This window comes from Vibrio sp. FE10 (genome assembly GCF_030297155.1).
Classification (GTDB): Bacteria; Pseudomonadota; Gammaproteobacteria; order Enterobacterales; family Vibrionaceae; genus Vibrio; species Vibrio apostichopi.
Genome location: NZ_AP028067.1, coordinates 2,191,513 through 2,306,855 on the forward strand (window position 1 = coordinate 2,191,513; position 115,343 = coordinate 2,306,855).

At 44.2% G+C, this 115,343-nt stretch carries 69 protein-coding genes (1 of these 69 running past the window's edge); 40 read left to right on the forward strand and 29 right to left on the reverse strand.

Features of this window, described 5'->3' with window-relative positions:
* Together QUF19_RS09910 and QUF19_RS09915 are read right to left on the reverse strand one after the other, a co-directional pair.
* A protein-coding gene (locus tag QUF19_RS09910) for a DUF294 nucleotidyltransferase-like domain-containing protein (RefSeq protein ID WP_102438870.1) crosses the window boundary here: on the reverse strand, nucleotides 1–1,565 show its 5' portion. It extends 298 nt beyond the left edge of the window; the window shows 1,565 of its 1,863 coding nt (coding positions 1–1,565); it begins with the start codon at nucleotides 1,563–1,565; the stop codon falls past the left edge of the window.
* Between the two features lie 271 nt (nucleotides 1,566–1,836).
* Nucleotides 1,837–2,556, reverse strand: coding sequence for a FadR/GntR family transcriptional regulator (locus QUF19_RS09915; RefSeq protein WP_286292310.1), 720 nt, complete (start codon nucleotides 2,554–2,556; stop codon nucleotides 1,837–1,839).
* 342 nt (nucleotides 2,557–2,898) lie between these two features.
* Here QUF19_RS09915 and QUF19_RS09920 point away from each other — a divergent pair, with 342 nt between their 5' ends.
* The 3 genes from QUF19_RS09920 (at nucleotide 2,899) to QUF19_RS09930 (ending at nucleotide 6,066) form a co-directional block, all read left to right on the forward strand.
* Nucleotides 2,899–3,675, forward strand: a complete 777-nt coding sequence (locus QUF19_RS09920) for an SDR family NAD(P)-dependent oxidoreductase (RefSeq protein WP_286292313.1) — start codon at nucleotides 2,899–2,901, stop codon at nucleotides 3,673–3,675.
* 151 nt (nucleotides 3,676–3,826) lie between these two features.
* Complete coding sequence (locus tag QUF19_RS09925) at nucleotides 3,827–4,549, forward strand: FadR/GntR family transcriptional regulator (protein WP_065104089.1); 723 nt, start codon at nucleotides 3,827–3,829, stop codon at nucleotides 4,547–4,549.
* A 149-nt stretch (nucleotides 4,550–4,698) separates the two neighbouring features.
* Nucleotides 4,699–6,066, forward strand: coding sequence for an MATE family efflux transporter (locus QUF19_RS09930; protein WP_286292337.1), 1,368 nt, complete (start codon nucleotides 4,699–4,701; stop codon nucleotides 6,064–6,066).
* Nucleotides 6,067–6,445: 379 nt separating this feature from the next.
* Here the strand turns inward: QUF19_RS09930 and QUF19_RS09935 are convergent, their stop codons facing one another.
* Nucleotides 6,446–7,483, reverse strand: coding sequence for a polysaccharide lyase family 7 protein (locus QUF19_RS09935; RefSeq protein WP_286292340.1), 1,038 nt, complete (start codon nucleotides 7,481–7,483; stop codon nucleotides 6,446–6,448).
* A gap of 537 nt (nucleotides 7,484–8,020) precedes the next feature.
* On the opposite strand from QUF19_RS09935, the gene QUF19_RS09940 reads away from it, so the two are divergent.
* Nucleotides 8,021–8,881, forward strand: a complete 861-nt coding sequence (locus QUF19_RS09940) for an oligogalacturonate-specific porin KdgM family protein (RefSeq protein WP_286292342.1) — start codon at nucleotides 8,021–8,023, stop codon at nucleotides 8,879–8,881.
* Nucleotides 8,882–9,074: 193 nt separating this feature from the next.
* Nucleotides 9,075–10,313, forward strand: coding sequence for a right-handed parallel beta-helix repeat-containing protein (locus QUF19_RS09945; RefSeq protein WP_286292344.1), 1,239 nt, complete (start codon nucleotides 9,075–9,077; stop codon nucleotides 10,311–10,313).
* Between the two features lie 932 nt (nucleotides 10,314–11,245).
* On the opposite strand, the gene QUF19_RS09950 is transcribed toward QUF19_RS09945, so the two are convergent.
* The 6 genes from QUF19_RS09950 to QUF19_RS09975 all read right to left on the reverse strand — a co-directional run bounded on the left by QUF19_RS09950 (nucleotide 11,246) and on the right by QUF19_RS09975 (nucleotide 23,881).
* Nucleotides 11,246–12,814 carry a polysaccharide lyase family 7 protein gene (locus tag QUF19_RS09950; protein ID WP_286292346.1) on the reverse strand — a complete coding sequence of 523 codons (1,569 nt, stop codon included), beginning with the start codon at nucleotides 12,812–12,814 and terminating at the stop codon, nucleotides 11,246–11,248.
* A gap of 443 nt (nucleotides 12,815–13,257) precedes the next feature.
* Complete coding sequence (locus QUF19_RS09955) at nucleotides 13,258–15,000, reverse strand: polysaccharide lyase family 7 protein (protein WP_286292347.1); 1,743 nt, start codon at nucleotides 14,998–15,000, stop codon at nucleotides 13,258–13,260.
* 238 nt (nucleotides 15,001–15,238) lie between these two features.
* A complete protein-coding gene (locus QUF19_RS09960) occupies nucleotides 15,239–17,110 on the reverse strand; it encodes a methyl-accepting chemotaxis protein (protein ID WP_286298863.1) in 1,872 nt (623 codons plus the stop codon).
* 1,162 nt (nucleotides 17,111–18,272) lie between these two features.
* The gene (locus QUF19_RS09965) at nucleotides 18,273–19,154 is read right to left on the reverse strand and encodes an NAD(P)-dependent oxidoreductase (protein WP_004733521.1); all 882 of its coding nucleotides are present in this window, start codon (nucleotides 19,152–19,154) and stop codon (nucleotides 18,273–18,275) included.
* Nucleotides 19,155–19,806: 652 nt separating this feature from the next.
* Entirely contained in the window at nucleotides 19,807–21,885 is a 2,079-nt protein-coding gene (locus QUF19_RS09970) for a DUF4962 domain-containing protein (RefSeq protein WP_286292405.1), read from the reverse strand.
* 217 nt (nucleotides 21,886–22,102) lie between these two features.
* A complete protein-coding gene (locus QUF19_RS09975) occupies nucleotides 22,103–23,881 on the reverse strand; it encodes a sodium:solute symporter family transporter (protein ID WP_102437334.1) in 1,779 nt (592 codons plus the stop codon).
* 986 nt (nucleotides 23,882–24,867) lie between these two features.
* Here QUF19_RS09975 and QUF19_RS09980 point away from each other — a divergent pair.
* The 4 genes from QUF19_RS09980 to QUF19_RS09995 all read left to right on the forward strand — a co-directional run bounded on the left by QUF19_RS09980 (nucleotide 24,868) and on the right by QUF19_RS09995 (nucleotide 28,340).
* On the forward strand, nucleotides 24,868–25,338 hold the full coding sequence (locus QUF19_RS09980) for a hypothetical protein (protein ID WP_017080997.1): 471 nt from the start codon (nucleotides 24,868–24,870) through the stop codon (nucleotides 25,336–25,338).
* Between the two features lie 25 nt (nucleotides 25,339–25,363).
* Complete coding sequence (locus QUF19_RS09985) at nucleotides 25,364–26,290, forward strand: tripartite tricarboxylate transporter substrate binding protein (RefSeq protein WP_286292413.1); 927 nt, start codon at nucleotides 25,364–25,366, stop codon at nucleotides 26,288–26,290.
* Nucleotides 26,291–26,375: 85 nt separating this feature from the next.
* Nucleotides 26,376–26,831: a tripartite tricarboxylate transporter TctB family protein gene (locus tag QUF19_RS09990; RefSeq protein ID WP_102437330.1), complete on the forward strand. Its 456-nt coding sequence runs from the start codon at nucleotides 26,376–26,378 to the stop codon at nucleotides 26,829–26,831.
* A gap of 9 nt (nucleotides 26,832–26,840) precedes the next feature.
* Nucleotides 26,841–28,340, forward strand: a complete 1,500-nt coding sequence (locus QUF19_RS09995) for a tripartite tricarboxylate transporter permease (RefSeq protein ID WP_286292418.1) — start codon at nucleotides 26,841–26,843, stop codon at nucleotides 28,338–28,340.
* A 278-nt stretch (nucleotides 28,341–28,618) separates the two neighbouring features.
* Here QUF19_RS09995 and QUF19_RS10000 read toward each other — a convergent pair whose 3' ends face one another.
* Nucleotides 28,619–29,335: a FadR/GntR family transcriptional regulator gene (locus QUF19_RS10000; protein WP_017090781.1), complete on the reverse strand. Its 717-nt coding sequence runs from the start codon at nucleotides 29,333–29,335 to the stop codon at nucleotides 28,619–28,621.
* A 265-nt stretch (nucleotides 29,336–29,600) separates the two neighbouring features.
* On the opposite strand from QUF19_RS10000, the gene phnD reads away from it, so the two are divergent.
* From phnD to phnE (QUF19_RS10020), 4 genes are all read left to right on the forward strand, one after another.
* The gene (phnD, locus tag QUF19_RS10005) at nucleotides 29,601–30,557 is read left to right on the forward strand and encodes a phosphate/phosphite/phosphonate ABC transporter substrate-binding protein (RefSeq protein WP_286292424.1); all 957 of its coding nucleotides are present in this window, start codon (nucleotides 29,601–29,603) and stop codon (nucleotides 30,555–30,557) included.
* Nucleotides 30,558–30,699: 142 nt separating this feature from the next.
* A complete protein-coding gene (gene phnC, locus QUF19_RS10010) occupies nucleotides 30,700–31,518 on the forward strand; it encodes a phosphonate ABC transporter ATP-binding protein (protein ID WP_286292426.1) in 819 nt (272 codons plus the stop codon).
* A complete protein-coding gene (gene phnE, locus QUF19_RS10015) occupies nucleotides 31,515–32,369 on the forward strand; it encodes a phosphonate ABC transporter, permease protein PhnE (RefSeq protein ID WP_241908102.1) in 855 nt (284 codons plus the stop codon). The genes phnC and phnE (QUF19_RS10015) overlap by 4 nt, the downstream gene beginning before the upstream one ends.
* 10 nt (nucleotides 32,370–32,379) lie before the next feature.
* Entirely contained in the window at nucleotides 32,380–33,210 is an 831-nt protein-coding gene (gene phnE / locus QUF19_RS10020; RefSeq protein ID WP_198595879.1) for a phosphonate ABC transporter, permease protein PhnE, read from the forward strand.
* Between the two features lie 371 nt (nucleotides 33,211–33,581).
* On the opposite strand, the gene QUF19_RS10025 is transcribed toward phnE (QUF19_RS10020), so the two are convergent.
* The 3 genes from QUF19_RS10025 to QUF19_RS10035 form a co-directional block, all read right to left on the reverse strand.
* Nucleotides 33,582–34,436, reverse strand: coding sequence for a fumarylacetoacetate hydrolase family protein (locus tag QUF19_RS10025; RefSeq protein ID WP_286292437.1), 855 nt, complete (start codon nucleotides 34,434–34,436; stop codon nucleotides 33,582–33,584).
* 316 nt (nucleotides 34,437–34,752) lie between these two features.
* Nucleotides 34,753–36,906 (reverse strand): heparinase II/III domain-containing protein, encoded by a 2,154-nt coding sequence (locus QUF19_RS10030; protein WP_065204778.1) that lies wholly within the window; start codon nucleotides 36,904–36,906, stop codon nucleotides 34,753–34,755.
* 2 nt (nucleotides 36,907–36,908) lie between these two features.
* Entirely contained in the window at nucleotides 36,909–39,098 is a 2,190-nt protein-coding gene (locus QUF19_RS10035) for a heparinase II/III domain-containing protein (RefSeq protein WP_286292444.1), read from the reverse strand.
* A gap of 333 nt (nucleotides 39,099–39,431) precedes the next feature.
* On the opposite strand from QUF19_RS10035, the gene QUF19_RS10040 reads away from it, so the two are divergent.
* The 5 genes from QUF19_RS10040 (at nucleotide 39,432) to QUF19_RS10060 (ending at nucleotide 45,336) form a co-directional block, all read left to right on the forward strand.
* Nucleotides 39,432–39,767: a cupin domain-containing protein gene (locus tag QUF19_RS10040; RefSeq protein WP_004733502.1), complete on the forward strand. Its 336-nt coding sequence runs from the start codon at nucleotides 39,432–39,434 to the stop codon at nucleotides 39,765–39,767.
* 34 nt (nucleotides 39,768–39,801) lie between these two features.
* Nucleotides 39,802–40,734, forward strand: coding sequence for a 2-dehydro-3-deoxygluconokinase (gene kdgK / locus QUF19_RS10045; RefSeq protein WP_102514426.1), 933 nt, complete (start codon nucleotides 39,802–39,804; stop codon nucleotides 40,732–40,734).
* A gap of 73 nt (nucleotides 40,735–40,807) precedes the next feature.
* Nucleotides 40,808–41,434, forward strand: coding sequence for a bifunctional 4-hydroxy-2-oxoglutarate aldolase/2-dehydro-3-deoxy-phosphogluconate aldolase (locus QUF19_RS10050; RefSeq protein ID WP_017110887.1), 627 nt, complete (start codon nucleotides 40,808–40,810; stop codon nucleotides 41,432–41,434).
* 1,045 nt (nucleotides 41,435–42,479) lie between these two features.
* Entirely contained in the window at nucleotides 42,480–44,246 is a 1,767-nt protein-coding gene (locus QUF19_RS10055) for a sodium:solute symporter family transporter (protein ID WP_065204781.1), read from the forward strand.
* Between the two features lie 325 nt (nucleotides 44,247–44,571).
* On the forward strand, nucleotides 44,572–45,336 hold the full coding sequence (locus QUF19_RS10060) for a transporter substrate-binding domain-containing protein (protein WP_286292451.1): 765 nt from the start codon (nucleotides 44,572–44,574) through the stop codon (nucleotides 45,334–45,336).
* A gap of 133 nt (nucleotides 45,337–45,469) precedes the next feature.
* Here QUF19_RS10060 and QUF19_RS10065 read toward each other — a convergent pair whose 3' ends face one another.
* The 3 genes from QUF19_RS10065 to speA form a co-directional block, all read right to left on the reverse strand.
* The gene (locus QUF19_RS10065; protein WP_286292452.1) at nucleotides 45,470–70,711 is read right to left on the reverse strand and encodes a retention module-containing protein; all 25,242 of its coding nucleotides are present in this window, start codon (nucleotides 70,709–70,711) and stop codon (nucleotides 45,470–45,472) included.
* A 663-nt stretch (nucleotides 70,712–71,374) separates the two neighbouring features.
* Complete coding sequence (gene speB, locus QUF19_RS10070; protein WP_017082742.1) at nucleotides 71,375–72,304, reverse strand: agmatinase; 930 nt, start codon at nucleotides 72,302–72,304, stop codon at nucleotides 71,375–71,377.
* On the reverse strand, nucleotides 72,304–74,193 hold the full coding sequence (gene speA, locus QUF19_RS10075) for an arginine decarboxylase (RefSeq protein ID WP_286298864.1): 1,890 nt from the start codon (nucleotides 74,191–74,193) through the stop codon (nucleotides 72,304–72,306). The genes speB and speA overlap by 1 nt, the downstream gene beginning before the upstream one ends.
* A gap of 442 nt (nucleotides 74,194–74,635) precedes the next feature.
* Here speA and QUF19_RS10080 point away from each other — a divergent pair, with 442 nt between their 5' ends.
* From QUF19_RS10080 to QUF19_RS10100, 5 genes are all read left to right on the forward strand, one after another.
* Nucleotides 74,636–75,340: a class I SAM-dependent methyltransferase gene (locus QUF19_RS10080; RefSeq protein WP_286292453.1), complete on the forward strand. Its 705-nt coding sequence runs from the start codon at nucleotides 74,636–74,638 to the stop codon at nucleotides 75,338–75,340.
* 271 nt (nucleotides 75,341–75,611) lie between these two features.
* Nucleotides 75,612–77,048 (forward strand): coniferyl aldehyde dehydrogenase, encoded by a 1,437-nt coding sequence (locus QUF19_RS10085; protein ID WP_286292454.1) that lies wholly within the window; start codon nucleotides 75,612–75,614, stop codon nucleotides 77,046–77,048.
* On the forward strand, nucleotides 77,045–77,623 hold the full coding sequence (locus QUF19_RS10090; protein WP_286292456.1) for a TetR/AcrR family transcriptional regulator: 579 nt from the start codon (nucleotides 77,045–77,047) through the stop codon (nucleotides 77,621–77,623). The genes QUF19_RS10085 and QUF19_RS10090 overlap by 4 nt, the downstream gene beginning before the upstream one ends.
* Nucleotides 77,624–78,087: 464 nt before the next feature.
* On the forward strand, nucleotides 78,088–79,662 hold the full coding sequence (locus QUF19_RS10095; RefSeq protein ID WP_286292458.1) for an ABC-F family ATP-binding cassette domain-containing protein: 1,575 nt from the start codon (nucleotides 78,088–78,090) through the stop codon (nucleotides 79,660–79,662).
* Between the two features lie 114 nt (nucleotides 79,663–79,776).
* Nucleotides 79,777–81,015, forward strand: coding sequence for a leucine-rich repeat-containing protein kinase family protein (locus QUF19_RS10100; protein ID WP_286292460.1), 1,239 nt, complete (start codon nucleotides 79,777–79,779; stop codon nucleotides 81,013–81,015).
* Between the two features lie 119 nt (nucleotides 81,016–81,134).
* On the opposite strand, the gene QUF19_RS10105 is transcribed toward QUF19_RS10100, so the two are convergent.
* The 6 genes from QUF19_RS10105 to thrS form a co-directional block, all read right to left on the reverse strand.
* Nucleotides 81,135–81,572, reverse strand: a complete 438-nt coding sequence (locus tag QUF19_RS10105; RefSeq protein WP_286292464.1) for a hypothetical protein — start codon at nucleotides 81,570–81,572, stop codon at nucleotides 81,135–81,137.
* Between the two features lie 50 nt (nucleotides 81,573–81,622).
* Nucleotides 81,623–81,940 carry a N(4)-acetylcytidine aminohydrolase gene (gene yqfB / locus QUF19_RS10110; RefSeq protein WP_048659526.1) on the reverse strand — a complete coding sequence of 106 codons (318 nt, stop codon included), beginning with the start codon at nucleotides 81,938–81,940 and terminating at the stop codon, nucleotides 81,623–81,625.
* Nucleotides 81,941–82,136: 196 nt separating this feature from the next.
* Nucleotides 82,137–82,490 carry a 50S ribosomal protein L20 gene (gene rplT, locus QUF19_RS10115; RefSeq protein WP_004733517.1) on the reverse strand — a complete coding sequence of 118 codons (354 nt, stop codon included), beginning with the start codon at nucleotides 82,488–82,490 and terminating at the stop codon, nucleotides 82,137–82,139.
* Nucleotides 82,491–82,532: 42 nt separating this feature from the next.
* The gene (rpmI, locus tag QUF19_RS10120; RefSeq protein ID WP_004738430.1) at nucleotides 82,533–82,727 is read right to left on the reverse strand and encodes a 50S ribosomal protein L35; all 195 of its coding nucleotides are present in this window, start codon (nucleotides 82,725–82,727) and stop codon (nucleotides 82,533–82,535) included.
* 104 nt (nucleotides 82,728–82,831) lie between these two features.
* Nucleotides 82,832–83,302, reverse strand: a complete 471-nt coding sequence (infC, locus tag QUF19_RS10125) for a translation initiation factor IF-3 (protein ID WP_009846505.1) — start codon at nucleotides 83,300–83,302, stop codon at nucleotides 82,832–82,834.
* A gap of 83 nt (nucleotides 83,303–83,385) precedes the next feature.
* Nucleotides 83,386–85,314, reverse strand: a complete 1,929-nt coding sequence (gene thrS, locus QUF19_RS10130; RefSeq protein ID WP_286292669.1) for a threonine--tRNA ligase — start codon at nucleotides 85,312–85,314, stop codon at nucleotides 83,386–83,388.
* A gap of 403 nt (nucleotides 85,315–85,717) precedes the next feature.
* Here thrS and QUF19_RS10135 point away from each other — a divergent pair, with 403 nt between their 5' ends.
* On the forward strand, nucleotides 85,718–86,701 hold the full coding sequence (locus QUF19_RS10135; protein ID WP_286292671.1) for a DUF3187 family protein: 984 nt from the start codon (nucleotides 85,718–85,720) through the stop codon (nucleotides 86,699–86,701).
* A 111-nt stretch (nucleotides 86,702–86,812) separates the two neighbouring features.
* Here QUF19_RS10135 and QUF19_RS10140 read toward each other — a convergent pair whose 3' ends face one another.
* The gene (locus QUF19_RS10140; protein ID WP_286292673.1) at nucleotides 86,813–87,556 is read right to left on the reverse strand and encodes a sporulation protein; all 744 of its coding nucleotides are present in this window, start codon (nucleotides 87,554–87,556) and stop codon (nucleotides 86,813–86,815) included.
* A gap of 181 nt (nucleotides 87,557–87,737) precedes the next feature.
* Between QUF19_RS10140 and hutC the strand changes: the two genes are divergently transcribed.
* From hutC to QUF19_RS10170, 6 genes are all read left to right on the forward strand, one after another.
* On the forward strand, nucleotides 87,738–88,451 hold the full coding sequence (gene hutC, locus QUF19_RS10145; RefSeq protein ID WP_286292675.1) for a histidine utilization transcriptional repressor HutC: 714 nt from the start codon (nucleotides 87,738–87,740) through the stop codon (nucleotides 88,449–88,451).
* 113 nt (nucleotides 88,452–88,564) lie between these two features.
* Nucleotides 88,565–89,815 (forward strand): imidazolonepropionase, encoded by a 1,251-nt coding sequence (hutI, locus tag QUF19_RS10150; RefSeq protein WP_286292678.1) that lies wholly within the window; start codon nucleotides 88,565–88,567, stop codon nucleotides 89,813–89,815.
* The gene (hutG, locus tag QUF19_RS10155; protein WP_286292680.1) at nucleotides 89,802–90,866 is read left to right on the forward strand and encodes a formimidoylglutamase; all 1,065 of its coding nucleotides are present in this window, start codon (nucleotides 89,802–89,804) and stop codon (nucleotides 90,864–90,866) included. The genes hutI and hutG overlap by 14 nt, the downstream gene beginning before the upstream one ends.
* A 60-nt stretch (nucleotides 90,867–90,926) precedes the next feature.
* On the forward strand, nucleotides 90,927–92,621 hold the full coding sequence (hutU, locus tag QUF19_RS10160) for a urocanate hydratase (RefSeq protein WP_286292682.1): 1,695 nt from the start codon (nucleotides 90,927–90,929) through the stop codon (nucleotides 92,619–92,621).
* A 14-nt stretch (nucleotides 92,622–92,635) separates the two neighbouring features.
* On the forward strand, nucleotides 92,636–94,168 hold the full coding sequence (gene hutH, locus QUF19_RS10165) for a histidine ammonia-lyase (protein WP_017085756.1): 1,533 nt from the start codon (nucleotides 92,636–92,638) through the stop codon (nucleotides 94,166–94,168).
* A gap of 226 nt (nucleotides 94,169–94,394) precedes the next feature.
* The gene (locus QUF19_RS10170; RefSeq protein ID WP_010438254.1) at nucleotides 94,395–95,120 is read left to right on the forward strand and encodes a DUF3581 domain-containing protein; all 726 of its coding nucleotides are present in this window, start codon (nucleotides 94,395–94,397) and stop codon (nucleotides 95,118–95,120) included.
* A 122-nt stretch (nucleotides 95,121–95,242) separates the two neighbouring features.
* Here QUF19_RS10170 and QUF19_RS10175 read toward each other — a convergent pair whose 3' ends face one another.
* The 3 genes from QUF19_RS10175 to ydiJ form a co-directional block, all read right to left on the reverse strand.
* Complete coding sequence (locus QUF19_RS10175; protein ID WP_286298868.1) at nucleotides 95,243–96,871, reverse strand: trypsin-like serine protease; 1,629 nt, start codon at nucleotides 96,869–96,871, stop codon at nucleotides 95,243–95,245.
* A 151-nt stretch (nucleotides 96,872–97,022) separates the two neighbouring features.
* Entirely contained in the window at nucleotides 97,023–97,484 is a 462-nt protein-coding gene (locus QUF19_RS10180; RefSeq protein WP_286292704.1) for a methyltransferase family protein, read from the reverse strand.
* A gap of 67 nt (nucleotides 97,485–97,551) precedes the next feature.
* Nucleotides 97,552–100,587 (reverse strand): D-2-hydroxyglutarate dehydrogenase YdiJ, encoded by a 3,036-nt coding sequence (gene ydiJ, locus QUF19_RS10185; RefSeq protein WP_286292706.1) that lies wholly within the window; start codon nucleotides 100,585–100,587, stop codon nucleotides 97,552–97,554.
* Between the two features lie 222 nt (nucleotides 100,588–100,809).
* Here ydiJ and QUF19_RS10190 point away from each other — a divergent pair, with 222 nt between their 5' ends.
* The 7 genes from QUF19_RS10190 (at nucleotide 100,810) to QUF19_RS10220 (ending at nucleotide 106,980) form a co-directional block, all read left to right on the forward strand.
* Nucleotides 100,810–101,493: a DUF3334 family protein gene (locus QUF19_RS10190; protein WP_017106717.1), complete on the forward strand. Its 684-nt coding sequence runs from the start codon at nucleotides 100,810–100,812 to the stop codon at nucleotides 101,491–101,493.
* Between the two features lie 208 nt (nucleotides 101,494–101,701).
* Nucleotides 101,702–102,391, forward strand: a complete 690-nt coding sequence (locus QUF19_RS10195) for a DUF2786 domain-containing protein (RefSeq protein WP_029223537.1) — start codon at nucleotides 101,702–101,704, stop codon at nucleotides 102,389–102,391.
* 114 nt (nucleotides 102,392–102,505) lie between these two features.
* A complete protein-coding gene (locus QUF19_RS10200) occupies nucleotides 102,506–103,174 on the forward strand; it encodes a YiaD family glycine zipper/OmpA-like lipoprotein (protein WP_065111151.1) in 669 nt (222 codons plus the stop codon).
* 158 nt (nucleotides 103,175–103,332) lie between these two features.
* Nucleotides 103,333–104,448, forward strand: a complete 1,116-nt coding sequence (locus QUF19_RS10205; RefSeq protein ID WP_286292718.1) for a tetratricopeptide repeat protein — start codon at nucleotides 103,333–103,335, stop codon at nucleotides 104,446–104,448.
* A gap of 165 nt (nucleotides 104,449–104,613) precedes the next feature.
* On the forward strand, nucleotides 104,614–104,802 hold the full coding sequence (locus tag QUF19_RS10210; protein WP_017078672.1) for a hypothetical protein: 189 nt from the start codon (nucleotides 104,614–104,616) through the stop codon (nucleotides 104,800–104,802).
* A gap of 377 nt (nucleotides 104,803–105,179) precedes the next feature.
* On the forward strand, nucleotides 105,180–105,587 hold the full coding sequence (locus QUF19_RS10215) for a SulA-like leucine-rich domain-containing protein (protein WP_017106714.1): 408 nt from the start codon (nucleotides 105,180–105,182) through the stop codon (nucleotides 105,585–105,587).
* 289 nt (nucleotides 105,588–105,876) lie between these two features.
* Complete coding sequence (locus tag QUF19_RS10220; RefSeq protein WP_017110912.1) at nucleotides 105,877–106,980, forward strand: phosphoribosylaminoimidazolesuccinocarboxamide synthase; 1,104 nt, start codon at nucleotides 105,877–105,879, stop codon at nucleotides 106,978–106,980.
* A gap of 191 nt (nucleotides 106,981–107,171) precedes the next feature.
* Here the strand turns inward: QUF19_RS10220 and QUF19_RS10225 are convergent, their stop codons facing one another.
* Both QUF19_RS10225 and QUF19_RS10230 read right to left on the reverse strand, forming a co-directional pair.
* Nucleotides 107,172–107,549, reverse strand: a complete 378-nt coding sequence (locus QUF19_RS10225; protein ID WP_192888891.1) for a transporter — start codon at nucleotides 107,547–107,549, stop codon at nucleotides 107,172–107,174.
* Between the two features lie 203 nt (nucleotides 107,550–107,752).
* On the reverse strand, nucleotides 107,753–110,152 hold the full coding sequence (locus QUF19_RS10230; RefSeq protein ID WP_286292737.1) for a helicase-related protein: 2,400 nt from the start codon (nucleotides 110,150–110,152) through the stop codon (nucleotides 107,753–107,755).
* A 184-nt stretch (nucleotides 110,153–110,336) separates the two neighbouring features.
* On the opposite strand from QUF19_RS10230, the gene QUF19_RS10235 reads away from it, so the two are divergent.
* From QUF19_RS10235 to QUF19_RS10245, 3 genes are all read left to right on the forward strand, one after another.
* Entirely contained in the window at nucleotides 110,337–112,025 is a 1,689-nt protein-coding gene (locus QUF19_RS10235; protein ID WP_102434882.1) for an NAD-dependent malic enzyme, read from the forward strand.
* A 193-nt stretch (nucleotides 112,026–112,218) separates the two neighbouring features.
* Nucleotides 112,219–112,971 (forward strand): SanA/YdcF family protein, encoded by a 753-nt coding sequence (locus QUF19_RS10240; RefSeq protein ID WP_102434881.1) that lies wholly within the window; start codon nucleotides 112,219–112,221, stop codon nucleotides 112,969–112,971.
* A 246-nt stretch (nucleotides 112,972–113,217) separates the two neighbouring features.
* Nucleotides 113,218–114,588 (forward strand): SLC13 family permease, encoded by a 1,371-nt coding sequence (locus QUF19_RS10245; RefSeq protein ID WP_286292748.1) that lies wholly within the window; start codon nucleotides 113,218–113,220, stop codon nucleotides 114,586–114,588.
* Nucleotides 114,589–114,892: 304 nt separating this feature from the next.
* Here QUF19_RS10245 and QUF19_RS10250 read toward each other — a convergent pair whose 3' ends face one another.
* Entirely contained in the window at nucleotides 114,893–115,243 is a 351-nt protein-coding gene (locus QUF19_RS10250) for a GlpM family protein (protein WP_017106708.1), read from the reverse strand.
* Between the last annotated feature and the right edge of the window lie 100 nt (nucleotides 115,244–115,343).

The window sequence follows — 115,343 nt, forward strand, 5'->3', positions numbered from 1 at the left end:
GCAAGATCGATAATCAAGTTGATGGCGTACTTCTTCACATTGAGTGTTTTCTTATTCTCACCCGACTTCTCTAGAACCAAACTGTTGAAGATACCCAGTGGCGGGTTGGTGTTCACCGCATCTTTCACTAGTGTGCTTAAGAACTCACGGTTACCGCGAATATTGGAATGCAGCTCATCACGAAGAATGCCTTCGAACTCACTGTTGCCATAGATAGTACGAATCTCTAGGAACACACTGATGTTGAGTAAGCGTTCGTACTCAGGGTTTGCGACCCACTTTTTGTAGTAGTGCTTCCAAACACCGAGTGGCTGACACCATTTTGGTGTCGCCGCCATGAATTTACCCGGACACAATGGGTAATCACAGCTCGCCAATCCGTTAGTCACCATCATTGCTAGGTGCTTAAAGTAAATTCGGTCACTGTCGGTTGCATCGTCAGCCAGTACAATCGCGCTGTCTTGGTCCGACAACATATGAACTTCATTACGCGCGTGCGAGCCCGCAACAATCCAAGAAAAGTCGCAAGGTGGCGGGCCTAACTTATCAATCGCTATCTGAATCAATCGGCGCGTGTAGGCATCCATAATCATGGTCATTACCTTACCCACCGTTTCAGGTGCCACTTTGCCTTCCACCAGCGCTTCAAAAATGGCTTGTCGTTCTGAAGTAAATGAAGACATGGTTTTTACGCTGCCCGCGTATTTGATTTTCTCGATTAAGAAGATCGCTTGAACACGGTGATTTTGAACCAAGTGAGACGTCGTAAGCAGACCAACAACTTTGTTCTCTTTCACGACAGGCAAGTTACGGATGTTGAATTGCATCATGATAGACGCGGCATGCAACACAAGATCATCCGGCTTAACCGTCAGTGGAGAATGCGTCATCACCTCAGAGATCAGGTTATCGGTACTGACACCATGAGCGATCACTCGCTTAGTCATATCACGGTCGGTGATCAAGCCAACAATCGTTTCACCTTCGTAAATCACTGCACAGGGTGAGCGTTGATGCAGCATTTCAACCGCGACCGATTGAATAGTTTGCTCAGATTTAACGATGGCCACCTGCCCGCTTGCCACTTCTTCGACCTTACGAATGAACAAGCCTTTCTCTTTATTTGACCACACCACATCAAGTGCCGACTTCAAACGAACCTGAGCCTGTGATGCAAAGTGTTCTGCGCAGCTTGGAAATGCCTTGAACAACGCTTGAAGTGCCGAGTGTGGAATCACATAAAGTAAGGTGTTTTCGATTGCGATCGCTCTATAGCCTTTCTCGTCGTTAACTTCAGAGTCTAAGAACGTAAAGCCGAACAAATCTTCACTGCCTAAACGCGCACGAAGTACACCGTCTGACTTTCTTTGTTCCATAGAGCCGGTTCGAATGATGTAGAGCGACTTTTCTTTACCCGACTCACACAGATCAACCACATCCCCTTTGCCGAGATAAGTGATCTGAACATTAGAGGCAAGTTCACGAAGCGCTTCTTTAGGGATCTTATCGAAAGGGTCTATCTGACCGATAAATTGAAGAATATTTGGCAGCAGAGACTGGGGCATAATCACACTCGCAATAATTTAATTAGTATTATTATATAACTTAAAATACTGGTTACTAGTGATTTTAATAAAACGACAAATAATAGATTAAATATTGGACACTGGTCAGGTTTTCATCAAATTTGAATACAAAAAAAGCACGTATCAAACGTGCTTTCTTATCGTCCGGTTTGGTAACCGTGCGATGTTAACTTTAATTATCTTAACTTTTTGAGATTGACACCCTAAAGAGTGAACTCAAAACTCATCACTAAAATATTAGCGAAAACAATTAACTAGCAATTGGTAATCTATGATTTGTTTCTAATAGATGACTTGCTGATACTTGACGTGCTTTGTCACTATTTCCAGCCATAATCGCTTCGTAAATAGCGCGATGCTCATTAATGCATGTACTTCCCTCTTCCGAAGAGTGAGAAATAAAGTTAACAAACATGGTCGTTAAAATATTACCGAACGGTAGGTAGAAGTCGTTACCCGTTGCGTTAAAAATCAGGCTATGGAACTTCATATCAATATCTAGCCAACGCTCTTTATCAAGAGTCTCTTCGCTCGATATTTCCACCATTTTTTGGAAAATTTCTGATAATTCAATTCGTTGATCGGCAGTTGCAAATTTAGCGGCCAATGCGCAAGCTTCAGGCTCAATAGCACGACGCAAACCCAAAAACTGGTGACAGAATTGGTCTGTATCCGCCAGTCCATCCATCCATTCGATAAGTTGTGGGTCTAAGAAGTTCCAGTATGCGCGGTCGACAACACGTGTACCGATTTTAGGACGAGATTCTAATAGCCCTTTTGAAGTCAGAAGCTTTACCGCTTCTCTTAATGCAGTTCGACTAATACCAAACTGCTCACACAGAGCCATTTCACCAGGGATGATTGAACCTTGAGGCAAATTGCCCGACAAAATACCACGAGCGATTTCACGTGCAACTTGCACATGAAGGCTTCGCTTAGAGCCTGAAATAGAATTGAAAGAGCCAGCCATGTGTCTACTTACTTATTAGATATGTATTATTTAACCCGGACTATAGCACTGATTTATATCTGCACCAACTTAGTGTAAGAATAACGTGAGGTCACTACCGATATAGCCTAGAGCAATATTCAACCTACCTTATACGTATTGAGCGCACAAAACTAAACCTAGCTATTTATTCATACAAATAGTTCTTATTTACACATTTTTTGTATGCGTGAACTCACAAAACCACTCTTACTCTCACTATTTATGCCGTTAATGATCAGTTTTGAGATGAACATCCTTGAATATAGCAAGTGTTATTGTATGATTTATTAACGCAAATAATCTACAATATAGGCGACTCTGATGTTTAACGATTTAAAAGGCAAACGCATTCTAATTACTGGCTCTACTGCTGGTATGGGCTTAGCTACCGCACGTATTTTTGCAAAGTACGGCGCAAAGATTGGCATCAATAGTCGTGCTTTCAGCCCAAAAGTGGATGAGGTTCTAACAGAACTGACTGCACTTGGCGGCGATGTTGCGTTTTTTCCAGCAAACCTAATGGACACATTAGAGTGCGAAAGATTAGTTAAAGAGTTCACCGAACATTTTGGTGGCATGGATGTGTTGATCAATAACGCAGGTGGCTTAGGCGGGCGTGCAAATCTCGAAGACATCGATGATGAGTTTTATGAGCGAGTCATGAATCTAAACGTTCGCTCTGCATTGATGACAACCAAGTTCTCTATCCCCCACTTGCGCGCTTCTGCAGCTGAGTCGGGACAAACATCGTGTGTTATCAGCACGGGTTCTATTGCCGCTCGCGAAGGTGGTGGTGTGGGTGCTGGTATTTATGCCGCTTCAAAAGCGTGGTTACACGATATTCACCGTAACTGGGTGAAAGAGTTTGCGAAAGACAATATCCGTTTCAACATTGTTTCTCCTGGCACTATCGACACCGCATTTCACGATGGTAAAAGCGACGAGCTGAAATCGAACATTGCTAGCAACATCCCAATGGGACGCTTTGGCAGTATCGAAGAAGTCGCCCCTACTTTTGCTTTCTTTGCATCACACGCTTGTAGCGGTTACATCACAGGACAAATCCTAGATGTTAACGGCGGACAAATAGCGCCCTAGTCGGTAGCTAAGTTCGATACATAAAACCTGGTTAACAGGTACTAGTAGATGAGGGAAAACCTCACACTATATTAGACGTATACACTGACACCAAAACGCCAGATTCGTCTGGCTTTTTTTGTTTTTAAAGTTTCAATTTCAGGTGGTTTAAATGTCAATATTTACATTGGTGGAAGATTCAAGCCGCCGAATTCATGTTCAAGTAGCAAGACAAATTGCTCGCAAGATCTTGTCTGGCGAGTTAGAAGAAAATCAGAAGTTACCCAGCGAAATGGAGTTGTGCGAGATCTTTGGAGTCAGCAGAACTGCTCTTCGAGAATCCACTAAGCTGCTTTCAGCAAAAGGGTTGATTGAATCGAAGCCTAAAGTGGGCACTCGTATCAAGCCAAGAACGCAATGGCACTTTTTAGATCCCCAATTACTGTATTGGATTCAAGACTTAGAAGACACCAAGCCCTTCTTATCTCAATTCTTAGGGTTAAGAAAAGCGATTGACCCAGAAGCGTGTGCGCTTGCGGCATCCAACGCTACGGTAGAGCAACGCAAAGAGCTTTCGATTCTTTTCCAAAAGATGACCATCGCGGCAAACGGCTTTGATTATGAAGAGTGGACAACGAACGATCATCTGTTTCACCAAACGATTTTCCTATCGACGGGTAACCAATTTTACATTCCGTTCGCCAACATTCTCTCGACAATCTTCAAGCAGTTTATCGACCATTCAGCCGAAGGCGGTCGCTTCTGTCTAGAAGAGCATAAAGCAATATATGATGCGATTATGTCAGGCAATGCGAATCAAGCTCGAATCGCCTCTCAAGCTTTACTTGATGATGAAAACCAAAAGCTGTCTAGAGTTGAACTAGCCATCGCATAATTAAGATTTACCTGACTGACTCGTGTTTCCCAATACACGAGTCAGTCACGTTTTAGCGCCCATTTTTTTAACCATCCATACCGTAGTGTTTCACCTTTAAATGGCGAACTCGGGTCCTCTCAGAGAAAACTTACGGTTATACACATAAGGTGTTGTTTGTGTCTACACAATCGTATGTAAGGAAAAATTTCTCTCTCGCTTGGCCCCTAGCCCTAAACGGTATATTGATGCAGTCGATGTTGATGATCGATACGCTGTTGGTTTCTCCTCTTGGTGAAATACCTTTGGCTGCCATGGGCATTGCGACGACTATGGTTGCGTTTGTACTCGGGATACAAATGGCATTGGCGAATGGCACACAACTGGTATTAAGTCGTGCTGTGGGTTCTGGTATTGCAACCTCTTTGTCAAAAGCATTTTGGGCAGGCCTGTTCATCAACTTAGGTATCGCGACAATATTTTGGTTTGTCCTCACCTTTTTCGAACAGCCTCTCATCCAAGCCTTAACCGACGATAAAACTCTTCACCTTGAGATCAGCTACTACCTTGATATCTCAAAGTATCTCGTCATTTTCACAGCATTAACGCAAGTGATTATCGCCCTATTTAATGCATTAGGAAGAACCAAAATACCGTTTAAAGGGTATTTGATTGAATTGCCGATCAACGCTGTACTTTCTTATGGACTCATTCACGGCTTTTCGAATTTCGAAGGTATTGGTGTTCAAGGCGCCGCGCTAGGCAGTGTTATTGCTATCACCCTTCGCCTTGTGTATCTGGTTCTTTGCGTGTATTTGAGCTCAGCAATTTCACTCAAATTAGACGCCCAGCGATCTGAGTTCATGACAAACGTTCGTCGTCACTTTATCGAGATATTCCCTGTCGCAGCAAATGTAACCATGCTATTGATTGGCGCAACGATTTATCAGTTACTGTATTCGCAACTTAACATCAACGCATATGTTGCGATTACTTTGGTGATGCCTTGGATCAGGGCTGTCTCTCAATTTATTACTGCTTGGGCTCACTCTTCCGCGATTACTATCAGCCAAGCGATTGGCTCTAAAAAGATGGATGACCTAGTCAAAAACGTCGATACCAGTATTGATATTGCGGTAGTCATTTCTTTTGTGTGTGCAATCTTGTTCGCAGGATTAAGTCTCGTCATTGGTGACATTTACCCGAACTTGGATGAGTCTACCTATCAAGCATTGGCCGTTATCGCCCCACTCTACATCTTCTTACCGATTGTTCGTGGCTACAACACGGTTCATGGGAATGTATTAAGAGCACTAGGAAAAACGACCGCAGTCTTCAAAATCAACTTTACTGGTCAATGGGTAATTTCAATTCCATTGTGTGCATTGATCATCTTTGGATTAGACGGTTCTATCTTTTGGGCGTTTGCTATCCAACCATTCGAAGAGATAGTTAAAGCGTTCCCATTCCGACACTTGGCGCGTAAGTCTTTAAAGGAATTTGATGCCAACAAAGCGAATGAACTGATGTATGACTAGTCGCCGTATCTGATTCACTCCAGAGCTTTACCTGAGCTTCCTAAAACAACCTTGCCCTTTGGCGAGGTTGTTTCGTTTTAGGAGCCTGACTTTGGGGTCCAACTAAATGGTAAATCTTTAGTGGTAAGTAGTAGTGACTGGAGGTTTGGTTGATATGAGTTAACCACGTTTAAGCATTGGATAGGGTTCACCGTCAACACATCACTAGAAACGGTGTGGCTAACTCGACTGACAAAAAAGGCCACTTAACGTTGTGTTAAGTGGCCTTTGAACATGTTCTTTGAGGCTAGCGTGTTGCTCACCCTACTCTGTTATCTATCTATTTATTTAGCTCTAGCTGCTAATTGCTAACTGCTAACTGCTAACTGCTAACTGCTAACTATTTTCCATTCAGCTTAAGTGCTGAGAAAGTCACACTGTTGTAATCGCCATTCTTTTTATCAACAGCGAAGTCGCCAGTACCTGCACAACCAGGGCCCCAAATAGGGTGAGAGTCGTTTACGCTACATTGGCCGTACGCGCCCGCTTTGTAGTAAAAATCATCTTCCGCATAACCCGTTGGTGAATCAAGTTCATCGATGCCCTTACTCAGGTCGATTTCATAGTTAACGGTATCGTGACGAGCAGTTTCAAATGTTAGGTACATCATTGTACCCTTCACTTCCACTTTGTAGCTGAACTCTTCACCTAACGCTATCCCAGCTTCACCGGGCTCTGCTGGGTTTTCCCAAGTATTACCCCATACTGGGTAAGCAATATCTGCACGGTTAGGATCTTTCTTCTCTAGGTTACGTTCATAGTTCCAGAACACTGAGCCCATCTCTTGATCAGGAAACTTCTTATAGAAGATCTTTAGTGGTTCATTACCATGCCCATAACCTGTTTTAGCTTTGATCAAAGCATCGTGTTTCTTCGCGTGTATCTGACCAACAACCACCGAGTGAGCTGGGTATCTTTCTGGGTGCTTAGCGTTTATCGCAACGTGATTCACTTTTAGTGTCGCTTCTAGCGTTCCGCCAACCGCACTGTACTCACTAGCTTCAGGGTGGCTCGACAATGCCCACTGGTTTCCTTTATCAGCCGTATCAATCGAGAAATCGGCTCCGCGCGGCATCTGACGTAACTCAGAGCGTGCATTTTTCGAGTTCTTCGTCGTAATCGCTTGGTTTTGTACTTCAAAGACGAGATTACCGTCTTTATCAAGATGGAAGAAATCGCTGTGTGAGTAGCTCATCATTGCCACCCCTTCGATTTCATCAACACGTCCATCTTCATTAATATCTGAAGGGATCGTTATTTTCCAATTACGCATATCGAATTTATCGGCAGGTACGGGGTAGGAAACACCGTTATTTGCGAAAGTAACCATTGGCACAGTCGCTAATAACGCCACTGCTAATATGTTTTTCTTAAACATGACTCATCCTTTATTGTTAACAGATACTGAGTACACTCTCAGCACAGAAACTACTTTGAACACGAATTAGTACTAAATATTTTCTCTTCGACTTAAATAAACCAACCAATAAATAGAATTTACATTTCGCCATCTTTTAACTTTTACCAAACATTTGACGGTGGTTTATATCTATATCCCTCAACATGCTCCGCTATGTTTAAACCACAATAACTAGAACATCGATATGAAATCGTGGGAGTATCCTTACATTTGTATTATTTTAACACATACATCTAACTGAGCTTACAAGGTTTGTTAATATGAGAACTGAGTCATGATTGATTTGATTGATCAGCTTTAAATTGGGATATTCATAACATTTAGCTATATAAATAGGCCATTAGTCGGAACTTTTGATAGATCTCACAGAAATATAGCCCAAGAATAAATACCATATTTGTCATACATTAATTTAATACCATGTAAGGTATTGGTTTGTGAGCCAGGGGTACATTGGATGTATCCAGAATAAAAAAATAATAGTGAGACAAAGGTATGAATTCTGTTACAAAAATTGCTGCAGCTGTTGCTTGTACTCTTTTAGCGGGCACAGCGACTGCTACAACACTTGATTACCGTTATGAGTATCGTGCAGCGACTGACTATACAAAAACTAACGGTGACGAAGCGCATGTTGACGCTCGCCATCAACACCGAGTTAAGCTAGGTGAAAGCTTTAAGCTGTCAGACAAGTGGAAGCACTCTACTGGTCTAGAACTTAAGTTCCACGGTGATGACTCTTACTACGATGAAGATTCAGGCTCTGTTAAATCAGCGAACAGTAGAAGCTTCTATGATGGAAATTGGTACATCTATGGTATGGAAATTGATAACACAGCTACATACAAAATAGACAACAATTGGTATCTACAAATGGGGATGCCTATTGCCTGGGATTGGGATGAGCCTAATGCTAACGATGGCGACTGGAAGATGAAGAAGGTTACGTTCAAACCTCAGTTCCGCGTTGGTTATAAAGCAGATATGGGCCTTACGACTGCCATTCGTTACCGTCACGAATACGCAGATTTCCGTAACCATACTCAATTTGGTGACAAAGATTCAGAGACCGGCGAGCGTTTAGAGTCCGCACAGAAATCAAAAGTTACATTAACCGGTTCTTACAAAATTGAATCGATTCCCAAGCTTGGCCTTTCTTACGAAGCAAACTATGTAAAATCTTTGGATAACGTACTCCTTTACAACAGTGATGACTGGGAATGGGATGCAGGTTTAAAAGTTAACTACAAGTTCGGTTCTTGGAAACCTTTTGCTGAAATCTGGTCATCTGATATCAGCTCATCTTCTAAAGATCGTGAAGCAAAATACCGTGTTGGCGTTGCTTACTCATTCTAATTAGAAAATAGTCAACTTATTAAAGCACCCCTCTCCTCTTGTAAAATTTTGGGGCATATTTAATTACTTTATTTTAAAGAATAGGATGTTCTAATTAATATTAGTTTTATCCTAATAAAATATTTAACGACTATTCATTATCTATTTCTTATGTGGTTTACATATGGATTTAATATCATAAAGAGAATATTTTATGCAGATTTCTAAAATCGCTACTGCTGTCGCCCTTTCGACAGGTTTATTATTTGGTTGTAACAGTGATGGTTTACCAATTCCAACAGACCCAGGCGGAACTGACCCTGTTGAACCTGTTGAACCTGTTGAAGTTTACTCTATAGAAAACGTCTATTGGGATCTGACAGGTGGTGCTGTTGCTGCACAGTCACTCAGCGGAACTTCACCATATCGCTTTGATAATGATGAGGAAGGTACTCGTGCTCTAAGCATTTACAGTGGAGACGTAGCTAATGGCTTCACTTTTGAGAGTTCAATATATACTGCTGAAGAAGAAGGTGTTGTTTCCTTTGAAGGTAAGGACTGTACTTACACAGTGACTGAGCAACAGCTAGATATGACATGTGAAAAAGATGACGTAGAAACAGCTTACTCAGCAACAGAGATTACAGATGAATCTGTTATAACTGCATTAGAAAATGCCGATGATGGAAAACCTAAATCAGTCGATGATGTGAACGCTGCGATTGCATCAGCAGAAGATGGCGCGATTATTGAACTATCATCTCAAGGTACATTTGATACTGGCGTTATCGAGTTAAACAAAGCCGTTATACTTGATGGTGCTAGTTTGGTAACAATTACCGGAGATGCTTGTATTGATGTCACTGCACCCGGTGCTAGTATCAAAAACATGACTTTTGCCAATGATAATTTGGCCGGATGTTTTGGTAGAGAGTCAGCAGGTACTTCAGATAATGAAACTGGTGCGATCATCATTGGTAAAATTGGTAAAGATTCAGATCCTGTAGCACTTGAAAACCTAAAGTTCGATGCAAACGGAATTACCGAAGATGATCTAGGTACTAAAAAAGCAAGTTGGTTATTCTCTCGAGGTTACTTTACATTAGACAATAGCGAATTTTTCGGTTTAAGTGGCAGTATCCAAAATAATGCAATTCGTATTAACTGTAGTAGTAACAACGCGCGATTTGGTTCACAAATCACAAATAATACATTCACTATTAAATCTGGTGGTAGTGATGTTGGCGGAATTAAAGTTGGTGATTCTAGCGGTGCGGAAATAAAGGATAACGATAATAACAACACCTGTAATGTAACTGTCGAAAGTAATACGTTCAATGGTTATAAAACCCTACTTTCAGCAGACAACACTAGCGATTTTAGAAATACAGCTATTTACGCACAACCATCTGCAATTAACACTGAGGCAGGTAAAGAAAATATCTTGAACTAAGACTAAGACTAAGACTAAGAATATCAAAATAGGCTAGTTGACATGCTGTTTTCTTATCATGGAACCTGATTTATCCAAAGCCATAGCAACTGCTATGGCTTTTTTATTTTTTAAAACACAGAGCTTATGACACGATTAAATCTAACAAGCCAAATATCTATTTTATTAACTCTAATGAAAAACCAGAATAACTCTTGCGCTAATTGTCATTCTGTCTTTCTACTGTTCTAGCCCTCTCAAAGCCCTGTATCTATCATAGATAGACAAAGTCTCTCAGTTATACTAATACCTACAAATTATTATTCAGCGTCATCGTACAACTACAATCAGGGCATTTATGACCTGCAAGTAACTAACGCTAAAGCACACAACCTTGAGCTGATAGAGTCGTTTGATTATCGACTTTAACCTACCTATGTATTTCATAGAGCATAAGAGCTAATAGAATGATGGCTAACCCTGCCCTTCTAATTATGAAAGAGTTAAAGCACTATTTATGGCGGTTGCTAGGAGTCTTACTCAACAACCCAAGAGTGACGGTTTCAAGAACAGTACGGGAGTAGTCAGCCGAGCTAACGTTTATAAGTAGACCACGCACAATAATACGTTCGTGCATTGGCAAAGCCTTGAGAACGAGGTCAAAGTTTTCGAGCTATGGTGATTTCGATAAACATCACGACATTATTTGGGTTTGAATCCGCGACAAATTTGTCTATTAGTAACTGAGATAATCATGAGCGAGGTTAATGGTGACTGAAACTGATAATGACTAAAGTTAATACTGAATGAGCTTAATGATAATTTCTTAAACTCTGTGTAACTGATAACTACCCCCTCTTCTACTCAATTAAATTATACGCTTAAGCCCAAATACCAGACACAAAAAAGCCTCCGAACTCTAGGAGTTGGAGGCTATTGTTTATTTGGTTAGATTACTTTTTGTATTGATCGTGCGATACGTCTAGCTGGTAGAAAGTCGCTTGTGAGTAATCGTCTAGGTCGCCGCTGATGTTTTGGTTGTAAACACCCGCTTTGAAGTACATGTATTTGCCGCCAACGTCGTAGCCGCTTTCGCTCATATCAACCACTTGTACAACGTCGTCTTTGCCTTCACGCATTAAGCTAACAGTCATCGTGTTGCCTTTAACGTCAATGCGGTAGCTGAACACTTCGCCAAGCGCGATACCATCTTCACCCACTTCAGCCGTCATGTCGCCCACTAGAGGGTAGAAGTCCTCTTTGGTCGCGTCTTGGCTTTCGTGTGCAAAGTAAACTGCGCCCGTTGCTTGGTTTGGCAATTTACGGTAGTACAAACGAATCGGCTCATCGTTTTGATCGTGAATCTGACCGATGATAAAACGACCTACTTCATTCGCATTACCCGTTGTTGTTGCGTGGTCGATTTTCAATGTCGCTTCTAGAACGCCGTCAATACCTGCGGCAGCTTCTAGGTCAGACTCAGGTGCGCTTGAGAATACCCAGTTGTTCTTATTAACACCTTTAGTGCTGATAGACTGGTCACCACGACGCATCATCTCACGAAGTTCAGTACGCGCGTACTTAGTGTTTTTAGATGTACGTACACCTTTCACGTAAGCCTTGAATACTAGGCCGCCGTCGTCTGCTGTGTAGAAGATTTCTGGGTGTTGGTAACCGTTTGCAAGGTTCCACTCAGACACATCATCAGGCTTGCCATTTTTGTCATGATCGAATGGTTGAGATAGGTACCAGTGAGTCATATCAAAGTTTTCGCTCGGTGCATTAGCCGCAACAGGTGTTGCTGGTAGACCTGTTGGTACTGGTAGCGCACTACGAGTGTCACATTCAACTGAAGTTTTACAAGGGTAAACCGCTGCGACACCGAAGTTACCAGAACGAAGATCTTTTCGTGCGGCCTTGTGGGCTTTCTCTGCTGCTTTCATTTCAGCGATCATTACGGCTTCTGCAGCAACAACATCTGAAGTAATGATATGACTAGCCGGACAAGCGTTAACATTACAGTTAACCGCCGCTAGTTCAGTCACACTGTTCCAACCATTTTTGGTGTTGCCGTGACCAACGTATCTCACGTAACGTGCTTTAACCGCAGGCTCAAACTGAAAACGCTCTAGGCCAATCGCTTTACCTGAACTCATTTGGTTTTCAAGTACGGTTGTCCAGTTTTCACCGTCAACACTAACTTGAATATCAAATTTAGATTGACGCTCATTACCTTTGCTAAATGATGCTTGAACAGCGTCAAACTCTTGCACTGAACCATAATCCAACATGGCCCATTCGCCGTCACCTGCAGAAGACCAACGGGTTGTTAAGTCTTGGTCAAACAAACGATCAGGGCCGTTACCATCGTGGCTACTAGCGGTCATAGCAACCGGTGTTAGGATAGCTTCACCGGTCTCTTTGTTATTTGGAAAATCTGCTGTAGGCGTGCTTGTGCTTGCACAGCCAACCGCAAGTAAAATAGAAGAAGCGAGTAAGGTTTTTAGAGTGATTTGTTTCATATTTAATCCATTATTATAATACAAAGACAGCGTTCGTAAGTGAAAGCTAAATCAGCAAACACGAGCTATAAGGCAATTCCTCTCTCAGTATTTGCGATAACACAAAAATATTACGTAATCTTATAATACAAATAAAACATTTCATTGAATAAATGAGACTAGGAACACTTTCCGATCTGCCATACTTTAACTGGATCACACTTCCTATTGATAAAAGACAATATATATAAATTAGGAATACAAAATAGGCTAGCAAGCCGAAGAACAACCACGTTGAAACGACAAGTTTTGAACTCAATGAACCCGATTTTTCATCAATAAAAACAAGCAATCACCTCCCCTTCCAGAAAACAAAAAGACCACCTTGTTAGAAACAAATGTGGCCTTTAGATATCAGTTATAACTATTCAAGCATCAGTGATGGTATTCAAGTTCCGGGATACTCAATAGTGTGTGGATCTAAGAGCGCTAAAGCTCACATCAAACACCTCACCGGCATAATCGCTATCAGGCTTAAATTGAGGGTAGATACCCGCTTTGAAATAGAATGCAATGTCTGTCGATGTCCAATCTGACGTCAATAAAACCGTCTCTCCATCTTTGTCTTGATAGTCTTCCCCCCAAGCAATCATGTGCGATACCGTATTAGTTCCATCTGAATCATGAGTCGCCAGATAAACACCATTTTGGTTAGCGCGAATCGTATATCGCCACTCTTCGCTGGCCGAGTAAGTACCTAACTCAACACTGAACGGTTCACAATAATCGCAGTCTTGATTATTACGCTCAAAGTCCGAGTTCAATATGACTCGCACTGGCTTACCCTCTCCTTCCCACAGCAACTTGACCAAGGCTTGATTGATCTTCCAACCGTGAATTTGCCCAAGCACCACTTTCGGGTCTTGGTTATTGATATTCGGGTAGTCTTCAATTCGTAAACTTGCGGTTAGCTCGTGACTGGTAGCGTTCGTTCTAGTGTCGTTCAAATACCAACTTGTATCTTCATCGCTAGTACTGCAATCCGGTTGAGCACTGCTTTGATACAACTCCCTGAACTCAGAGCGAATATAGCTAGAGTTTTGGGTAGAAGTGCCATATCCCATATCCGCTCTAAAGTGCATTCTTCCTTCATCTGTGTTGAAGTAAGAAAGGTTGATATCGCTGTGGTACACATCGCTGTCATTTGAAAGAAGATCTTTGCTCGATTCACAACGCTCCGGTTCTAATTCAGCAGCACTGTCACCACCAGATCCATACCAAGTGTCTTTACTCGCGGGAATGGTCAGCTTCCAATCATTAATGTCCCAATCGTTTGAACCATTAATTTGAGTCGTGGTGTATCTCAAGGCCTGATAGTAAGCGGTCGCTTCACCATTTTCGAACTGGTTGTAGATACCCGCTTTGAAGTAACTCAATAGTTGCTGCCAATACGCGACATCTTGATTCACTTTTATTTCGTCATTCACTTTGATCGACAGTGTGTTTTCATAAACAGAAAGATCAAACTTGGTAAAACTATCCAGTTCCGCCTCTCCTAAATCGTAGCGATCGTACGAAGTGGCATAACAATCCGTAGAGTCAGCAGCACTGCTACAGTCAATCGCATTGTTCTTCATGACCGCCCAATAATGTCCCGTGAGGCCTTCCCTCTCTTGCTCCCACACCACACGTAATAACGGATGAGGAATGTAACCTGTGCCATTCGCGTCAGTGCCCTTATTGTGTATCTGTAGCAACGTAACTTCATCGTGATCAGCGGGTGAACTCGCCATTGCATGTTCGATATCAGGTAAGCTTATTTCCGCATACAGGCTTCGTCTTACACCAGTTTCATTGATATCAAAGTTTTCTCCCTCACGAACCTCTGAACGCATCTTATAGTTCGCCATTTTGAAAATTAGGTTTTCCGTCTCTTTATCCGCGTAAAAATAATCACTGATGTAGCCATCGAAATCCCCATCTTTAACTTCAGAAGTTTTATTACCCTGTGTGCCGTTAGGATCCGATACCTGAAGGTCAGAACTCGAGAGGATGTTTTGATACTTAGCAATATCATAAGGCGCAACAACGCCATAGGACGATCCTGGATTGGTGTTATCAGAAGATTCACTACTATCACTTGAGCTGCTTCCACCGCAGCCGTATGTGAGCGAAGCGAGCGCAACGATGATGATTGGCTTATTCACATTTATCTCACTTATCCATAAGAGTAGAGTGATAATGTATATTTGTACTATTTTATGTCAATTGTGAGTTTATCAGAATGTGAGATGCGACAGATGAAGTTATATGAGTAGATTTCACGTAGGGTTTGAGACAAAAACAACGCAGAAAGGCCACTCCAAACTCGAAAGTTATTGAGTGGCTCTTTGACTAAAAATAAAATTTAAAATACTGATTTTTAAATATTATTTATGGAAGCAATTAAACTTTAAAACTGCTCATCAGTTCACTGACGCTGCCATTCAGTGTTTTGATCTCTGCCGACTCTGTCAGTTGATCTTGGCTTAGCTTATTGAGCTCTTCGACGAAGCTTTCAATCTTGTGCATGTTCTTAGCGATACTTTGAATGAGGGCATTCTGCTCGACAGAAGAGCCAGAAATATCATTATTGAAACGACTCACGGTTTCCATCTGTTCCGTTAGCTTCGCCAGCATGTTAACGGCTTGAACCACTTGAGCACGAGTCATCTCGCAATTGCTCTTCGTTAACTCAATCGATTTAACCAAGCCATCCGATTTAGACTGCAACCCAGATAGCGCCTCTTCTATTTCAGAGGTACTGATTTGAGTTCGGTTTGCTAGCGCACGGACTTCATCAGCCACCACAGCAAAACCTCGACCATGCTCGCCTGCTCTTGCCGCCTCTATAGATGCATTCAATGCCAGTAAGTTGGTTTGTTCAGCAATGCCGCCAATCACAGACACAATCGACTGTATGCTCTGTGTTTCGTTGGCCATAGAGCGAATATCATCAGACGTCGTACCGACTTGCTTCTCAAGATCACTGATGTACGTTTCTGTCACTGTATTGATTTGCTTAGTCTCATCGCTAAACACAGCGGCATCTCGTGCTGCATCTGCCGCTGACTGTGAGTTCTTTTCCACTTCATTTGATGCTTCAGACAAACCATTAATCGCTGAGACCACTTGAACGGTTTCATCAGTATGGACTTTCAATACATCGCTGGTTTCTTTACAACCTTCTCGAATGCTTAATACCTTGGTATCGAGATCCGAGTTCTTGAATTTTACATCTTTAACCATTTCTTGCAGGCCAATGATAAACAAATTGATGTCTTTGGCGATGTGTCCTAGGTCGTCATTGCCTTTCTCAGCAAGCCTTTGAGTCAAATCGCCATTACCTTGAGAAAGGTCATGAACGATTTTGCGCAGTGACACGATTGGGCGGTAAAAACGATTCAGAAGTAAAATCATCAATATCACCGAACCGAATACACAGGCGACAATCAGCATTCGCGTATTCGACATCACACCATTCAACTGATTTAACGCTAACTCAGGATCGATACTGGAAATCATGAACCATTCTTTTTGACTGCCAATATCCACCTTCTTAGCCATCAAGATTCTTGGATTGCCATCAATCACACCTTCAATGAACTGGTCAGGCAGTTCAATTGCACTGCTTAGTTTCATCAAGGCATCAGCAGAGAAGATATTGGTTTGCGGAAGCACGTTCTCTATTGTGGAAGCAACAACCATTCCTCTCTCATCCACGATGATACCTTTTGCTTCGTAGATGCTATCTAACTGTTTAAGCTGTGCTTCCAAATCATCAAAGCGAATATCGGCCATGATCACGCGATCTTGGTATGAGTACGTCACACCAATCATAGGCACTTGAGTACTCTTAGTGAAAAACAGATCACTAAAAGATAAACCTGATTTCAATTTTGCCTGTTGATACCAAGGGCGAGTTGTTGGGTTGTATTTTTCTTTGATTCCAACACCGTTAGGGAAAGATTCTGACGGACGAGAAGTATAAGAACGGCCGTCGTCAAAACCCACTACAATTTTATCAATGCCACCGAGCTTGGCGGCGTAATGCATAAGCGCTTCATTAGGCACTTGATATGGGGATTTCATGAACTCTTGTGCAACGGAATTGACGGTATCTATGGTGCGCTGGACGGTACTTTCTATTTGATTAATTTCTATCGTTAGCGAGTGGTCAATCTCGTTATAAATCGTTTGGTTTACCTGGTCTGTTGCTAAGTCAAGCGTAAACCAGTTCGTAAATGCCAATGCACTAGAACTGACGATCGCTACCATTAAAATCAATTTTCCTTTAAACCCTAGAGACAATTTTGAATTCATAAAACTCATCATCCATATCAACCTATATCTATTATTTTCATCCGAATGAAATGGTCATTTTTAAGATTTTCGAAGATACGGGAAGCGAAACTTGTTCATGCCGATCCATCGTCACAACCATCGATTTAATTAATATTGTATGTTTAATTAACTGCGCTTTCTGTGAGCGATATTGATATATGAAAACTGGCTAAAACCACCCTGTGACATAGGTATCATTTATGAGTCTGGACTTTTAACGCGATTGGGAAAGAATAAGTAAATCACTAAAAATGATCGACTTTTGAATAACAGAACAACAACTTCGCCGATAATGCCTCTACTTAAATTATTCATATCAATCTCGATTCGCTGACTAGAAAAGTGAGCATTAAATCACATTTTCACTAACCAACCATTCACTAAAGGCATTCAATCTCTAGATTTATTTGTAATACAATAACCCCTAATGTATGGTGTATTTGAATCATAACTTAAGTTCTTTCTGGATGCTTTTGTGCAATTCAAAGTGGTAATTGAAGCAACTCGCTTTAAGGTCATTGAACACGTTTAATGCAGAAACTGTCGGGGGATCTCGTTAATCGTTATTTCACTTATCTTGTTCATTGGTTTTTCCAGACGGCTAGTCCGAATACGCCCACACAGTCACCAGCTGTATGGGCTTTTTTTTGCTTTGTGATTATTGCTTCGGATTTTGGTTATCGATCTACGCTACAAACTATCGCGCAGTAGTGACGGTATTAGAGATTTGAGCATAGAGAATCAGCTGATGCCTAACAAAGCGCGTCTAGAACAAAGAATTTCTGGAGGCGTTGAGTGTTAGCAAGCAGCTTTGCAGCATTGAAAATCGAGATTAAATGAAAGTCGAAACAGGTAGAGTTTTGATTAGATAGAACAACAGGAAGCAAAAAAGTAGAGCTAGAAGAATAATACAGATGGTTGCGGCTTTACGAAAAAGAGTGAAACTGTGGGAGTAAGCTGGGAATTGTAGTTGCAGATAAAGCGGAATTTGAGATAAAACGGGCTTGTAAATAAGACCTGGTGTAGATAAAAACGAACCTCGCTGAGGTATCGCCGCCTAAAAGACAGGCAATACCCTAGCGAGGTCGTACGTCGATTACTTCTCTAGTTTAGCGAAGTAGTCGAAGATTACTGGTACATCGTTGTTACCCATGCCTGCATCAACAGCAGCTTGTAGGCTTGTTGCAGTACCTTGAGCGATTAGAGACTCAGTACCTAGCTCTTCACAAAGAGCAAGGAAGTAACCAAGGTCTTTGTTAGCGTTAGCAACAGAGAAACCTAGCTTCTCTTCGCCGTCTACTGCGTAGAACTTACAGAATTGCATGAACGGAGAGTTAGATGGACCTGCAGACATGATGTCAAACAGTTGTTGGCCATCAACACCAGCGCGTTGAGCAACAGCGAAAGCTTGAGACATAGTTGCAACAGTCGTCATGCCCATGAAGTTGTTTACAAGCTTAGTTACGTGACCAGAACCTAGAGCGCCTAGGTGGAATACGTTTTCGCCTTGCTCTTCAAGAACAGGTTTAACTTTGTTGAAAGTTTCCATGTCGCCAGCAGCCATGATGTTCAGAAGACCATCTTTAGCATGTGCAGGAGTACGACCTAGAGGTGCGTCGATCATGCCCGCGCCTTTTTCAGCAAGAGCTGCGCCGATTTTCTTAGTAGAAGCTGGGATAGAAGTACCGAAGTCTACTAGTACTGCGCCTTCTTTGATGCCCGCTAGAACGCCGTCTTCGCCGTAAACGATTTTTTCAACAACAGCTGAAGTCGTAAGACAAAACTGAACGATGTCACTTGCAGCAGCTAGTTCTTTAGCAGAAGTGAATGCAGTCGCATTGCCGCGATCTGTAACGCGAGCAACAGCTTCAGCGCTTAGATCCATTACGTTTACGTGGTAGCCGCGCTTTTGTAGGTTTTCAACCATGTTGCCGCCCATAAGACCTAGGCCAATGAAACCGATTACAGGTTTAGTCATGTTCAAACTCCAAATATAGTATTGTATGATTATATACTCATTATAATAACTACGTCTTTCTCGTTACGCAATAGTTTTAGGGCATTGATTTGATGGTTCGATGCAAGTTGTGACGGGGGTTCACTTTACGAGAAAATATGGGTCACGCTTTGTACTTACAGGAACTATTTGCCACTTTAAAAACCGTCTATTGATGAAATAACGTACGTTAAATGTCATACGATTAGTAAGAACAAGCTACGCCTTTACCTATGTATAGTTCATTACCTATGTATAGTTCACTACTCCCTTACTCAGCCAGTGATAAGACTGTTCACGGAAAAGTAAGTTATAACAATTTCTAGGAAACAGGCGTTGGCGCCCTATTCTTCTAACAGAGCGATACATGCGAGTCTCTTATACGACTCCCGCACATGTCATTCAGCATAGTGGCTAAGTACATACCCGGTCTTTGTGTGCATCAGTGTTCAAATTCAGCCCTGAGCCACTGACTTAGCATCGAGAAGCTATTTATCTCTGGCCAATCAAGTTTTCTTTCAACCTGATGGGTTTGCTAACTTATCTAACTCTTCCAACCAACTAACTAGACAAACAAAAAAACTCCGAGCTTTCACTCGGAGTTTTAATATCTAGCTTCTGTTACTTCAGCGGATTACAGTTCGATTGAAACCGTTTCACCGTCAACATTGAGCAGTAGCGTGTTGCCTTCAAGCTTATGAGACACTTCAACTTGCTCGCCTTCATTCTTATTAGGAACGAGAAGCGTCAAGATGTTGTGCTCTTTCGATGGCTTGAATTCCACTTCAACATGACGGTGGATCTCAAGATCTTTAAACTCGTATGGGTCAACTTCGCCGAAGCCTTCAACGTTCTTAACTGAAGTGATGTTATCAGCAGACTCGTTGATGAAGTTTACGTCTAGGTGAGCAACTTCGCCACGGATAGTGAAAGACTTGTCTGCCACTTCGTTTGCGAAAGTTGTGTGCATTAGCCAAGTCATGTCTTTCTCTTCAGAAAGCGTTGCTTTGTCTTGCATTACGAATACTTTACCTTGAACGAACCAGACTTTACGCTTGTAATATTCAATTTCAGGAACGAAGTACTTGTAAGATGCCGTTGCATCACCTTCAACCATCTTCACATCAGATTCAGTGTCGAAGTCAGAGATAGTGCCGCCCGCTTCGATACAGAAGCGATCTTGGTGGTTTTCGTAGCCTGTGTTCTTGTTCTCTCCGTACTGACCTTTACCACCAAATAGTGGAAGGTTTTTAGAGAACGTTTGACGACGCCACTTAGTGTGCATGTCTACACCGAAACCACCGTAGTAACCTGTTACTGACGCTAGCGTTTCACCGAATGCGTGCAACGTAAATGCGTTTTGGTCACCGTGAGAGTGACTGATTGAGCCAAACGGAGAACATTTGAATACCATGTGAATATGGTTATCACGCTCAGTCATCTTGTTATGGAATGCAGCCCAACCCGTGATTGGGAATACTTTCAAAAGTGGATCGTTCGATGGTGCTTTCTCTTCAGGTGCATCCCAAAGGAAGTTAAAACGAAGATCGTCGTAACCGAAGTCCCACCAACCAAAGTTGTAGAATTTGGTGTGTGCTTCAGTGTCACGGCCTTTCAGTTGATTGTAGTACCAAACGTACTCAGGCTTCTGATTAACACCCGCGTAATGCTTGATGTTGTAAGCCAGTTTTAAACCTGGGAAATCACCGATTGAAGACTGGTCACAGAAGCTCGCGCGCTTAGAGTGAACAGGCATACAGTAAAGTGGGAAGTCACCTGTGTTTTCGTAGAATGTTTTGTTGAACATGTCTACGCCACAGTATGCTTTCAATAGATCGAATGCTTCGCCTAGGAATGCAGTTTGTGTGTTCCAGTAGTCTGGACCTTCAGCCCAACCGCCGTCTACACCGCCCCATGGTGGGTAGTGTACTGCGTAGTATTCTAGCGCGTAAGCAATGTACTCGCCTGCTTTCGGGTGATCGTGGTAAAGCGCGATACACGTTGGGATGATAGCAGAAGAGATAGAACGAACACCGTGGCTGTTTAGTGGGTTGTTCAATAGATCAACCGTCACTTTCAGGTGGTGCATGATTTCGTCTAGACGTTCAATCAAAGCATCTTGAACTTGCTGACGTTCTTCATCTGTGAAGTAGCCGTGTAGCCAGTCGTAACCCCAAGCCATAGCAGCGATGACACGGAAAGCCGCTTCATCGTTATAACCACGAGAAGTCACGCCTTCTGGATCGTACGTAGACAGTTTTAGAGTCCAAGCTTTTGCTTTAGCAATTAGCGCTTCGTCTTCTTTTACAACACCAGCAATCGCTAGGTTACGTGTCGCGTTCAGTGCCATTTGGCAATCAACGTACATTTGACGCCAGTAAGGACGCCATAAAGAAGCTTTACCTACCGTCTCAGCTGGGTACGCTTGAGGCTCTTCAAAAGGAGCTGTCTCAAGGAACTTAACTGTAGAGTTGTTGTAGAAATCGTCAAACATGCAGTGAGCTTCATCAGCTTTCACTTTCGCTTTGAATTCTTCTAACTGATCAGCTTGAACAAGAAGACGCGGACGTGCTTCGCTCAAGGTGTCTAGGAATGATAGGTCGAAGTCACGTGTTTGAACTTCGATAGGGAGTAGGTCTACAAGATTACCTGCTGAAGTATCGTTTTCCAGCTTCATCTTCCTGATTGCATCAAGAGATTTTTGGTCGCTCATTCTAACTCACTTATTTTTCAAGTTGATTGAAAGGAATTAGCAATAATATACGTCTTATTGTAGGACAATTGAATGTATTTCGATTCAATCGTACAATTTTTTACAGTTTTCGTGATTTAGGTCTGATGTTGTAAGGCTGACACGTTTACTCGCTTCACAAAGCAAAAATGCGACGCCCTTTCGAGTCGTCGCATTCTATCTAAGTGTTCGCTATATATTAGCTTTCAGTTACAACTTTAGCTTGCTTGCCGCCGTCATCGACCGCTTTCACAAGTAGAATACCGACACCACCCACTATCACACCACATAGGATGAAGACTAAACGCCCCCACATTGGGTTAGTCAGAAGAGCCATCAGCATAATACCAACACCCGCTACCGCAATCAGTTTACCAAGCATTTGACGTTGTTTGTTATCCAACACTTTTTGCTCTGCCGATTCAGCGACTAATGGTGTTTCTAAGTTGCCAAAGAACTTATCAACATCCGCTTGACGTTCTTTTGATAGAGGCTTGTAGAACATTGTAGATAGTACGAAGAAGCCACCGGTTAGCGTGATGTGAGCAATGAGACCTATCGCAACTTTAACATCAGACCATTCACGTCCTGTTAGAGTATCAAGACCAAACACCGCTGCTACCATCTCTGCGTCGATAACAAAACCAACTACATAAGATACGATACCACCAACAACTAGCGTACCCCAACCAGCCCAGTCCGGAGTCTTCTTAATAAAGAAGCCAAGGAATGCAGGAATCGTCATAGGGAAACCGATTAACGCACCTACGTACATCATCGTATCAAACAGGCTCAAACCTTTAAGCGAGTTGATGAACTGTGCGATAAGGATAATAGCGAAGCCAAATACCGCTGAAGTAATTTTAGATACGGTTACTAGCTCTTTCTCAGATGCTTGACCTTTACGAACGATTGTTTCGTAGAAGTTCTTAACGAAGATACCTGAGTTACGGTTTAGACCAGAATCCATTGAAGACATTGTCGCGGCAAACATCGCGGCAACTAATAGACCAACCATACCTGCTGGCATGTATTCTTGTACAAAGTATAGGTAAGCAAAGTCACCCGCTTTTTTACCTGCATTCGGGTAAGCCGCTGATAAATCAACACCTTGGCCTGCAATGAACCAAGAAGGCATGAACCAAATAAACACGCCACACAACATCAACACACAAGCAAGCAGTGCAGCTTTCTTAGCGTTCTTTGAGTCTTTAGCCGCTAGGTAACGGTAAGAGTTAAGCATGTTGTTAGTAATAGAGAACTGCTTAACGAAGATGAAGAATGCCCAAATCGTGAAGATGCTTAGGTAGTTGATGTTGTTGCCCCAAAGGAACGAACCACCATCTTGTACTGGGAAGTTGTTAACAATCTCACCAACACCGCCACCTTGAACAACCGCTACAACCGCACAAGTTACCGTTACCGCCATGATGATAACCATCTGCATGAAGTCAGATGCGATTACCGCCCATGAACCACCTGTTACCGACATTGCCAATACCACTAGGCCAGTCACCCAGATAGTCATGTTCATGTCGAAACCGAAGATACCCGAAGCGATGATTGCCAATGCGTTTAACCACACACCCGCAGATACCACTGAGTTCGGCATTGAAGACCAAGTGAATACTTGTTCGTTGGTTGCGCCGAAACGCATACGAATCGCTTCAATTACGGTAACAACACGAAGTTGGCGGAATTTCGGCGCGAAGTATGCGTAGTTCATGAAGTAACCAAATGCGTTGGCTACGAAAATGACCGCAACAGCAAAACCATCGTTATACGCTTTACCTGCCGCACCGGTGAATGTCCATGCACTAAACTGGGTCATAAAGGCGGTTGCACCAACCATCCACCACAACATGTTACCGCCCCCGCGGAAGTAGTCACTAGTAGTACTTGTAAATGTTCTAAACATCCAACCTATCGCAATCAAGAATAGGAAATAAATGCCGACAATAATCGTGTTGAGTTCCATCGTGTATCCTTTGTCCGTTATAATTTGTTACGAGGACTATAGGAAATTCGACTATTTATTTGTAGTACAATAATCCAAATAAGTGATGGTGATCTTATTTTGATTGATTAAGTTAATTATATATATGACATAGGATGGAATATGGCCAATTCATCAAGGCAATTACTGATATTTTAGATAAAAATTTCACACCTAAAAAAAACAAACAAAATAATGATTTAAAATCAGACACTTACACTAAACAGTGAGACTTTACGCACTAAATTAAAAATGCAACCAAATACATATAAATATAAAATCCTCAAAAATAATCAAAGCCAAGCTAAAGGACAATCAAGACCATTAATCACACAATAAACCAGTGTTTTTTAAAAAATTGACAAGTTAATCTAGTTAGAATTCAATTCAAATTTGTGTAGTGCTCTTATCTTTAGATCTAAATACAAATGGATGAGAAATCACCTCAATCGAATGATTATTTTGACCATATCCTGATGAGTTAGGAGAGGAAATTTAACATGCTGTCTCTGAGAGTGATAAAGAGAGCGTGCAAAGATTAGGGGGTATTGAGCAACCTGAATAGCTTAAGAAATATGGGAAAATGATTGAACCAAAACAGTGCAACACACTTCCTAAAAACAAACAGATTGGTTCGCTTACATGTTCGTATGTACCCCATTGTTTTATAGGATGCTCTATTATCACGCCAAAATTTTCGCCCATATGAATGAATAGAACGGTGACCATATGATGATGAGTTTATATCTAATAAATCAGACAAAATAAGCTGGCGCTGAGTGCATTTATTTCCAGCTCAATAAAAGACCAGAATCACACTATTTTTGAAACAATACGGTTAAAACAAGATCGAAGTCTAGTTAGAAGACTTCCGGTTGTGATCGCTCCGCGCTTCCAAGCTTTCGTTAATTGAAGAATTATTGTCATACAATATTCTATATATCTAACCAGACATAAGGACATGTGGCATGCGCTCAATGAAAGATATCACTCAAGACGCTATCGATATCGTTAAACCCTCTATCGACAAGCTGTTTGAAAGAACCAATAGAAAAGAACTGCATATTGTCGTTATGAATCCACATCTCAAGCCTTGGGAAGCCTCTTTTGAAGATGCCATTCTTTATGAAGAGTCTTTAGGAACCCCTGATAACTGGACTATCAAGTTTGATCACCTTGCTCGTAAGAAAGCTCAGCAAGCATGGCGAGAATCGACAAGCAACCTAACACTTCATTCCCAACATCCATCTTCATTACGTGACGAAGACTTACTGTTTTATGGTTCGTTTGTTTACGGAAACGTGGTTGTTGCCTGCAGTGGCGTACAACAATGGTATGACATGCTGATCAGTGGCTGGATAGCGGTAGCTATTGAACAGCTAGCAATGCACGAATACCAAACAGAAAAAGCAGAAAACCCTACAAAAACATATCGCTAATAATTAGAAACAGAAGGAACTTACTATGAGTAAATTATTGAAATCCATCATGTTGGCAGCCGGCATACTTGTTTCTGCAACGTCGATTGCAGCAGACTACCCGAGCAAAAACATTCGCTTAGTTGTCCCATTTGGCGCGGGCGGCGGTACCGATGCCGTTGGCCGTACCCTTGCAAATAGTGCGAAAGACATTCTAGGACAAAACATTTCAATCATGAACCGTACGGGTGGTGCTGGCGCCGTTGGTATGAGCTTTGGAGCTCAGCAGCGTGCTGATGGTTACACATTAACAGTAGTAACACGTGAAATCGCTTCGCTTCCTCAAATGGGTTTGATGCGCCATACCGCAGACGATTTTAGACTCATTCGCTTAGTTAACCTCGACCCAGCGGTCGTATTGGTTGCAGCCGATAGCCCATACAACACCATCAATGATCTGATTAAAGAAGCCAAAGAAAAACCAGGCAGCGTGAAATTTGCTTCAACCGCTGCGCCAAACTTCTACTTAATGTCTCTTGAAAAAGACCAAGATATTAAACTCAACGCTATCCCTTACAACGGTGCATCTGAAGCAATTCCTGCAGTACTCGGCCACCACACAGACGTAACCATGGTGACACCGGGTGAAGCCATCGCTCAGCTTCGTTCAGGCCAACTAAAAGCATTAGGTGTCATGTCAGAAGAACGTATTCAATACATTCCCGATGTCCCTACTTTGAAAGAGCAAGGTATTGATGTAGTCACAGGAACATGGCGTGGTATCGGCGCTCCAAAAGATACGCCGGATGCAGTCATCGAGAAACTGGGTGCTGCATTTGATGAAGCAATGGCAAGTGAAGAGTTCAAGTCTTTCATGGCAAAAGGCGCAATGACTATCCACAACCTTGACGATAAAGCCTTCACTGCATTCGTTGCAGAAGATACAAAATCGCTTACTGAACTCATTCAATAACATTCATCCAGAGGCACAACGATCAGTTGTGCCTTTTTTATCGGTCTGTACCTTTCCCTTGCTTTACTTTTTAGGGGTAAATTCTATGTCTAACGCCAACTTAAATCGGAATGTCGTTTTCCCTTCCATAATCATCATATTGAGCGCAATAGCACTCGCGTTGATTACTCAGTTTGATCGTCCGATGTATCAAGATGCAAGTGTTGATGCAAAATTCTTCCCGATGATGATTGTGATTGCTCAGATTGCTATCTGCATTGTTCTCATCATTCAACACAAACTCAAAGGCGTCTCAGAACAACAAGAACCGATGATAAGCAAGATGTCTATCTTCGGCGTTGCTTTTCTTATCGGATACGCATTACTCATCAGTGTGGTTGGCTACCTTTACGCGAGTTTGATTGCATTTATGTTCTACCTCGTTTACTTCAAAGTTAAGAAGCCAATCTACTACGTTGTCGCCGTTGTCTTTGTTTTTGCGGTTTACTATTTGTTTGGCGAGGTGTTCTACATCGCGCTTCCTGAAGCAACCTGGTCATAGGAGGTCATAATGTTTGAATATCTAATCGATGGTCTCGCTACCGCTGTTAGTTTTGCAGTGCTTCCTGTCCTTGTTTTTGGCGTACTGGGCGGCGTTATTTTAGGCGCACTACCCGGCCTAACGGCGACGATGGGCGTCGCGATTCTCCTGCCGTTTACCTTTGGCATGGAACCGACGTCAGCCCTCGTGATGTTAATTGGTGTATACATTGGTGGCATTTACGGTGGTTCAATTGCCGCAATACTGCTTAAAACGCCAGGAACACCAGCGTCTGCAGCAAGTGTACTCGACGGCCACACCATGGCTGTTAGAGGGCAAGCAGCAAGAGCATTAAGTATTTCGGCTGTTGCTTCATTTATTGGCGGGTTACTCAGTACTATCGTCCTTATTGCCATTGCACCTAAACTGGCAACCTTTGCACTGCGTTTTAATGCACCAGAGTACTTCGCACTTGCTCTGTTTGGTTTAACTATCATTGCGAGCGTTTCTTCGAACAACATCTTTAAAGGGTTACTTGCGGGTACGATTGGACTACTGGTATCGACCGTTGGGCTCGACCCAATCAGCAGTGTGCCAAGATTTACTTTTGACATCATGGATCTCTACAGCGGAATCAACGTCATCCCTGTTTTGATTGGTCTGTTCGCTCTATCTGAAGCATTAAACCAACTAGAGAAACTGTTCTCTGAGAAAAAAGTCGTCGCGCCGAAGTTTGACCACAAATTATTGAGCAAAGGCGACCTTAAAGAAATGCTACCAACCGCAATAAAAAGTGGTTTGATGGGAACAACCATCGGTTCTGTACCGGGGGCTGGTGCTGATATTTCAGCATTCGTTTGTTACAACGAAGCCAAGCGTTCATCGAAAAAACCAGAAGAGTTTGGTAAAGGATCAGTTCGAGGTCTAGCAGCAGCCGAATCTGGAAACAACGGTGTAACGGGTGGTTCGTTAGTTCCATTGTTAACACTTGGCGTTCCGGGGGATGCTGTGGCAGCGGTTCTTCTGGGCGCACTGATTGTTCAAGGTTTAACACCGGGGCCTCTGCTGTTTGCCCAAAACCCAGAAGTGGTTTATGGCGTATTCAGCTCGATGTTGGTTGCTAACCTTGTGATGCTAGTGATTGGCTTATTGGGTATTCGTTTCTTCTGCCGCATCATTGAAGTACCCAAGATCATCATGATCCCAATTATTGTCTTCTTGTCGATCGTTGGTGCTTACGCGATTAACAACTCGATGTTTGATGTGGGTATTGCGATCGGTTTCGGTCTGTTGGGCTTTATCTTAACTAAACTGGATATTCCGTCTTCGCCAATTCTGCTTGCGATCATTTTAGGGCCAATGGCAGAAACAAATCTGAGGAAATCACTGCTGATGTACGATGGCAGTTGGTCTTTCCTTTATGAGCGCCCTATTGCACTCGCGTTTATCGTGTTGGCTGTATTCTCTGTTTATTCAACGTTAAAAATGAAGAAGAAGCAGAAACAAAAGGAAACTGAACAATGTCCATAGTTGACGGCTTGTTCAATGGATAGCGGTTAAGGCACAGCATTTAGCTTATTAGCTATAACCTGTAACCTGTAACCTGTAACCTGTAACCTGTAACCTTAAAAAACCAAAGCCAGAGACCTAAGTCTCTGGCTTTTTCGTACACAATAAACAATCAATTTCTGTAAAAGACAGACAATAAAAAAGGCATGCACTTGGCATACCTTTTTAAGTCGTTTATCTGAACGTGAGGCTGTTCATCTCAATGTGAGATGGCTCAGATGTACTTTAAATCGTTTCTATTACGCAGTCGCCAAACGGTGGTTAGCATCTTGCAAGTGAGCTGCAGACACGACTCTCGCCTTGTCACTGTCACCCGCCATGATAGCTTCATAGATTCTACGGTGTTCATTGATACATGTGCTTCCCTCTTCAGAAGAGTGCACAATGAAGTTAATGAACATGGTTGTCAGAATGTTGCCAAATGGCAAGTAGAAGTCGTTACCGGTCGCGTTGAAGATCAAGCTATGGAAACGAGTATCAATGTCTGTCCAACGCTCTTGGTCAAACACTTCTGCTTCATCCACTTCTACCATTTTTTGGAAGATCTCTGAAAGCTCGATACGTTGCTCAGCCGTCGCAAATTTTGCCGCCAGTGCACACGCTTCAGGTTCAATCGCACGGCGAAGACCTAAGAACTGTGAACAGAATTGGTCTACGTCGGTTAGACCGTCCATCCATTCAATCAGTTGAGGATCAAGGAAGTTCCAGTATGCGCGGTCGACTACACGAGTACCGATTTTCGGGCGGGACTCTAACAGACCTTTAGAGGTCAATAGTTTAACAGCTTCGCGAAGTGCCGTTCGGCTGATACCAAACTGTTCACACAACGCCATTTCACCAGGAATAATAGAACCTTGTGGCAGTTCGCCAGACAAGATTCCACGAGCGATTTCACGAGCTACTTGCACGTGCAGGCTGCGCTTCGAGCCCGAAATTGAATTAAAAGTGGTAACCATAAGTTCACTTATTTTATATGTTATGTTTATGTATTATTTAAGGATCACTATAACAGTATTTCAACCTACAGCCAATTGAGTAAAATCCAAACGAATCACAGGCTATTAATTTAGTCGCCTAATCAAACACTTAGAAAGTATCTAATTCCACTCTGCTAGAAACATTATGTTACACCATTCATAAATCCGTCATCAAAAAGCATCGGTTCTGTCATCCTCGATTCCTATACTTCCTTCCAACAAATCACTCAATTGGACTGACATAATGAAACCGACAAAAACAAATCTCACGCTTAAAAGCGCTATTACTGCTGCGCTGATTTTTTCTGGTTCTGCATTAGCGATGGATACGCGATACGAAGACCGCTCTGGTAACTTGGTCGCCGATGTACCTCAAGATAAATCACAATGGGTGGACCCAAACACGCTAATTTTTGCTTACACGCCAGTTGAAGATCCAGCAGTATACGCTGATGTGTGGAGCGAGTTTTTGAGCCACCTTGAAAAAACAACGGAAAAAACGGTTCGTTTCTTCCCTGTTCAAAATAACGCAGCTCAAATTGAAGCAATGCGTTCAGGTCGTCTGCATATCGCAGGTTTCAACACAGGTTCCACGCCACTAGCAGTTAACTGTGCTGGCTTTGCTCCATTCACCATGATGGCGGCTGAAGATGGCTCTTTCGGTTACGAAATGGAAATCATCACGCACCCAGGTTCAGGCATCGAAAAGGTGGAAGACCTAAACGGCAAAAACCTAGCATTCACATCGCAAACGTCAAACTCTGGTTTCAAAGCCCCTTCTGCGATTCTGGATGCTGAATACCAGCTTCAACCTGAGCGTGATTTCAAACCGGCTTTCTCTGGCGCGCACGACAACTCTATTTTGGGTGTGGCACACAAAGATTACGACGCAGCAGCCGTCGCTAACTCAGTATTGAACCGTATGCTTTCACGTGAAGTCGTGAAAGAAGGTCAAATCAAGAGCATCTACAAGTCACAGACCTTCCCAACAACGGCTTACGGCACAGCACACAACCTGACACCAGAGCTTCAAGAGAAGATTCAAAAAGCGTTCTTCACTTTCGACTGGGAAGGCACGAAGCTTCAAGAAGAATTTGAGCGTAACGGTGAAGCGAAATTTGTTCCGATCACTTACCAAGAGCACTGGGAAGTGATCCGCACTATCGATACAGCCAATAAAGTGTCTTACACGTGTAGCTAAGTTCAACCGAACTAAAAGCCAATCACACATTGATAAAACTAACTGCAGGCTTACGCGCCTGCAGTTACTCACCACTCTCAGCGGTTTGCTTCCGATTTCTGCCTCAGGCGAACTGTTAGTACACCGTCCTTATAGGAATTCTATGTCTACTCTTACCCTTAAAGGGCTTACCAAGCACTACTCCAGTTCTGATAAAGCCCTGACCAACGTTAGCTTATCGGTGAACGCCGGTGAAGTCGTTGGATTGATTGGCCCATCTGGTGCGGGTAAATCAACGCTGATTCGCTGTATTAATCGACTAACCGAGCCCACCAGCGGTGAAGTTATCTTCTCCAACACCAACCTAGAGAGCTTGTCTAAGCGCCAACTGAGACATTCTCGACGTGAAATTGGGATGATTTTCCAAGAGTATGCACTGATTGAACGTTTAACAGTCATGGAAAACGTACTTTCAGGCCGTTTGGGGTACGTGAATTTCTGGCAAAGCTTCACTCGTCGTTTCCCAGAATCGGATATCCAAGCCGCTTATGCGCTACTCGACCGCGTTGGATTATTAGAACACGCAAATAAAAGAGCTGATGCCCTATCAGGTGGCCAACGCCAACGCGTAGGTATTGCACGTGCACTCGCTCAAAAGCCAAAGTTACTATTAATTGATGAACCTACGGCCGCGCTCGATCCACGCACTGCCCGACAGATCATGCGATTGATCAGCGAAATTTGTTCAGAACAACAACTCCCAGCCATCATCAATATTCACGACGTTCAGTTAGCGAAACAGTTTGTCGACCGTGTTGTCGGCCTAAATGCTGGCTGTGTGGTGTTTGATGACAAACCAAACTTGCTCACCGAAGACGTACTCACACAGATCTACGGTGAAGAAGATTGGAGCCAACAAGCAGAAGAAGAGGAAGATGATCTGATCATCATGAACCCTCGCTTGTCTGAGGCAACAATATGACTCAGCCATATCCAAAACAAGCTCAGCGGCATTTAAAGTCTGCACAACAGAACCCCAAACAATACCCGACACATTGGACAAAGCCGCCACTTATATCTAATTCATGGTTGCGTTGGAGTTTGATCATCATCGTCGCGGTGTACTTATACCTTGCGACTCAATCGGTACACGTAAACTGGGCTCGAATCTACGAAGGCAGCGAACGCGGTTGGCAGTTCATTTTAGCTTTCATGAACCCTGACTTTGGCGGACGTTGGAACAACATCTCACAAGGTTTGATTGAGAGCTTAACCATGACGCTCACATCAACGGTGGCAGGTGTCATTCTTTCAATCCCATTCGGATTAGGTGCAGCCAAAAACCTTGCCCCTACTCCTGTTTATCTATTCTGTCGTGCGTTTATTTCAATCGCTCGTAGCTTACAAGAGATCATCGTTGCGATTCTGTGTGTGGCTCTGTTTGGCTTTGGTACGTTTGCGGGTTTTGTCACGCTGACATTCGCAACTATCGGCTTTCTCGCTAAATTGTTTGCCGATGAGATTGAAGCCATTGACCCAGCACCACTCACCGCAATGCGCGCAACTGGCGCAAGTTGGCTACAACAAGTGAACTATGCGATTCAAGCGCAGGTAATGCCACGCTTTATCGGGCTTTCGATGTATCGACTCGACATCAACTTTCGCGAATCTGCTGTGATTGGCATTGTGGGCGCAGGGGGCATCGGCGCAACATTGAACACCGCCATGGACCGTTACGAATACAGCGCAGCGGCCGCTATTCTATTGATTATTATCGTGATCGTGATGTTGTGTGAATACCTATCGACCATCATCCGCAAGCATGTGCAGTAAGGAACGACCAATGAGCACGCTAAATGACACCTCTACAAGCTCCATGAATCGTACCCAATGGCAGCGTTACGACAGTAAACAGAGCCTAATGCTTTGGATTGGCTGGCTTTGCTTTGTTGCCCTAACGGTTTTTGCATGGCAAGTCATGAACAAAGACACCATTTGGTACTTTGTGACTGACTCACCCAACCAACTTGCTGATATCTCGTCACGTATGTGGCCACCAAGATGGAGCTATTTAGAGTCACTTTGGAGTCCTTTGTGGGACACCATTAACATCGCAACACTTGGCACACTGTTAGGAATCGTACTGGCATTTCCAGTGGCGTTCTTAGCCGCACGCAACACAACGCCAAGCACAACGTTTATCAGGCCTATCGCACTGTTCATCATTGCGGCAAGTCGCTCGATCAACTCGCTAATTTGGGCACTTCTATTGGTGGCTATCATCGGCCCAGGGTTATTAGCAGGTATTATCGCGATTGCGCTGCGCTCGATTGGTTTCGTAGCTAAGTTGATGTACGAAGCGATTGAAGAAGTGAACGTCACGCAGATGTCAGCGATTCAATCGACGGGGGCATCCCCACTACAAGTATTGAACTACGGCATTCTTCCACAAGTGATGCCAAGTTTCATCGGTACGAGCTTGTTCCGTTGGGACATCAATATTCGAGAGTCTACCGTCTTAGGTTTGGTGGGCGCTGGCGGTATCGGCTTAAAATTACAAGAGTCGATGGCAATGCTGGCATGGCCGCAAGTGACTGTGATTTTCTGTGCGATTCTAGTGACAGTCATCTTCTCCGAATGGGTGGCTGCCAAAGCAAGAAAAGCCCTTATCTAAATACTAAAAACAACGTCAAATAGACGGTTATTTAGGGCGTGTTGACCTTTCGAGCTGATTTTTGCAGCGAGTTGCTGGGTATTTATACAAGACAGAGGCTTCGATGTGTAGCTAGCCTACATGAGAAGCCGATAACGTAGTAGAAATGACCAGCAAACGCTGCCCGAAGGGTTCGGCTAAAAGCGTTTTACTCTTTGTTGAGGGGGATTTGCTTAGAATGACTAGGCGACTTCCCCCTCGCCTCGATTAAAACGCTTTTATCTCGAACAAAATTTAACCGCGAAAAGTCAACACGCCCTAGTCAATAAGATCAAAGCCTACTCACTGAGTAGGCTTTTCGTTTGTTGAAACGTTCTAAGCAAAGTTGGCCATCAGAACCGAACTTCATTGACCACAGTCCCTACGCCTTCAATCGTGACACTCACTTGGTCTTTATTGGACAAAGCATAGGTTCTTCCCGGCGTTCCCATGAACACGAGATCGCCCGGTTTGAGGGTAAAATAGTGGCTTAAGTAACTGATGACTTTTGTAGGTTTGTGAATCATAAACGAAGTATTCTCTTGTTGAACAACCTTGCCATTGACACGCGTGGTTAATTGCACGTTGTTATAATCGATACCACGAACAATCGTATTACCAATGGGGCCAAAGCCATCTGAAGCTTTCGCTCGTAGCCATTGTAAATCTGTGCCTTGCCAGCTTCTCTCTGTAATATCGTTACCCACCGTGACACCAAAGATCGCTTGCTCGGCTTCCTCTTCACTGGCTCGACTGATTTGCTTACCAATCACAATCACCAGCTCTCCTTCAAAATGAACGTTTTTCGCTCCGGGTGGCACTTGAATCACTTCACCGGTGAGCGTTAAGGAAGAAGGAAGTTTTAGAAACATGGGTGGCGGAGCATCTGCTGGTGAAGCTAAATGACTGGCGAAGTTCATTCCCACAGCAAACACCTTTTCAGGTTGTGTAGGCAGCAGCACTTCAATCGACTCCAGTGGAATCGAAGCCTTCGCGACTGAATATTCGCCAAAGATATCACCACTGATTGGCAGCACTGCGCCTTTATCTAACTTTCCATAACTGATTTTATCTTGATATTGATAACGCACGAACTCCTCAGCTTCTACGCTGCTATCAGGTTCGTCATTTGCTAAAGCAGCATTAGCAAAAACAAAGGTAGAACAAGACACCGCAAGTATTGATACCAACCCTTTCATTAACTTCATGGTTCACTCCCTAACCGTTTATTCCTATCAGTTACTGTAGTCTAAACACAGGTGAGCATTACCTATTTCCCTTCACTTGGGTTAACTCTTTGTTCCTTATCTTGTCTAGCAAGCCATTCTATTCTGTTTCCTACACGCATAAAAAAACCGAGCAACTCACAGTGAGTTACTCGGTTTGACTTATTCCCGATGTATTCAGTCGTTGTTGGTATCAACGAACGATTTTGCAATCACGACTGAATTCAATGTGATGCTTCGTTCCCGCAAAGCACCACATCAACACAAGCCATCGTTAAATAACTTGCGTGTCAATCATTTACAGTTGAGCAAATGATCCTTCCCACGAGTATGTCTCACCCGCGAACTCAACGGTGTGAGTTGCTTGCTGCGTGTCTTCAGCTTGGTTTGAGATACCGTAGTGGTAAGTGTTGCCAGAAGTAGTCTGAATGCGAACAACAGTCCCGACACTGTTATGGCCCACAACAGACACTGATTTAACTAGACCACGAGCGCCTACAGAGGCTTCGATAGACTCGTTAAAGTAACCATGCGTTTCTAGTACAGAAGCAAACACGTGGTTTTGACCAGACTGACGTAAGATGAACGCAGGCTCACTCTTAAGATTGAAGTCTGGATCGTTAGCACCAGTGCGAGCAAAAATCACTTCGCTGCCCGCATTAGCGCTGGTTACTAGGCTGTAGTAGCTGCTGTCATGTAGCCAGCTTACTAGAGAACCTTCTTCGTTCACTTTGCCTGAAGCCACGTTCCATAGGTGTTGGTAACCGTTGTCTTCACCTAATGGCTTAAGCGTTTTTTCCATGTTGTAATCGAAGTCAGTACGGATGATTTGACCAGAGTGGTGAACTGGTAGGTCGTATTGGTGCTCAGCGTCAGCTTCGATGCGGTATACGTCGATAACTAGTGGCTTCTCGAACTCAGGAAGTTCAGCAAGAATCACGCTGCGTTGCATGTCTACGCCTGTGTAGTACTCAGAAATTGTGCCGCTCATGCCTTGCAGAGACTGGTCGTCTGCTACGAAGAAGTGCTTCTGACCAAACTTAGACTCAGCCAATGCTGTGTTGAAGTTGTTCTGCGTTTTCTGATCAACCGTTACTGTGTTGTGAGCAACCGTCTGCTTACAGTAAGACTTGTTCTCTGGAATGTAACGACCGCCAAACTTAGGCTCTACGTTTACCCAGCGACCGAAGCCGTAATCGTGTAGCACTTCGTGGCCACGGTTGAATACACTTAGGTGCAGTCCATCGTAGTGACCGTGGTCTAGAGCAGAGTGGTACTGGTGATCGCTGCCGTGTTGACCAAACCAGATCAACGCCATGGTGTCGTCGTCTTTCTCGTCACGGTGACGAAGGATGCTTACGCCGCCTTTTTCGCCTTCAGGGCCGTCGGTTACAAACAGGCTACCCCAGTTGAATGCTTTGATGTCGTCTGCTGAATCAACCGCGTCAGACAATGTTTTACCTGAAGCATGAACCCAAACGTTTTGTTGGTGGTTAGCCATACCAAGCAGAGTTTCAGTCTGCTCGTAACGGTGATAACACACAGACGTTGCCATGATAACGCCTTCATCGTTGATAGAGATTGTCTTCGATGAATCGTTCAGAGCTGGCAATGTACCGTCTGGGAATGCTGTTTTGAATACAGAGTAAGACGTTGTCTTGATCACTGAATCGTTGAATTCATAGATACCAACTTCAGGCTGACGACGTTCAATCGCTTCTGCGAACAGGTAGATTGGACGTAGAGAGAAACGGTGGTAGTAAGGACCTTCCATGTAGTAGCCGTCTGGCGAAAACAGTTGGTCAAGTTGCGCTAAGAAACCGCCGCTTACTTTGTCTAGTTTCAGGCCGTAAAGCGCTTTGTCTACAGATTCTTGGTCGTTGATTGCGTAACCACAGATACCTACTGCTGCCACTGCCCATAAGCCGTGGTTGTGTACGATATCGAAGTCGTGTGCGTAAGTAACAACGAACATTTCGATCATTTGCTTCAGAAGATCGTCTTCGATCAGACGCTTTTGCTCTTCAGAGATAGTGTGGTAGATGCAGCTGTACGCACAAGAAGCGTAAAGCATCCACATGTTCTCGTTCAACGTTTGGTGGAACAGCTTACCCGGAGGGTTAGAGTCACGGCTTACGTTGCTTTCAAGTGTTGGGTATACCGTCGCGTACGCAGTTAACATATCAACGATGTAATCACGGTACTTTGTTTCCTCAGTGATAAGGAACAAACGGCCCGCTAGATCCATGTGGATGTAGTTTTGCTTGTGACGGTTGTGCTCGTAACCGCCGCCTTCACCGTGACCAGGTACTTCAATGCCAACTTCCGCCATGTAAGCGTCAGTTTGTTTAATGTCGCGAGTCAGTGCGTTACCTAAAAGGCTATCCTTGCCAAGTTCTTTACGAAGCTCTGCTGCTTCATCAAAGTTAAGTAAAAGTGGTTGATAGCTCATTATTATTTCCCCTGCTCTGCTAATTCTGGGTTTAAAGTTGTTTCTACTGAGTAGAAGCCTGTCCAGCTATATACTTTGCCGTTCAGCTCTACTTTGTGTTCAGTGCTGTCAGTCGCGCCAAGTTGGTTGCTGATCATCACTGTCACGTTTGATTTCTCTGTGGTGATCTCAACGACCGAACCGATATTCGTGTGAGCCACTACTTTGATGTCTTTCACAACACCACGTGCATTAACTGATTGCTCGAATTCTTCGTTGAAGTAACCGTGCGTTTCAACAACAGAAGCAAACAATGTTGTTTCGCCTTTGCTACGTAGAATGAACGCAGGCTCAGAACGTAGGTTGAAGCTTGGATCGTTAGCACCAGTGCGAGTAAAGATTACTTCAGCATTGTCGTTAGACGTTGCACCTAGCCAAGTGTAGTAAGTGTTGTTTTGTAGCCAGCTTACAAGTGCTGTGCCCTTCACTTCACCGCTTGCGACGTTCCATAGGTGTTGGTAACCGAAATCGTCACCTAGAGTGTTCAGCTCTTTGTTTGCTTGGTATTCAAAGTTAGTGCGAACAATCTGACCTTCAAATTGATGTGAGTAGTCGTATTGATGCTCGCCTTCGCCGCCTTTCTCAGAATCTAAGCGGTATAGGTCTAACAATAACGGAGATTCTAGCTCTTCAAGGTTTAGCATGAACACGCTGCGTTGCATGTCAAAGCCTTGGTAGTGATCGTTAGCAAATGCACTCATACCGTTGATTTGCTCGTCTTCTACTTTAAAGAAGTGAGGTAAACCGTGTACAGCGTCTGCACGTTCAACATCAAAGTTGTTCTGACATTTTTCATCAATCGTGACTGCGTTGTGAGCAATCGTTTGACGAGCGTAAGATTTGTTTTCGTCTAGGTAACGGCCGCCGAATTTAGGCTCAACGTTCACCCAACGACAGAAGCCGTATTCACGTAGCACTTCTTGACCGCGGTTGAAGAAAGAAATACCCAGCGTATCGAAGTTGCCGTGACCCATGCCGTGCTGGCCGTAGTTCATCACTAGCTGAGAAACGTCGCCTTTCTTATCCTGCATACGGATAAAGCCTTGTGCGCCGTTGTGACCTTGAGGGCCTTCGTTCAACTCAACACTTGGCCAGAAAGGCATGCCGATTTCTTTTTCAGCAGAAGCGGCTTCGTAGGCTTTAGATAGCTCAAGACCACATGGGTGCATCCATACTGCGTCTTGAATCTTCGCCATACCAAGAATGTTTTGGTCTACGCCGTTTTCAGAAGAGTAATGCTTGCTGTAAACACTGACCGCAACCTGAACACCCATGTCTGTGATACCCATAGTACGAGAAGCATCATTCAGAGCCGGGAACTCACCGTTCGGGTAAGCCGTCGCCAGCATCGCTTGTACTGTGTTACCAATCACGCCGCCTTTGTAGTTGTAGATATCCACTTCAGGCATGTGGCGATGAATCACTTCAGCGAACACACACGTTGGACGAATCGCGTAACGGTGGTAGTAAGGACCTTCCATGTAGTAACCAGAAGGTGCAAACAGTTGAGAAACTTGCGCTAAGAAACCGCCAGTGTCGTTACGGTCGATGCCGTACACTGACATTTCAAGGTACTCGCGCTTGCCTAGAGCGAGACCACAGATACCCACTGCGGCTACTGCCCAAATACCGTGGTTGTGAATGCGGTCGAAGTCGTGTGCGTATTTAACGGTGAACATTTCTAGCATTGGTTCGAAAATGCGAGACTCAATGTTGTCACGTTGTTCTTGTGTCAGTGTTGAAGCAACACAAGAGTAAGCTAAGCTTGAGAACATTAACCAGCAGTGTTCGTTCAGGATTTGGTGGAACAAACGACCGGTAGGGTTGGTGTTTTTCTGTACGTGGTAATCAAACGTTAGATATTTGTCTGCGTACTCTTCTAGTAATTCTGTAACAAAGTCAGCGTACTTTTGCTCTTTAGTGATCAAGAACATGCGACCAGCTAGATTCATGTACGTGTAATTTTGCTTATGGCGGTTATGCTCGTAACCCCCTGCTTCACCGTGACCTGGAACATCAATAGGTAAACGCATGAACGCTTCTAAGTCTTTCGCATTCGCTGCAATGGTTTTGCCCATTAAGCTAGAACGGCCCACTTCAAGATGAAGTTGCTCTATTTCAGCTTCAGTCAACAATACTGGTTTAGTCGTCATATTCTTTGTCACCCTCAATAAAGAGTTTATCTGCTTAAACTTTGATTAAATTTTCAAACTCCATATAAAGTAATACAATATGAGCTTTAATTATACCTATTCGTCGCCAAATGATGAGTAGAGTCACATAATTAGCTATAAGTCATTGATGTAGCTGACTAATGATAAATATCAGCCATTCATTAAGTTGTTGATTTATTTACGCTATATAAAGTATCGCTTGATCAATATCACACAAATTTAGATATATTGTATTACAATTAAGCTCATTCCCTTATGATGGATGCAAGTTAAGTAACACTTAAAAGATTTAAACAGATTAGGAGATACACAATGAACTCTTTCTTTATCCTAGATGAAAACCCATGGGAAGAACTTGGTGGCGGCATTAAGCGTAAAATCGTTGCTTACACTGACGATCTTATGGCTGTACACCTGTGTTTTGATAAGGGCGCGATTGGCCATCCTCATACTCACGAAATTCACGACCAAATCGGTTATGTTGTTCGTGGTAGCTTCGAAGCTGAAATCGACGGCGAGAAGAAGGTGCTTAAAGAAGGCGATGCTTACTTCGCTCGTAAACACATGATGCACGGTGCGGTTGCACTAGAGCAAGACAGCATCCTTCTTGATATCTTCAACCCTGCGCGTGAAGATTTCCTAAAATAATTAATAGCGCAACCTCAGTTGCTAAGGTAAGCATATGAAATCATTAAACATCGCGGTCATTGGCGAGTGCATGGTTGAGCTACAAAAGAAACAAGACGGGCTTAAGCAAAGTTTTGGTGGCGATACGCTGAATACTGCACTTTACTTGTCACGCTTAACAAAAGAGCAAGATATCCAAACTAGCTATGTAACAGCGTTAGGTACTGATCCATTCAGTGTCGACATGTTGAAAAAGTGGCAAGCAGAAGGTATCGACACAAGCCTAGTGGCTCAGCTTGATCACAAACAACCAGGGCTTTACTACATCGAGACCGATGAAACTGGTGAACGCAGCTTCCATTACTGGCGTAGTGACGCTGCCGCGAAATTCATGTTTGATCAACCAGACACCCCTGCTCTACTTGATAAGCTATTCTCTTTTGACGCGGTTTACCTAAGTGGTATTACGCTTGCTATCTTGACTGAGAACGGACGTACGCAGCTATTCAACTTCTTAGACAAATTCAAAGCTCAAGGCGGCCAAGTATTCTTCGATAATAACTACCGTCCTAAACTTTGGGAAAGCCAACAAGAAGCGATTTCTTGGTACTTGAAAATGCTTAAGTACACGGACACGGCTCTACTCACGTTCGATGACGAACAAGAGCTGTACGGTGACGAAAGTATTGAACAGTGTATTGCACGTACGTCTGAGTCTGGTGTGAAAGAGATCATCATTAAACGTGGTGCAAAAGATTGCTTAGTGGTTGAAAGCCAAAGTGCTCGATACGTTGCACCCAACCCTGTAGACAACATCGTTGATACTACCGCAGCTGGTGATTCATTCAGTGCTGGCTTCTTAGCTAAACGCTTAAGTGGTGGTAATGCTAGCGATGCAGCATTAGCAGGTCATATTGTGGCAGGGACTGTGATTCAGCATCCAGGTGCTATCATACCTCTAGAAGCGACGCCTGATTTGTCTCTATAATTACGCACTTTATATATTAATCAAGGGTTTGCTTAGTTGAAAGCAAGCCCATAATTAACGTGAGAAAGAATTCATGACTACATTAAATGAACAACTAGCAAGCCTAAAAGTAATCCCTGTAATCGCTATCAACCGTGCTGAAGACGCTATCCCTCTAGGTAAAGCACTTGTTGAAAACGGCATGCCATGTGCAGAAATCACACTACGTACAGAATGTGCAATCGAAGCGATTCGCATCATGCGTAAAGAATTCCCAGACATGCTAATCGGTTCAGGCACGGTACTGACTAACGAGCAAGTTGACGCATCTATCGAAGCGGGCGTTGATTTCATCGTAAGCCCAGGTTTCAACCCTCGTACTGTTCAATACTGTATCGACAAAGGTGTTGCAATTGTACCAGGTGTAAACAACCCAAGCCTAGTTGAGCAAGCAATGGAAATGGGTCTTCGCACGTTGAAGTTCTTCCCTGCTGAGCCTTCTGGCGGTACTGGCATGCTTAAAGCACTTACCGCGGTTTACCCTGTTAAATTCATGCCAACTGGCGGCGTAAGCTTGAAGAATGTAGATGAATACCTGTCTATCCCTTCTGTACTTGCGTGTGGCGGTACTTGGATGGTTCCAACTAACCTTATCGACGAAGGTAAGTGGGACGAGCTAGGCAAGCTTGTTCGTGACGCAGTTGATCACGTTAACGCTTAATCTATTTTAGATTTGGTGATAAAGCCTCACTTCGGTGGGGCTTTTTGTTATCTGAGGTTATTCAATAACTGGATTGTGTTATCTAGATCTTTTGGGTAACTGAAGTTTGATAGTTGATAGTTGATAGTTTGAAGCTGTTACCTGAAAAGCACAATGCTCAAACAAGTTAAGACCTCTACAATACGTTCCCGTTTATCAGGCCATCCACCAGCTATGTGACTGGTAATTTGTAATTTATAATTTTGTGCACGTGCTATTTCACTTCGCTAAAACGACTTACACGACCTGGCAAACACTCTAAGCACTCACTTATGTAATCTAACTCACTCGACTCATATCGTATCTTGAGCCCTGTATCGACGCATCCGCCCTTACTCACCATTACGCATACAAATCTCTTACATATGCTTAAAAACCATCATGAAGCAATACAAGGCTTGTGGCTGTGGTTATCGCTTATCGGATATTAGCTATCGTTTACCGGATATTAGCTATTGGGTATTGAGTATGATTCTCGCTGTTGCCGACTCCAATTTCGAGCGGTTGGACAAACCAAGACCCTAAACACAAGAACAGCAGAAAAATTGAGTGGATAAATCGCGTAGATAAATAGTACGGATAAATAATGAGCAATTCAGGGCGTGAAATAGAAAATAGCGACATAAAAACAATAAGCTACACTTAAATGCTAGAAACAATATTTTGCGATTTAGTACAGAGATTTAACGTGAATCCCGTCGCACAACCACGTTCAGTTGTAGCACATTTGTTACGGTTATAATTAAAATCTTATAAATAAGGCAAGCTAAAGCCTTATTACTTATATTGTAATACATATAAACATTTGAGCTTCAATTTATCTTGGATCTAGAGCAATTCATAAAAACAATTAAAGACAATAAAAACAGCAGGTTAAGCCAACTTGTCGTGTGTGCTCAAAAATCAATGCGACCTAGATCATACTAAAGACATATTGTAGTACAAATAAACCTTTGGACGCGTTAATCTAAGCCCAGTTAATTATGATATTTAAAAGGCTGAAAAGATGACTATTGATACTTTTGTTGTTCTCGCCTACTTCTTCTTTTTAATCGCTATTGGTTGGATGTTCCGTAAGTTCACCACGTCGACTAGTGATTACTTCAGAGGGGGCGGCAAAATGTTGTGGTGGATGGTTGGTGCAACCGCCTTCATGACACAGTTTTCAGCATGGACGTTTACTGGAGCCGCAGGACGCGCATTCTCCGATGGTTTTGTTATTGTAATTCTGTTCTTAGCCAATGCATTTGGTTATTTCATGAACTACATGTACTTTGCCCCAAAGTTCCGTCAACTTCGTGTTGTAACCGCGATTGAAGCAATCAGACAGCGTTTTGGTAAAACTTCAGAGCAGTTCTTTACTTGGTTCGGTATGCCGGACAGCCTAATTTCTGCAGGTATTTGGCTAAATGGTCTAGCAATCTTTGTTGCTGCTGTATTTAATATCCCTATGGAAACCACCATCATCTTCACCGGTGCTGTGTTAGTCATCATGTCGGTAACTGGTGGGTCTTGGGCCGTTGTCGCATCTGACTTCATGCAAATGCTAGTTATCATGGCGGTTACGATCACTTGTGCGGTTGCTGCTTACTTCCACGGTGGTGGCATTACGAACATTGTTGATAATTTCCAAGGTGACTTCATGTTGGGGAATAACCTCAACTATGTAAGTGTATTCGTACTATGGGTTGTTTTCATCTTTGTGAAGCAGTTCGGTGTAATGAATAACAGTATCAATGCTTATCGTTACTTATGTGCTAAAGACAGTGAAAATGCGCGTAAAGCGGCAGGCTTAGCATGTATCCTAATGGTTGTTGGCCCTCTTATCTGGTTCCTACCACCTTGGTACGTAAGTGCATTCATGCCTGATTTCGCATTGGAGTACGCTTCAATGGGTGATAAAGCGGGTGATGCTGCTTACCTAGCATTCGTACAAAACGTAATGCCAGCAGGTATGGTTGGTCTATTAATGTCTGCGATGTTCGCTGCAACAATGTCTTCTATGGATTCAGGTTTGAACCGTAACGCTGGCATCTTTGTAATGAACTTCTATAGCCCTGTTCTTCGCAAGAATGCAGAGCAAAAAGAACTCGTGATTGTAAGTAAGCTAACGACAATTCTGATGGGTATAATCATTATCTCGATTGGCCTATACATTAACTCGTTACGTCACTTAAGCTTATTTGATATCGTAATGAACGTGGGTGCATTAATCGGCTTCCCAATGCTTATTCCAATCTTCCTAGGTATGATTATTCGTAAAACACCAGATTGGTCGGCTTGGACTACATTGATTGTCGGTGGTTTTGTTTCTTACATCTTTGGTATTTCTCTACAAGCAGAAGATATTGAACACCTATTTGGTTTAGAGCAACAATTGACTGGTCGTGAGTGGGCAGATCTTAAAGTTGGCTTAAGCTTAGCTGCACACGTAATCTTTACTGGTGGCTTCTTCTTAGCAACTCAGTTCTTCTATAAACCTTTATCAACTGAGCGTGAGAAAGAAGTTGATACATTGTTTACTAACTGGAATACACCACTTGTTGCTGAAGGTGAAGAGCAACAAAACCTAGATACTAAACAGCGTTCAATGCTTGGTAAGCTTATCAGCACAGCAGGTTTCGGTATTCTAGCAATGGCTCTAATTCCAAACGAACCAACAGGACGCTTGTTGTTCTTACTATGTGGTTCGATGGTACTAACCGTTGGTATCCTACTGGTTAATGCATCTAAAGGTCCGGCTAAGATGAACAACGAGTCAGTTGCTAAGTAGCTAAACAGCTAAACAGCTAAACAGCTAAAATAAGCAGCTAACAAGTTAAACCAATAATGAAGCCCATGTTACTCATTCGAGAACATGGGCTTTTTGTTTGCTAATCAAACTTGCGCATACTTTCAACTCTGAATCGCACTTAAATGTATCTTCTCCCCTTCCCTAAACCTTTCCATTACTCCCGTTCCCCCCCTCTTTCAGACAGAGTTTTCTTACCTCTATTTTTTGTAATCTCACTTTCTTTTAAACTTTCCAATGGTTTGATCTCTTTCTGCTTTTCTTTCTGTTACTTTTAACAACTAGACAAACACAACAGATAATTACAATGAAAAAAACATCACTATTACTTGCTTCCATTGCTCTGGCACTTTCTGGTGTCGCACAAGCTGACCAGCTAGAAGACATCCAAAAGTCAGGCACACTTCGTGTCGGCACCACCGGCGACTACAAACCTTTTTCTTACTTCGACGGCAAAACCTACTCTGGTTATGATATTGACGTAGCTAAACATGTTGCAGAGCAGCTGGGCGTTGAATTACAGATTGTTCGTACCACATGGAAAGATCTACTGACCGATCTAGACAGCGATAAATACGACATCGCGATGGGCGGTATCACGCGTAAAATGCAGCGTCAGTTAAACGCAGAACAAACTCAAGGCTACATGACTTTTGGCAAGTGTTTCTTAGTTGCGAAAGGCAAAGCAGAACAATACAACAGCATTGAGAAAGTGAACCTTTCTTCTGTGCGTGTTGGCGTCAATATCGGTGGGACTAACGAGATTTTTGCGGATGCTAACTTGCAAGACGCGAGCTTTACACGTTACGAGAACAACCTAGACGTTCCGCAAGCCGTTGCGGAAGGTAAAGTTGATGTGATGGTGACAGAAACTCCTGAAGGTCTGTTCTATCAAGTCACGGACGAGCGCCTTGAAGCCGCTCGTTGTGAAACGCCGTTTACCAACAGCCAATTCGGTTACTTAATTCCTAAAGGCGAACAGCGCTTATTGAACACAGTGAACTTCATTATGGATGAGATGAAATTGAAAGGCATTGAAGAAGAGTTTCTGATCCACAACTCTCTTAAGTAACTCTCTTAAGTAACTCTTTTCGATTTATACAGAGACAAAAAAGAGGCCAGCAATGCTGGCCTCTTTCGTTATGGTTAAATGGTTCGCTTTTAGTTTAATCGTTAGATTCTAATAGCTAACCTCCAATGTAACGTTAACCGTGAGTGATGACATTTTGTTGCACTAACGCATCCAAAATATCCGAAGGCATAGTGCCACTTAAGGTTAGCTGAGGAGCAAGGTCTTCAACCACAATCACCTGTTCCGTAGTACCTAAACCATCAGACTTGATCGTAAGCTCAATATCATCCCCTTCCACTTTCGCGTCTATCTGTTGCAGTAACGCGGTCATGTCTGGAGATGTGTTCTTCAGCTCTGGCAATACTTCGCGCAAGTCGATCTGGTCACCTTCAGATAGGCTGAAATCAGTAATGGTGTCTTCAACGCCATCTTCGATATTAAGCCATACGAACGAATCCATTCCATCACCACCAGTTAGGATATCTGAACCGCCGCCGCCAATCAGTGTGTCGTTACCGTCACCGCCAAACAGCGTATCGTCACCCGCGCCACCTTCCAGTCGATCATTTCCAGAACCCGCAGTTAGGTCAGTCGCATTCGCGCCAGCCAATAGTTGAATATCGTCGGTTTCCGAAGCCAGGTTAATGTCGACCGCGTCAGATACAATATTCAGGTTAAGGTCGATTGAAGCCGAGGTCGCCGTGTCGTTGTTGTCAGTTTCTTCAGAAACCGCCTCAACTTTAAGCGTGTAGCTACCCGGAGTTTGAGAAAGTCCTACCGCCTGCAAGCTATCGATCGCATCTGCCGTTGCCACCCAAACACCACCACCGAGATCGGTCACAGAACCGACATCACTGGTGATTTGAGCGCCAGCAGGCACATCACTAATATGCAACGTTAGCTCCTCAGTAATGTCCGTTAAGGCAGCGATAATTCCAACCAAAGGAATACCACTCGCACTGACTGACTGGCTCGCAGTAATGTTTCTCACATAATTAGACGCAGTATCAATCGACAAGGTTGGCGCATTCGCGACTGGCGTTACCGCGATGTTGTAAACAACAGGCGTTGTCTCTATCGCAATACCAGAAGGGTTACCGCTGTCTTTAGCGACAACTTCTAAGCCAATGCTATTGGTTGGAGACAGACTCGCATCAAGGTAGACACCATTTGGACTGGTTGGCGTATCAATCAGTGCATTTAAGTCACTCAGAGTGCCAACTAAGATAACCGAACCGGTATTGTTGCCATTGACCATCACCGTCGTCACTGCCGGAAGTGAAACGTTCAATGTACCGTAATCCACTGTCAGCGTGACGGTCATGAGATCATCAGAAAATGTATCAACATAATCAGGGTCACTGACATTGATACCACTCAATAGCTGACCAGCATCCTCGTCCACAATCGTAGTGACACTGTCACCATTAACGACAGGTGTATCGTTCACTCCATCGACAATCGCGGTGATCTCCGCTGTATCCGTTAGGAAATCATTAGCGCCGTTGGTTGTACCATCATCTTCAACGGTATAGGTGAACTTAACGTTACCGTTGTATTCATCAGCCGCCGTAAATATCCAGTACGGGCCAGTGATCATAGCGTCATCAGCACCACCCACGTTCTCGAAGCGCTGTAATTGGCCTTGGCCTTCATCGAGCACCAAATTAGTCACGGTAATCGTGTCATTTTCCGGGTCGCTCGTCGCAGCAATTAAGTCGCCCTCTTTGATGATCAACTGACCTTCTTCAAGGATGTTTCCTAAGTCAATGTCCGTTGCCACCGGCTGATCATTCACTTCCGTTACCACAACGCTGATTTCGCCGGTGTCTGTTAAGAAATCATTAGCGCCGTTGGTTGTACCATCATCCTCAACGGTATAAGTGAACTTAACATCACCGCTGTATTCGTTGGCTGCAGTAAATACCCAGTACGGGCCAGTGATCGTAGCATCATCAGCACCGCCCACGTTCTCAAAGCGCTGTAATTGACCCTGACCTTGATCGAGCACCAAACTGTTCACGGTAATCGTGTCGTTTTCCGGATCAGTGGTTGCGGTAATCAGGTCTTCTTCTTTGATGATCAACTGACCTTCTTCAAGCATGGTGCCCAAATCAATGTCCGATGCCACTGGCTGGTCATTGACTTCAGTCACCACAAGGCTAATTTCAGCATTATCAGTTAAGAAATCATCCACACCATTGGTGGTACCGTCATCAATGATGTCGTAATTGAACTTCACATCGCCATTGAAATCATTGGCTGCAATGAATATCCAGAATGGTCCAGTTATCCCAGCGTCATCAGCACCACCAGCATTTTCAAAGCGCGTTAGCTGACCTTGACCTTGGGTAATAGTTACGCCGGTTACCGTGAGGTTATGGTTTTCTAGATCAGAACTCGCTGCAATCAAGTCACTTTCAACAATCACAATTTGACCGTCTTCCGCAATCGAGCCTAAATCGACATCAGTCGCCACCGGAGCGTCATTCACTTCCGTCACCTTAATGGTGAACGTAGTTTGATTGGTTTGAGCGGTATTCGGATCACCCGCGTCAATCAAGCCGTTATTACCACCATCATTGAGCGTTGCATTGATTGTGACTAAACCACTCTGGTTAAGGTAGTTCTGATCTGGGTCTGGTTTGAAAGTCACTGTTCCATTAGTCAATGCGATATTGATATCAGCTTCTTTACCGGTAATCACCAATGAACCGTCAGGTTGCAATACAAACGTCACGTCAGGTGAGCTCGTAAACTCAAACACACCTTGCGCTCCCTGCAGCGTTTGATGCACTTGCAACGTAAGAACATACGGCGCATCTGGGTTATCAAAGTTAGCGTCAACATCGTAGATACTGAAGTTGTCGATAGCAATGCTAATATCTTCCGCCGTTTCAATGTTGGTCACATTCACAAACGTCGGTTGATCATTGATAGGATCAATCACTAAATCAACATCGAAGCTGGTTGGTGTACCTAAGTATTCGGTGTTGTCAGCATCTGTATCCACCGAGCGAACCGTAATTTGTAATGGTCCATTAATGCCAAGCACATTGCCCGTATCGCTGTTGTGTTCACCCGAATTAAATACGATTTTATCGAGCGACTGAGCAGGAACATCAAGTGTCCATAGTTGTGTCCCCGAATCGTAGCTAGCCAATGTCGTGCCGTCTGGATAGAAAATAGAAGCATCTTGAGGCACACCCGCCACTTCAACTCGAAGTGTTTCAGGAGCATTTTCAGTAAACGTTCCGCTTCCTGTTGCCGACAATTCTTTGTCCAAAATAGTCGCATTGATTTCGATATCAATGTTTTGACCTTCGTTGCCTGTCACAGAGTCAGTTGGATTGGTATCGACATCATCACCAACAGGTACCACATGCAGCTTGAAGCTTGGCAAGTTTGCCGCAGCAGTAGGCACACCCAACAAAGATTCTTGAGTGAAGACTTCAACACCAAACTCGGCCGTACCACTGAAATTTTTCGGTGGTAAAATCGACAGCTCACTGAGGTCGAATGACAATCCTGATGCTTGAGGCAGTTGAACACTCCATTCACCACCACCGTTGTTCTTCACAGTGTAAGTTGAGGCAGCATCTGCACTCATTAAGAAGCCATCTGGTACACCCGTAAACTTAATCGAAACGAACTGCTCTGAGCCATCAAGGTCAGTCAATGCGATCGATACTGGCCCCGTACCTGACAAGGAAATAAGTTGGTCTTCGTTTCCTGTAATCTCGATAACATCCGGATCACTGCCCGGTCCTGTGACAAGGACATCATCCACGACAGGAACCACTTCAAAGTTCACACTCGTAGAGAAAGTATCCGTATCGACTGCGCTGCCAGCAGGAGAAGCTGTCTCATTGTAGGTAGCCGTGTCGGTAATTGTCCCGCTGACATTCACTTGAACCTGATTAACGTCATTACCCGTTGGGTAGTTTGGCGCAGGTCGGAACAATACGTTGTCTAGAGCACCCGCGTTGATCTGAGCTTCATCGAAGGTCACCGTTGTGCCAAGAGAAACACCCGCGCTGGTATAAAACGCACCGACACTCGTGTCATCCAAAGTCAGCGTAATAGATGTGAATTTTTCGTCACCACCTTCAACCCCACTTACTTGGTCAGTAATAGTTGAGCTGAAATCAAGCTGGATATAGGTATCTTCGTAGCCAACTGGATCTTGCCCAGCTTGGCCATCAGTATCGACAGGATTAAACAAATCGTCTAATGAGCCTGTGACTGTAACGTCGATGTCAGGGTTGCCTTCAACATCTGGCGCAACTTTGATTACCACATCGGTCACCAAGGTTTTTTCATCACCTGAAAGGAGGTCTTTGGTCACAATGGTTAGTGGTAACTTAAAGTCACCAGAGTAGTCCGCTGGTAGGTTCAGTAACAGCCCAGAAAAGTCCGTTGAAACGCCTTGATCTACTGTTGTTTCGAATACATATTTGCCGTTAACGAAGTCGACTTCACTGCTTCCCGACAAACTGATTGGGAAGGTGCCGCCTGGATTAATAGTAACTGAGTCATCAATAATGATGGTCACTTGGTCTGTTGAAGCATCCTCGCCAGAGAAAGTGATCAAACTATTTAGCGCAGATCCTAAGTCTAGCTGTGTGTCTTCTATAGCATCAACAACGCTGTCTGGTGTCATCGTAATATCTGCAGCTACCTCATTCCCGCCAACAAGCACTTCTGGGAACGATAGATTTACTTCACCTTCCCTTTGAACCGCCGCTGATGACTCAATTTCAACACCATCACCGCGATCAACCACTGTACTAAAGATGGTCATCTTGATGTCATTGAAAACGCCGGGGATATTAGAAACTGGCGGAAATGCTAGACCGTTCGGTGCACCAATGCTAAACAGATCTTCATTGGTTACAACCCAGCGACCATTACCTTCGTATGCAGCACCAATAACAAGTAACTGATTGAGCACATCATCTGATAGCGCCGAGTCGTCCACGTTTGTCAATTGAATAACTAACTGGTCCACTTCTTCGATAGCAGACGAAGCATCAGTTTCTTCGTAACGAATAACAAACTCATCCGTTACCGATGCATTGCCACTGTTGGTTGTAAATTTGAGGACACCGGTCAGAGCATTTGCAACCACTGTTGTTAGATCTGTGAGACCTAAAACCTCATCGACAACAAGTTTGTTATTGGCATCTTCTGGTTCAACCACAGGTCGCACTTGAACATCAATAGAACCGTTAATCGTCGCGGTAACGATGCCTTGACCAGGATTGCCAGCGTCGACGTATTCGTGATCTCGCTCTTCAATCATCACCACGGTATCAAGCGTGAAATCAGTACTTGAATCTTGAGCTGGTGTGATTTGGATGAAGTTATTGTTTAGCGCAATTTGAGTGAACTCTTCTGGCGTCTGGCCACTCTTAGGTGTGATGGTTAAAGTGCCTGCGGCAGCATCGTAAACCCAAGTTACATCTCCATTAACCACAACACTTTCAACATCTGTTGGAATGTCACTGATGACAATAGAAGTGAAATGCTCATCATCGTCAATATAGTCAGTACCCTCTGGGTGCCAATCAATATTGATAGCCGTATCTTCGTCGCCGTTGGTCACGGTATTGTAAGTTGCTGAGGTATCGATCCTAGGCTCTACCAACACTCGAACTTCCTGATCAAAAGAAAGCGTATGACCATCGTTTTCAGTCACGATCACTTTGCCTTGAATATGGATATTCTCCGTCGACGAATCGACAGGTCTGATGCGAATGCCTGAGGTTTTACCTGCCTCAGTAATGTTCGCTTCATAGATAGGTTTGGATAAGTCAGGACTACCGCCCGGTCCAGTCTCGTAACCAACAAAGTTAAGATCAATCACTGTACCGTCGCCGTCTTCCAGAATAACGCCATCAGGAATACCTGAAAGAATTACAGTGATGGCTTCAGAACCATCTCCAGTTAGAGGAGAATCTGTTGGGTCATCAGGTCTTCTTTCTCCAGACAATACTGTGAAGTCCAGCAGAGCAAATCTATCGCCGTTTTGACTCTCTTCAATGGTCGTTTGAACACCACTCGTTGTGCCGTCATCAAACGTTGTCCAATCTGTACCATTCGTTCCACCATAAGGAACATCAGCAACACCTTTAACCTCGACGTTGACCGTCTTAGTACCCAGTATTTCTTCATCGACTTGCGCACCTGAAGAAAGGTTCGCGGTGTCTTTAACCACACCGGTTACATCGAAAGTAAAATCCACATTGCTGTGTTTGGTAGGAACAACTTCCACGTTAGCCAAATCGGAATACGCAATTTCTTGGTAATTGGTACCACTGACTGTAGGAACAACTGTAGTCGTCCCTAGGAAATAGAGCACCGCGCCTTCAGTAACATTGCTGATACGAACAAACAGTTCTTCAGAACCATCGGTATCCACTGACCCAGTCATGGTGATGACTTCGTCTAGCGTGAATGCGTCTTTGTTGTCCAAAGGACCAATGTAATCAGGATCATCGATGTTGTCTTCGTTGATCTTGATACGACTCACACTGAATTTGCCAGGGTCGGCGTCAGCAGTGACATCAATAATGATGTTTTGATCTACAGAACGAGCCGTCGTCTTATCGTTTGCTCCACCGCTGGCTGCATCATCGTATGGATTAAGCGTCTCTTCCGTAATTGCCGTCGCTTTGAACTCAATTTGCCCAGAGAAGTTATCAATAGGGTTAACTACGGTGCTATTGATATCAGCAGATGTGATGATATAAACACCATTAACTGGCGTAAGCACTGTGCCATTTTGGTCAAGCAACTCAAACTTACCATCTCCCTGAACAACTTCGAGCTCATAGGTAATGGTTTCAGTGCGGCTGTTATCTTGTGATTCAGCGTTTAATTGCAGGGTAACGTTGTCTTCATCTTCGTTCACTTGATACTGATACGTGCTACTGGTGTCATCCCAAGTCGCAATATCAGCCACAGCTTCAATCTCTATTCTGAAGTTTGAATTAACGGTGTGATCAGGATTGTTATTGTTGTTGTCAATTTCAAGTTCATAATTGATTCGAACCCCATTTTCACCAGAACCAAAATTCTGGTCTGGAACAAAGAACAAGTTGTCGATTGTCGCGATGATATCTAATGGTTGGTTCGTGCTTGGAGCAAAGCTCTGCTGTATTTGAGGCGGACCAAACAAGATATCGCCGTTTGGTTCTGCCACTAGTTTGTGATATTCCACGCCATCAAAGTAATAGAACGTCCCTCTGTGATTGCCACTTTGGATCGTCAGTTGGCCGATGGACTCGTTGTTATCTTGGTCCTTCAGGTTAACCTGCAACGCGACTTGTGCAGGGGCATTAGGCAAACCACTCTGGTTATCTTGAACGTTCTCTAGAGTCGGTGCATCACCTGTTGCGTAAAGTATGGTTGAATCTCTACCCGCATCCTCGAAGGTCGTCACTTTCAGCGCGATTCTTGTAGAGTCCCTATCAGTAATCGTGATATCTAACGGTGTTTCAGAGGTGTCTAAATCTCCATCTGTGGCAATCACATTAATAGAGAAGTCGATGGTGTCATCACCGTCATGATCTAAATAGCCGTTAGCTCTGAATTCAACCTCACCATTTGAGTTGATGCGTAGACGGCCAAGTTCACGAGTATCAGCACCGCCATTTGTTTGCTCGTAGACTCGAACTTGTTGGCTACCGCTGTTTAAATCGAAGCCGCTACTATATGGCCCATTGTTCCCGCTACGGAAAACAATATCTGCACCATTATTTGAGATGCCCTCAATTCGACTCAGTACCGCGCCATCAGCCCCCACATCCGTCGCATTGGCAAACATATCGACTTTAGAGTTGCCATACCCCTGACCTTCAATACGAGTGATCGACTGAGTTGTCACTAACGGAACATCATCGGTTACCGTAATTTTTAAATCGATTGCGTTTGATTGGTCTTGGTCAAAGTCTTCAGCCACGACTGAGAAATCAAGTTCGATGTTATTTTCATCGGCACCATCAGGGTGTTTAAGCGGTTTAAACAATTCAAATTGATAACTGTTGTTTGAGGTATCGAAAACAATTTCGAATACCGCTTCGTTGCCCGTCACCGTTTGAGCAGTATAGGTAAATGTTGTGCCTACCTGTGAAACAGCTAACCACTCTAAGCTTTCTCCATCGGAGGTTAAGCCCGTCAGAACCAAATCTTCATCAACCAATTCGTACTTAACAACACCATCGGCACCTTCATCGACCGTGAACAGTCCATTGATGATGGTGTCTTCCGTTTGATCCGAACCAATACCTGTAAGATCGTCTTCATCAACAACCGTTTCACCCGTCGGCGCCGTCATCACAGGCACATCATCGAGCACTTCGATCGGTAATACATATTGGTTAGAATCATCACCGTCACCGTCAACGGCAACAACATCAAACGGTATTGTTAATGTATCGAGGTTACTCGGTGTCGTAGCGTGATTGAGAGGGCCAAGCAAGGTAAAGGTGTAAGCACCATCATCAGTCAGCACTAATGTGAAAATTGGCGTTCCACTTGGGTCGGTCGCCCCTTGGTAGGTGGTCGTGTTGGCAGCACCGGTGATCTCAGTGATCTTAATACCTTCATTGCCCGACGATAGCGTTGCTTCCAGCGCTGAGATATTACGTAGTTCGTAAACTTCAACTTGGTCCGCACCTTCTGTGGTAACAAACGAACCCGTCGCTTGTGCCAGAGTACCTAAATCATCTTCATCAACCACAAACGTACTCGCGCCAGTGGTATCAGTAATGGTTGGCACATCATCGGTAATCGTCACCGTTAGCGGCTTCACCGCTGAGTCAGTGTTGTCTTTGTCGACTGCTATAACTGGCAAGGTGAAGATTTGATCATTGTTACCTTGTACTGGCAGGTGATCTAACTCTTCCAACAAGGTGAATGTATACTCTCCTAGAACCACGCTGCTAAACGTGATGGTGAAGATATCCGTTTGGACACCGCCGCTTTCAACGTAACCAATATAATTATCGCTGTTCAGAGGGTCTTCTTTTAGCTGAACCACCAAACCATCCGCTTGCAGATCTCCTGATGTGTTGAATTGAGCCGGATCAATGCGGAAGTAGCTAACATCATCACTTCCTGCTGTGAAAGTAATGGTTTCAGTTTGGCTGACAGGTAAGCCTGGTGAAGAGCCATCAACCAGATTTGCTTCAGCCAACGCGACAGTCGGTACGGTGTCGATTGTTGGTGGCGCGCCATCTGCAATAGTTAGCGTTACAGTCGAAGTGACAATATCGCCATCTTTATCTTCCGATGTCACCGTAATTGTCTTGACGATGTTACCACCCGAATGATCGAGATTACGGTTAGGTTCGAAACGTACATCCCCTTCAAGATTGATAAACAGAGAACCTTCAGTGAAAACAAATTCTTGCTCACCCGTGTCGGTTTGTACCAGAGACTCTTCAGGTTGGCTGCCATAGGTAAACTTAGTGATTGTGGCACCATCTGCGCTTTGCGCAGGCATCACATCAAAGACCGCTGTAGTCGGTGTTCCCGTGGTTGGCTCAGTAATGTTGAGCGCACCTGACTGCATCAGCTGAACATCATCGGTGATGGTGACTGTCAGCGGTTTAGACGCTGAAATATCACCATCGGTATCTTCAGCGTAAACAGAAAGATCAAAGCTGAGATCGTTATTTCCCAAGCCATCAACATGGTCTAAACGTTCAAGCAGAGTAAATGTGTATTGGCTCGGGTTCGTGTCATCAAAATCTAGAGTGAAGATAACTTTCTCAACACCCGAACCATTAGTAGTAAATGCAATGTAGTCGCCAGAATTTACAGGGTCTTCACGCAAACTCAGTGACAAACCGTCCGACTTCAACGCGCCGTTGGTATTGAACAACCCTACTTCCACCACTATTTCAGCAATATCATCACTGCTTGCAAGTGAAGTAATGGTTTGAGTCATACTCACAGGGTTCACACTAGGCGTTGAACCATCCGCAAGTAAGCTTTCTGACAATGCCACACCCGGCACAACGTCGATTGTTGGTCCATCACCATCAATAATGGTGAGCGTAACCGTCGACGAAAAGATATCGTTATCAAAATCTGAAGACGTGAACACGATTGACTTAACAATGTTACCTGCAGAGTGATCAAGGTTTCGATTTGGCTCAAACCTTACGTCACCATCTAATGTCACAAACAATGAACCTTCAGTGAAAACAAACTCTTGTTCGCCACTGATGTTCTGATTCAGAGTAATTGGAGAACCACCGTCATACGTGAACTGCGTAATGTTCGCGCCATCTGCACTTGGTATTGGCATCACATCAACGGTAGTTGTTGTTGGCGCACCAGAATTTGGCTCGGTAATGGTTAAGAAGCCATCTTGCATTTGCTGGATGTCATCTTCTATCGTAACCACCACATCGCGCTTTGTTGACTCAGAATCATCGGTATCAACAGCATAGATAGGTAAGCGGAAAGTAAGGTCGTTGTTGAGCACGCCATCAAGGTGATCAAGCGCCTCAATCAAGGTAAATGTAAACTGAGCTTTGTTTACACTATCAAAGCTAATGGTAAATACATCGGTAACGTTACCCATACCATCATCGGTATAACCAATGTAGTCACCAGCAGAAGCAGGATCTTCTTTTAGTTGAACAACAAGACCACTTGATTTCAACAGATCGCCAGGATTGAATTCGTTGGTCGCAATTCTAAAGTGACTAAAATCATCACTTCCTTCGGTGTAAGTGATTGTGTGAGTCGAACTTACCGGAGAACCAGTTGGCGTCGAGCCATCCGCTAGGTTGACTTCCGATAAGTTAACATCTGGAACCACATTGATAACTGGATCGATACCGTCTTTGATCGTCAAAGTGACATCCGCGGTGTCTGTATCGTTATCAAAATCACTGGTGGTGACGACAATCGTTCTTACAATGTCGCCAGATGAATGGTCTAGATCTCGGCTCGGTTCAAAACGAACTTCCCCTTCAATAGTGATGTACAGCAAGCCATCGGTTACGGTAAAGACTTGTTCTGTAGAGATGCTTGGGTCTAACGTTACAGCTGTGCCACCATCGTAAGTAAACTGTGTCACTTTCGCGCCATCAGCACTCTGCGTTGGCATAACATCGATGATTGGCGTCGTTGGTGGCGTACCCGATGCCAAATCAGCTAATGAAGGCTCAGTGATACTCAATGTACGATCTTGAACGCCTTGTACGTCATCGGTGATCGCAACCGTCATTGGCGACATTGCAGAATCATCACCATCCGCATCAACCGCTAAAACAGGGACATCGAAGCTTAGTATATTGTTTTGTAATCCATCTACATGATCTAACGCTTCAAGCAGTGTGAACGTGTATTGCCCTAAATTGCTCGTCGAGAAGCTGATCGTGAAGACGTTGGTTTCTACGTTAGAACCGTCTTTAACGAAGCCAATGAAATTACCAGAATTAGCTGGTTGCTCTTTTATCTCGACATCTAAACCGTTCGATTTCAAAGCCCCTGAAGTATTGAACTGCATAGGGTCAATTCTGAAATGGCTTACGTCGTCACTACCGACAGTATAGGTAATGGTTTGCGTCATCGTTACTGGGTTGCCCGTTGGCACAGAGCCATCAGCCAGATCCACTTCAGATAACATAATTCCAGGAACAAGGTCGATGGTAGGAAGGTCACCATCAACAATCTTCAGTGTCACTGTCGATGTAACAATATCGCCATCGAGATCAACAGTCGTCACCTCAATAGATTTGGTAATATCACCGCCTGCATGGTTTTGATTGCGCACTGGTTCGAAACGTATCTCACCTTCCGTCGTAATGAATACCGAGCCTTCCGTGAAGACGAACTCTTGTTCACCATTCACATTTAAATCAAGGCTTTCTGCAGTATTACCATCGAAAACAAATGAAGTAACTTTGGCTCCATCAGCACTTTGATTTGGCATCACATCAAAGGTATTTGATGTTTCGACACTTGCTGTCGGTTCACGACTGGTGATTGTGCCGTCTTGCATCAACTGCACATCGTCACCAATGGTTACGCCAAGCTGAGAAACTAACGAGTCATCGCCATCACTATCAACCGCATACACCGGTAGATTAAAGCTTAAATCGTTGTTGCCACGCGCATCTTGATGATCCAGAGCTTCGATTAACGTAAATGTGTATTCGCCTAAGGTTCCAGAGTTGAAGTCCAGTGTAAATACTGTCGTCTCTACATTAGACGAACTGGTAGTAAAACCGACGTACTGACCAGAGCCTTGAGGGTCTTCACGTAGTTCGACCGCTAAGCCATTCGACTTAAGTGCATCGTTAGTATTGAACTCGGTTGGTTCCAAACGGAAGCGAACCACATCATCACTTTGGTTGGTGAAAGTAATCGTCTGTGTTGAGCTGACCGCGCCAGCATTTGGTGCAGAACCATCAGCTAGGTTTGTTTCTGAGAGCGTAACGCTTGGTACCGCATCGATAGTTGGAATATCACCATCGGTAATGGTCAGCGTAACGGTTGAAGTCACTGGATCGTTATCAAAATCACTTGAAGTAACGACAATCGACTTCACGATGTCTTCGCTGGCAGAGTGGTCAAGGTCACGATTAGGTTCAAAGCGCACTTGACCTTGAAGAGTAATAAACAACTCACCTTCTGTGAAACTGAATTGCTGCTCACCTACGATGCTTTGATCGAGTGTTTTGACAATACCGCCAAATGAGAATTCAGTGATCGTCGCACCATCGGCACTCTGATTTGGCATTACATCAATGGTGTTGGTTGTGATGGTTCCGTCTGCAAGGTTTGGTTCAGTGATATCTAACGTACCGTCTTGCATGATTTGAACATCATCGCCAATGGTTACGTTAAGTTGTGATACCAGAGAATCATCGCCATCGCTATCAACTGCGTAAACAGGCAGATCAAAACTCAAATCGTTCTTATCTAGGCCATCTACATGGTCTAACTCTTCAAGTAAGGTAAAGGTGTACTCACCTAGCGTGGTTGCCGAGAAACTAATGGTAAACACTGGAACTTCAGTGCTCGAACCGTTGGTAATAAAACCGATGTAAGTACCTGGATTCGCAGGGTCTTCTTTTATCTCAACCGCAAATCCATTCGATTTAAGTGCACCACCCACGTTGAACTCGGTTGGTTCAATACGGAAACTGGTTACATCATCGCTTTGATTGGTGAAGGTAATCGTCTCTGTTTGACTTACAGCACTGCCGCTTGGAGTTGAACCATCTGCAAGGTTGGTTTCAGACAAGGTAACGCTTGGCACTGCATCAATGGTTGGAATATCACCGTCAGTAATGGTCAGAGTGACCGTTGACGTCACCACATCGTTATCTAAATCGCTTGAAGTCACCACTATCGACTTCACGATGTCTTCGCTCAGCTTGTGGTCAAGATTGCGGTTTGGTTCGAAGCGAACTTCACCTTGCAAGGTGATGAACAGTGAACCTTCAGCAAAGACAAACTTCTGTTCACCCGTATCGTTTTGATCGAGCGTTATTACTGCTCCGTTATCGTAGATAAACTGAGTAATTGTCGCGCCATCGGCACTTTGATTAGGCATCACATCAACAGTAGCTGTCGTCGGAGTACCTGCAGCCAAATCAGCAACCGTTGGCTCAATAATGTTAAGCGCTTGGTTTTGCATGACCTGTACATCATCACCGATGGTCACATTAAGTTGAGACACCAGTGAATCATCACCATCGCTATCAACGGCATAAACAGGAAGGTCAAAGGTCAGATCATTCTTCGCTAAGCCATCTACATGATCCAACGCTTCAAGCAAGGTGAAGGTGTATTGACCTAAATTGGTATCCGAGAAGCTAATCGTAAACACGTTAGTTTCAACATTCGGAGCCGTTGTCACAAAACCGATGTAGCCACCCGGAGTGGTTGGGTCGGCTTTCAACTCAACCGCCAATCCGTTTGATGTGAGAGCACCACCAATATTGAACTCCGTCGGTTCAATACGGAAACTTGTCACATCATCACTTTGGTTAGTAAAGGTAATGGTTTGAGTTGAACTTACCGCACTTGCATTCGGAGCAGATCCGTCACTCAGATTCGTTTCTGACAGCGTAACACTTGGCACAGTGTCAATCGTTGGGATATCGCCATCGGTAATGGTTAGCGTTACCGTTGAAGACACAAGATCGCTATCAGAATCACTCGATGTTACGACTATCGACTTAACGATATCGCCACCAGTATGATCGAGGTTACGACTTGGTTCGAAGCGAATATCGCCTTGTAGAGTGATATACAAAGACCCGTCAGCAACCACAAACTTTTGCTCACCCGTGTCATTTTGGTCAAGCGTCAATACCGCCCCACCATCGTAAGTGAACTGAGTAATGGTCGTGCCATCAGCACCTTCTTCATCAAGCACATTAACGATAGGCGTAGTCGGCGTACCTGCTGCCAAATCTGCAACCGTTGGCTCTTCAATAGTGAGAGAGTCATTAACCATCACTTGAATATCATCAGTAATAGTTACAGCCAGTGGCGACATCACAGAGTCATCACCATCGCTATCAACCGCGTAAACTGGCAAGTTAAATGTTAGGTCGTTGTTGCCTTGAATTGGTGTGTGGTCAATCGCTTCCAGAAGCGTGAAGGTGTACTCACCCAAAGTGGTACTGCTGAAATCGAGTGTAAACACTGTGGTTTCGACATTCGAAATATCAGTCGTGAAACCAATGTAATTGCCTGAACCTGTTGGTTCTTCTCGAATCTCAATGATTAAGCCATCGGACTTGAGCGCGTTGTTGGTATTAAATTCACTTGGCTCTAAACGGAATTTCTCAACATCGTCACTTTGATTAGTGAAAGTGATGGTTTCCGTTTGGCTAACCGCACTACCAGTTGGCGTGGAACCATCAGCAAGATTAGCTTCTTCAAGTGATACGCTCGGCACCGCATCAATAGTCGGATTGTCACCATCAGTAATGGTCAGCGTAATGGTTGAAGTCACCGGATCGTTATCGAAGTCGCTTGAAGTCACGACAATCGACTTCACGATATCTTCACTAACTGAGTGGTCTAGGTCGCGGTTCGGCTCAAAGCGAACTTCACCTTCAAGAGTGATAAACAGCTCGCCTTCTGTGAAGCTAAACTGCTGTTCTCCGGTATCATTCTGATCAAGTGTTCGTAACTGACCATCATAAGTAAACTGAGTGATCGTCGCGCCATCGGCACTTTGGTTTGGCATCACATCAATGGTATTGGTTGTGATTGTTCCATCAGCCAGATTTGGCTCGGTGATATCTAACGTACCGTCCTGCATGATCTGAACATCATCACCGATGGTCACATTCAGCTGAGACACCAGTGAATCGTCACCGTCCGTATCAACAGCATAAACAGGCAGATCGAAGCTCAAATCGTTCTTATCTAAACCATCCACATGGTCTAACGCTTCAAGTAGAGTAAAGGTGTATTCACCCAATGTGCTCGTAGAGAAGGCAATCGTGAAAACTGGAACTTCTGTGTTCGAACCGTTGGTAACAAAACCGATGTAAGTACCTGGGTTAGCAGAATCTTCTTTTATCTCAACCGCAAACCCATTCGATTTTAATGCACCACCCACATTGAACTCGGTTGGCTCAATCCGGAAGTTTGCTACATCATCACTTTGATTCGTGAAGGTAATCGTCTCAGTTTGACTGACTGCACTGCCGCTAGGCGCAGAGCCGTCACTTAAGTTAGTTTCCGAAAGCGTAACGCTTGGCACTGCATCAATGGTTGGGATATCACCATCGGTAATGGTCAGCATCACTGTGGAAGTCAGTACGTCATTATCTGAATCGCTCGAGGTCACCACTATTGACTTGACGATGTCTTCGCTAAGCGTGTGGTCTAAATTACGGTTTGGCTCGAATCGCACGTCACCCTCAAGAGTGATGAATAACTCACCCTCGGTGAAGCTAAACTGCTGCTCACCACTGTCAGTTTGATCCAGAGTGCGAACTTGCCCGTCATAAGTAAACTGAGTGATTGTCGCACCATCGGCACTCTGATTTGGCATCACATCGATGGTATTGGTTGTGATTGTACCGTCTGCAAGGTTCGGCTCAGTGATATCTAAGGTACCATCCTGCATGATTTGAACATCATCACCGATGGTTACATTGAGTTGAGACACTAATGAATCATCGCCATCGCTATCAACTGCGTAAACAGGGAGATCAAAGCTCAGATCATTATTTGCCAAGCCATCTACATGGTCTAACGCTTCAAGTAAGGTGAAGGTGTACTGGCCTAAGTTAGTACCTGAGAAGCTAATCGTGAACACGTTGGTTTCAACGTTTGAACCATCCGTAACAAAGCCGATGTAGCCGCCTGGTGTGGTTGGATCGGCTTTCAGTTCGACGGCCAAACCGTTGGATGTGAGAGCGCCACCAACATTAAACTCAGTCGGTTCAATACGGAAACTTGTTACATCATCACTTTGGTTAGTAAAGGTAATGGTTTGAGTTGAACTCACCGCGCTGCCACTTGGTGAAGAGCCGTCACTCAGATTGATTTCCGACAAGTTCACAGTTGGCACATTATCAATGGTTGGGATATCACCATCGGTAATGGTCAACGTGACGGTTGAGGTCAATACATCGTTATCCGAGTCACTAGACGTCACCACGATCGATTTCACGATGTCTTCGTTCAGCGTGTGGTCTAGATTGCGATTAGGCTCAAAGCGCACTTCACCTTCAAGAGTGATGAACAGTTCACCTTCCGTGAAGCTAAACTGCTGCTCGCCGTTATCATTTGGGTCAAGCGTTCGAAGTTGGCCATCATAAGTGAATTGCGTGATCGTCGCGCCATCGGCACTTTGATTTGGCATCACATCAACAGTACCAGTTGTCACTGTGCCATCTGCAAGATTTGGTTCAACGATATCTAATGTGCCATCTTGCATGATTTGAACATCATCACCGATAGTGACACTTAACGAGGACATCAGTGAATCATCACCATCACTGTCTACCGCATAAACAGGCAGATCAAAGCTGAGGTCGTTGTTGCCACGGGCATCTTGATGCTCCAAAGCCTCAAGCAGAGTAAAAGTATATTCACCTAATGAGGTGCTAGAGAAGCTAAGCGTAAATACCGTGGTTTCGACATTCGTCGCACTGGTCGTAAAACCAATGTAGTCACCCGACCCTGCCGGATCTTCACGTAACTCAACGGCTAAACCGTTCGATTTAAGATCATCGTTAGTGTTGAACTCCGTTGGCTCAATACGGAATTTCTCAACATCATCACTTTGATTGGTGAACGTGATAGTTTGAGTCGAGCTTACCGCGCTGCCACTTGGAGCAGAGCCATCACTCAGATTCGTCTCAGAAAGAGTAACGCTCGGAATAACGTCAATCGTTGGGTTATCACCATCGGTAATGGTCAGCGTTACGGTTGAAGTCAGAGAATCGTTATCGAAGTCACTTGAAGTCACGACTATCGATTTCACGATGTCTTCGCTCACCGAGTGGTCTAAGTTGCGATTAGGTTCAAAGCGTACTTCACCTTCAAGGGTGATATACAGTTCGCCTTCTGTGAAGCTGAACTGCTGTTCTCCTGAGATACTTTGATCCAGTGTATTTACGACACCGTCATAAGTGAACTGAGTGATCGTCGCGCCATCGGCACTCTGATTTGGCATCACATCAATGGTATTGGTTGTTATTGTTCCATCAGCCAAATTTGGCTCAACGATATCTAACGTACCATCTTGCATGATTTGAACATCATCACCGATGGTTACATTCAGTTGAGATACCAATGAATCGTCACCGTCCGTATCAACCGCATAAACAGGCAGATCGAAGCTCAAATCGTTCTTATCTAAACCGTCCACATGGTCTAACGCTTCAAGTAAGGTAAAGGTGTATTCGCCCAACGTACTTGTAGAGAAGGCAATCGTGAAAACTGGAACTTCTGTGTTCGAACCGTTGGTAATAAAACCGATGTAAGTACCTGGGTTAGCAGAATCTTCTTTTATCTCGACCGCAAATCCACTCGATTTCAGTGCACCGCCCACATTAAACTCGGTTGGCTCAATACGGAAACTCGCCACATCATCACTTTGATTGGTGAAAGTAATCGTCTCAGTTTGACTGACTGCACTGCCGCTTGACGCAGAGCCGTCACTAAGATTGATTTCAGACAGAGTAACGCTTGGCACGGCATCAATAGTTGGAATATCGCCATCAGTAATGGTCAGAGTGACTGTGGATGTCAGTACGTCATTATCTGAATCGCTTGAGGTCACCACAATCGACTTCACGATGTCTTCGCTAACAGTGTGGTCCAAATTACGATTTGGCTCGAATCGCACGTCACCTTCGAGAGTGATGAACAACTCACCTTCAGTGAAGCTAAATTGCTGCTCACCATTGTCAGTTTGATCCAGAGTTCGAACTTGTCCGTCATAAGTGAACTGGGTAATCGTCGCACCGTCAGCACTTTGCTCGGGCATCACATCGATGGTATTGGTTGTGATTGTGCCGTCTGCAAGATTTGGCTCAGTGATATCTAACGTACCATCCTGCATGATTTGAACATCATCACCGATGGTTACATTGAGTTGAGACACCAGTGAATCATCGCCATCGCTATCAACAGCGTAAACCGGTAAGTCGAAACTCAAATCGTTATTTGCAAGACCATCAACATGGTCTAACGCTTCCAGTAAGGTGAAAGTGTATTGACCTAAATTGGTACTTGAGAAACTAATCGTGAATACGTTGGTTTCAACATTCGAGCCATCAGTAACAAAGCCGATGTAGCCGCCCGGAGTGGTTGGATCGGCCTTCAGCTCAACCGCCAATCCATTTGATGTGAGAGCACCGCCAACATTGAACTCAGTCGGTTCAATACGGAAGCTGGTTACATCATCACTTTGAGTGGTGTAAGTGATGGTTTGAGTTGAGCTAACCGCGCTGCCACTTGGTGAGGAGCCGTCACTCAGACTTGTTTCTGACAAGCTCACTGTTGGCACATTATCAATGGTCGGGATATCACCATCGGTAATGGTCAACGTGACTGTTGAGGTCAAAACATCGTTATCGGAATCGCTAGATGTCACCACGATTGATTTCACGATGTCTTCGCTGAGTGTGTGGTCTAAATTACGATTCGGCTCAAAGCGCACTTCACCTTGAAGCGTGATGAACAGTTCACCTTCTGTGAAGCTAAACTGCTGCTCGCCGTTATCATTTTGGTCAAGCGTTCGAAGCTGGCCCTCATAAGTGAATTGAGTGATCGTCGCGCCATCGGCACTTTGATTTGGCATCACATCAATGGTGTTAGTTGTCACTGTGCCAGCAGCCAAATCAGCGACGGTTGGCTCGTCGATATCTAACGTACCGTCTTGCATGATTTGAACATCATCGCCGATGGTCACACTTAACGGTGACATTATTGAATCATCACCATCACTGTCTACCGCATAAACAGGCAGATCAAAGCTGAGATCGTTATTGCCACGGGCATCTTGATGATCCAAAGCCTCAAGCAGAGTAAAAGTATATTCACCTAATGTAGTGCTAGAGAAGCTAAGCGTAAATACCGTGGTTTCGACATTCGTCGCACTGGTCGTAAAACCAATGTAGTCACCCGACCCTGCCGGATCTTCACGTAACTCAACGGCTAAACCGTTCGATTTAAGAGCATCGTTAGCATTGAACTCCGTTGGCTCAATACGGAATTTCTCAACATCATCACTTTGATTGGTAAACGTGATGGTTTGAGTCGAGCTGACCGCGCTGCCACTTGGTGCAGAGCCATCGCTCAGATTAGTTTCAGAAAGGGTAACACTTGGAATAACGTCAATCGTAGGGTTATCACCATCCGTAATCGTCAGCGTTACGGTTGAAGTCAGAGAATCGTTATCGAAGTCACTTGAAGTCACGACTATCGATTTCACGATGTCTTCGCTAGCGGAATGGTCTAAGTTGCGATTCGGCTCAAAGCGCACTTCACCTTCAAGAGTGATGAACAATTCGCCTTCTGTGAAGCTGAATTGCTGCTCGCCAGAGTCATTCTGATCAAGTGTTCGTAGTTGACCATCATAAGTAAACTGAGTGATCGCCGCACCATCAGCACTCTGATTTGGCATCACATCAATGGTGTTGGTTGTGATTGTACCGTCAGCCAAATTCGGCTCAACGATATCTAACGTACCATCTTGCATGATTTGAACATCATCACCGATGGTTACATTCAGTTGAGATACCAATGAATCGTCGCCGTCCGTATCAACCGCATAAACAGGCAGCTCAAAGCTCAGGTCATTGTTGTCTAAGCCGTCCACATGGTCTAACGCTTCAAGTAAGGTAAAGGTGTATTCGCCCAGTGTGGTCGTAGAGAAACTAATGGTGAACACTGGAACTTCAGCGTTCGAGCCATCAGTAATAAAGCCGATATAAGTCCCCGGATTAGCAGAGTCTTCTTTTATCTCGACCACAAAACCATTTGATTTTAGCGCACCGCCGACATTGAACTCTGTTGGTTCAATACGGAAACTTGCTACATCATCACTTTGATTGGTGAAAGTAATCGTCTCAGTTTGACTGACTGCACTGCCGCTAGGCGCAGAGCCGTCACTTAAGTTAGTTTCCGAAAGCGTAACGCTTGGCACCGAATCAATCGTCGGGATATCACCATCGGTAATGGTCAGTGTCACTGTGGAGGTCAGTACGTCATTGTCTGAATCGCTTGAGGTCACCACAATCGACCTAACGATATCTTCGCTAGCCGTGTGGTCTAGGTTGCGATTGGGTTCGAATCGCACGTCACCTTCAAGAGTGATGAATAGCTCACCTTCTGTGAAGCTAAACTGCTGCTCACCATTGTCCGTTTGATCCAGTGTTCTAACTTGACCGTCATACGTAAACTGAGTGATCGTCGCACCATCGGCACTTTGTTCTGGCATCACATCAATGGTGTTGGTTGTGATTGTACCGTCTGCAAGATTTGGCTCAGTGATATCTAACGTACCGTCTTGCATGATTTGAACATCATCACCGATGTTCACATTTAACTGAGACACCAGTGAATCATCGCCATCACTATCAACGGCGTAAACAGGCAGATCAAAGCTCAGATCATTCTTAGCTAAGCCATCAACATGGTCTAACGCTTCAAGTAAGGTGAAGGTGTATTGGCCTAAATTGGTATCCGAGAAACTAATCGTGAATACGTTGGTTTCAACGTTTGAACCATCCGTAACAAAGCCGATGTAACCACCCGGCGTGGTTGGATCAGCTTTCAGTTCGACGGCTAATCCATTTGATGTGAGAGCGCCACCAACATTAAATTCGGTTGGTTCAATACGGAAGCTTGTCACATCATCACTTTGAGTAGTGTAAGTAATGGTTTGAGTTGAGCTAACCGCGCTGCCGCTTGGTGCAGATCCATCACTCAGATTGGTTTCTGACAAGCTCACAGTTGGAACATTATCAATGGTTGGGATATCACCATCGGTAATGGTCAGCGTGACGGTTGAGGTCAATACATCGTTATCGGAATCGCTAGATGTCACCACGATTGATTTGACGATGTCTTCGTTCAGCGTGTGGTCTAGATTGCGATTGGGCTCAAAGCGCACTTCACCTTGAAGCGTGATGAACAGTTCACCTTCTGTGAAGCTAAACTGCTGCTCGCCATTATCATTTTGGTCAAGCGTTCGAAGCTGACCATCATAAGTGAATTGCGTGATCGTCGCGCCATCGGCACTTTGATTTGGCATCACATCAACAGTACCAGTTGTCACTGTGCCATCTGCAAGATTTGGTTCAACGATATCTAATGTGCCATCTTGCATGATTTGAACATCATCACCGATAGTGACACTTAACGGTGACATTATTGAATCATCACCATCACTGTCTACCGCATAAACAGGCAGATCAAAGCTGAGGTCGTTGTTGCCACGGGCATCTTGATGATCCAAAGCCTCAAGCAGAGTAAAAGTGTATTCACCTAATGTGGTGCTAGAGAAGCTAAGCGTAAATACCGTGGTTTCGACATTCGTCGCACTGGTCGTAAAACCAATGTAGTCACCCGACCCTGCCGGATCTTCACGTAACTCAACGGCTAAACCGTTCGATTTAAGATCATCGTTAGTGTTGAACTTCGTTGGCTCAATACGGAATTTCTCAACATCATCACTTTGATTGGTGAACGTGATAGTTTGAGTCGAGCTTACCGCGCTGCCATTCGGAGCTGAGCCATCACTCAGATTCGTTTCAGAAAGCGTAACGCTTGGAATAACGTCAATCGTCGGATTATCACCATCGGTAATGGTCAGCGTTACGGTAGAAGTCAGAGAATCATTATCAAAATCACTTGAAGTCACGACAATCGACTTCACGATATCTTCGCTCACCGAGTGGTCTAGGTCGCGGTTCGGCTCAAAGCGCACTTCACCTTCAAGGGTGATAAACAGTTCGCCTTCCGTGAAGCTGAATTGCTGCTCCCCAGTGTCATTTTGGTCAAGCGCTCGTAGCTGACCATCATAAGTAAACTGAGTGATTGTCGCGCCATCGGCACTCTGATTTGGCATTACATCAATGGTGTTGGTTGTGATCGTACCGTCTGCAAGGTTCGGTTCAACAATATCTAACGTACCGTCTTGCATGATTTGGACATCATCACCAATGGTCACGTTTAGCTGAGACACCAGTGAATCGTCACCGTCCGTATCAACAGCATAAACAGGCAGATCGAAGCTCAAATCGTTCTTATCTAAACCATCTACATGGTCTAACGCTTCAAGCAAGGTAAAGGTGTATTCGCCCAACGTACTTGTAGAGAAGGCAATCGTGAAAACTGGAACTTCTGTGTTCGAACCGTTGGTAACAAAACCGATGTAAGTACCTGGGTTAGCAGAATCTTCTTTTATCTCAACCGCAAACCCATTCGATTTTAATGCACCACCCACATTGAACTCGGTTGGCTCAATCCGGAAGTTTGCTACATCATCACTGCCTGCAGTAAAGGTAATCGTTTCAGTTGCGCTAACTGCACTTCCACTTGGTGCAGAACCATCGACAAGATCTGCTTCAGATAAAGTGACAGGTGGAATCAGATCTATAGTTGGGTTCTGACCATCGGTAATACTCAGCTCAAGTGTTGAGGTATCAGTATCTCCATCGCCATCTTCAGCTAAAAATGAGAACTGTTTGACGATAGTTTCACTGCTTGAGTGGTCGATATCACGATCGACTTCAAAACTGAAGTCGCCGTTTAATGAGATAGTGACGACACCTTCAGTAAAACTGAAAGTCTGGGTAGCATCGGGGAGCAGGCTTTGATCGAGTGAGTAATCAACACCGTCGTAGTTAAACGATTGAATTGTAGAACCATCTGCGCCTTCAAAATTGAACAGGTTATACGAAACAATAGTATCGCCCGCTAAGGTCGGCTCGGTGACTGATTCAACCTTATCAACTAACTCAACGACATCGTCTTTAACATTAACGAGGATCTCAGCAGCTTCTGGTGTGTTCGAACCTCCAGACAGTGCAGAACGGTCGCCATCTGCATCAACAGCATAAATTGGCAATGCAAAGGTTAGCAGCGCATCTTCAGCGCCTTGATGTGAAAGGTCTTCATACAGATTAAATTCGTAGCTCCCTAATGAAGGGCTATCAATTTTAACGTCAAAGACCGTAATTCTCGAACCATTGACCTCAACATAACCTTCGTAAGTTCTTACACCGTTGGTTTCATCAATCAACTCAAGTAGCACAGCCTCGCCATTTGAAACCAAGCTGCCACCAGTATTAAATTCTGCAGGTTCAAGTTCATAATGGTCAATGATGTCACTTTCAAAAATGTCCGCGGTGATACTGCCAGTGCCAGACACTGGCGCCGTGCCCTCTTGTGAGCCGCCAACAATGCCCGCTTCATCAACATCAATACTGTCAACATTAGTAATAACAGGGCTATCGCCATCAGTAATAGCTATGTTGATAGTGTTAGTTACAACATCTTGGTCAAAATCGGTAATCGTGATCGGCAAAGCAAACGTCAGTGAATCGGTGCCCACTTGTTCTATCGGATTAGACTGCTCGAATTTATAGGTGCCGTCGGTATCAAGCGAGATAGTGAGAACAACCTCACCTCGACCTTGGATGGCCAGAGTAATCGTTGTTCCATCATCAGAAAGTCTGGCAAGCGTGTTTTGATTATCGCTGAGCAACCCATCAAACTGGTCCAGTGCACTTGCATCAAATACGGCTGATTGAAGATTATCACTACCAATATTCGAGAACGTTCCTTCAATTGCCGCACTGCTAGTTTCAACGTTAGTGATATTGACACTTTCAGCAGACGGATCTACCCCGTCAAACACTGAAACTTGTGCGTTAACGAGTGTTGCTAGCGGATTCCCAGCGGTATCTTCGCCTTGAATATCAAAGGTAATATCGACTTGATCGCCAGTGTAGGAAACCTGACCACCACCAACAGACGGTACATGGTCAATTGGTTGAGAAATCGTTGTGGTTAGAGAAAGCTCAATGTTATTACCAACACTGACGGCATCAATGTCGATACGTAATACTTCGTCGGTACCTTGAACACCAATGATAGAATTAGTCGCCGCGTCATACGTGAAGGTGACGGGCTGGCCACTTGAAGTAATGTCGCTGTTTAATTCACTAAGCAGTGAAGCGAGGGATAGCGTTTCTGGTACGAAAGAGTCAGGAGCGAGAGCTAAACTACCAGCAATAATCGTTTCTGTGGTTGTTATAGATTGGGGATAAGTATTGCCAGATATGGAGCCTTCAGTCAGTGTTTCACTGATTGATTGACCACCGGATGAGCGGGTGATCGACCTGAATTCTTCTCTGTCTTCATCAACGGTTTGTTCTGCTAGACCAGCGGTCTCAAAGAATGTCGATGGATGAGTTTCTGTGTAGTTATAATCAATCGTCACAAAGCCGGCATTTGCAGAACCTAGTCCACCACCAGCAGCCGTTGCTTCTAAGATTTGAGTCGGATCGGCACCACCTAAAATGGCTTCTTGAATTGCAGCAAGGTCGTCTTCAGTGAAGGTTTCTGCGTCTGCTTGCTGTAAGTCAAAATTAACCTCACCAGCTATTGGGGCATCTACCCATGCAGCGTTTTCATCAACACAACCGACGCAATTCTCTGCAACCGGAATCGAATCATTCTGAACGCCTAATACAAGCTCTGACTTGTTGGCCGTAATCACGATCTCATTTTCACGGATGGTATCGCCAACTGAAACTTTTCTTGCGCTGCCGTCTGGCTTAACTACGACGACATCTCCACTAGTTGCTTCAACTACCGCAACCTGGCGCGAAACTTCGATATCCATATATCCCCCGTTGTCACAAAGCACTATTCTCTAGAGCTGTGAAAATTATTTGTAATAGCAATTGCAGGTTTTAATTGAACGCATACTTAGCTCTCATCAATGGCAATCCATTGTTATGCCCAATCGGCTTGAAAAGAGAGAAGTATTTCACCTGTTTTTTTATAGTTTACTTACCCTTAAGCCTAGTCTTCCCCATAAAAAATGCCATGTCTGTGCGACGAGACGTCTTTTCACAAATCTTGGTATTCTGGCTGAGGTTTGAAAACCTAAGTTAAAAGTTAGTAGGATGCTGATTTATATGCAAATAAACGCACAATATAATTACACCTCATTATTTATAAATATATACAGCAATAAAGTTGATAAATCATTAGCGAATATGTGGCATCAATTGAGGTGAGCTATGTGTTAACTTCAAAGCAGAGGCAAGTCCCACATTTGAGACAGAAACCAGAGTAAAGATGATGTATTTCTATCCAGAGTCAATTAAACGACTTGCATAAGGCGCACCTGGTAGCGCATTAGTTCATAATAGGGGAAACTGCTCATTTCCAACGATGAGTGACTCTATTTATCCACCACCAAAAACAAAAAAGCCCACTAAGTTGAACCTTAGTGGGCTTTAAAATAAGTATGTAGCGTTATGCTGTTAGCTGTAAAAGATTATGATTTAGCGAGGCGATTCGCCGTCCAAACATAAAGCAATTCAAGCGCAATCGTCGCGCCAGCCAATGCGGTAATCTCACTTTGGTCATACGCAGGAGAAACTTCTACAACATCCATACCAACCATGTTGATACCTTGTAAGCCACGGATGATTTTCAGCACTTTATCTGAATTCAAACCACCACACACTGGCGTGCCAGTACCCGGAGCAAACGCAGGATCGAGACAATCGATATCAAACGTTAGGTACACAGGCTTATCACCAACAATACCTTTCACTTGAGCAATGATCTCGTCAACGCTCATGTCGTTTGCTTGCATTGCATTAATGACATTAAAGCCGTGACCTTCTTGTTTATACTCAGTACGAATACCAATTTGCACAGAATGCTCAGGTGAAATTAAACCTTCATTTGGCGCATGGTAGAACATAGTTCCGTGATCGTAACGACTGCCCTGACTGTACGTGTCAGTATGTGCATCGAAGTGAATCAGAGCCATTTCACCGTACTTCTTGCCGTATGCTCTTAGCAAAGGCAATGTAATGAAGTGATCACCACCTAAACCTAACAATGTTTTACCACTGTTTAGAATCGCATCAGCAGCTGCTTCTAAACGTTGAGTTAAGTCTTCTGCATCACCACAATCAAACACAAGATCGCCAGCATCAATCACCGAGGTATGTTCAAATACATTGAAGTCCCAAGGAAACTTTTTGCCTTCCCACGCCAAGTTTACCGACGCGCGACGAATCGCATCCGGCCCCATACGCGCGCCCGGACGACCCGACGTCGCCATATCTAACGGCGCACCCAACACAACCACATCTGCATCGTTATCGATTGGGTTCTGCACCAATGGACGGCGCATAAACGTCATCGCATTGGAGTACAACGAGTAATCTGGTTTCGTAAATAGATCGTTCATTAAAAATCCTCAAGATAGGTGTAACCCATCAAGCCTTGCTCTAACTCTTCAAGTACACTTTGTTGCTCTTGCGCAGGTACTTTCGCCGTGACCAAATCTTTGTAGTTCTGACGAATCAGATCTGTATCAATGTGAACATAACGCATCATGTCTTCAACCGTGTCGCCTTCGTTGATGTAATCGATATTTGCTTGACCGCTTTCATCAACATTCACCACTACACTGTGGGTATCACCAAATAGGTTATGCATATCACCCAAGATCTCTTGGTATGCGCCTACTAGGAAAAAGCCCATTAAGTAAGGTTCATCTGGGTTCCACGCAGGAACTGGCAGCGTTGTTTCAATGCCTTGGCCATCAACGTACTGGTCGATAGTACCGTCAGAGTCACATGTGATATCCAGTACTACAGCGCGTCGCTCGTCCGCATTATCCAAACCGCTCAGTGGCAACACAGGGAACACCTGATCGATACCCCAAGCATCTGGCAACGATTGGAACAACGAGAAGTTCACGAAGAACTTATCTGCTAGACGCTCGCTCAACTCGTCCAAAATAGGACGGTGGTAACGGTTCTTAGTGCTCATACGAGAGCTAAGTTCGTAGTTAATACGCAAAGACATCTGCTCAGCCCAAGCACGATGCTGAAGATTCAGCATGCCTGTTGCAAATTGGTTATGCGCTTCTGCGATATCACTCTGGGTATCGTTGTAGATCTCAATCAACGCTCGGTCATCATTACCCGCATCTAGCTCTAAGAAGTTCTTCCACATGTTGTTAAGCAACATTGGGGCGTCAGCTTCAGGCGCAGCCATATCTTCCGGAGAATAGCTTTCTGTACCAATCACGTTGGTCACAAGCACGGCATGATGCGCAGTCAACGAACGACCAGATTCTGAAATGATCACTGGTTGTGGCTGATTGTAGAGCTTACAAATATCCCCTACTGTCATCACAATATTGCGAGCGTACTCAAGCAAGCCGTAGTTCATTGAGTTTGAAGACTGGCTACGTGTGCCGTCGTAATCAACCGCCAAACCACCACCCACATCTAGGTACTTCAATTGAGCACCGATATCGCGCAGTTCGCAGTAGAAACGTGCCGCCTCGCTTACACCATTTCGCACATCACGAATATTGGCCATTTGTGAGCCAAGATGGAAATGCACTAACTCTAGAACATCGAGTTGGTCTTCTGCTTTTAAACGTTCAATAACAGTCAGCACTTGTGATGCAGACAAGCCGAACTTCGACTTCTCACCACCACTTGCTTGCCATTTACCTGCACCTTGAGAAGCAAGACGAATACGCAGACCTAAACGAGGTTTCACGCCAAGCGCTTTCGCTTCAGAAAGAACAAGATCAAGCTCTGACAGCTTCTCTAGAACGATAAATACTTTATGACCTAGCTTTTCGCCAATCAGCGCAAGACGGATGTATTCTCTGTCTTTGTAACCGTTGCACACGATCACCGAGCTCGCTTTTTGAGCCAGCGCCAATACCGCTAATAGTTCAGGCTTGCTACCCGCTTCTAGGCCCAATTGCTTCTGCTCTAATTGAGCTTGGCTCGCTAAGATCTCGTCAACCACTTCTTTCTGCTGGTTAACTTTAATCGGGTAAACAAGCAGGTAACGGTTGTCGTACTGATATTCGTCGATCGCTTGGTTAAATGCGTTACAGATATTGTGCACACGTTGATGCACTATTTGAGGAAAACGCACAAGAGCGGGCAAACCAATATTTCGCTGCTCTAACTGTTTTACGATCTGACTAAGCGGAACTTGATGATCGGTTTCGTTCGGTGAAACATACACCTCGCCGTTATCATCAATTCCATAAAAACCTTGGCTCCAGTGCTTTACATTATACTCAGCACGGATGCGTTCCAAATTAACCGAATTTTCCAATTCTAGAGACCTCACACTATAGGGCCATCGACAGAAGATACCTCATTGGAATAGCGAGGTATAACCCAACAAAAAACGTTCAAAAACGATTTGTTGGCTGCATTAACCGATATTATTAAGAGCGAGTCCAACCATTGATATTTGTGGTTACGATTACGTTTTTTTATCGACGATCCGACTTAAAGTGACAGGTAAGGAATTACAAGGTTTTAGGTCCAAAAACCGGCTGAAGCGCATGAGATTTAAAGCACTTTCTAACAAAAAATCAGGTGAATAAAATACCAAAGACACATAAAATTCTGGGCTAATCTGGTCAAGTTAAGTCAGGGTTGTGCCAAATATAACCACTTCTCTACCACAACTCTCGCTATCACCGACATAGCTTGTATCCTGTTATTCCATGCCTATTGATGAGTGCTAAATCATGTCTGAAATGTACACCACCTACGCTAAACAATACGACTCGGCTGCCCGCGATAATATTTACAATGCCTTACTTGAGCGTCCATCAACAATTGCCTTGCTCGATGATGTAAAAGGCATGGATATTGTCGACCTAGGTTGTGGTTCTGGCATTTACGCCCAATGGTTTATTGACCAAGGCGCAAATAAAGTGACGTGTACCGATCTCTCTCAGGATATGGTCGACTTGGTGAACAGAAAACAAATCAAAAATGTTTCCGCTTATGCTCAAGATGCTGCCCTTGGTCTGCCGAATGAAAAAGACAACAGTGCCGATGTCATCGTGTGTCCGCTAGTCTTGCACTACATTGAAGATCTAAAACCCGTCTTTGATGATATTCATCGAGTCCTTAAGCCAGGTGGTTACATCATCTTTTCAACGCACCACCCTTTTGCTGACTTCGAATGCACGATTTCTGGCAATTACTACGAACGTGAATTCATTCAAGAAGAGTGGAACACGGTAGGCACGCCCGTTCAAGTGAGCTTCTACCGCCGTTCATTAACCGAACTTTGCCAAGCGGTTACTCAATCAGGCTTACTGATTTCAAAAATCACGGAAGGCACTATCGATGAAAAAGCCAAAGAAATTTCTGAAGCGACATACGAGAGACTGTCAAAGAACGTTAACTTTATCTTTCTCCGTTGTGAAAAAGCCCCTGCGTAATCATTAAACGCTTATTTTGGTGCCTTTGATACGTCAAAGGCACTCGTTATCTTCTTATCTTCTTATCTTCTTATCTTCTTATCTTCTTATCTTCTTACGATAGCCATTATCACCCAACGTCTAAGTCACTTTTCTTCAATTTCCCTTCGAACAAACAACGTGTAACTGAACAAAAAATAAACTTTTCTCGCGCATATCTTGTATTCGGTTCGATCTTCTTGTAATTTTAACTGACCAACCAATCGGTCAGCTTTCGAATTTAGGGGATACTATGAGCCATAATCTAGACCTTGAACCAACCACGTCGAACACCAACGACATGGATCAAATATTCAACCGACAAAAAGATCACTACCGCAGTAATGTTAGTCCAACGCTTGAACAGAGAAGAAAAGACCTCTCGGAATTAAAAGCGTTGCTAATGCGCTACCAAGGGCAATTGATTGATGCGGTGTCTGAAGATTATGGCCATCGAGCAAAACACGACAGCTTGATTGCTGATATCACCCCTTCTCTTCACCAGATCAATTACAGCCTGAAGAACCTTAAGAAATGGTTGAAGCCATCTCGCAGAAAAGCAGGCTTAATGCTGACACCCGCGAAGATCACCGTTCATTATCAGCCAGTGGGTGTTGTCGGTATCATTGTTCCTTGGAACTTCCCGGTGATGCTCTCTTTAGGGCCTCTCATCACTGCGTTGGCGGCAGGTAATACTGCAATGCTCAAGATGTCTGAGTTCACTCCAGCGACAAACCGAGTTTTGAAAGCCATGTTGGCTGAAGGTTTTAACGAAGATCAAGTTGCGATTATAGAAGGTGAAGCTGACGTTTCCGCGAAGTTTAGCCAGCTCCCATTTGATCATATTCTATTCACAGGGTCGACCTCTGTAGGTAAGCACGTAATGAGAGCGGCAGCCGACAACTTAACACCAATAACTTTGGAATTGGGCGGCAAGTCTCCAACGATTATTGCTCCTGACTTTGATGTCGCTGACGCCGTTGAACGCATCTTGTTTGCAAAAAGCTTAAACGCTGGCCAAATTTGCGTGGCACCCGATTACATCTTATTGCCACGAGAAAAAGCCGACGCGTTCATCACAGCTTATAAGCAGTACTTCAAAAAGCTATATAAAGCAGGCATTGAAAGCAAAGACTTAACCTCCGTGATCGATATGCGTCAATACAATCGCTTGAAGGGTGTGATTACAGATGCGCAATCGAAAGGCGCAGTTGTTCACACGGTAACCGAACAAGCACAAGACGATGTGAACCACAGAATGACGCCACACCTTCTAACCGAAGTGAACGACGACATGGTCGCAATGCAAGAAGAGTTGTTCGGCCCCGTTCTGCCGATTGTGCCATATGATTCTATTGAAGAAGCGATCAGCTACATCACAGCAAGAGAACGTCCACTTGCTCTGTATCTGATGAGTCATGATAAACAGACCCAAGATCAGTTCTTATCGAATACGCATTCTGGCGGTGTTTGTATTAACGACTCGCTAGTGCATGTGGCAGCAGAAGATGCGCCGTTCGGTGGCATTGGCCCTTCAGGCATGGGACACTACCACGGCATTGAAGGCTTTAAGACCTTTAGCCATGCCAAAACCGTTCTAAGTCGAGGCAAAATTAACTTCACCAAGTTAATGCACCCTCCTTACAACAACCCAATTAAAAAGATTCTGTTCAAAGTACTAAATAGATGATTACGAAAAGGCAAAAAATCCTAGATGCTGCGCTCCTGCTCTTCTCTCAACAAGGGCTAGAGGGCACATCTACCGGACAAATAGCGAAAACAGCAGGCGTAGCAAAAGCGACACTGTTTCATCATTTCGAGAATAAATCGTTATTAATTGATGAGCTGTTTCGCGAGCTAAAACTGGCACTATTCTCGACGCTTCAGCCACACACTGATATTGCAGAACAAGATCGCTACCAAGCCTTTAAGTTCATGTGGTTTACTGGGCTTGAATGGGCGTTAGAAAATCCAGTTGCGATGAAGTTCCTCACCAATGTTCATTTCGATCCAACGACTCAAACTCGAGAAGTCATCGTCTCACAGATGTTCGCATCGCTAGATGAAATCGTTCTGAAAGGACAAGAATCCGGTGAGCTGATGGTGTTAGACATCAACCTTGTTAGGCACTTCATCCATAGCCATTTTTTGATTTGTGCAAACTGGTTGATTGAGCAGAATGAGTTACCACCAGAGCAGTCAGCCAAGTACATCAGCGATAGCTTTGACATGTGCTGGCGTGCCGTCGGTGGTCAGAAACTGTAACTACCGTCGAAAACCCAGCTTTCCAAAGAACGTTCTAGAGCGCCTCACTGGCGCTTTAATTATTTGGATACATTTTAGTCACTTCATCATATTGACTTTCAACACCTTCTTTCAGTAACATCCCACCATCATTTCAAAAGAGAATAACGCCATAATGAAGTACTAACATCCTGACATCCGATTTATTTTTATAAAAATCATTTGGACACTCGGGGTTAGTGGGCGTTACTTCGTCATCTATTTCTTGAAAAATCAAGCTATTGAAGAGCAGTCATTTAAGACCAACCTCTTTAAGATCAGCACCTTGAATAAAGAAAGTATTTCAGCAAGATAATCTCTATCTTTTGCTGTCATCCTACTTAAGTAACGTCTTTGGCGATCTAGACATAGAATCCCACGTAGGAATCTATACAGAAAAGCGCCTCACCCCTTTTACTCGTTTACACGTAAAGGGAGGTATTTTTATGCCTACTATATTAGCCAACAATCTCTCATTCCAGCTCGATACTGGTGAGTGGTTATTCAAAGACATCACCTTTAATTTGAGCACTCGCCTCACCGGCCTAGTCGGAAGAAATGGGGCTGGAAAGTCACTACTGCTTTCGTTACTGGTCGGGCAAACACAACCCACATCAGGCAGTATTTCCAGACAAGGCTCGATCGGTTTTTACTCCCAGTTGCCTTCAAAGCTATTGGATAGCGCAACCAGCATTGCTGACTTCTTGGGGATCACCGAAAAGTTAGACGCATTACACGCCATAGAACAAGGCAGTTGCGAACTTAAACACTTCAATACCGTTGGTGAGGACTGGGATTTACAAGCGAACACGAAGCAACTTTTAGCCACATTGAAAATAACCAGTGGATTGACTACGCCTTGCCATACATTGAGCGGGGGGCAACTCGCCCTTTTACAGCTTCATCGGTTATTTACATCAAACCACGACATACTGATTCTCGACGAACCTTCAAACCATTTAGATAGCGATGGACGTAATTGGTTACTAGAGCAGTGCCAGTTGTTTGAAGGCAAAGTGCTTATCATCAGTCACGATCGAAGCTTATTGAGACACATGGAAGGGATCTATCACCTCAACAGTTTGGGGATGCGTTTCTATAAAGGGAATTACGATGATTACTTCACGCAAATGTCGAGTCAAAGTGAAGCACTGGACAAGCAGATAACGCATCATCAATCGGAAAAGAAACGACTCGAGCGCCAAGCTCAGACTAACAAGGAAAAAGCTCAACAACGTGAGTCTCAAGGTAACCGACTCCGAAAGTCGGGTAGCCAACCCAAGATATTATTGGATGCAATGAAAGATAAAGCAGGACGAACCCAAGCCGCATCGGCAACAAGCCACAAGAACTTAAAGGATCAAAACCAACATAAACTTCAATCTCTTAAAGAACAACAAGAGCAACTGAAGCCGCAAGCGTTGTACCTACAACAAGCGAATGGTTCTAAAAAACACTCACTATTAACCGTTGAAGAGTGTCACCTAAGTTTTGGTTCTGGTGCTCCTATTAGCTTCTCTCTATCACAAGGAGAACGATGCTATCTAACTGGGGCTAATGGGTGCGGAAAATCGACACTGTTAAAAGCCATTCATGGCCAACACTCGAACTATACCGGTTCCATCAAGCGCTTAGGGGCGACGGTATACTTGGATCAACACTTTGGCCTGTTAGACACCAACAACACCATGTTCGATAGCTTGATGACACACAGCTTTGGGTTAACAGAGAGTGACGCACGAACCTTGTTGGCTGGAATAGGGTTCAGACGAGACTCCGTATACCGAAAAGTGGCACATTTAAGTGGTGGTGAAAAAATGAAACTGGCGATGTTGATCGTTAGCCACAAGCAAGACTCCCCGCTTCTATTGCTCGATGAACCGGACAACCACCTAGACATCGACTCAAAGCAAATACTGGCGTCCGCTTTACGTGAATACCAAGGCGCATTTATCTTGGTGAGTCATGACAGCGACTTTGTTGAGGAGGTCGGCGTCAGCCAAAACCATATACGACTTTAACCTTTGTAAATTCGTCTACTTAGTTTAGTTAAGCGAGCATCGTTCCGGTGCTCGCCTTTCTTGATTGAGACAAGTAAACTACGCGCCTCGAACATCTATTCATAAGGCTAAGGTTTGCATACTCTAGAACAACTTAAATCAGGACAACTAAACGGTATTACACGCTTACAACTGTCAGAAGGTCTCACTGAGTTTCCTTTAGAGATCTTAGAACTCGCTGATTCTCTTGAGATTCTAGACCTTTCAGGTAATCAACTGTCAGATTTACCAGAAGAGTTATCACAGCTGACCAACCTGCGTATTATCTTCGCGTCGAATAACCTGTTTACACACCTTCCTGATGTTCTCGGTACTCTTCCTAAGCTTGAAATGGTTGGCTTCAAAACCAACCAAATCAAAACCGTTAGCGAGCAATCTTTGCCAACTCAATTACGTTGGTTGATCCTGACAGACAATGCGATCGAGGTTCTCCCTCACTCTTTAGGTGAAAGACCACGCCTACAAAAACTCGCATTGGCAGGTAACAAGATTCGCGTTTTACCAGAAAGCATGGAAAACCTATCAAGCCTTGAGCTAGTTCGCCTGTCTGCAAACCAACTGACTGAATTCCCAGAGTTCCTAATCAAGCTACCAAAACTGGCTTGGTTAGCGTTTGCGGGTAACCCGTTTTGTAAACACCCAAGCAGCTTAGATAGCGTGCCTGCCGTGAGTTCGCAATGCTACTCACTCAATCAAGTACTTGGCCAAGGTGCGTCTGGTGTAATTTCTCATGCTAACTGGTTAAACGGTGACTTTGATTTCCCACAAGAAGTGGCGGTTAAAGTATTCAAAGGCGAAGTGACCAGTGACGGCTACCCACATGATGAACTTGAAGCGTGTCTTCAAGCAGGCCAACATAGCAACCTAGTGAAGTCTATCGCTCAAGTCGACGAGACAGACTACCTAGCGTTAGTCATGGAACTGATCCCGAGCAACTACTACAACCTAGGTTTGCCCCCTACTCTTGAAAGCTGCACTCGCGATACATTCAACGAAGGCTTTAAGCTTTCAATTGCTCAGATCAATAGTATTACAGAGCAGATGATTAATGTGTTTGAACACCTTCATGCCAACAAAGTTTGTCATGGTGATCTATACGCACACAACACTTTAGTTAACGAACAAGGTCAGATGATCTTTGGTGACTTCGGAGCGGCGACTATCTACGGTTACCTGACTGAAGAGCAGCAACAAGGCATTCGTCGAATTGAAGCGCGTGCACTGAAGTACTTTATTGAAGACCTATTGACGGTTTGCGCGGCAAGCGATATCAATTCAGAGCTGTATAAGAAACTCGAAAGCTATCACGCATAAGAGTTATCACGCATAAGAGCGACCAAGCTTAAGCGTTCAATCAAGTTTCTCCAGAAATGAAAAAGCTAACGTTTGACGTTAGCTTTTTTGCTTCTAGAGCTGAATTCATCGAAACAGACTTAACGAGCTTCCACTTGAACAAGCTTAAGGTAAGAGTGAAGCTCTTGGTTTTTATATTCCACCGCTGAGTGAATATTCAAATCCTTACACGCAACAACATCAAACTGGTAACGATTGTCACCTTTATTGATCTCAACGTGCAACAACCCGCTTTTCAGCAGCCAATTTCCTTGAGTTTCAAACCGGTCAAACAAGCGGTATTCCGTTAGGCTACCATCCGAATGAAAGTGAACTTCAGTGATGTACCCTGCAGGGCAACTTTTTACCCAAGTCCGCCCTAAGACATCTTCTTCAACAAAGTTTCTTTTGCTCTCGCACCACTTTAAATAATCGGCACTCTCACTCAGATCACTATCAAGGTCATTCTTAGACAGTAACGTTTGGTCTTGTTGTTCGCGACAGTAAAGCTGAAGCAGTGTCTGCTGGTTATTACTCATTAATCGCCATCCCTAGCTAGTCAATCCAATCCAATCCAATCCAATAAGGCTTAAGCTACCAACTCATAAGAGACAACATAAAGCTCAGAGATCCCTGGGTAGATATCTTGAATCACACCCTTCAGGACTTCTAGCGTCATGTTCTCTTGTTGAGCGTGGAACTCACCTAAGTCATCAAACAAGATTGGCTCTACGCTAATAATCTTAAGGTTACAGAATACACGTCCCTGCTCTAGCGTTGATACTTCTACAACACTGCCCGGCTGGTAATCGCGCTCAGATTCATCACGAATCGTAATGGTCTTTTTGCCTGAAAGGATATCGGTTTCAAAACGTTCGAAGAACGTCATAGTAGTAGGTGCGGTCATTTATCTCGGTCGCTTAACATTTAAAGGTTAGGTAAATGTTTATATACCAGAATGCTTGTTCAAGCGAATAAAAATTAGATGCGAGATGCGAGATGCGAGATGCGAGATGCGAGAGAATGAGGCAGAGCCAAATAGCAGGCAATAAAAAAGGAGAACCGAAGTTCTCCTTTTCTTAAACCTTTAAGCTAACTCTAAATTATAGAGATGCTTTCGCTTTTTCAACTAGAACAGCAAATGCTGCTTTGTCGAATACTGCGATGTCGGCAAGAATCTTACGATCGATCTCGATAGATGCTTTCTTAAGACCGTTGATGAAACGGCTGTAAGATAGACCATTTTGACGAGATGCCGCGTTGATACGTGCAATCCAAAGTTGACGGAATTGACGTTTCTTGTTGCGACGGTCACGGTAAGCGTATTGACCAGCTTTGGTAACTGCTTGGAAAGCTACGCGGTAAACACGTGAACGTGCTCCGTAGTAACCTTTAGCTTGTTTTAGAACTTTCTTATGACGTGCACGAGCTTGTACACCACGTTTTACGCGAGGCATTATGCTTCTCCTAAACTAAACGAATTTATAAACTAAAAAGAATTAAGCGTATGGCATCATACGTAGAACTTGAGCAACTTCACATTTAGGAAGGATCGAGTTCGGACGAAGCTGACGCTTGTTCTTAGTAGTACGCTTAGTCAGGATGTGACGTTTACCAGCGTGCTTAAACTTAATACCACCAGCAGTTTTCTGGAAACGCTTAGCAGCACCTTTGTTGGTTTTCATCTTAGGCATGATGAATAACTCCGCATTGTTGAGTTGTTAATAACATAGTAATTAGGGCGAATAAAACCCTACAGCCTAGGGCTGCAAGGTTTAATTACTTGTAAAGCCGTTAATTACTTCTTTTTAGGGGCCAACACCATGATCATCTGGCGACCTTCAATTCTCGTTGGGAAAGATTCGACAACTGCAAATTCTTCAGTATCTACTTTCAAACGATTAAGAACGTCAACACCGATTTCTTGGTGAGCCATTTCGCGGCCACGGAAGCGAATTGTTACCTTCACTTTGTTGCCGTCTTCTAGGAAACCAGTCAGGTTGCGTAGTTTTACCTGATAGTCTCCAATATCAGTTCCAGGTCGGAATTTAATTTCCTTGATCTGAACCTGCTTTTGCTTTTTCTTCTGCTCTTTCGCAGCTTTGCTCTTCTCGAAGAGGAACTTACCGTAGTCCATCACACGACAAACTGGCGGCTCGGCGTTAGGGCTGATCTCTACAAGATCCATACCAGCTTCATTTGCAGCTTCCATCGCTTCAGCGATTGTTACTACACCAACAGCTTCGCCGTCTGCGCCAGTTAGACGCACTTCACGAACGCCACGAATGTCACCGTTTAAACGGTGCTGGTTTTGTTTGGCCGGTTGTTGGCCACGTCTTCCGCCTTTAATAGCTATTCCTCCAGATTGAGCTTACGGCTTGAAACCTCGGCTTGGATGTATGAAATAAAGTCATCCACTTTAAATTTGCCAAGGTCCTTACCTTTACGTGTACGTACTGCAATTTCGCCGGCTTCCATTTCTTGGTCACCACACACAAGCATGAACGGTACACGTTTCAAAGTATGTTCGCGGATTTTAAAGCCAATCTTCTCATTTCTCAAGTCTGCTTTGACTCTAAATCCACTTTTTTGCAGTTTTTTCGCAATTTCTTGTACATATTCAGACTGTTTGTCTGTAATGCCCATAACAATTGCTTGTTCTGGCGCCAACCACGTTGGGAAGAAGCCAGCGTATTCTTCAATAAGAATACCGATGAAGCGTTCTAGTGAACCTAAAATCGCGCGGTGAATCATAACTGGCGTGTGACGCTCGTTATCTTCACCTACGTAAGTTGCACCTAAACGTTCTGGTAATGCAAAATCGAGCTGCACTGTACCACATTGCCATGCGCGGTCCAAACAATCATGCAAAGTAAATTCAATCTTAGGTCCGTAGAACGCACCCTCGCCTTCTTGAATCTCGTATGCAATCTCCATCGCCTCAAGCGCTTGCTTAAGATCGGCCTCTGCACGGTCCCACATTTCGTCTGAACCTACACGCTGTTCTGGACGAGTAGATAGCTTAACAACAATGTTTTCGAAACCGAAAGTTGTGTAAGTATCGTAAACCATTTCAATACAAGCTTTAACTTCTTGCTGAACTTGGTCTTCAGTACAGAATACGTGAGCATCATCTTGAGTGAAGCCACGAACACGCATAATGCCGTGAAGTGCGCCAGACGGCTCGTTACGGTGACATGAGCCGAACTCAGCCATACGTAGCGGTAGATCACGGTAAGATTTCAAACCTTGGTTGAAGATTTGAACGTGACCAGGACAGTTCATTGGCTTAATCGCGTATTCACGGTTCTCTGAAGAAGTCGTGAACATCGCTTCAGCGTACTTATCCCAGTGACCAGAACGTTCCCAAAGAACACGGTCCATCATTAATGGGCCTTTTACTTCTTGGTAATCGTACTCAGTCAGCTTCTGACGAATAAATACTTCTAGCTCACGGAAGATAGTCCAACCGTTGTGATGCCAGAACACCATGCCTGGTGCTTCTTGCTGCATGTGGAATAGATCTAAGTGCTTACCGATTTTACGGTGATCACGCTTAGCCGCTTCTTCTAGACGCACTAGGTGAGCCTTAAGCGCTTTCTTGTCGTGGAATGCAGTGCCGTAGATACGTTGAAGCATCTTGTTGTCACTGTTACCACGCCAGTAAGCACCCGCTACGTTAAGTAGCGTGAAGTGTTGGCAGAAGCCCATATGTGGAACGTGTGGACCACGACACATATCGATGTATTCTTCATGATGGTACAGGCCTGGACGATCGTCTTTAGAAACGTTCTCATCCAAGATTTCGATTTTGTAAGTCTCGCCGCGAGCTTCGAATGCGTCACGCGCTTCCTGCCAGCTAACTTTCTTCTTAACAACCTGATACTTGGTCTTCGCTAGCTCTTTCATGCGCTTTTCAATCTTGTCTAGATCTTCTTGCGTTAGAGAGTGCTCAAGGTCGATATCGTAGTAGAAACCGTTATCGATGGTAGGACCGATCGCCATTTTCGCTTCTGGAAAAAGCTGCTTAATCGCGTGACCTAAAAGGTGAGCACAAGAGTGACGAACGATCTCAAGGCCATCAACTTCATCTTTAGCTGTGATGATTTCTAGGCTTGCATCGTTTTCGATAAGATCACAAGCATCAACACGCTCGCCGTCTACACGACCAGCAATGGTTGCTTTCGCAAGACCAGGACCGATTGATAGGGCAACATCTAGAGTTGATACAGGGTTGTCAAATTGACGCTGACTACCGTCAGGAAGAGTAATAATTGGCATTATTTGTCCTTTACAGTGGTGTTGCACACCAAGCAACACATGAAAATGTTTAATATATGTTTTTCAACCAACAAGTATGTTGATCGGAGATATATGCATAATAAAGATACCCACATAGAAGCAAATACAGATGCCCCATTTGTGAGTAGCCGAACATTGTAACGAAATTATATGAAATGACAATGACAGAGAGAATCGACCCGCTCTCCAACCACTTCGTTTGATAAGGTTTTATCATAATAGCGGTAACTTCCCAGCCCCTTCGAACCCTCTTTCCAATCAAGCAGTATCAACTCAACTACTTCTCCTATCTCTTGTGGGTTCGCTCTTCCGACTAATCACTTACAAACTAATTATTTAGAACTAAGCTATATAGAAGCAACGGAATGCGGATGAGGTGCATATGGGAAAACAGACTACTTTTATATCGCTCATCCCACCTTTATCGTTAATAGTAGCCGCAGCTATGTATGCTCCCGCGATATGGGCTAACAAAGATTACGGCCCGCTAATCAGTTATACCCAATCACCATTACAGTCTGTTCGTCTTACTCCAACGCTCCGCTCTGGTTTTCCACTCGAAGATAATAAGGTTGAAGTGTTTGCTGCTTTCACCGCCGCGAGTATCTGGGCTAACTCTCACGACTATCATTTAGACTATTATCAGAACCAACTTCAGACAGGACTACGATGGCAATTGACTAAAGCATGGCAAGTCGAGCTCAATTACCGCTGGTTATACGCCGCCAACAACCACCTAGATAAAGTTACCATTAACTTTCATGACCTATTTGACATCGACCAAGCAGGACGAACTCGTAAAGAGCGACATCAATTTGATATTTACGCACCAGACCACGACATCAATATTAGAGACTTCTCCGGCGACACGCTGACTAGCGCTTTCACCCTCTACACTCAATACCAAATCATAGACCTTGAAAACCACGGTTTATCCTTTGGCGTATCCCTCTATCATAACAATGTCAGTCACGGTGCCTTCGAAGGAAGCAGCAACGAGCAAAGCGCTCAATTCAACTATGCATACCAACTCGACATCAATACCTTTTATACAAGCTTAGGGTTCGCCAATCAGTCTAATCGAGAGATAGAAAATGGCTTTTCACATAAGAAAACGACATGGTCATGGATGGGAGGATATCAACTCACGCTATTTGAAAGTCATGAGTTACACCTAGAATATCGTTGGTATGAAGGCGCAGAAGACGGTGACACTGAGTTTTCAGAAGCCGCGAATGAAATGATGTTTGGGTATCGGTATCTCATGCAACGCTCAGCGGTCGAGATATCCATTATCGAGAACATCTTCAACATGGATAACTCCACCGATGTCGCTTTTCAATTAGCTTATCGTCATCACTGGTAAACCTATTTAAGGTCGGGATAGTAGAAACAAAAAAGCCGAACGGATAAGTTCGGCTTAGGGAGTCTATGTTGTCTCTATTAATAGAAAAAGCGACTATTAACAGAAAGGGAACTACGCACTCATGATTCTTGATACAGCGTTGCGGATATCTGAGTCAGCCGCGTTTGCAGGCAAGCTGAATGAGATGTATTGGTCGCCACTGAAGCTCATTGAGCGGTCGATTTCTGCTAGACAGTGAACCATTAAACCTTCAACGATGAATGACAGCTCGATCTCTTTATTATTCATAAAGCCGCCGCTACGAAATTCAATCTCTTGGTAACAACCCGAACGTGAAGCGAAGCTGTTGCCTTTCAAGAAGCCCTTCTCTACATCAGCTTTCACCATTGCCATGCCCGATGCTTCGACACCTTGGATAATTTTAGCGACCGTTGGCAGTGGGTGTACTGAGATAAAGTCGCGGTCTTTAGGATCAATCGCGAAGCCGATATCTAGGTTGGTTTCGACCCACACATGGCATTGGTTCATTTGTGCGTTCAACGCGGTGACTGGCGTTTCATCATTTAACTTAAGGCGGAATGGAACCAGTTTGGTTTCGCCCGGTTGGATAACGAAAGGCTCTACGGCTTGAATACGACCTAGAGAAAAAGTTTCGTAGTTAGTGCTGTCTTCCGTTTCTACTTTAACTTCGGTGTTGAGAACCAAGTTGATCAGGTCAATTTGTTGCTCAGCGTCGCCGCCAACAATGTGAACATTGCCAGACAACTCTCCACCTTGGAAAACTTCAATATTATCTAAGACGGTATCAACTTTTGCTGCACCGATGCCCAACGAGGCCTTTAATTTCTTAAACATATTATTTCCCTTTCTAATTATCTGATTTACGAATAGTTATTGCGTGACAATTTGCGACACTTGCCTCACAGAATCAAGCAATTTGCCTCATCTATGTTGAATAAGGTCACATTGCCCGAGGAAATGTTGAAATCGTGAAAAATTCCGTTACTCTATTTGTATAGTCAAATAAGGTTTCATTATGTCGAAAGCGCCGCTCTACCTTCAGATAAAACATTTCATAGACGAGAATATCACCAGTGGTCACTGGCCAGTGGGTTACCAGATAACCACAGAGCTAGAACTCACTGAACAGTTCAAAGTGAGTCGAATGACCGTAAATAAAGCCATTCGAGATCTGGTGTCTGAAGGCAAACTCATCAGGAAACCAAGGCTGGGTACTTTTGTTTGTGAACCCGACGAAAAAGCACAATCTCCCCTGCTTGATATCAACAATATCGCGCAAGAGATCAAAGACCGAGGCCAAACGTATGCTAGCCAAGTTATCAAGCACAAGAGCATCAAGGCTGATGAAAGCACCGCCACACGGCTAGGCGTGATGATCAATGCCGAAGTATTCTATAGTGAAATCATCCACTTTGCTGACAACACACCGATTCAATTGGAAGCGCGCTGGGTGAATTCTCAAGCCGCTCCAAAATACCTAGAGCAAGACTTTTCAACCTCTACCCCCAATGAATACCTTTCAAAAAGCTGCCCGTTAAGTGCTATCGAGCACACGGTTGAAGCCATTATCCCAGACTTACAAATCAGAACGTCACTAAAGCTTTCTGAATCAGAGCCTTGCCTACTTTTGAATAGAAGAACATGGAGCAAAGAGCGCCTAATCAGCTTTGCATTGCTCTACCATCCTGGTTCTAAGTACAAATTAAGCTCCAAGATACTTCTAGATTAAAGAACATCATCCTGATCGCCGATCACATTTTTGCAACATCAACTTGATTCGGGTCAGCGTTTAGCCTATTTATTTGTATATACATTTAATGTTTAGCAAAGATCTAGGTGATTATGAATTTGATCCTCAAAAACGCACGAGTGGTCTCCATGAGCTCGGGAGCCAGTGGTTATCAGCCCTCTTCCCCTCAAGATATCGTTATCGAAAACGGTAAGATCGTGTCCATCTCTTGTTCAAACCAAAGCGTGCTTGCTTCTGAATTAGAACAAGTAAGTGTTGATGGTTCTTTGGATTACGTCACCTATGATTGCAAGAGCAAGCTAGTAACACCTGGGTTAATTGATTGCCACACTCATCTCGTATTTGCAGGGAATCGCGCCAACGAGTTTGAACAACGTTTGAATGGTGTTTCTTACACCGACATCGCCAAGCAAGGCGGCGGCATTCTAGCGACAGTCACTGCAACACGCGCAGCACAAGAATCCGAACTGGTTGAAATGGCCTTGCCGAGACTTGATGGTCTACTAAGAAGTGGCGTAACCAGCATCGAAGTAAAATCTGGTTATGGTTTAACACTTGAAGATGAACTCAAGATGTTACGCGCAGCTAAAGCGTTAGAAAATCATCGAAGAATTAAGATCACCACTACTCTCCTTGCAGCACATGCTGTGCCGCCAGAATATAAAGAGCAGCCCGATCGTTATATTGATCTGGTTTGCCAAGAGATCATTCCTAAAGCAGCAGAGCAAGGCCTAGCCGATGCGGTTGACGTGTTCTGCGAATCTATCGGCTTCAACCTAGAACAAACCGAACGTGTATTTGCAGCAGCCCAAAAACATGGGCTCGCGATTAAAGGCCACACAGAACAGCTTTCTAATATGGGTAGCAGTGCGCTTGCAGCGAAATACGGTGCACTCTCTGTTGACCATGTTGAGTACCTTGATGAAACTGGAGTCAAAGCACTGGCTGAATCAGGCACAGTCGCAACATTACTTCCCGGTGCTTTCTATTTCTTGAAAGAGACTCAACAACCGCCCGTTGCCCTACTTCGTGAACACAACATTCCAATGGCGATCGCGACCGACCTAAACCCCGGCACTTCTCCCTTTGCTGATTTAACACTGATGATGAACATGAGCTGCACCCTATTTGGCACAACGCCTGAAGAAGCGCTACGCGGTGTAACTTGTAACGCTGCGGCCGCCATTGGCGACTCACAAACCAAAGGCAAAGTCGAAGTCGGTTATGCCGCTGATTTAGCTATCTGGAATATCGATCACCCTTCCGACTTAAGCTATCAAGTTGGTGTTCCTCATCTTCATAAACGCATTGTTAGTGGCGAGGTATGTCATGACTCAATCTAAATCCAACGGCATCCAAGATAACACAGCAACCGTACATAACTTTGTATGGACAGGGCGTAATGATCTTGAAGATGGCGCACTCGGCACACGCGTACATCACATTACCAAGCAAGTGCAACATAGTGACTTAAGTAACGAGCTTACTAACAGCGCTATCGCTTTGGTCGGCTTTGCCAGCGATGCCGGTGTTGCAAGAAATAAAGGACGAGTGGGTGCGAAACAAGCCCCCAACCTGATTCGCCAAGCTCTGGCTAATATGGCTTGGCACAGTAACTCACACATTGCGGATCTTGGTGATATCGAGTGCAATGATGGTCAACTCGAAGTCAGCCAAAAACAGTGTGCATCTGTGATTGCCAATGCCTTATCAAAAAACAAAGTGATTACCCTTGGCGGTGGTCATGAAGTGGCTTGGGCATCTTTCCAAGGCCTCGCTGAGCATTTTCATAAAGTGGAAAACCTAGATAAAGCAGAACGCCTTAATAAAGATCAGCCAGTACACAAACCTAAGATCGGCATCGTTAACTTTGATGCTCACTTTGATCTTCGTGAATTTGAAAGCGACATCGCCGACGTTAAGCCCAGTTCAGGCACGCCTTTTAACCAGATCAGCGATTACTGCCACAAACATCAATGGCCATTCCAATACGCTTGCCTTGGCGTGAGTGCCGCTAGTAATACCAAAGCGCTGTTCAACAAAGCAGATCAACTAGGCGTTTGGTATGAACACGACCGCAACATGACCCAAATAAACCAAGTCGCTCAACTGGTTAAGTTACAAAAATTCATCGCTGAGTGTGATTACCTCTATCTCACTATCGACCTAGACGTATTCCCAGCAGCGACTGCGCCGGGCGTAAGTGCACCAGCGGCAAGAGGCGTGAGCTATGAAGCACTCGCTCCTTTCCTAGAACATATTTTCAAACACAGTGAAAAACTCATTATCGCGGACATTGCGGAATACAACCCAGACTACGACATCGATGGCCAAACGGCTCGATTGGCGGCACGTTTGTGTTGGGATATAGCAAGTGCAATGGCCAGTGACTAATCCAGCTATACCGATAACTACAACTACAACGATATAACGTGAAACAGAAGGAATTCCAAAATGACGGAACACCACAACAGTGACCCTCGTCTCGACACGACTCGCGAAATTCGCGCACCTCATGGCACCACTTTGCGCGCTAAATCTTGGTTAACAGAAGCACCACTGCGTATGTTGATGAACAACCTAGACCCTGATGTGGCAGAACACCCACATGCACTGGTTGTGTATGGCGGTATCGGTCGCGCGGCGCGTGATTGGAAGTGTTATGACAAGATTGTTGAAGTATTAGAACGTTTAGAAGACGACCAAACGTTACTTGTTCAATCAGGTAAACCTGTGGGCGTGTTCCCGACTCATAAAAACGCACCTCGCGTACTGATCGCGAATTCTAACCTTGTTCCACACTGGGCGAATTGGGAGCACTTCAACGAGCTCGATAAAGAAGGCTTGATGATGTACGGCCAGATGACAGCAGGCAGCTGGATTTACATTGGCTCACAAGGCATCGTTCAAGGTACTTATGAAACGTTTGTCGCTATCGCGAAGAAGCACTTTCAAGGCGAAGCAAGCGGCAAGTGGGTTCTAACGGGTGGTCTTGGCGGCATGGGTGGTGCTCAACCTCTCGCAGCTACAATGGCTGGCTTCTCGATGATTGCGGTTGAATGTGATGAATCACGAATCGATTACCGCCTACGTACGGGCTATGTCGACAAAAAAGCCACCAGCATCGATGAAGCGATGGCAATGATTAAAGAATCATACTCGCCAATCTCTGTTGGCCTATTAGGCAACGCTGCTGACGTATTCCCAGAACTAGTTGAACGCAATATCACGCCTGACGTAGTCACCGACCAAACCTCTGCCCACGATCCGCTGAACGGCTACTTGCCTCAAGGTTGGGCGATGGAAAAAGCGGCTCAAGAACGTTTAGCTGATGAAGCGAAAGTAGTAAAAGCCGCTAAGCAATCTATGGCGATTCAAGTACAAGCTATGCTAGATCTTCAATACCGTGGCGCTGCGACCGTCGACTACGGCAACAACATTCGCCAAATGGCACTTGAAGAGGGTGTGGAAAACGCATTTGATTTCCCAGGTTTCGTTCCTGCTTATATTCGTCCTTTATTCTGTGAAGGCATCGGTCCATTCCGTTGGGCTGCTCTATCTGGCGACCCTGAAGACATCTACAAAACAGACCAAAAAGTAAAAGAACTGATTCCAGACAACCCACATCTACACAACTGGCTAGATATGGCACGTGAACGCATTCAGTTCCAAGGTCTACCCGCTCGTATTTGTTGGGTCGGTTTGAAAGATCGTGAACGTTTAGGCCAAGCATTCAATGAAATGGTTAAAAATGGCGAACTGAAAGCACCGGTTGTTATCGGTCGTGATCACCTAGATTCAGGCTCAGTAGCAAGCCCGAACCGCGAAACAGAAGGAATGATGGATGGATCAGATGCCGTATCAGATTGGCCTCTATTGAACGCTCTGCTAAATACTGCAGGCGGCGCAACATGGGTTTCTCTGCACCACGGCGGCGGCGTTGGCATGGGCTTCTCACAACACTCCGGAATGGTGATTTGTTGTGACGGCAGTGAAGATGCATCACAGCGCATTGCTCGTGTACTTCACAATGATCCGGCCACAGGCGTTATGCGTCATGCTGATGCGGGTTACGATATTGCCAAGCAATGTGCTAAAGAGCAGAAGCTTGATTTACCTATGCTAAACGAAGAACTTCGTCGCCTTTAATGTCTGGAGAGAACATGTTGAATTTATTACTTAAACCAGGACTTCTTGGCCTACCTGAACTTCGTAAGATTAGCCGTAGCCCTGTGAACTTATCACTCGACCCTGCTGCAATCCCAGATATTGAAGCGAGCATGCACGTTGTCGAACAAGTGATTGCTGAAGATCGCACTGTGTATGGTATCAACACGGGTTTTGGCTTGCTAGCAAATACCAAAATTGCGCCTGAAGATCTCGAAGTACTGCAGAAAAGTATCGTACTGTCTCACGCGGCGGGCATTGGCAAATTCATGTCTGATGAAACTGTGCGTTTGATGATGGTGCTCAAGATTAACAGCTTGTCTCGTGGCTATTCAGGTATCCGACTCAAGGTAATCAACGCTCTTATCGATCTAGTGAACGCACAAGTTTACCCATGTGTTCCACAAAAAGGATCAGTTGGTGCATCTGGAGATCTCGCTCCCCTTGCACACATGAGTACAGTTCTACTAGGTGAAGGCCAAGCACGCCACAACGGCAAAATCATCACCGGCTTAGAAGCAATGCAGATCGCTGGCTTAGAGCCAATCACGCTAGCACCTAAAGAAGGTTTAGCTCTGTTAAACGGCACACAAGCATCGACAGCATTTGCATTAGAAGGTTTGTTTGCAGCTGAAGACTTGTTTGCGTCTGCAACCGTATGTGGCGCGATGTCGGTTGAGGCTGCGCTAGGTAGTCGTCGTCCGTTTGACCCTCGTATACACCGCGTTCGTGGTCACCGTGGCCAAATGGATGCAGCACTTGCTTACCGACATATGCTTGATCAAAAGAGTGAAATTGGCGAATCACATACTTGTTGTGAAAAGGTTCAAGACCCTTACTCACTGCGTTGTCAGCCTCAAGTGATGGGTGCGTGTTTACAGCAAATTCGTAACTCAGCAGAAACCTTAAACATTGAAGCAAATGCCGTATCCGACAACCCGCTTGTTTTCGCTGACGATGGCGACATCATTTCTGGTGGTAACTTCCACGCAGAACCCGTCGCAATGGCTGCGGATAACCTTGCACTAGCGATAGCTGAAATCGGTAGCTTGTCAGAGCGTAGAATGGCGTTGTTGATTGATAGTGCGCTAAGCAAACTTCCACCTTTCTTGGTCGATAACGGCGGAGTGAACTCGGGCTTTATGATTGCTCAAGTAACGTCTGCAGCACTCGCTAGTGAGAACAAAACATTGGCTCACCCGGCATCAATAGACAGCCTACCTACTTCTGCAAACCAAGAAGACCACGTATCAATGGCCACCTTTGCCGCTCGTAGGCTTAGATACATGGCTGAAAATACCCGTGGGATATTGGCAGTAGAATATTTAGCAGCAGCACAAGGGCTAGACTTCCGCGCGCCTAATCTATCTTCTCCTCGTGTGGAAGAAGCGAAACAGATTCTGCGTGAAAAAGTCAGCTTCTACGACAAAGACAGATATTTTGCACCGGATATTGAACAAGCGAACTTATTGCTTAAATTATCCGTCCATAATCACCTCATGCCAGAAGGCACTTTGTGTAGCTTTTAAAGCAAAAACATTCTGAACAACACTCATTAGAGTGTCATATAAACAAGGGCTATCGATTAGCCCTTGTTGCATTGAGCCAAAGGCCATATCTCCCTTAAAATCGTCACATACCATCCAACGTATTTATCTAATTGACTGATATATAAGCAAAGTTAACTGGATAGACCATTAGAACGAAGTTAGTTAGCTATAATCCACCCCAGATTTGATGACTAATAGCGATACTATGTTTCTGACACCTTACTTTTCTACTGAAGACAATCAATTTCAATTCACTCGTGAACAGGCTAGCCACTTTGCTAAAAAAGTAGCCGCTGACTTCAACCCAATTCACGATGAAGACAACAAGCGCTTCTGCGTGCCTGGCGATCTTTTGTTTGCAGTACTTCTGCAAAAAGAAGGCATCAGCCAAAAAATGCGTTTTGATTTTTCTGGTATGGTTGGTAACGGTATTGCGCTTAGCGTTGACAACAAGTGTGAGAAAGAAAGCTCACTGGTTGACGAGAAAGGCAAAGAGTACCTACACATGTCTTGTGAAGGTGAAAAGAGCCACGATCAAGCATTCATCGAGCACGTAGTAACAAACTACGTTAAGTTCTCTGGTATGAACTTCCCACACATCATGGTTCCTCTTATGGAAGAGCAGCAAATGATGATCAACTGCCAACGTCCTCTTGTGATTTACGAGAGCATGGAAGTTGAATTTACTCGCCTAGACCTATCTCACCCAGAAGTTGAATTCTCTGGTGCGACTTTTGATGTTGAAGGCAAGCGTGGCATCGTGACACTGAACTTCGACTTCAAAGAAGACGGCGAAGTTGTCGGTAAAGGCGTGAAGCGCATGGTAGCAAGTGGTCTTAAGCCATACGACCAAGCTTCTGTCGACGACCTAGTAAACCGCTTCAACGAACGCAAAGAGATGTTTCTAGCTCAGTTCGCAGCTGCCGCTTAATCAGCATCCTTATTTACACCACGTGATGTAAATAGCTCAGGAACAAGATCAATAAAGCCCAGCTTGATATCCTCAAGCTGGGCTTTTTTAGTACGTAACCATCAGTCACATAGTTTCGATGGTTATCCGTTAAGCTTTAGTGATGAAAATGATTTTCGTGCAATCAAGCCACCGAAAAGTACGAGTAACCAATGCCAACCCAGTGAACCACCGCTGCCGCCGCCTGAGCTTTTTGCATTCTGCGTGCCCTCAGACTTAGATATCTTTATCTCATCGGTATACGCAAAGTTAGTGATCGTAACTCTGTCGCTCCCTGAAGAACCAGACGAATCTTTCACATATGTAATCATAAAGCTGTTGTCAGCATCTCTAACTAACGGTAGGTTCACCGAACCAGAAAACTCACCAGAGACACTATCAAATTGTTGACCATTACTATAAACCTCAACAAAGTCATAATCAGCTTCAGACGATGCAGTTAGGTCAAACGAAACCGTACCAGCAGGGATCCCCTCAACAATAAGCGCTGTAGATGTGCCGTGGCTAATCGACGGTGAGGCCAACGAATTTCCTTCTGTAATCCAAGCTTGTATGTTGTAAATGCCACTGTTAGGTACGCTGACATAAGAGTTCACAGTATTCGTTACAGATCTCGCCCCTATCACAGAAGCCGTTGAAGTAACCGTGCCTACCAATAAATCAGTGTCAACATTAATACCAAATTCATGTTCACCAATTGAGTTTAGGTCGTAACTAACCACAACTTCACAGCTTTGTCCTGCAGTTAAAATGCTACATCCGTTGTCTGTTATAACAGTATCATTACCTGAAATTGGATAAACACGGTTTACTTGAATGTTTTGATCAGATTTATTTGTGAATTCAAAGGTATGTGAAAGAGGAGCCAATAATTTTGCACCTAGCATCTCCACTTGACGGTAACTAAACCCTGCTTTCTGCTCATCAATCCAATCATCAAAGTAACTAATGTTGGTATAGACACCGTAAGCGTTAGCCTCTGCACATCCTTTACCCCAACTTACAATACCCAGTTGTTCATATACCCCATTAGTCGAGACAACAATTGGACCACCACTGTCACCCTGGCAAGAGTCATAACCACCATCACTGTATCCCGCACAGAATGCATCATTGCCAATAAAGGCATAGCCACTGTGAGGGACACTATTACATTGGTACTGATTAACTAGGGGAACATTAACTTGATACAACTCACTCTTCGATGAATATCCATCTGACGCGTCCTGATCACCCCAGCCCATGACCGTTAGCATTTGGCCGTCATTCAGGTTACCGCGAACATAACCATCAACGAGATTAACCACCGACTCAGTTGGCTTTTCTGCTAGCTCAATAATGGCGATATCATTGCCTGTTGCTGCAGAGTTGTAATATTCATGTACATAAATATTATCAACAGCATATCTATGTTGTGCAGCTTGAGAGGTAGAAAGGTTTGATACGCCAATCACCACATCTAGATCTTCACGACCATTACCTTCCACACAGTGAGCGGCAGTTAATACATATCGCTCACCAATGAAGCTCGCACCACAAAACTGACCGTCATAAGCGTTCACGTTCCTTGAAACTAGCGCTGCCATAAATGGCCAATTACCTTGTGTTGCTTCTTCACCGTTTATAATTCGAGCTGAAACATCTGCCAACACCGACGTTGAAGACAGACTCACTACACAGACACCTAGCGACAACCATTTCGCCTGAACAATTTTCATTACCTAGCCTTTATTCATTTTAATAATGAAGCGCAGACTATTTTATAAAAAATGAATATGAAACTAAAACCACATTTATTTGTGATATAGATCAACCAAATGATAATAATTCTTATCTAATTACTTAATTGTATTTGAATCCACATCAGATCCAGCGCCTAACCTTTTGTTTGTAATCAACATATTCCGCACCGAATAATTGCTCTAGAGCACGCTCTTCTGGCTTGATTTGGAACTGAGTCATGTAAATCACGAATACAAAGCTAAGCAAAACACTGAACAGGTTTTGGAAGAAGTAACCGAAGCAAAACAGTAGGATGAATAGCCCTAGATACATTGGGTTTCGTGTGTAACCAAAAATGCCGCTGTCCACGACTGACGAGGCGGTTTCGACTTTGATCGGATTAACAGTGGTTTTCTGTTTTCGAAACTCCCATATACCTGATATTCCAATGATGCCACTCAATATAATCCCGATGCCGAGCACAACCATTCTATAAGGCAGTGCCAATGTTCCTTGGCTCAACTGCTGAGCACAGAAGTACGAGGCTATGAATACAATAATGAATAGTGCAACGGGTGGTACTTTTAACTCTAGAAATCTCATAGTTTTCCTTATTAACAATTCCATTGTTAGTTTAGAAAAAAGCCCAGCAATTGCTGGGCTAAATGTATTAAAGAATTTTGGCTAGCGCCTGTAATGGGTGGGCAAGCTTCTCACCCTCAAAACGCTTCACTTGGCTTCGACAGGAATAACCCGTCACTAAGCAACGCTCTTTCGGTAAGTCTTGCATCCTTGGCTTCCAACTTAGACCGTATATATCTTTCGACATTTGTAGCTTATCGACTTCGTGCCCGAAGGTGCCCGCCATGCCACAACAGCCGACAGGAACGCTGGTTAACGCAGCGCCAAAGTGTTTAAAGATAGTGCCCCACTCTTTTTCAGCGTTTGGCATCTTGGTCTTCTCTGTACAATGAGCGAACAAGTACCACATCTCTTCACTTACAGAACGCGCTTCAAACTCACCCAACGATGGTAGCAACCATTCGTGCACCGTCAGCACATCAAAGTCTCCGCGCTTGTCAGACAAGATTTCGACGTATTCGTCGCGGTAACAAAGTACCAGAGCTGGATCGACACCCACTAGAGGAATACCGATATCTGCAACCATCGACAAGAAGTCAGCGGTTGATTTCGCTTCACGCGCAAAACGACTTAAGAAACCTTTAATGTGCAGTGCTTTACCGTTTGGCTTAAACGGCAGTAGCACCGGAGTTTTACCAAGCTTCTGAGCCAAGGTAACGAAGTCTTCAACAACCTCCGCATCATAGAAGCTAGTAAACGGGTCTTGAACGATCAACACATGTTGTTTCTTCTGCTCAGAAGAGAGCCCTTCTAGATATTGAAGATCGAAGAGTTGCAGCTCTTTGCTCGCCAGACGATTTTTTAGTGTCGGCACCGACATCAACGGTGCATCGACATAACCGACCGTTTTCGCCGTTGCGGTTTGTATCCACTTTTGACCCAATGCAGCGTTCACTACTTTTGGCGCTTTCGCCATCAGCGGCAGCATGGCTTCAATGTTGGCGACTAAATAATCTTTTGCTGGGCGTTGGTAACGTGAGTAATAGATATTCAAGAATCGAGAACGGAAACTTGGTACATCGACTTTGATCGGGCACTGGCTCGCACACGCTTTACATGCAAGACAACCGTTCATCGCTTCGTGAACTTCATGCGAGAAATCGTATTCATGGCGTTTGTTCATTGTATTACGAACACGCTCCACCATGGTTTTAACTGGTGTATTGTCCTTCAGCGCTTCTTGCTCTAAATCGAGAATATCGACGCCTTGTTCCGTTAATTGACGCAACCACTCTCTTACTAAGCCTGCGCGGCCTTTTGGTGAATGACGACGGTCAGCCGTGACTTTCATCGAAGGACACATTGGCGAGCTAGTATCGTAATTGAAACACAAGCCGTTGCCGTTACATTCCATCGCTTGCTTAAAGCTGTCACGCACTTGTACGTCGATCTGACGGTCGTAGAAGCCACGTTTGGTATCGGTCACTTTCACCAATTCAGCGTCGCTTTCTAATGGCGTACAGATCTTGCCTGGGTTCATCTTGTTGTGGGGGTCAAATGCTGCTTTAACACGTCTTAACTCAGTAAACAGCTCTTCACCAAAGAACTCCGGGCCATACTCAGAACGGAAACCTTTACCGTGCTCACCCCACATCAAGCCGCCGTATTTAGCCACCAGCTTAACCACTTCATCAGAGACTTCGTGCATCAGTGCTTCTTGCATCGGGTCACACAAGTCAAGTGCCGGACGAACGTGTAGTACGCCTGCATCAACGTGACCAAACATGCCGTAGTTCAACTCTTTTGAATCGAGCAGCACTCTAAACTCAGAAATGAAGTCCGCCAAGTTTTCCGGTGGCACACAGGTATCTTCAGCAAAAGCGACCGGCTTAGCTCGGCCTTTCGCCGCACCTAACAGACCCACCGCTTTTTTACGCATGTTGTAGATTCGGCCAATGCTCGCTAAGTCGCTGCACACTTGGAAGCCAATCACACCCGCTTCTTCAGTTTCCAGCATGCTTTCAAGTTGCGCGGTCAGCGCTTGAACTTGCTGTTCAACTTCCGCTTCATCTTGGCCTGCAAACTCAACCATGTTGATGCCAAGCATCTCTTTATTTGGAACATCCATCAGCAGGTCGCTCACGGTGTGCCAAACAATGTCTTGCTTCGCTAGGTTCAATACTCTTGAATCGACTGTCTCTACTGATAACGCTTTCGCTTCTACCATAAACGGAGCATTACGCAGCGCAGAATCAAACGTATTGTATTTCACGTTAACCAGTGTGCGCGCTTTTGGAATCGGCGTGAGGTTCAGCTTTGCTTCCGTAATGAATGCTAATGAACCCTCAGCGCCACATAGGACACGAGTAAGATCAAAGCTATCATCTTCTTCGTTAATCGCATTCTTCAAGTCATAGCCCGTAAGGAAGCGGTTTAACGGAGGGAATTTATTGAGGATTTGAGCGCGCTTATCTCGACAAACGGCTTCAGTGACTGCAAGTGCATGGTGAGCAAATTCACCTTCAGCAGGCAAACCGTGTGATAAATCAGATTCGAGACATGAACCATCTGCGAATACCGCTTGCAGCGACAACACATGATCGGAGGTTTTACCGTACTTCAAAGACCCTTGGCCAGAAGCATCGGTATTAACCATGCCGCCTAAGGTTGCTCGGTTACTGGTTGAAAGGTCTGGAGAGAAGAAGTAACCGTAGGGACGTACAGCATCGTTCAATTGGTCTTTAACGACACCAGACTGAACTCTCACCCAGCCCTCTTTTTCGTTAATTTCAAGAACGTTATTCATGTGTCGTGACATGTCAACCACGACACCTTTCGTCAACGATTGACCGTTGGTTCCGGTACCGCCACCACGAGGTGAAAAAGTCACTCGTTCGTAAGCGGACTGAGCGCCCACTTTACCGATCAAAACAACATCGTTTGTTGTCTTAGGAAGAATGACCGCCTGCGGCAATTGCTGATACACACTGTTATCAGTCGCCACGGCCAAACGGCTCGAATATTGAGACTCAATGTCGCCAGTAAAGCCAGCGCTTTTTAGTTCATCTAAAAAGCGTACGACAACTGGATCGACATCAGCATTGAGTTGAAGTCTTGGTAACATTTGCTTCCTGCCCCTACTTCGCTGATCCTATCAGCATTGGGTTATCTGAGATTTTTAATAATTTTCTTTGAATTTCGTCACTTTACTACTATTAAGATCATATAAAAAGATGATCAAATCAGAATCTGAATGCAAGAATGGAGAAATAGTCACTTTCGTCTTAATTCAGTCGCGATATACTGGATAACATTTTGTTTAAGACATCTCCATGAGCACATAACAATGAAAAAAAACAAAACAGTCACAACTGAAGATATTCTTCTTAAGCTATGCCAATCAGTATCAAGCGTACTCACTTCAGCGACGGCTTCTCAGGTGTCCTATTCAGCTATGGTGCAAAAGATTAACAAGACCAGTCTTAAACCAGATTTTGGTTGCTTCGTTTTATTTGACGGCGGCTTTTCTGGTCTTGTTGTTATCAATTTTACGTCTAAAGCGGCGCTAGAGATCTATACCAATTACATGCGTAACATGGGCATGCCAGAAGATGAGCTCGCAGTGCTTCACACGTCTGACGAAGTGGGCGATGTTTTGGGTGAATTAATGAACCAGCTAGTTGGTGATTTCACGAACAAAATTCGCAAAGAACTGCAAACCAACATCACGCAGAACCAACCGAAAATGCTGGCACTGAACAAGCAAGTTAACCTTTCAGTTGATACTAACCTCGATCGTCCACAAGCTCGTCGTGTGACTTTCTCGACGGCGAACAACAACATCTTCTATCTTGAGCTTGCAATGGATAAGACAGAATTCATCCAATTGGAAGAATTTGAAATCGCTGAAGACGAATGCCCAGATAGCATTCTTGAAGCGACTCAGAAAAAAATGCAAGAAGCGAACAAACCAGCACAAAGCTCAGGTAACGATGCAGCAGCAGATCTACTCGATGAACTTGGGATCTAGTTTGCTAAAGCTCTAGCCATAATGACAAATTGTGTCACTAACGCCATCAATGCTCTTGATGGCGTTTTTTATTGCCCCTCAACATTGCCTTCCGCACTCCCATCAGAGCCCTTTTAATACGATCCAAACCAGTTTGGGCTTTCTGTTATCTGACAAAACATGTAAAATGTCGGACTTTTCAAAATTTGCGGTAATGATTAAGTAGTCGATGGATAAGAAAAAAGCCCTAAAGAAAATAGCCAAGTGTCTTGAGCTTGGAAATTCAGCAAACGTCAACGAAGCAGCCAATGCAATAAAGATGGCGCATAACTTGATGCTGAAATATGGTCTCGAGAAAGACGATATTGAATTTATCAAAATGGGGAAAACTCAATCCAGTCACCTGTTGCCGGCAAACATCAGCTCTACTCTGCTGCGCGTTATTCGTGGTATCAACACTAAGTTTGGCGTAGAAGCCGTGTTACTGAACCACAAAGGCCTTAAGCGTGTGGAATTCATTGGTGAAGCCGACCGCGCTATCTTTGCTGCCTTTGCTTTCGACATCATTTATCGTGAATTGAACGAGCATACTGGCCAATTCAGAAACAGCTTTGCGGGATCAGGTACAGGTTCACTGGAAGTTACTCGTCGCGTAAATTCTTACGTTTCAGGCTGGGTAGAAGGTGCGCTTGAAAAATTGCCAACCATTACCCCGGACGACGAGTCAAACAACAAAATCAATAACTATATTGATAAAGAATTTGAAAATATTGACCGTGAAACCTTCAAACAACAACTAAGAGAAGCGATGAAAAACCTCACCGCTGACTACGAAGTTGGTTTGAAAAAAGGTCGCAAGTTGTCTGTTAATCGTCCAGTTGGCGGTGCCCAAGCAGTTAAAAAGATAACTAAATCATAGTGCCACTTTACATTGCTTCAACGTATTGATAAAAAACATCATTAAGACTTACAGGACTAATTGTTGTCATTCATTACTTATATGTTTGACAGAAGTACATGATGGAGAAATACGTTGAAAAAAATCACACTAGCCCTCGCGCTTACTGTCGCTCTAACGGGTTGTCAGGCAACTCAACGCCAAAACGCTACAACTGGCGAATCTGAGACTAACTCTGCAACTCAAGGCGCTCTAATTGGTGCAATAGCTGGTGCCGTTGCTGGTGCTGCTACTGGTGACAACTCTAAAGATCGTGGTAAACGTGCACTGATTGGTGCGGCAGGTGGTGCAGCTGTTGGCGGTGGTATTGGTTACTACTTTGACCGACAAGAAGCGGCACTTCGTGAAGAGCTAATGAACTCTGGCGTTCAAGTAGAGCGTGTTGGTGAAAATCAACTGCTACTTCGTCTAGAAAACGGTATTGGCTTCGAATCAAGTTCTTACGCTTTAGAATCAAGCATTCACAACACACTTCGCGGTGTTGCTCGTATCTTAGTTGAATACCCAGACACTAGCCTAGTGATTGAAGGTCACACTGACAGCACTGGCAGCGAATCATCGAACCAAATCCTTTCTGAGCGTCGTGCTGAATCTGTTCGTGCATTCTTGATTTCTCAAGATGTCGCTGCAGGCCGTGCCATTGCTCGTGGTAACGGTGAACGTTACCCTCTATGTGACAACAACACGTCTCAAGGTCGTGCTTGTAACCGTCGCGTAGAAATTCAAATCTTGCCACTTAAGTAGCACGATTAAAGCCCAGTTACCTTTATCTATTGAATTAACCACTATATAGTTGCTTGTCATTCGTATCGCTTATTTTAAGCGTTACGACTTAACACTCAGCCACATAGCGTATTCATACTGATACATCGGCACTGGGCTTTTTTACGAGACTTATTCTTTTGCTTATCTTATCCAACTTCCGGTCATCGTCACTTCTTAGAACTCTATTTCTAGCCCTAGTCTTTTCCACGGTACAATTGTTCGTCCCACATTTCGTTCATGCTGAAAGCAGTGCTGAACTTTCGTTAGCTCTACAACCTCAAGATCGACAACCTCAAGACTCAAGGTCTCAGTATCAATTAGCCCAATCGTATGAACTGGGGACTGACGTGCCTAAAAACATCGATGATGCACTCTATTGGTACTCACAATCAGCGGATAACGGCAATCCAGATGCGCAATTTAAACTGGGTGAATGGTACTTGGCAGGAACAAGTGTCGAGCAAGATAACAAACTCGCCTTGGAATGGTTCATCAAAGCGGCGCTACAAGGCAACAAACGCGCTCCCAATGAAGTGGCAAAGATCTATGAGTCCTCACTAGATAAAGAGCTACTGCAACCGTTAGATGCGGCGCAGTTATGGTATGAAGCGGCCTTAAAAGACAACCCGAATGCAGAAGAGGGCTACATCCGTGTTCTAGAAGCACAATTCAACCAACAGCGTGCCAAGCAAATCTCTTCGATTGAACAGCTCAATGACAGCATCGACTCTGAAATAGACACCAGTCAGGTGCTATCTCAGCAAGCGCAATCTAGCCAAATGCAATCTAACCAAGCGAAGCACTCTAACCTCTCCAGCTCTAATCTAACCAGCTCTGACTATATGATTGGCGCAGTGCTGGCCGTTTTGATTGCGATAGTGAGTATCAGCGCGACTCTGGTTATATCGCGAAAGCGACAGATCCTGAAATCTGGTGAGTTGAATCAGCAGCAACAGACACTTGAAGCGCAACTTAACGCGAAAGACTTCACCATTAAGCAGCAAAAGCGCCAGCTTCAAACCATCTATAACGAATTAAAGAAGCAGAAAAACAACAAAGGTCTGAATGCCTTGCAAGTAGCCTGCGCTCTATTTGGGTACACACCTAGCTCTATTCCTGACCAAAAAAGCATTAAGATTCGATACAAACAACTATCTAAAATCTATCACCCTGACGGTCAAGGATGTGACGAAGAAATGAAACGTTTGAACAATGCGCTAAAAACCATTTTACAAAATGTTACAAAACCGTAAACAACTACACATGTTCATTTTCCAAGATCGCAAAGATACCGATTTTATTAGTGTTGCAATCGATCCCCCTCTCAAAAACGGGTAACAAACTATTAACTAATGGGTCTTACTTGTGTCATAATTTGCGCCGAAAATACACCTGACTTAAACAGGTGAGGAGAAAATATGTTCACAATAGAAGGCGTTTGTGATTGGTGCAAAAAGCCAAGCCTAGTAAAAAAGCACGACTACCTAGATGGTAAGTGTCATCATGCATGTAAAGAGTGCAATGATATTGCAACCATTGATGTTCGCCAGTTCAATATTGGTGAAATGGAAATGAGAACAAAACTCTCCCAAGCGACACTGAGATAAGTAACACCGTTGAAATATAAGAAAGCGCCCAAGGCGCTTTTTTTGTATCTGGGATTTATCTTCTTATCTTCTTATCTTCTTATCTTCTTATCTTCTTATCTTCTTATCTTCTTATCTTCTTATCTTCTATACAGGTGTATACAGTACTTTTCTGTAAAAACTACTGTATACACCTGTATAGAAATCACATTTTTTCAATTTATGAGACAAAATATAAAAATCAGTCAAATTCAATTTTTGCTAAAATATCAATAGCTTAATTAAAAAACACTTACTAAACCGGAAGAAAACGACCAATAATCCCACAAAAACCGCTTGATCTTATAAGCAACAAAAACTACTGTATACACATACAGCATGTATATAAGGACAGCAAAATGATTCAAGCACACGTTAAAGCCCAACACTCTAGCCCGCTAGTTCACTGCGCATTTACATCAGTTTCTCGTAAAAGCAAAAACTCAAACGAGGAAGCGTTGTTCGCAAGAATGGCGTTGCTGTCCAATCAACATCAATGGTTGCTGTTTACTGCTCAAACGCCAAGACCATCAGCTAAGCAGCTTAAGCAACACAATGTTTGCTGCGAGCGTGTTATCCATATGAAAGCGTCGAACCAAATGAATGAAGTAGAGACCGTCGAGAAAGCAATACGCTCAGGAAACGCGAGCGCAATCGTTGCAAGTACGTCTATCGACTCATTCAGCCAACAATACCTAAGAACGTTAGGCCAACGCTTTCAATGCGAAGTGTTCTTCATTGATGAAACTTCAGAGCGTATTCACTAAGCTAACCTCGCTTAGCAATTTGGCTTAACCATTTAGCTCAGAAACATAGCTCAATCTTTTAGCTAATAAACATAGCGCCAAAACACAGCTCAACAGACTGCCTTCCCCTGCCCTACAATTCGCTAATTTTCTAGCGAATAGTTAGGCGGGGGTTTTTATTTGATCAATAGAATTAGCAATCGTTTGCTTTTTATCTGGAAGCAAATAATAGATTGGGTATAATGCCCGTCTAATCATGTGCACACCGCACTTCTCTGTATGACGTTTGATAAAAGATAGGAATGTCTAAATGAGCCTTGCTGATCAAGTTCTTGCCGTAAATGATGACCTACCAATCCGTACTGACAAACCTGTCCACAGTGGCAAGGTTCGTTCGGTCTACTGGTTAACTGAAGAAGATAGCCAACGACTAATTAAAGAGAAAGGCTACAATGTAGCGCCAGATGCGCCTTTAGCCATCATGGTGATCAGTGATCGTATCTCTGCGTTTGATTGTATTTGGCGTGGTGAAGGTAATCTTAAAGGTGTCCCAGGTAAGGGAGCAGCTCTGAATGCTATCTCTAACCACTGGTTCAAATTGTTTAAAGACAACGGCCTTGCTGACAGTCATATTCTTGATATCCCCCACCCATTCGTATGGATTGTACAAAAAGCTCGCCCAGTCATGATCGAAGCGATTTGTCGTCAATACATCACAGGATCTATGTGGCGTGCATACGCGAACGGCGAACGTGAATTCTGCGGTATCGAGATGCCTGAAGGCCTTGAGAAAGACAAAAAGCTACCTGAGCTTCTAATCACGCCTTCTACAAAAGGGATTTTGAAAGGGATTCCTGGTGTACCAGAAGCTGACGATGTGAACATCACTCGCAACAACATTGAAGACAACTTCGCAGCGTTCAACTTTACTCAAGCAAGTGACATTGCGCATTACGAGAAACTTCTAAAAGAAGGCTTCAACGTAATTAGCCAAGCACTCGCAAACGTCGATCAAACCTTTGTCGATACCAAGTTTGAGTTCGGCTACGTGAACGATGCTCAAGGTAAAGAAAAGCTGATCTACATGGACGAAGTCGGTACTCCAGACTCATCTCGTATTTGGGATACTCAAGAGTACAACAAAGGCAACATCGTCGAGAACTCGAAAGAAGGTTTCCGTCAGTTCCTACTCAACTACTTCCCTGATGCGGACATTCTGTTGAACAAAGAACGCATGCCAGAGCGTGAAGCTCTAGCTCGTGACAATGAACTACCTTTGGATGCATTGATGTCTCTTTCTCGTACTTACCTTGATATCGCAGCGAAAATCACCGGTGGCGAGATTGTATTAAGCGACAATCCGAAGCAAGAAATCATTGATGTGCTTCGTGCCGATTACGGACTAATCGATTAGTCGACCAATCGCACGCTAGAAAGCTGATAAGTTAATGATCTAGCTAGTAAGCACAAATTTTAGATACTAAAAGGGCCTCAATATTGAGGCCCTTTTTACGATGTAGATTTCATTAAAGCTATTGAATGACTATCGTGAACTGTGAAAGTTGGTAATCAAAGCTTAGTTGATGATCACAGTTTGGTTGGTGATCAAAGCTTGATAGTAAACTCTTCACCAGAGTTATCTGCAATCACCAAATGACTGCGTGATTCTATGTACTCAATTTGCTCATCTTCCAGCGAATATGGCATCACAACTTTTAGCTCATTGATCCCTTCTAACTTTGCTAGCTTAAGCAAAGTGACAATATTAGATTCATCGCTTTTACGTGTAGACATTGATTTCAATGCCATCTGCCATAAGCGATCTTCTGGGCTGGCTAGCTCTTTGATGCTATCCCTCCAGACGGTACTGAATACTGGTGCAATAGTGGTGAGTGCTTCCAGAAAAGTCCATTTTTTACTGCATGAGGCGCCAAGAAATGTTGTGTAATCGAACTCTACACGCGTCTCTTCCTGTTTATCCATGATGTCCCCCGACACTTTGGCAACACAATATACTCAATATCTATCAACTCTTTCTTTATAGCAATAGGATATAGAAGAATGGTCTTTTATGACCTTTTGATTGGTTAAAAAGGCATATAAAAATCAAGTTTGTAACAAAATAAGCACTGAAAAATCATATATGCGCCTATTTGATTAATATTTTAGAGATAAAACTTATCCATCTATTTGATATCAATTATCCTGCTCGCTTTTTTGTACTGAATACGCCACCCAGACCATGTTGGCAGTTCCCAACGTTTTGGGGATAACTTCCGACTACCCGATTGATAATGAACGTAAATCAGCTTTCTTGCGGGGAAGTATTCAACATCCAGTTGTAAATCGGCAAGGCTCAATGAAAACGGATATTTGTCCGAGAACTCTGAGTAAGCCCATGTGGGAATTCCATCAAACGGGATATCAGAATGTTCAAACATTTCTAGCTCGCTGACATCCGTCACACCTAACACTTCGAGTTGCTCTATAAACCATAGATCAAAGCTCAGTTGCTCGATCTCAGGGGTATATTTTGTCTCTTCATCGAGCCCAAGCTTCACATACAGTTGCCAATGTTTGATCTCTCGAGTGCGAGCCTCTGCAAAACCGGGGAGCTGAACACCACTCAAGACAAGATCAACAATAGGCTTCAATGATAACTGACCTTCAGCCGCGACTTGCTTAGTCGCAATCGTGCGGCCTGCATACACCAAATCCATCTCAGTAAAGACGCCATCATCATTGACCACGGTTTCACCTTGTTGCCATTCACCCAACTCCGCTTCAACGACGAGAGCTAAAGGAATAGGCGCAGTGACTGTCGCTAGGGTCAGTGTTTGCTTAACGCCTCTTCCCGGCAAGCTGTGCGTGTCCAGTACCAACATCGCTTGCGCATTATCAGGGAAACGATTCTGACGACCGAGCACCACCTCTAACGTTCCATTAGCAAACGCTTCTTTTCGTTTCAGTCTACGCACGAACACCAATTCTGGATGTAGCTGAATGATGGTTTCAAGTAAAGCAGTACGTTGATAGCGAGACGCGACTTCTAACTGAGGAAGTTCGAACACCTCACGCATTTGCTTAGCCAACCCTTGCGCTTCATTCAGTGCTTGGTGGTCTATTTCTAGATGCGGATAATCACGACCGCGAACAATCTGAATGAGCAAAGATAAATCACAGCCTTCTTTCTCTTGTTGAGCGAGAGCTTCAAGATGTTCTGCATTGTTCGGCAGCTGATACAAACGAGCAGGAACGGACAACGCCGCGGTGAGATCCACCATGGCTTCTTTAAGTGCTTTGGTTTTGATTCGCGTGACAATATCGGCATACAAAGCATCAATCGGCAGCGGATAAAGCTTTTTGCCGTGCTCAGTGATTTGATGGTCGGCATTAATCGCTTCCATCATCAACAAGGTTTGAGTCGCGCTGTTTAGCGATTTCTCAGGGATAGGATCGAGGAAAGACAGGCTTTCAAGTGGTGCTCCACAACATGCCGCGGCTAACATAGGTTCTGTTAATTCTTCGCGCTGCAGTTCAGGAGGCGTGACTAACTCTAATGCAGCGTGTTCGCCATATAGACGAACGCAGACACCATCCATCACCCTACCCGCACGGCCAGCTCGTTGCTTGGCACTCGCTCGTGATATGGATTTAAGCATCAGTGTGGTTCTGCCGTTGCGTTGAACGGTGCGTCTTTCTAATCCTGAATCTATCACCACACCAATGTCGGGAATAGTTAATGAGGTTTCTGCCACGTTGGTCGCAAGGATGACCTTTCGCAAACAGTCGCTGTGGTCGGTATTGGTGTGGGCGCTGGTATCGATATTACGACCAGACAACGCTAGATCTCGTTCTTTATCACTCACCGAGGCATGTAATTTCACCACTTGGATATCTGGATTCCTTGCCAAGGCTTGCTCACATTGCACGATCTCTTTTTTACCCGGTAGGAAAACCAACATATCGCCGTGTGATGCAATGAGCTGATGATTCACTTCTTCAGCGATGCGTTGCTCCAAATGTCGAATGTCGGGTAATGCTCTCGATTCATTTGCTCGGTGTTCAATCGCCACTTGATAAGTACGACCTTCGCAGCTTATCCGACTCGCATTTAAATACTGAGCAAGACGTTCCCCTTCTATGGTTGCAGAGGTGATCACCAAACGATGACTCGCTTTCTGTTTAAGGATCGCCACCAGCAGATCAATGTCCCAACGTCTTTCATGAAATTCATCGACAACAATGACATCGAAATTTGCCAGTCCATCTTCTGATAACCAGCGCAGCGCGATACCGGGAGTCACAAACACAACGTTGGTTTGCTCGTTGTATTCCGATTCAAGCTTAATCGCATAGCCGATCTTGCTACCCAGCTTTTCACCCGATTGCTTCGCGAGATATTTAGCTAATGACGTACAAGCGATTCTTCTCGGTTCCACCACCAAGACTCGACCATGCTCCGATGCCCAAACCGGTAAACGTGTTGATTTACCCGATCCCGTTTCAGCTTCGACGACAAGATGAGAATGAGAGAGCTGTTCATGGAAAGTGTTTTGATAAGAATCGATGGGGAGTGATGACATACAGAGGGTAACTAACGAAAAAGTGTGAGCGAAGTATAACGAATTATGGCGTTAGAATTCGAGAAGTGTGGGACATAAGTAAGAATATCATTTTGTTTGCTAAGATCGGAGGGAAACTATTTACAATTGAATAACTAAACCGTTATCATTTTTCAGTTACTCTTTCTCCCATATTAGGCATCCAATGAACAACGATAAACGCCCTCTATATATCCAGTATGCAGGTCCCGCTCTACTTAGTACTCCTCTTCTAAACAAAGGCAGCGCATTCTCTGCTGAAGAACGTAGCTCTTTTAACCTTGAAGGCTTGTTACCTGAGACAACGGAAACAATCCAAGAGCAAGTTGGACGTGCGTACAAGCAATACTGTAACTTCGAAAGCGATATGGATAAGCATATCTACCTTCGTAACATCCAAGACACAAATGAAACGCTTTTTTATCGTTTAGTTCAAAACCACATCTCTGAAATGATGCCTATCATTTACACGCCAACGGTTGGCGCAGCATGTGAGAACTTCTCAAATATTTACCGTCGTGGCCGTGGTCTGTTTATTTCATACCCGAACCGCGATCGTATCGATGATCTACTGAATAATGCGACAAACCACAACGTTAAAGTTATCGTGGTTACGGATGGTGAGCGCATTCTTGGTTTGGGAGACCAAGGTATCGGTGGTATGGGTATTCCAATTGGTAAGCTAGCACTTTACACAGCTTGTGGCGGTATCAGCCCAGCTTACATGCTACCAATCGTACTCGATGTTGGTACGAACAACCCTCAACGTCTTGCAGACCCAATGTACATGGGCTGGCGTCATCCTCGTATCACAGGTGCTGATTACGATGCATTCGTTGAAGAGTTCATCCAAGCAGTTCAACGCCGTTGGCCAGATGCTCTAGTTCAGTTCGAAGATTTCGCACAAAAGAACGCAATGCCACTGCTTGAGCGTTACAAAGATCGCATCTGTTGTTTCAACGATGATATCCAAGGTACAGCAGCAGTGACTGTTGGTTCTCTACTTGCAGCATGTAAAGCAGCAAACAGCAAACTTTCAGACCAACGTATCACCTTCTTAGGTGCGGGTTCTGCAGGTTGTGGTATTGCTGAAGCTATCATTGCTCAAATGGTTTCTGAAGGTATCAGCGACGAGAAAGCGCGTTCACAAGTTTACATGGTTGACCGTTGGGGTCTTCTACAAGAAGGCATGCAAAACCTACTTGATTTCCAACAGCGCCTAGTACAAACCAATGCGAACACCAAAGATTGGGAAAGTGACGGCACTGGCTTCTCTCTACTCGACGTTGTTCGTCATGCTAAACCAACTGTATTGGTTGGTGTATCTGGCGCTCCTGGTCTGTTCAGCAAAGAAGTCATCAAAGAGATGAACCTTCACTGTGAACGCCCTATCGTGTTCCCGCTATCAAACCCAACAAGCCGTGTTGAAGCGACACCAAACGACATTATTCGTTGGACTGATGGCCAAGCATTGGTTGCGACAGGTAGCCCGTTTGAACCAGTAACTCATAACGGTACTACCTATCCAATCGCTCAGTGTAACAACAGCTACATCTTCCCAGGTATTGGCCTTGGTGTATTGGCTGTGAATGCTTCACGCATCACTGATGAAATGCTGATGGAATCAAGCCGTGCGCTTGCAACGTGTTCTCCACTGGCTATCAATGGTTCGGGCGCACTACTTCCACCATTGGAAGAGATCCACACCGTATCGAAGAAGATTGCTCTTGCCGTTGGTAAGAAAGCGATTGAACAAGGTGTTGCACTAGAAATCACTGAAGAAGCATTACAACAAGCGATTGACCAGCACTTCTGGCAGCCGGTTTACCGTCGCTACAAGCGTACTGCATTCTAATAAAGCGTACTGCGCTTGGAATAATGCGTACTGCGCTTTGAATAAAGAGCGTTAACGACTCTTATATGAGCCTCTGCAATTGCAGGGGCTTTTTTCTTTACACTGTCTTGTCTTTTTAACTGATTTTTCTCATTTTTATTTGGTATTATCGAGCACTCAAAAAATAATGCTCAGTCAAAGGACCTTACCGAGAGTGAAATTCGATTCTCAAATTATCCGCAACAACTTACTTAAGGCTTGCAAGAAACTGCAAGGTTTTCTGTATGGCTCTTTCCTCGTATTTCTGGTGGGCAGCGCTGCGGTTATAGCGATCGATTATTGGGTTTCATGGCAGGCAGAAGATCGCATCATCTACGAGATCGATGAAGTACCTGAACGCGAAGTGGCCGTTGTGCTTGGCACCAGCAAATATTTAGGCAGAACACTCAACGACTATTACAAATATCGAATTGAGGCCGCTATTGAGCTGTTTGATCGTGAGAAGGTCAACCAATTCCTGCTGAGTGGCGATAACGCTCATCGTTCTTACAATGAACCTTGGACGATGAAACGCGACCTATTGAGAGCAGGTGTCCCCGACGAACGTATCAATCTGGATTATGCTGGCTTTCGCACTTTGGATTCTATTGTTCGCGCGAAGAAGATATTTGATACTGATAACTTCCTGATCATCACTCAAAAATTCCACTGTGAAAGAGCGCTCTTTATCGCAAACTCTTATGATATTCATGCGCAATGTTTGGCGGTTTCCGGCCCAACTCACCACTCAGGTATCTCAATACGTTTAAGAGAAGTTTTTGCCCGAACCAAAGCGTTTCTTGACCTATACATTATGGGCACGACACCCAAATTTTTAGGGCCAAAAGAACCGATTCAGCCGAACCCAAAACAAGAATTACCCCCGATTCCTAGCCCAATTGCAGACCCAGCAGATACCGATGTGTAGAAATCTACACATTTTAAATTTGTTGCCTCACACTTCCCCACTGTTACACAAAAACACACCAACACGCCTTTATTAACTTAAGTAACATTCTCCCAACAAAGTCTGACCCTACATCAAGCCATACACCTCGAAGCTTTTTACTTTGAGAGCGGTATAACTTGAAATCAAGATACCTCGAAAATAATAAGTACCACTCAAATGAAGTCGGTGCACCAATAAAACGAGGATAAACAAAAGGAGCGTCTTATGACGGCACTTGTTACTACACTGAAACATTGGTTGTTTACCCGCAACAGCATGATACTCATCTGCAATTTCACGTTATTTGCACTTTTGATCAATACCCTCCCTTTCGAAACACAAGTGAACACTGGCCTAAGTATTCTCGTATTTGTGGCTATCTTATGGTTAACCGAAGCGATCCACGTCAGCATCACTGCGCTGCTGGTTCCGTTACTCGCTGTGTTGTTCGGTGTATTTAACACGCCAGCTGCTTTGGCTAACTTTTCTAATCCAATCATCTTCCTATTTATGGGTGGTTTTGCCCTTGCCGCCGCGCTCAACAAACAAGAGCTCGATAAAGCAATTGCCGACAAAGTGTTGATGCTCGCGAAAGGCAAAATGTCGGTGGCAGTATTCATGCTATTTGGTGTGAGTGCTGGATTATCGATGTGGATTTCAAACACAGCGACCACTGCGATGATGCTGCCTCTTGTTCTAGGTATCATGAACAAAGTCGACCAAAGTGAAGACCGCAACACCTACGTTTTCGTACTATTAGGTATCGCTTACTGTGCATCGATCGGTGGTATCGCAACTGTGGTAGGTAGCCCTCCGAACGCAATCGCAGCCGCAGAAGTTGGCCTGAGCTTCACTGAATGGATGGCACTTGGCCTACCAATCACGATGATCTTACTGCCAGTCGCGATGATTATTCTTTACGTGATGACAAAGCCAAAGCTTGACCACAAATTCGAACTAGACCACGCCCCTGTTGAGTGGACAAACAGCAAGAAAATCACACTGTCTATCTTCCTTCTAACGGTAACGCTTTGGATATTCGGTAAGCCAATCAACGCAATGATCGGCGGATTCTCTAAGTTTGATAGCTTGGTTGCGATTGGCGCAATTGTACTGCTTGGCGCTTCTAGAGCAGTAGAATGGAAAGATGTTGAGAAGACGACAGACTGGGGTGTATTAATCCTATTCGGTGGCGGTATCTGTCTGAGTAACATTCTTAAAGCGACAGGCACCAGCGTATTCCTGGCGCACTCTCTAAGTGGCTTTTTAGAAACAGCAGGCGTACTTCTAACAATTCTAGCGGTAGTAGCGTTCGTCGTATTCCTAACAGAATTCGCAAGTAACACTGCCAGTGCTGCACTGCTTGTTCCTGTGTTCGCAACCATTGCTGAAGCGCTAGGTATGTCGCCAGTTATCTTGTCAGCTCTGATTGCTGTTGCTGCTTCTTGTGCCTTCATGCTGCCCGTTGCGACACCGCCGAATGCGATTGTCTTTGCTTCTGGCCACATCAAGCAGAAAGAGATGATGCGAATCGGTATGGTGTTGAACCTAGTTTGTATCTTAATACTGACACTGTTCGCTTGGATTTTCTGGTAAGCACGAACGCCTTATAGTTAGGCTATAACTAAACTGGCTGCAGTTCCCCCGGCTCAGCCAGAATAAAAATGCCCACCCAGCTAATAAGATCTGCTTAACTAACAATATCTGTTCGTTGAGCAATATCTGCTCAACGAACAGAAAGCACTGAGCGGGCATTCAAAAAACAATAAAACGCTTTTCCCTTTTGGTGGCTCCTCGCCACCTTTTTTGTTTCTAACCTATAGCCTTCCGAGTTGCTTAGATTACTTAACCGAACGACACAGCCAACTTAATCTACACAAATCCACCCGCTCACCCATGATTAAATCGCACTGGGTACTAAGCGCGTCCAACCTAACAACAGCATAGAAGCACACATAACCCAAACGACAGTGGCTAATGAGAGTGTTGATACCAAGTTATAGCGATAACTGAACACATAAACCGCGCCAAGATAAGCCGCGTATGGCACAAGCGAAAACAAGCCGAATAGCGCAGTGGTACGTAACTCCACCATGGTTTGTTCAGTGCCAACAATGTAGTGAGCAATCAAAGCAAAAGTGGGGAACAACGGCACAAGGCCAGCGATGTAAAAGCTCTTACTCTTCGACAACAGTGCAATCAGTAAAACCGCAGCCGCACCAAGCAAACATTTAAAGAACAGGGAAATCATTTCAATACGTTATCCAACAAACCAACAAAGGTTCTAGAGGGTAAACCCATATAGCGCCCATAAAAACGCCACACGTCACATATGCACGTGTGGCTTATAA

What these genes read in the sequence shown, in the direction of transcription:
- QUF19_RS09915 (WP_286292310.1), bottom strand. Translation starts at nt 2,556, where the DNA reads ATGGCTGGCTCTTTCAATTCTATTTCAGGCTCTAAGCGAAGCCTTCAT.
- QUF19_RS09920 (WP_286292313.1), top strand. Translation starts at nt 2,899, where the DNA reads ATGTTTAACGATTTAAAAGGCAAACGCATTCTAATTACTGGCTCTACT.
- QUF19_RS09925 (WP_065104089.1), top strand. Translation starts at nt 3,827, where the DNA reads ATGTCAATATTTACATTGGTGGAAGATTCAAGCCGCCGAATTCATGTT.
- QUF19_RS09935 (WP_286292340.1), bottom strand. Translation starts at nt 7,483, where the DNA reads ATGTTTAAGAAAAACATATTAGCAGTGGCGTTATTAGCGACTGTGCCA.
- QUF19_RS09940 (WP_286292342.1), top strand. Translation starts at nt 8,021, where the DNA reads ATGAATTCTGTTACAAAAATTGCTGCAGCTGTTGCTTGTACTCTTTTA.
- QUF19_RS09945 (WP_286292344.1), top strand. Translation starts at nt 9,075, where the DNA reads ATGCAGATTTCTAAAATCGCTACTGCTGTCGCCCTTTCGACAGGTTTA.
- QUF19_RS09950 (WP_286292346.1), bottom strand. Translation starts at nt 12,814, where the DNA reads ATGAAACAAATCACTCTAAAAACCTTACTCGCTTCTTCTATTTTACTT.
- QUF19_RS09960 (WP_286298863.1), bottom strand. Translation starts at nt 17,110, where the DNA reads ATGGTAGCGATCGTCAGTTCTAGTGCATTGGCATTTACGAACTGGTTT.
- QUF19_RS09965 (WP_004733521.1), bottom strand. Translation starts at nt 19,154, where the DNA reads ATGACTAAACCTGTAATCGGTTTCATTGGCCTAGGTCTTATGGGCGGC.
- QUF19_RS09970 (WP_286292405.1), bottom strand. Translation starts at nt 21,885, where the DNA reads ATGAGCGACCAAAAATCTCTTGATGCAATCAGGAAGATGAAGCTGGAA.
- QUF19_RS09975 (WP_102437334.1), bottom strand. Translation starts at nt 23,881, where the DNA reads ATGGAACTCAACACGATTATTGTCGGCATTTATTTCCTATTCTTGATT.
- QUF19_RS09980 (WP_017080997.1), top strand. Translation starts at nt 24,868, where the DNA reads ATGCGCTCAATGAAAGATATCACTCAAGACGCTATCGATATCGTTAAA.
- QUF19_RS09985 (WP_286292413.1), top strand. Translation starts at nt 25,364, where the DNA reads ATGAGTAAATTATTGAAATCCATCATGTTGGCAGCCGGCATACTTGTT.
- QUF19_RS09990 (WP_102437330.1), top strand. Translation starts at nt 26,376, where the DNA reads ATGTCTAACGCCAACTTAAATCGGAATGTCGTTTTCCCTTCCATAATC.
- QUF19_RS09995 (WP_286292418.1), top strand. Translation starts at nt 26,841, where the DNA reads ATGTTTGAATATCTAATCGATGGTCTCGCTACCGCTGTTAGTTTTGCA.
- QUF19_RS10000 (WP_017090781.1), bottom strand. Translation starts at nt 29,335, where the DNA reads ATGGTTACCACTTTTAATTCAATTTCGGGCTCGAAGCGCAGCCTGCAC.
- phnD (WP_286292424.1), top strand. Translation starts at nt 29,601, where the DNA reads ATGAAACCGACAAAAACAAATCTCACGCTTAAAAGCGCTATTACTGCT.
- phnC (WP_286292426.1), top strand. Translation starts at nt 30,700, where the DNA reads ATGTCTACTCTTACCCTTAAAGGGCTTACCAAGCACTACTCCAGTTCT.
- phnE (WP_241908102.1), top strand. Translation starts at nt 31,515, where the DNA reads ATGACTCAGCCATATCCAAAACAAGCTCAGCGGCATTTAAAGTCTGCA.
- phnE (WP_198595879.1), top strand. Translation starts at nt 32,380, where the DNA reads ATGAGCACGCTAAATGACACCTCTACAAGCTCCATGAATCGTACCCAA.
- QUF19_RS10025 (WP_286292437.1), bottom strand. Translation starts at nt 34,436, where the DNA reads ATGAAGTTAATGAAAGGGTTGGTATCAATACTTGCGGTGTCTTGTTCT.
- QUF19_RS10030 (WP_065204778.1), bottom strand. Translation starts at nt 36,906, where the DNA reads ATGAGCTATCAACCACTTTTACTTAACTTTGATGAAGCAGCAGAGCTT.
- QUF19_RS10035 (WP_286292444.1), bottom strand. Translation starts at nt 39,098, where the DNA reads ATGACGACTAAACCAGTATTGTTGACTGAAGCTGAAATAGAGCAACTT.
- QUF19_RS10040 (WP_004733502.1), top strand. Translation starts at nt 39,432, where the DNA reads ATGAACTCTTTCTTTATCCTAGATGAAAACCCATGGGAAGAACTTGGT.
- kdgK (WP_102514426.1), top strand. Translation starts at nt 39,802, where the DNA reads ATGAAATCATTAAACATCGCGGTCATTGGCGAGTGCATGGTTGAGCTA.
- QUF19_RS10050 (WP_017110887.1), top strand. Translation starts at nt 40,808, where the DNA reads ATGACTACATTAAATGAACAACTAGCAAGCCTAAAAGTAATCCCTGTA.
- QUF19_RS10055 (WP_065204781.1), top strand. Translation starts at nt 42,480, where the DNA reads ATGACTATTGATACTTTTGTTGTTCTCGCCTACTTCTTCTTTTTAATC.
- QUF19_RS10060 (WP_286292451.1), top strand. Translation starts at nt 44,572, where the DNA reads ATGAAAAAAACATCACTATTACTTGCTTCCATTGCTCTGGCACTTTCT.
- QUF19_RS10065 (WP_286292452.1), bottom strand. Translation starts at nt 70,711, where the DNA reads ATGGATATCGAAGTTTCGCGCCAGGTTGCGGTAGTTGAAGCAACTAGT.
- speB (WP_017082742.1), bottom strand. Translation starts at nt 72,304, where the DNA reads ATGAACGATCTATTTACGAAACCAGATTACTCGTTGTACTCCAATGCG.
- QUF19_RS10080 (WP_286292453.1), top strand. Translation starts at nt 74,636, where the DNA reads ATGTCTGAAATGTACACCACCTACGCTAAACAATACGACTCGGCTGCC.
- QUF19_RS10085 (WP_286292454.1), top strand. Translation starts at nt 75,612, where the DNA reads ATGAGCCATAATCTAGACCTTGAACCAACCACGTCGAACACCAACGAC.
- QUF19_RS10090 (WP_286292456.1), top strand. Translation starts at nt 77,045, where the DNA reads ATGATTACGAAAAGGCAAAAAATCCTAGATGCTGCGCTCCTGCTCTTC.
- QUF19_RS10095 (WP_286292458.1), top strand. Translation starts at nt 78,088, where the DNA reads ATGCCTACTATATTAGCCAACAATCTCTCATTCCAGCTCGATACTGGT.
- QUF19_RS10105 (WP_286292464.1), bottom strand. Translation starts at nt 81,572, where the DNA reads ATGAGTAATAACCAGCAGACACTGCTTCAGCTTTACTGTCGCGAACAA.
- yqfB (WP_048659526.1), bottom strand. Translation starts at nt 81,940, where the DNA reads ATGACCGCACCTACTACTATGACGTTCTTCGAACGTTTTGAAACCGAT.
- rplT (WP_004733517.1), bottom strand. Translation starts at nt 82,490, where the DNA reads ATGCCTCGCGTAAAACGTGGTGTACAAGCTCGTGCACGTCATAAGAAA.
- rpmI (WP_004738430.1), bottom strand. Translation starts at nt 82,727, where the DNA reads ATGCCTAAGATGAAAACCAACAAAGGTGCTGCTAAGCGTTTCCAGAAA.
- thrS (WP_286292669.1), bottom strand. Translation starts at nt 85,314, where the DNA reads ATGCCAATTATTACTCTTCCTGACGGTAGTCAGCGTCAATTTGACAAC.
- QUF19_RS10135 (WP_286292671.1), top strand. Translation starts at nt 85,718, where the DNA reads ATGGGAAAACAGACTACTTTTATATCGCTCATCCCACCTTTATCGTTA.
- QUF19_RS10140 (WP_286292673.1), bottom strand. Translation starts at nt 87,556, where the DNA reads ATGTTTAAGAAATTAAAGGCCTCGTTGGGCATCGGTGCAGCAAAAGTT.
- hutC (WP_286292675.1), top strand. Translation starts at nt 87,738, where the DNA reads ATGTCGAAAGCGCCGCTCTACCTTCAGATAAAACATTTCATAGACGAG.
- hutI (WP_286292678.1), top strand. Translation starts at nt 88,565, where the DNA reads ATGAATTTGATCCTCAAAAACGCACGAGTGGTCTCCATGAGCTCGGGA.
- hutG (WP_286292680.1), top strand. Translation starts at nt 89,802, where the DNA reads ATGACTCAATCTAAATCCAACGGCATCCAAGATAACACAGCAACCGTA.
- hutU (WP_286292682.1), top strand. Translation starts at nt 90,927, where the DNA reads ATGACGGAACACCACAACAGTGACCCTCGTCTCGACACGACTCGCGAA.
- hutH (WP_017085756.1), top strand. Translation starts at nt 92,636, where the DNA reads ATGTTGAATTTATTACTTAAACCAGGACTTCTTGGCCTACCTGAACTT.
- QUF19_RS10170 (WP_010438254.1), top strand. Translation starts at nt 94,395, where the DNA reads ATGTTTCTGACACCTTACTTTTCTACTGAAGACAATCAATTTCAATTC.
- QUF19_RS10180 (WP_286292704.1), bottom strand. Translation starts at nt 97,484, where the DNA reads ATGAGATTTCTAGAGTTAAAAGTACCACCCGTTGCACTATTCATTATT.
- ydiJ (WP_286292706.1), bottom strand. Translation starts at nt 100,587, where the DNA reads ATGTTACCAAGACTTCAACTCAATGCTGATGTCGATCCAGTTGTCGTA.
- QUF19_RS10190 (WP_017106717.1), top strand. Translation starts at nt 100,810, where the DNA reads ATGAAAAAAAACAAAACAGTCACAACTGAAGATATTCTTCTTAAGCTA.
- QUF19_RS10195 (WP_029223537.1), top strand. Translation starts at nt 101,702, where the DNA reads ATGGATAAGAAAAAAGCCCTAAAGAAAATAGCCAAGTGTCTTGAGCTT.
- QUF19_RS10210 (WP_017078672.1), top strand. Translation starts at nt 104,614, where the DNA reads ATGTTCACAATAGAAGGCGTTTGTGATTGGTGCAAAAAGCCAAGCCTA.
- QUF19_RS10215 (WP_017106714.1), top strand. Translation starts at nt 105,180, where the DNA reads ATGATTCAAGCACACGTTAAAGCCCAACACTCTAGCCCGCTAGTTCAC.
- QUF19_RS10220 (WP_017110912.1), top strand. Translation starts at nt 105,877, where the DNA reads ATGAGCCTTGCTGATCAAGTTCTTGCCGTAAATGATGACCTACCAATC.
- QUF19_RS10225 (WP_192888891.1), bottom strand. Translation starts at nt 107,549, where the DNA reads ATGGATAAACAGGAAGAGACGCGTGTAGAGTTCGATTACACAACATTT.
- QUF19_RS10230 (WP_286292737.1), bottom strand. Translation starts at nt 110,152, where the DNA reads ATGTCATCACTCCCCATCGATTCTTATCAAAACACTTTCCATGAACAG.
- QUF19_RS10235 (WP_102434882.1), top strand. Translation starts at nt 110,337, where the DNA reads ATGAACAACGATAAACGCCCTCTATATATCCAGTATGCAGGTCCCGCT.
- QUF19_RS10245 (WP_286292748.1), top strand. Translation starts at nt 113,218, where the DNA reads ATGACGGCACTTGTTACTACACTGAAACATTGGTTGTTTACCCGCAAC.
- QUF19_RS10250 (WP_017106708.1), bottom strand. Translation starts at nt 115,243, where the DNA reads ATGATTTCCCTGTTCTTTAAATGTTTGCTTGGTGCGGCTGCGGTTTTA.